Source organism: Rugamonas brunnea (genome assembly GCF_014042345.1).
GTDB lineage: Bacteria > Pseudomonadota > Gammaproteobacteria > Burkholderiales > Burkholderiaceae_D > Rugamonas > Rugamonas brunnea.
On sequence record NZ_JACEZT010000005.1, the window covers coordinates 169743 to 284762 of the forward strand.

Consider the following 115020-nt stretch of genomic DNA (forward strand, 5'->3'; position numbering starts at 1 on the left):
CCTCGACAAGTACAGCGGCAGCGGGCCGATGGCCGACGAGGTGCTGGCTGGTGATGTGCAGGCCGATGAAGCCACCACTGCTGCCACTGTTGCATTAAAGGCTGTCAATACAGTCAAGCATTGAGCGGCCACAAGCCGCCGCCTTGGGCCCCTTCGTATCATAGGCAAGGATAATTTTCCTTGCAGCAAGGAGGGGCGATGAAGCGATACACCGTCACCATCATCGGCATGGGGCCGCGCGGGCTCAGCGTTCTGGAGCGGCTGGCGGCCATGGTCCGCGGCCGCGACCTGCTGATCGACCTGGTCCTGGTCGAACCGGGCGAATGCGGGCAGGGCGTGCATTCGGCGCGCCAGCCCCAGCACTTGCTGATCAACACCATCGCCAGCCAGGTCACGCTGTTTCCCGCGCCCGGCGTGGTGAAGGACGGTCCCGTGTGTGCCGCGCCGTCGCTGACGCAATGGGCGCGCGAGCGCGGCTACCGGCGCGTGGACGAGCAGTACTACCGCATCGGCGCGACCGGGGCCGGGGCCGAGATCAGCGAGCTGGACTACCTGCCGCGCCGCCTGCTGGGCGAATACCTGACCTGGGCCTACGAGCAACTGGTGGCCAGTCTGCCGGCCGGCGTCACGCTCACCCACCACCGGCTGCGCGCGCACGACCTGTGGCAGCAACCGGACGGGCGTTGCGTGGTCGAGCTCGAAAGCGGCTTCATCATCCTCAGCGACTTCGTGTTCCTCGCCACGGGCCACGGCAACAACGGGCTCAGCGACCACGACGCGTGGTGCCGCAAGTTCGCCCAGGACCATGCGCGCTACAACAGCCGGCTCGGCTACTACCGCCACATCTACCCGCTGGAACAACTGGTCAGGATAGGCGCCGACGCGCGCGTGGCCATCCAGGGCCTGGGCCTGAGCGCGCACGACGTGATCGCGGAACTGACGGTGGGGCGGGGTGGCGCCTACGTGCGTGACGCGCGCGGCATGCACTACGAAAAATCGGGACGGGAGCCGAAACTGCTGCTGTGCTCGCGCCTGTGCCTGCCGTATGCGGCGCGCGGCCTCAACCAGAAGGGCCTCGATGGCCGCCACCAGCCGCACTTCTTCACGCCCGACGCGATCGAAGCCTTGCGCCACCGGGCCCAGCGCGAGCGCGGCAGCCGCCAGCTCGATTTCGATGCGGAACTGCTGCCCCTGCTCAAACGAGAAATGGGCTACGTCTACCGTGCCACGGCCGACGGCCACGCGCCCGACCCGGCCAGCTACGTGCTGGGCCAGCCCGAGGCGGACATCATCGACGGCCTGCTGTTCCCCTTGCGCGGACGCGAGTTTGCTTCGCTCGATGCATTCCGTGCCTATTTCCGCCGCTGGCTGGTGGACGACCTGGCTGAAGCCCACAAAGGCAACGTGGACAGTCCCGTCAAGGCGGCCACCGACGTGCTGCGCGACGTGCGCGCCAGCCTGCAGGCGGCGCTGGAATTCGGCGGCCTCACGCCGGCCTCGCACCGTAAGTTCCTCAACGTCTACCATCCCATCATCAACCGCATCGCCTTCGGCCCACCGCGGCAGCGCAACGAGGAATTGCTGGCGCTGCTCGATGCGGGCGTGGTGGAGATCGCCTCCGGCCCCAATGGCGTGATCGGCAACGACGAGAACGAATCGACGTTCGTGCTGCAGACCCGTTTCGGCGCCCACCTGGAGCGCCACCCGTTCGACGTGCTGGTGGTGGCGCGGCTGGACGTGTTCTACCCCGAGACGGACGATTCGCCGTTCACCCAGAACCTGATGCGGCGCGGCATGGTGCGGCCGTATTACAACGGCGTGTTCCATCCGGGCGGCATCGACATCGACCCGGACAGCCACCCGCGCAACGCCAGCGGCCAGCCGGCTGCCAACATCTGGGCGCTGGGCTTCCCCGTCGAGGGGCCGCACTACTACACCCATGCGCTGCCGCGTCCCATGCTGCGTTCGCGCCAGGTGCTCGATGCCGACCGTTGTGTTTCCGCCATGTTTGCCCAGATCCCGGACGCGCCACGGCGCGCGGCGCGGCGCCGCCCCGAGGCCGGCGACGCGCTTTCCTCCCAGCCGGCTTTGCCGCGCGTCACCATGTAGCGGTGTTGATACATACCGTAACATTCATCAAGACCAAGCTCCGGTAAGCTACCGGAACTCAGGCTGGCCGCCCTGCGCGTTGCGCGCGGCGGTGCCGGCCTGGCGGCGCGGTTCCAAAAATGGCGGGACTCTGGCACTATGACCGCATTTTGACGATCACGCTCCACGAAGGTTTGCTCTTGCACGACGATACGCACACGATGTCAGCAGATTCCGAGTATTGCCACAGCTGCGGCCAGCGCCTGCCTGCGCGCGAGGGCTATGGCGACGGCCGGCGCAAGCGCATGTCGGACCGGATCGGCATCGCCATCTCGATCGGCCTGCACTTGCTGGCCGTGCTCTACTATTTCCTCAAGCCCAGCGAACCGTTCCACCGCACGCCGCCGCGCGGGGGCGGGGAAATGGTCTATATCGCACCGTTGCCAAACAAGCCGAACAAGCCCGAGAAGAAGCCGGAGCTGGCCAAGGCCAGGCCGCAGCCGCAGCCCAAGCGCGCCGTGGCGACGATCACGCCGCCGGCCGCCCGGCCCAAGCTGGAAACCTATGTGCCGCCCGTGGTGGCGCCGATGCAGCCGCCGCCTGAGATGGATATGTCGGAAATGATCGCCAAGCGCCGCGCCCAGCGCGCGGCTGAGAATCCGCAGCCGGCCGAACCGGCGCAGGAAAGCGAGAACGACCGCGCCATGCGCATCGCCAAGGCCAACATCGCCGGCGCCCAGGGCCGCTCGGGTGGCGGCCGCGACCGCGACGACACGGGTGGCTTGTTCTCGATCGCCGACCGCACCTACCACGGCGCCGAGGTCAAGTTCCGCGGCTGGAACACGAACTTCCGCCGCAACTGGACCCAGCAGGTGCATGTGGAAGTGGGCGACTGGCCGGACCTTGAAACGGCCATCGTGAAGAAGATGATCGAAATCATCCGCAAGGACCACCCCGGCGACTTCCCGTGGGAATCGCAGCGCTTGGGCAAGGTCATCGTGATGAGCGCCCGCAAGCAGGATGAGCCGGAACTGACGGCCTTCCTGTTGAAGGAAATGTTCCCCGAATACCGGCGCGGCCGGTAGACGGCTGGTAAACGACACCGGGGTCAGGTCATACTCTCATGCAAGCTTGCGCGAAAGTATGACCTGACCCCGGTTGTTGCTTAGGCGCGGGCCTTGAGCAGGCGCGCCACGTCCAGCGCGAAGTAGGTCAGCACGCCGTCGGCGCCGGCGCGCTTGAACGACATCATCGCTTCCATCATGACCTTGTCGTGGTCCAGCCAGCCGTTCTGGGCGGCCGCCTTCAGCATCGCGTATTCGCCGCTGACCTGGTAGGCGAAGGTCGGCACCTTGAACTCATCCTTCACGCGGCGCACCACGTCCAGGTAGGGCATGCCCGGTTTGACCATGACCATGTCGGCCCCTTCGGCCAGGTCCAGGCCCACTTCGCGCAAGGCTTCGTCGCTGTTGGCCGGGTCCATCTGGTAGGTGTTCTTGTCGCTCTTGCCCAGGTTCTTGGCCGAACCGACGGCATCGCGGAACGGGCCGTAGAAGGCCGAGGCGTACTTGGCCGAGTAGGCCATGATGCGGGTGTGGATGTAGCCGTTCTCCTCCAGCGCGGCGCGGATGGCGCCGATGCGGCCGTCCATCATGTCCGACGGTGCCACCACGTCCACGCCAGCCTCGGCCTGGGCCAGCGCCTGGCGCACCAGCATGGCGGTGGTGGCGTCGTTGATCACGTAGCCGTTGTCGTCGATCAGGCCGTCCTGGCCGTGGCTGGTGTAGGGGTCGAGCGCCACGTCGGTCAGGATGCCCAGTTCCGGGAACGCTTGCTTGAGGGCGCGCACGGCGCGCGGCACCAGGCCGTCCGGATTGGTCGCTTCCACCCCGTCCGGGGTTTTCAGGGCGCTGTCGATCACGGGGAACAGGGCCAGCACGGGGATGCCCAGCGCCACGCATTCCTCGGCCACTTTCAGCAGCAGGTCCACCGACACCCGCTCCACGCCCGGCATGGACGCCACCGGCTCGCGCTGGTTGACGCCGTCCAGGATGAACACGGGGTAGATCAGGTCGGAGGCGGTGACGGTGTTCTCGCGCATCAGGGCGCGCGAGAACGGGTCGCGGCGCATGCGGCGCATGCGGATGGCGGGAAACTGGGCGGTAACGTGAGGCGTGTGCATCGTGAGCAATCCACTTTCTACAGGTTAGGGTTGGGCGCTGCCGGCATCGGTATCGGTCTCGTCATCGTCGGGCGCTTCGATCAGCGCCGTCTGGGCGGCGGCCTCGTCTTCCGTCAGGCCGGCCAGCTCGATGATCTTGTCGTTGGCTTCCTCGATGCCGATGCGCTTGAGCGCGGAGAACAACTGCACGGTGAAGGGGAAGCCTTCGCCGTCCTGGTCGACGTAGCTGTCGAGCTTGGCCTTGGCCTGGCGCAGCACGTTGACGGATTCATTGCGGTTGAGCTTGTCAACCTTGGTCAGGATGCAATGGATGGGCTTGCCCGTGGGGGCGAACCATTCCAGCATCTGGATGTCGAGCTCGGTGAACGGGCGGCGCGCATCCATGATCAGGATCAGGCCGGCCAGTTGCTCGCGCCGTTGCACGTAGTCGCCCAGCAGGCGCTGCCAGTGTAGCTTGGCCGAACCCGACACCTCCGCGTAGCCGTAGCCGGGCAAGTCCACCAGCAGGCAGCGGATCTCGTCGACGATGGTGGGGTCTTTCCGGTGCTGGGCCACGTGGGCGCCGCCGATCGAGAAGAAATTGATGTGCTGGGTGCGGCCCGGGGTCTTGGACGCGAACGCCAGCCCTTTCTGGTTGCACAGGATGTTGATGGCGGTCGATTTACCGGCGTTGGAGCGTCCCGCAAAGGCGATTTCCGGCACCGTGGTGTGGGGCAGGTCGCGCAATTGGTTGACGGTCGTGAAGAAGCGAGCTTGCCAGAGTATTGACATGGGATAGGTAGAAATTGCAACAAGGGGGGCAAAAGCGTGAGAAAGCTATTGTACAATAAGGGGTTACGAATTGTTGCCAAGCATATTTCATGCTAGGTTGAGGAAGTGCGGCAGGATATCGACGGCAACGGTTACCACCAATTTATTGACTAGTCTCAGGGTGTCTGAATGAATCGTGCGTTTTCACCATTTGCAAAATCCTTGATCGTCGCTCTGCTGGCTGTGTCGGCCACCGCATCGGCTGCCGAAGAGAAAAAGCCGGCCGCCGCCGAACCCGCCGTGGTCAAGGCTGATCCCGCCAAAGGCGCCAAGCTGTTCACGGAAGGCGACGCCACCCGCAGCATTCCCGCCTGCGTGTCCTGCCACGGCGAGGCTGGCAATTCGACCATCACCGTCAACCCGAAACTGGCCGGCCAGCATGAGGGCTACATCGTCAAGCAACTGAACGATTTCGCCAGCCCCGCGCGCGTGCAGGCCATCATGTCGACCTACGCCAAGGCCATGACGGACGAGGACAAGAAGAACGTGGCCGCCTACCTGGCCGCCCAGACCCAGAAGCCGGGCGCCGCCAAGAACAAGGACACGGTGGACCTGGGCAAGAAGATCTACCGCGGCGGTATCGCCGAGAAGAACGTGCCGGCCTGCGCCAGCTGCCACGGCGCCGGCGGCGCCGGCGTGCCGGTGCAATACCCGCGCATCGGCGGCCAGCACCAGGACTACACGGTGGCCCAGCTGGACCTGTTCCGCACGGACGCCCGCAAGAACAGCCCGCAGATGAGCACCATCGCCAAGCGCATGTCGGCCGATGAAATGAAGGCCGTGGCCGATTACATCGCTGGCTTGAAATAATCGATAGTTGTCCTCCCAGCTGCACCGCCATCCGGTGCGGCGGCGGACACGGAAGTGAAAAAAGGGCAGCAGCGTAAAGCGGGCTGCCCTTTTTGTTGGTATGCTGCCTGCTTCCGACCCGCTCCTCCCTTTTAGACTGACGCGCATGAGTAGCCCGAGCACCACCGGTATCACACTGAAAACCCGCCGCCCCGTGGTGGCCGAAGTCGTCGAGCTGATCTCGTCGATGCGCTTCGCCATCGCGCTGCTGACCCTGATCGCCATCGCCGCCATGATCGGCACGGTGATGAAGCAGAACGAACCTATGCCCAACTATGTGAACCAGTTCGGCCCGTTCTGGTTCGACGTGTTCGACAAGCTCAGCCTGTACTCCGTCTATTCGGCCTGGTGGTTCCTCACCATCATGGGTTTCCTGGTCGTGTCCACCTCGCTGTGCATCGTGCGCAATACGCCCAAGATGCTGCGCGACATGCGCAGCTGGCGTGAGCACGTGCGCGAGCAATCGCTGCACAACTTCCACCACAAGCACCAGTGGCAGACGCCGCTGGCGCGCCAGGCGCTGGCCCAGCAGACCATGGACCGCCTGCACGACGCCGGCTACCGCAGCAAGGCCGTGGAAAAGGACGGCGCCACGCTGGTGACGGCCAAGAAGGGCGCGGCCAACAAGTTCGGCTACATCTTCGCCCACTCGGCCATCGTCATCATCTGCATCGGCGGCCTGCTCGACTCGGACATGCCGATCCGGCTGCAGGAATGGTTCCTGGGCAAGAAGCCGTTCGCCGGCAACGGCGTGATCGCCGAGATTCCCAAGCAACACCGCCTAGGCCTGGGCAACCCCACCTTCCGCGGCAACACCATGATCCCCGAAGGTTCTGCCAGCGACGCGGCCATCATCCCGCGCGCCGACGGCGTGCTGATCCAGGACTTGCCGTTCACCATCCAGCTGAAGAAATTCCACATCGAGTTCTACACCACGGGCATGCCCAAGCTGTTCGCCAGCGACGTGGTGATCCGCGACCATGACACGGGCCAGACCTTCCCGGCCACCATCGAAGTGAACAAGCCGCTGATCTACAAGGGCCTGGCCGTGTACCAGTCCAGCTTCGAGGATGGCGGCAGCAAGCTGCAACTGACGGGCTATCCGATGGCCGGCGGCAGCCAGCAAACCTTCAAAATCAATGGCGAAGTGGGCGCCAGCACGGCCATGGGCGACGCCTACACGGTGGAATGGTCGGGTTTCCGTCCATTCAACGTGGAAAACCTGGCCAGCAACGACACGCGCGCCGTCACCAAGGGCCAGAGCTTCAACGAGCAGTTCGCCAAGGACCTGGACAAGCACCTCGGTTCGGCCGCCAAGAACGCCAACAACAAGGACTTGAAGAACGTGGGCCCGAGTGTGCAGTACAAGCTGCGCGACAAGACCGGCCAGGCGCGTGAATACCAGAACTACATGCAGCCGGTGACGGTCGACGGCGCCACCGTGTTCCTGGCCGGCATGCGCGTGAACCCGGGCGACCCGTTCAGCTACCTGCGCATTCCGGCCGACGACGCCCACAGCGTGACGGAATGGATGCGGCTGCGGGCCGCCATCCACAATCCGGCCCTGCGCACGGCGGCGGCCCAGCGTTACGCCCAGCACGCCATGCCGACCGGCACCGACGCGCTGCGCGCCCAGTTGCAGCAGTCGGCCGAGCGCAGCATGGCCATCTTCGCCGGCGATGACAAGCAAGCCGGTTTCGTCGCCATTTCCCGTTTCCTGGAGAAAGTGCCCCAGGCCGAGCAGGAAAAGGCTGCCGACATCTTCATGAAGATCCTTAACGGCGCCCTGTGGGACTTGTGGCAGGTGGCGCGCGCCCAGGATGGTGTGGCGCCGGCCCCGGCCGACGAAGCCCATGGCCGCTTCCTGCAACTGGCCACCAACGCGCTGTCCGACAGCTTCTTCTACGGCGCGCCCGTCTACCTGCAGCTCGATGACTTCACGGAAGTGAAAGCCTCCGTGTTCCAGGTCACGCGCTCGCCGGGCAAGGCCGTCGTCTACTTCGGCTGCCTGCTGCTGGTGCTGGGCGTGTTCGCCATGTTCTACATCCGCGAGCGCCGGGTCTGGGTCTGGATCAAGGAGGCGGGCGGTGGCACGGATGCCGTGATGGCCATGAGCACCCAACGCAAGACACTCGACTTCGAACACGAATTCACGAGCCTGAAAGAAAAACTGCCGCAATCGGCGTAAGCTGTCAAAAAAGCTGGAGATAGAAATGGAATTGTCGCAAAGCACCACCCCCACCTACACCCAGGCGCCTGGCTACTTCAAGCGCCTCGGCCTGCTCGACTGGCTGTTCGCGGCCGGCCTGCTGGCCGCCGCCCTGTACGCGCTGAACCGCTTCGGCAACTACATGGATGTTTATGAAAAAGGCATCCTGCTGGGGGCCGTGCCAACGTTCGCGGCGCTGGGCTGGCACTGGAAGCCGGTGCGCTGGCTGATGCCGCTGGTGGCCTTGCTGGCGCTGTGGGCCATTTCGCTCTACGGCGGCGAACTGGACATGGGCACCAAGAAGTTCCTGCTGCGCAACATGCTGTCGAGCCAGTCCGCCATCCTGTGGATGAGCGTGATGTTCTTCCTGTCCACCTTGTTCTACGGCATAGGCCTGGCCACGCGCTCGGCCACCGGCGCCACCATCGGCTCCAAGCTGTGCTGGACGGCCGTCGTGCTGGGCCTGACCGGCCTGATGGTGCGCTGGTACGAGTCCTACCTGATCGGCACCGACGTCGGCCACATCCCCGTGTCCAACCTGTACGAAGTGTTCATCCTGTTCTCGCTGATCACGGCCATGTTCTACCTGTACTTCGAGCAGCGTTACGCGACGCGCCAGATGGGCGCCTTCGTGCTGCTGGTGATCTCGGCCGCCATCGGTTTCCTGCTGTGGTACACGGTCAGCCGCGACGCCTCCGACATCCAGCCGCTGGTGCCGGCCCTGCAAAGCTGGTGGATGAAGATCCACGTGCCGGCCAACTTCATTGGCTACGGCAACTTCGCGCTGGCGGCCATGGTGGCGGCCGCCTACCTGCTCAAGAGCTCGGGCAAGCTGGTGGACCGCCTGCCGTCGCTGGAAGTGCTGGACGATGTGATGTACAAGGCCATCTCGGCCGGTTTTGCCTTCTTCACCATCGCCACCATCCTGGGCGCGCTGTGGGCGGCCGAGGCCTGGGGCGGCTACTGGTCGTGGGACCCGAAGGAAACCTGGGCCCTGATCGTCTGGCTCAACTACGCGGCCTGGCTGCACATGCGCTTGATGACGGGCTTGCGCGGCCGCGCCGCCGCCTGGTGGGCGCTGACGGGCCTGATCGTCACCACTTTCGCCTTCCTGGGGGTGAATATGTTCCTGTCCGGTCTGCACTCCTACGGCAAGCTCTAAGCCAGGCCTAAGCACGGGCAACGACGGAATGGTGTAAGGTTTGCGCTTGGTGGACAGACCAAGCCTCACCCCCGCACCTTTCTGGAGTTGCCATGCTGATCAAACGTTCCCCCAACGGCCTCGATGTGCCGTTCTCCTCCGAAATCACGCCGCGCGCCGTGTTCGAGTCGCGCCGTCATTTCATGAAACAGCTGGCGGCCGGCACCCTCGGCAGCGCCGCCTTGCTGGAACTGGCCAGCCGTGAAGCGTTCGCCCAGGGCGTCAACCCCAAGCTGGCCGGCGCCCGCAATCCCGCGTATTCGGCCATGGACAAGCCCACGGCCTACAAGGACGCCACCAGTTACAACAATTTCTACGAATTCGGCACCGACAAGTCGGACCCGGCCCAGTACGCCCACACGCTCAAGCCCCGGCCCTGGACCGTCACCATCGACGGCGAAGTGAAGAAACCGCTCACGCTGGACCTGGATGCGCTGCTCAAGCTGGCGCCCATCGAGGAGCGCGTGTACCGGCTGCGCTGCGTGGAAGGGTGGTCGATGGTGATCCCATGGATGGGCTACTCGTTCTCCGAGATCATCAAGAAGGTCGAGCCGACCGGCAACGCCAAATACGTGGAATTCACCTCGCTGGCCGACAAGAAGCAGATGCCGGGCGTGGGCAGCCGTGTGCTCGAGTGGCCATACGTGGAAGGCTTGCGGCTGGACGAGGCGCGCCACCCGCTGGCGCTGCTGACGCTGGGCATGTATGGCGAAACCTTGCCCAACCAGAACGGTGCGCCCGTGCGCATCGTGGTGCCGTGGAAATATGGCTTCAAGTCGGCCAAGTCCATCGTGCGCATCCGCTTCGTCAAGGACCAGCCGCGCACGGCGTGGAACGTGGCCGCGCCGCAGGAATACGGCTTCTACTCCAACGTGAACCCGGAAGTGGACCACCCGCGCTGGTCGCAGGCCAGCGAGCGCCGCATCGGCGAGGACAGCTTCTTCACGCGCAAACGCAAGACCCTGATGTTCAACGGCTATAACGACGTGGCCTCGCTGTACACGGGCATGGACCTGAGAAAGTACTTCTGACATGGACTTCCACCCCAACCCCCGCCAGCTCGGCTGGATCAAGGGCGCCATCTTCGCGCTGGCGCTGCTGCCCTTCGTGCGCATGGTGGTCCTGACGGTGACCGGGCAACTGGTTGAACCGCTGGAATTCATCACGCGCGGCACCGGCGACTGGACGCTGTACTTCCTGTGCATCACGCTGGCCGTCACGCCGCTGCGCAAGCTGAGCAAGTGGAACTGGCTGATCAAGCTGCGCCGCATGCTGGGGCTGTATGTGTTCTTCTACGCGGCGCTGCACTTCACCACCTTCCTGTGGTTCGACCATTTCTTCGACGTGCAGGAAATGTGGAAGGACGTGCTCAAGCGGCCCTTCATCACGGTCGGCTTCGCGGCCTTCGTGCTGCTGGTGCCGCTGGCCGTGACCAGCACCAACGCCATGGTGCGCCGCCTGGGCGGCAAGCGCTGGCAGTGGCTGCACCGGCTCGTGTACATCGTGGCGCCGCTGGGCATCTTGCACTTCTGGTGGATGAAGGCGGGCAAGCACAACTTCACGCAGCCCATCATCTTCGGCGTGATCGTGGCGGTGTTGCTCGGGGTGCGGTTGCTGTGGCGCCAACGGCAGGCGCGTGCGCAGCAGGCCTGTTCGTGCAGCATGCCGGCAGCCCAACGGACCGGCTCAGCGCGGGGATAGGGAGGGGCGGGCCGCCGCCTGTGCGACGGCCCGCAGTGCAGCGGCAGCTTACTTGATGACCGATTCCAGCGCGTACAGCTCGGCTGGCGTCTCGCGGCGGCGCACCAGGTGGCACACGTCGCCATCGACGATCACTTCGGCCGCGCGGCCACGGGTGTTGTAGTTGGACGCCATCGTCAGGCCGTAGGCGCCGGCCTGCATCATGGCCAGCAGGTCGCCCTGTTCCACCGCCAGCGCGCGGTCGCGCGCCAGCCAGTCGCCCGATTCGCAGATCGGGCCCACCACGTCATAGGTCTGGGCCGGCTTGCTGCCGGGCGCCACGGCCTGCATGTCCATCCACGCCTGGTACAGGGCCGGGCGCATCATGTCGTTCATGGCCGCGTCGACCACGCAGAAGTTCTTTTCCTCGCCGTGCTTGAGGAATTCCACCTTGGTCAGCAGCACGCCCGTGTTGCCCACGATGGAGCGGCCCGGCTCGAAGATCACCTTGATCGGTGCACCGTTGTGGCGCGCAGCGCGCCAGGCATCCACTTTCGCGAACAAGCGGCCCAGGTAGTCGGCCACGGCCACCGGCGGCGCTTCGCCCGCCTCGCCGTAATTGATGCCGATGCCGCCGCCGATGTCGAGGTGGTGCAGCACGATGCCTTCCGCGCCCAGCGTGTCGATCAGTTCGATCAGGCGGTCCAGCGCTTCCAGCAGCGGCGCGTCGTCCAGCAATTGCGAGCCGATGTGGCAGTCGATGCCCGTCACTTCCAGGTGCGGAAGCTGGGCCGCCGTGCGGTAGGTGGCCAGCGCGTCGTCGAAGGCCACGCCGAACTTGTTGGCTTTCAGGCCGGTGGCGATGTAGGGGTGGGTCTTGGGGTCGACGTTGGGGTTCACGCGCAGCGAGATGCGGGCGCGCTTGCCCATGCTGCCGGCCACCTCGTTCAGGCGGTGCAGCTCGGGGATCGATTCCACGTTGAAGCACAGGATGTCATGGTCGAGCGCCAGCCGCATTTCGTCCACGGTCTTGCCCACGCCCGAGAAGATCACCTTGCGCGGGTCGCCGCCGGCGGCGACCACGCGCAGCAGTTCGCCGCCCGACACGATGTCGAAACCGGCGCCCTGGCGCGCCAGCAGGTCCAGGATGGCCAGGTTGGAATTGGCCTTCATGGCGTAGCACACCAGCGCATCGCGGCCGCGGCAGGCGTCGGCGTAGGCGGCGAAGTTGGCCAGCAGGGCGGCCTTGGAATAGACGTAGGTCGGGGTGCCGAACTGTTCGGCGACGGCGCTCAGCGAGACGCCTTCGGCGTGCAGCACGCCGTTATGGTAAGCAAATTGCGACATGGATTAGTGGTCGATAGCAGGGGTGGTGGGGGCCGGTGCGGCGGGTGCCTGGCCGTTGCTGGTGGCGGGCTTGGCGGGGGCCTTGGGCAGGTACAGCGGGCCGGGTTGGCCGCAGGCGCTCAGCAAGACGGACAGGCACAGGATGGTGCCGAAAACACGGGGAATGCGCGCGACGGAGGACTTCACGATTAAAATCATGGTTTGACTAGAGAATATGGGAGTGTAGCATGGGCGAATCGGAATTCCTGGCGCAGGCGGAAAGCGCATTGAGCGCGATCGAGGCGGCGCTGGACCGCTTGAACGACGAGGACATGCTCGACGTCGAGTGCAGCCGCAGCGGCAACGTGCTTGAAATCGAGTTCATCAACAACGGTTCCAAGATCATCGTCAACAGCCAGGCCGCCATGCAGGAACTGTGGGTGGCTGCCCGCGCCGGCGGTTTCCACTACCGCCAGCGCGACGGCCAGTGGCGCAACACGCGCGACGACTCGGAACTGTACGCGTCGCTGTCGGAGCTGGTGACCGCCCAGTCCGGCTCCCCGGTCGTCATCTCGCCGGACGCGGACTGAACGGAATCGAGCGGACCGCCCCGCGCCGGGGCGCCCGTCAGAACAGCTCGTTCTTGACGGTGTCCCTGGCCTTTTCCTCGGCCGGCGTGCCGTGGCCCGGACCGTCCAGGTTGTGCACGCCGGTGCCGGGCGGATTTTCCGCGTAATAGTATTCGTCGCCCACTAGCATCATGCCCTCGGGCACGGCCCGTTCCTCGATCGGGATGCTCTTCAAGGCCTTCTGCATGTAGCCTATCCAGATCGGCAGCGCCAGGCCGCCGCCGGTCTCCTTGTTGCCCAGGTTCTTGGGCTGGTCGTAACCGATCCACGCGATGCCCACCAGCTTGGGCTGGTAGCCGGCGAACCAGGCGTCGATCGAATCGTTGGTGGTGCCCGTCTTGCCCGCGATGTCGGGGCGCTTGAGCACCAGCGCCTTGGTGGCCGTGCCGTAGCGCACCACGTCCTTGAGCATGGAATCCATCAGGAAGGCGTTGCGCTCGTCGATCACGCGGTTCTTCTCGTCGCCGGCCAGGTCGGGCGAGGCCTGCGACAGCACCTTGCCGTCCGCGTCCGTCACCTTGGCGATCAGGTAGGGGCTGACCTTGTAGCCGCCGTTGGCGAACACGGCGTAGGCGCCCGCCATCTGCAGCGGCGTCACGTTGCCGGCGCCCAGCGCCAGGGTCAGGTAGGGCGGGTTCTTGTCGGCGTCGAAGCCAAAGCGGGTGCTGTACTCCTGGCCGTACTTGGCGCCGATCTTGTGCAGGATGCGGATCGAGATCATGTTCTTGGACTTGGTCAAGCCCTTGCGCATGGTCATCGGCCCTTCATACTTGTTGTCGTAGTTCTTGGGTTCCCACGCCTGGCCGCCCGTCTGGCCGGCGTCGAACGAGATCGGCGCATCGTTGATGATGGTGGCCGGCGACAGGCCGCGCTCCAGCGAGGCCGAGTAGATGAAGGGCTTGAACGAGGAGCCGGGCTGGCGCCAGGCCTGGGTCACGTGGTTGAACTTGTTGCGGTTGTAATCGAAGCCGCCCACCATGGACTTGATGGCGCCATCCTGGGTGCTGGCCGAAATGAAGGCCGATTCGATTTCCGGCATCTGCGTCACTTGCCAGTCCTTGCCTTCCTGCATCACGCGGATCACGGCGCCACGGCGGATGCGCTTGTTGGGCGCGGCCTTGTCCGACAGCCACGAGCGGCCCATCTCCAGGCCCGCGCCCGTGATCGTGATTTCCTCGCCCGAGGCGGTGACGGCCGTGATCTTCTGCGGCGAGGCCTGCAGCACCATGGCGGCCACGATGTCGTCGCTGTCGGGGTGGTCGGCCAGCTCGGTCTCGATGGCGTCGTCGGCCTCCTCCTTGTTGCCGGGGATGTCGATATAGGCTTCCGGGCCACGGTAGGCGTGGCGCTTCTCGTAATCCATCACGCCGCGGCGCAGGGCCAGGTAGGCTGCGTCCTGGTCGGCCTTGGTGATGGTGGTGAACACGTTCAGGCCGCGCGTGTAGGTGTCTTCCTTGAACTGTTCATAGACCAGCTGGCGCGCCATCTCGGCCACGTACTCGGCGTGCACGCCGAACTCGCTGCTGTCGGTCTTGACCTTGAGCTGCTCGGCCTTGGCTTGCTCGAACTGCTTGTCCGTGATGTAGCCCAGCTCGTGCATGCGCTGCAGGATGTACTGCTGGCGCGCGCGCGCCCGTTTCGGGTTGACGACGGGGTTGTAGGCCGATGGCGCCTTGGGCAGGCCGGCCAGCATGGCCGCCTCGGCCACGCTGATGTCCTTCAGGTTCTTGCCGAAATAGATCTGGGCCGCCGACGAGAAGCCGTAGGCGCGCTGGCCCAGGTAGATCTGGTTCATATAGACCTCGAGGATCTGGTCCTTGCTGAGGTTCTGTTCGATCTTCCATGCCAGCAGCGCCTCGTAGGCCTTGCGCTTGAGTGTCTGCTCGCTCGACAGGAAGAAGTTGCGCGCCACCTGCTGGGTGATGGTGGAGGCGCCCTGGCGCGCGCCGCCCGTCAGGTTGTGCACGGCCGCGCGCACGATGCCCATGTAGTCGATGCCGCCGTGCTCATAGAAGCGGTCGTCCTCGATGGCCAGCACGGCCTTCTTCATCACGTCCGGGATGTCCTTGAAGCGCACCAGGTTGCGGCGCTCCTCGCCGAATTCGCCGATCAGCACATTGTCGGCCGAGAAGATGCGCAGCGGCATCTTCGGCCGGTAGTCGGTCAGCGTGTCCAGTTCCGGCAGGTTGGGGTAGGCCAGCGCCAGGCCCAGCACGACCAGCAGCACGGCGCCCACGCCCAGGCCCACCATGGTGATGGCGGCCATCATGAAGAAACGTCGGGGTTGGCCGCCTTTGCCGGCGGGCGGGGTGGCGGTGGGGGGCGTGGTCGGGGTGGAAGTCATGCGTGCGATCGCTTTCGGTATCAGGTGCGGGCCATTATAAGCGAGCGGCAGGGGGCGCGGCGCGATGCTGGCACGGCACAGGAAATTTCCATGTGAACAACAAAACAACTTAGTTATTCAGGGTGCCACAGAGTGCCGCGCGAGTGTGGCGCAAGGGGCACACACGGGTAATTGTGCACAATAGAAATACCTTTACACTTATATTGCCAGCATTTAATGTACCAACTTATGTTCGCAGTCTAAACGCTGGTTTTACAACGAGTTCCCTATGCAAACAGTTCCAGTGCACGTCAGGCAGCACAGCCGCGGCGTCGGCCGTGCTGCCATCCATGACCGCGGGGGGCGGCGATGATCGATCTGCAAAACCTGCTGGGCCAGGGCAATCCGCCGCTGGTCGGCATCGATATCAGCACCTCCGGCGTGCGACTGGTGGAACTGGCGCCGGCCGGCAAGGATGGCATCCGGCTGGAGCGCTACGCGGCCGAACCGCTGCCGCGCGGCGCCGTGGTGGACGGCAACATCGAGAACATGGACCAGGTGGTGGACGCCGTGCGCCGCGTCTGGAAAAAGAGCGGCTCGCGCGCCAAGCATGTGGCGCTGGGCATGCCGCCCGCATCCGTGATCACCAAGAAAATCATCCTGCCTGCCGGCCTGTCGGAAGACCAGCTGGAAGTGCAGGTGGAATCGGAAGCCAGCCAGTACATCCCGTTCGCGCTGGACGAGGTCAGCCTGGACTTCGACGTGATCGGCCCGGCCGCCGGCTCGCCCGACGACATCGAAGTCATGCTGGCCGCCTCGCGCCGCGAAAAAGTGGAAGACCGCGTCGCCATCGCCGAGGCCTCCGGCCTGAAGGCGCTGGTGATGGACATCGAATCGTATGCGGCGCGCGCCGCGCTGGACCGCGTGATGGCCCTGCAGCCCGACGCCGGCGCCGGCCAGGTGGTGGCGCTGTTCCAGATCGGCGCCCAGGCCACCCACATTTCCGTGCTGCTCGACGGCGCCACCATCTACGAGCGCGAGCAAGCCTTCGGCGGCAACACGCTGACCCAGGACATCGTGCGCGCCTACGGCATGGCGTGGGACGAGGCCGAGGCCCGCAAGAAGACGGGCGACCTGCCCGACAACTACCACGATGAGCTGCTGACCCCGTTCCTGGAAAGCGCCGCGCTGGAAGTGACGCGCGCGATCCAGTTCTTCTTCACGTCCACGCCCTACACCAAGGTCGACCAGCTGTACCTGGCCGGCGGCTGCGCCCTGATCCCCGGCCTGCTGGACCTGGTGGCCAGCCGCACCAAGATTTCCAGCGCCGTGGTGTCGCCGTTCAAGGGCATGACGCTGGCGCCGACCGTGCGTGAATCGCAGTTGCGCGCCGACGCGCCTGCCTATCTGGTCGCCTGCGGCCTGGCCTTGCGGAGGTTTGGCTGATGATCCGGATTAACCTGCTGCCTCACCGCGAGGAAAAGCGCAAACAGAAGAAGACCGCCTTCTTCGCCCTGCTGGGCCTGGGCGCCATCGCCGGCGCCGCCATCGTGCTGCTGGTGGGCGCCTACAACGCGCGCCGCATCTCGATCCAGAACGAACGCAACCAGGTGATCAAGACCGCCATCGTCGCGCTCGACAAGAAGATCGCGGAGATCGCCACCCTCAAGCAGGAAATCGAGGCGCTCAAGGCCCGCCAGCAGGCGGTGGAGGACTTGCAGGGCGACCGCAACCAACCGGTCTACCTGATGGACGAACTGGTCAAGCAGACCCCGGCCGGGGTCTACCTGAAGGCGTTCAAGCAGGAGGGCCAGAAAGTGTCCGTCAACGGCTACGCCCAGTCGCAGGAGCGGGTGTCCGAACTGCTGCGCAACCTGGCCGGCGCCTCGCCGTGGCTGGAGCGGCCCGACCTGATCGAAGTGCGTTCGACCGGCCTGGGCCAGGGCAAGACGGCCAAGAAGGTGGTCGAATTCAATCTCACCGTCAACATCAAACGTCCGCGCGACAAGGACCAGCCTGAGGGTGCCAAGCCGGGCGCCAAGCCTGGCCTCAAACCGGCCGCTGTGGCCAGCGTACCGGCGACCGGCCTGCCGCCGGCCAAGCCTTGAGAACACAGGAACCGACATGGCCGATTTGAAATTAATGGGAGAGTCGCTGGCGGCGCAGTTTCGCGGCCTGAACGACCGGCATCCGGGCCAGTGGCCGCTGGCGCCGCGCCTGCTGTGCGCGCTGGGCGTGCTGGCCGGCGTGGTGGGCCTCGGGTATTTCGCCTACTGGGACAGCCAGTTCGAGGAGCAGGACGCGGGCGCCCAGGCGGAACTGAAGCTGCGCGACGAATACCGCTTCAAGGCCGGGCAGGCCGTCAACCTGGACGCCCTGCGCGCCCAGAAGGTGCAGGTCGACCAGTACGTGGAGCGGCTGCAGAAGCAGTTGCCGAGCAAGGCGGAAATGGCGGCCCTGCTGTCGGACATCAACCAGGCCGGCCTCGGGCGCGGCCTGCAGTTCGAGCTGTTCAAGCCGGGCCAGGTGGTGGTCAAGGATTACTATGCCGAGCTGCCGATCGACATCAAGGTCACGGGCAGCTACCACGACATCGGCGCGTTCACGGGTGACATGGCCAACCTGCCGCGTATCGTCACGCTCAACAACATGGCCATCACGGCCGGCAAGGATGGCGGCCTGACGCTGGACGCCGTGGCCAAGACCTTCCGCTACCTCGATCCGGAAGAAGTGGCGGCCCAGCGCAAGGCCATGGCCGACAAGAAAAAGGCGGCGAAGAAATGATGACTGAGCTCCCCCACAAGCTGGCCATGCTGGCGGCGCTGGGCGCCACGCTGGCGCTGGCCGGCTGCGGCAACAGCGACGAGCAGGAAGTGCGGCAATGGATGAAAGAAGTCGACGCGCAGTCGCGCGTGGTGGTGCCGCCGCTGGCGCCGCCCAAGACCTTCATCCCGTTCGTCTACGCCTCCAATGACGCGGTCGACCCGTTCAATCCCAACAAGCTGCTGGTGGAGCTGGCCAAGGCCGCCAACCGAGGCGGCGGCGTGCGGCCCGACATGGAGCGCCGCAAGGAGTTGCTTGAAAGCTTCCCGCTCGACACCGTGAAAATGGTGGGCACGCTGCAAAAGGGCGGGGTGATCTATGCGTTGCTGCAGATCGACCGCTCGGTGTACCAGGTCAGGCCGGGCCAGCACGTGGGCCAGAACTACGGCCTGATCACCAGCGTGACGGAAGGCGCCGTCAATATCAAGGAAATCGTCCAGGATGCGACCGGCGACTGGGTCGAACGCATGTCGAAGTTGGAGCTGCAGGAAAGCAAGGAGACCACCAAATGAGCCCATTCCTCCCCACCCTGGCCGCCCGCGCGTGCCGTGCCGGCCCGATGTTGGCGCTGGCGCTGGCCTGCTGCGCCGTCTGGCCCGGCGTCGCGCTGGCCCAGCCGGTGGCCACGGCCGCGGCCACGGCCGCCGCCGCCAACGCCATCGAGTCGGTCACCGCCAATCAGCAGGGCGCCAACATCATCGTCAAGATCGCGCTGCGCAACGCGCCCGACAAGCTGCCGATCGGCTTCGCCATCACCAATCCGCCCCGCATCGCGCTCGACTTCGGCGCCACCGTCAACGCCACCGGCAAGACCACCCAGGAACTGAACCTCGGTGATTTGCACAGCGTGAACGTGGTGCAGGCCGGCGAGCGCTCGCGCCTGGTGTTCAACCTCAAGCGCAGCCTGAACTACGCCACCGCCATCGACGGCAACGCCATCATCCTCACCATCGACGGTTCCGGCGGCGTGGCCACGGCGGTCGACGCGACCGGTTTGCCGGTGGCGCCCAAGGTGCCGGCACCGACCGGCCGCCAGATGTTGCGCGACCTCGACTTCCGCCGCGGCGCCAACGGCGAAGGCCGGGTGGTGGTCGACCTGCCCAACAGCCAGGTAGCCGTCGACGTGCGCCAGGTGGCGACCGGGGTGGTGGTCGACTTCCTCAAGACGGGCCTGCCCGAGACCTTGCGCCGCCGGCTGGACGTGGGCGACTACGGCACCCCGGTGCACTTGATCACCACCGTGCCCCAGGGCGAGAATACGCGCATGACGATCGAGGCGCGCGGTCTGTGGGAACAGACCGTGTACCAGAGCGAGACCCAGCTGGTGATCGACGTCAAGCCGATCAAGGAAGACCCCAACAAGCTGACCCAGGGCACCCAGGGCTACCGCGGCGAGAAGCTGTCGTTCAACTTCCAGAACGTGGAAGTGCGGGCCGCGCTGCAAGCCATCGCCGACATCTCGGGCCTGAACATCATCACCAGCGACAGCGTGACGGGCAACCTGACCCTGCGCCTGAAGGAAGTGCCGTGGGACCAGGCGCTCGACGTGGTGCTGCAGGCCAAGGGCCTGGACATGCGCAAGAACGGCAGCGTGCTGTGGATCGCGCCCAAGGATGAATTGCTGACCAAGGAAAAGCTGGAACTGGAACAGAAGGCCCAGATCGCCGACCTGGAGCCGCTCAAGTCCGAGATCTTCCAGCTCAACTACCAGAAGGCCGAGGCCTTCAAGACCGTGTTCGGCCTGGACGGCGGCGGCGGCAGCGACAAGAACCGTATGCTGTCCAAGCGCGGCAGCGCCATCATCGAGCCGCGCACCAACCAGTTGTTCGTGACCGACATCGCGTCCAAGCTCGACGACATCCGCAAGCTGATCGCCAAGACCGACATCGCCACCAAGCAGGTGCTGATCGAGGCCCGCATCGTCGAGGCCAGCGACACCTTCACCCGCAACCTGGGCGCCAAGCTCGGTTTCGCCGACCTGCGCACGCTGCGCGGCGGCGACTCGGGCTACCAGATCGGCAGCAGCAACACCCGCGTCGCCATCGGCGGCAACATGACGGGCGTGGGCCAGGTGACGGGCCAGACCCCGGACAAGGGCGACGGCTACACCAACAGCCAGATGATCAACCTGCCGGCCGCCAACATCAACGGCGTGTCGGCCGGCAACCTGGCGGTCAGCCTGTTCTCGTCGGCCGCCAACCGCTTCCTGAACCTGGAACTGTCGGCGCTGGAAGCGGACGGCACCGGCAAGATCATTTCCAGCCCGCGCGTGATCACGGCCGACAAGGCGGTGGCCCTGATCGAGCAGGGTATCGAGCTGCCGTACCAGGTGGCCACCAGCAGCGGCGCCACCTCCATCGTGTTCCGCAAGGCTAACCTGCGGCTGGAAGTGACGCCGCAGATCACGCCCGACGGCAACGTGGTGGTGGACGTGGACGTCAACAAGGACAGCGTGGGCCAGGAAACCCGGGCCGGCTTCGCCATCGACACCAAGCACGTCAAGACCCAGGTCATGGTCGAGAACGGCGGCACGGTGGTGCTGGGCGGTATTTACCAGCAAGTGGAGCGCAAGGAAGTGAGCAAGGTGCCGTTGCTGGGCGACGTCCCGGTGCTGGGCTACCTGTTCCGCACCACGGGTCGGACCAATGACAAAACAGAATTGTTGGTATTTATTACGCCGAAGATTGTCGCCGAGCGCCTCTCGACGCGATAATGGCAACATTGTGCGGTAAACAAGGGTAATACGATGATCACTACGGAAAAGAGCGTCATGAAAAAATTCACCGGATGGCTGGCGCTGCTCGCCTGCTCTACGCTGCTGGCCGCTTGCGGCGGCGGCGGCGGTTCGCCTGGCACCAACAGCAACGGCGTGGCGCCGTCCAAGGCCGCCAGCGTGCTGCTGATCGCCAGCGCCAGTACCATCGACTCGTCCGGCATCGACGGCACGGAAGTGACGCTGACGGCCATCGTCAAGGATGCCAACAGCAATGTGCTGCCCGGCGAGACGGTCAATTTCACTGCCGATTCCGGCAACATCACCAACACCGTGCGCCAGACCAATTCCAGCGGCGCCGTGGTGGAGAAGCTCAATACCAAGGGCAACCCCACGCCGCGCGTGATCACCATCACGGCCAGCGCCGGCAACGCCACCTCCGCCCCCGTCAAGGTCACGGTGGTGGCCGCCACCCCGACCCTGGTGCTGACGGCCGATTCGGGCGTGCTGCAATCGGCGGGCGCTTCCGGTAACGAAGTGAACCTGACGGCCCTGGTCAAGGATGCCAACAATTCCGTCATGGCCGGCGTCAAGGTCGACCTGTCGGCCGACTCGGGCAGCCTGACGCTGACCAACCGCATCACGGACGCCAGCGGCAAGGTGTCGGAAAAACTGAGCACGGGCGGCGACCCGACCTCGCGCACCATCACCGTCACGGCCCGCACGCCGGGCGCGAAGGATGTCACGGCCGTGGTCAGCGTGGTCGGCAACAAGCTGGTCATCAACAACAGCAGTACCGTGAGAGTGGGCGCCAGCACCGACGTCACCGTCAAGCTGGTCGATTCGGCCGGCAACGCGCTGGTCGGCCGCGCCGTCACCTTCACCTCGGGCGCCAACGCGCTGACCGTCAAGGGCGGCGGGGCCGCCGTCACCAACACGGCCGGCCAGCTGGTGCTGAGCTATTCGGCCATGACCCCTGGCGCCGACACCATCGTCGTCAAGGCCATGGGCGAGACGGCCACCTCCAGCATCAACATCAGTTCGTCCAACTTCAACGTGGCGGCCGTGGACGGCTCGGGCAACGTGGTCACCAGCGCCAATATCAACACCTGCCAGCCCGTGGCCATCCACTACGACGTGGCCGGCGTGCCGCAGGCCGGCTCGGTGGCCCTGAGCGCCTCGCGCGGCACCGTCTACAGCGACAGCGGCTGCACCAGCGCGCTGAACGTGCCGCTGACCCTGGTCAACGGCAACGCCACCGGTTATGTGTCGGCGCTGAGCCCCGGCGTGGCCACGCTGACGGCCACCTCCAGCGGCGTGACGGTGCAGGGCACGCTGGAATTCCTGGCGCCGCTGACGCCGAGCGCCACCATCAGCGTGCAGGCTGATCCTGCCGTGGTGGGCGCCAACCTGCCGGGCAGCACCGTGCAGCAGACCACGCTGCGCGCCATCGTGCGCGACGGCACCGCCGAGAACAACCTGGTCAAGAACGCCCAGGTGGCGTTCTCCATCGTGACCGACCCCAGCGGCGGTAGCCTGACCCAGCCGGCTGTGGTCACCACGGCCAGCGATGGTTCCGCCTCCGTCAGCTATATCGCCGGCACGGCCGACACCAAGCTCGACGGCGTGACCGTCAAGGCCCAGCTGCAAGGCGCCTCCACGGCCAGCGCCCTGGTCACGCTGACGGTGGCCAAGAAATCGCTGTTCATCAGCGCCGGCACCGGCGCCACGGTCGGCACGCCGAATTCGGCCACCTACCAGCTCGACTACGCCGTGTTCGTCACCGACGCCGCCGGCAACGCCGTGCCGGGCGTGAACATCACCGGCTCCGTGCGTCCGCGCTACTACTACAAGGGCCAGCTGTACTTCCTGGGCATCCAGGGTCCATGGGGCATCAGCACCGACGCCGACAAGATCCCGACCGCCTGCCTGAACGAGGACACCAACAGCAACGGCATCCTGGAAACGGGTGAAGACATCAACGGCAACGGCCGCCTCGACCCCGGCATCCCGATCACCGTGACCTCCAGCGGCACCACGGACGCCAACGGCCAGGCCATCGTCTCGCTGATCTACCCGCGCGACCGCGCCAACTGGCTGGACGTGGACCTGACCATCCGCGGCCAGGTGTCGGGCACCGAGGCCCGTTATGTCGGCTACACCCGCCTGCCGGGCCTGGCGGCGGACTACGCTTCCGTGACGGCTTCGCCACCGGGCCGCTTCAGCCCGTACGGCACCGTGCGCACCGGCGACTCCTATAATGGCGTCATCGTGGCCAATGGCTGTACGATCAATAATTAAGTTCGGAAGTCAATGCAAAATGTGTTCTTAGTGGGGCTGATGGGTGCGGGCAAGACGACGATAGGCCGCATCCTCGCCCGCAAGCTGGGCTTGAAGTTCATCGATTCCGACCACGAGATCGAAGCACGCACAGGCGCCTCCATCCCCTGGATCTTCGAGATCGAAGGCGAGCAGAGTTTCCGCCGCCGCGAGGCGGACGTGATCCGTGAGCTCACGGCCCAGCAGGGCATCGTGCTGGCCACCGGCGGCGGCGCGATCCTCAACCCCGACAGCCGCGCGTTCCTCAAGGCGCGCGGCACCGTGATCTACCTGCGCGCCAGCGTCAACAGCATCCTGGCGCGCACCGCCCACGACAAGAACCGGCCCCTGCTGCAAACGGCCGATCCGCGCAAGAAGCTGGAAGAATTGATGGCCTTGCGCGATCCGCTGTACCAGGAAGTGGCGCACATGGTGATCGATACGGGCCGACCTAACGTACAATCGATGGTTCAGACCATTTTGACCGAGCTGGACGGCCTGGCATGCCAGGCCGCGCCGGATTGCGTCACACAAGCCGAGCCATCGATGAGCGAACAAACTACCATCCTGTTAAACGTAGACCTGGGCGAGCGCAGCTATCCCATTGCGATCGGACCCCAATTGCTGCACGACGGCGCGCTGCTGGCGCGCCACGTGGGCGGCCGCAAAGTGGCCATCGTCACCAACACCACCATCGCGCCGCTGTACCTGGCGCGGATCGAGGAGCAGTTGCGCGCCGCCGGCAAGGACGTCACGTCCATCGTGCTGCCGGACGGCGAGGAGCACAAGAACTGGGCCAGCCTGATGCACATCTTCGACACGCTGCTGGCCAACAAGGCCGACCGCAAGACCACCCTGGTGGCGCTGGGCGGCGGCGTGATCGGCGACCTGACCGGCTACGCGGCGGCCAGCTACATGCGCGGCATCGACTTCATCCAGGTGCCCACCACCTTGCTGTCGCAGGTCGATTCGTCCGTGGGCGGCAAGACCGGCATCAACCACCCGCTGGGCAAGAACATGATAGGCGCGTTCTACCAGCCGCGCGCCGTGATCGCCGACACGGCCACGCTGGAAACCCTGCCCGATCGTGAACTGTCGGCCGGCCTGGCCGAGGTGATCAAGTACGGCGCCATTATCGACGCCCCGTTCTTCGACTGGATCGAAGCCAACATCGCTAAGCTGGTGGCGCGCGACAAGGCCGCGCTGGCCTACGCCATCGCCCGCTCGTGCGAGATCAAGGCCGACGTGGTGCGCCAGGACGAGCGCGAGGGCGGCCTGCGCGCCATCCTCAATTTCGGCCACACCTTTGGCCACGCGATCGAGGCGGGCATGGGCTACGGCCAGTGGCTGCACGGCGAGGCCGTCGGCTGCGGCATGGTGATGGCGGCCGACCTGTCGCACCGCATGGGCCTGGTGGACGCGGCCACGGTGGAACGCGTGCGCGCGCTGGTGGCGGCGGCCGGCCTGCCCGTCAAGGCGCCCGACCTGGGCACGGCGCGCTGGCTGGAACTGATGGAGGTCGACAAGAAGAACGAGGGCGGCGCCATCAAGTTCATCCTGCTCAAACCGCTGGGCGCGCCCAGCATCACCAACGCGCCGCAGGAACTGTTGCTGGCCACGCTGGCGGCCTGCGTGCAGTGATGCATCCGGAAGCGCACCTGGCCCCGTACGCCGCCCACAGCGAGGGCGGGGTGGGGCGGCGCTATCCGGAAACGGCGCACGCCTCGCGCAGCCAGTTCCAGCGCGACCGCGACCGCATCATCCACAGCTCGGCCTTCCGCCGGCTCGAATACAAGACCCAGGTCTTCCTCAACCATGAGGGCGACCTGTTTCGCACCCGCCTCACCCACAGCCTGGAGGTGGCCCAGATCGGCCGCTCGCTGGCGCGCAACCTGCGCCTGAACGAAGACCTGGTGGAAGCGATCTCGCTGGCCCACGACCTGGGCCACACGCCGTTCGGCCACGTGGGCCAGGACGTGCTCAACGAATGCATGAAGGACCACGGCGGCTTCGAGCACAACCTGCAAAGCCTGCGCGTGGTCGATGAGCTCGAAGAACATTACGGCGCCTTCGACGGCCTGAACCTGATGTTCGAGACGCGCGAGGGCATCCTCAAACACTGCTCGCTGGCCAACGCCCGCTTGCTGGGACCGGTGGCCGAACGCTTCATCCAGCGCACCCAGCCCTCGCTGGAGGCGCAGCTGACCAACCTGGCCGACGAGATCGCCTACAACAGCCACGACATCGACGATGGCTTGCGTTCGGGCCTGATCACCATATCCCAGCTGGAGCAGGTCGATTTCTTCGCCCGCCTGTGGCGCGATGTGCAAGCCACCTATCCGGGCCTGTCCGGCCGGCGCGCCATCTACGAGACGCTGCGCCGCCTGATTACGGCGCTGGCCGACGATCTGATCGTCACGTCGGGCCAGTTGCTGGCCGACGCGGCGCCGGCCGACATCGCGGCCGTGCGCGCCAGCCCACCGCTGATCCGTTTTTCCGATGGCATGCGCCAGGATGCCACCGAACTCAAGCGCTTCCTGCGCGCCAATCTGTACCAGCACTACCAGGTCAACCGCATGCGCGTGAAAGCCAGCCGCATCGTGCGCGAACTGTTCGATGCCTTCATGGCCGAACCCGTATTGCTGCCGCCCGATTACCAGGACCAGTCGGGCGATGCCAACAAGCGGGCCCGCAAGATCGCCGACTACATCGCCGGCATGACCGACCGCTACGCGATCCGCGAACACCGCCGCCTGTTCTCGCTTGAGGAACTGTAAGCCCGCCTGACGTCGCGCAAGGGCCACCCGTGCGTCGCTTGATCTTTGTCTCGTCGTGGATAAAGATGAAAGTCTCGGACGGGGGAATGGCCATGGATGAGCAAACCAGCGAGCGTGTTTATGCGATGGGGGAGCGGATCAGCACGGTTGAAACCGAGGTGGCCGTGATCCAGTCCAACTACGTCAAGCGGGATGAGTTTGCCGCAACCCGTAACGAAATCAGCGAATTGCGTGCCGATATGGCGGACAATTTCCGCGCTGTCGAGCGACGGTTCGGCGATGTGCGTGTCGAAATCAAGGAACTCGGCAACAGCATGCTGAGGTGGATGGTGGCCACCCACCTCGCCTTCTTCGTCGCCATCGTCACCGTCGTCCACTACGTGCGCTAGAACATGCGCTGCTGCGCCGCAGTCGCACTCCCCATTAACTCCACCAGCAGTTTCTTGACCGGCGCCGGCAGCGCCGCTTCGGCCAGCGTGGCCCCGTCATGCCACTGGTGGCCGTTGCCGGCCGCCAGCGCGTGGCGCCGCGCCAGCGTCACGCGGTAGGGCGCGATGTGCAACTTGTAGTGCGTGAACACGTGGGTGATGGTCGACAGCCGTTCATGCGACTCCATGTCACCGAACGGCGCCACGGCCCGCATCAGTTCCGCGTCGGCGGGCGGCGCCACGTTGTCGTCCTCGGCAGGCGTGTGGCCATCGAGTTCCGGCAGCGACAGCAGGCCACCCCAGATGCCGCTGGCGGGCCGCTGCTGCAACAGCACCTGGCCCTGGTCGACGATGGCCAGCAAGGTCGCGTGTTTTTCCGGGCTGGCCTTCTTCGGTTTGCGCACCGGCAGTTCGGCCGTGCGGCCCGTGGCGTGGGCCACGCAGCGCGCTTGCAGCGGACAGCGTTCGCACGACGGGCTGCTGCGCGTGCACAGCGTGGCGCCCATGTCCATCAAGCCTTGCGTGTACGCTTCGATGCCCTGTTCTGGCAGCAGCGCTTCGGCGCGCCGCCACATGGCTTCCTCCACTTTCTTCTCGCCCGGATAGGCGTCGATGCCGAAGGCGCGCGCGAACACGCGCTTGACGTTGCCGTCCATGATGGCGGCCCGTGCGCCGCTGGAAAACGCAGCGATGGCGGCCGCCGTCGAACGGCCGATGCCGGGCAGTTCGGCCAGCAGGCGCGGGTCGGACGGGAATGCGCCGCCGTGTTCCTCCACCACGCGCTGCGCGCACTTGTGCAGGTTGCGGGCGCGCGTGTAGTAGCCGAGGCCGGCCCACTGCGCCATCACCTCCTCCACGGGCGCGGCGGCCAGGTCGCGCAGGGTAGGGAAGCGCTCCAGGAAGCGCGCGTAATACCCAAGCACGGCGCTCACCTGTGTTTGCTGCAGCATGATCTCGGACAGCCAGATCAGATAGGCGTCGCGCGTGTTCTGCCACGGCAGCGCATGGCGGCCGTGCTGGCGCTGCCAGGTGATGATGGCGTCGGAAAAAGTGGGGTCGAAAAGGGCTTCCAGGTCCGCCGCGCCGGCCGGCGCGTGCGGGTGCTTCATACGTGTCATGCTGTTCCTTAGGCGGCCGCGTCGAGCGCGACGAACTCCGCGTTGATCGCGATGCTGATATTGCCCGCCAATTCGTTGAGACGCGCCTTGCGTTCCTCCAGCTCGCGCTGGCCCGCTTCGAACGCGTCGATTTTCTGTTCCAGGCTGTCGGTCGCATCGTGGATGCGCTGGATCGACGCCAGCCTGTGTTTGAGCTGGTCCTTGTGCTGCCGGATCTGCGCCTCCAGCGGCGCCATGATCACCTTGAGCCACGCGTCCGCGTCGGCGTTGGCGGCCTTGAAGCAGGTGCGCACGCGCGAGGCGATGGTGTCGAAGAATTTCTCCATCAGCACCACGCGGCTGGTGGTGATCAGGGTGGCCGTGCCGAACTGGCGCGCGTAGATCGCTTCGATGGCGGCCACTTCCTCGCGGTAGCGTTGCAGCGAGAACGGCATCGGCATGGCCAGCGTGAGCCCGTGCTCGTTGGAGAAGCGGCGGTACATCACGCCCATCATGTCGGCGATTTCCACGGTCTTGGCGTCGGCCGCGTCCAGGCTGGCGCGGATGCGCTCGAAGTACTGGCGCACGGCCTCGCGCACGCCGGTGAAGAAGCGGCTGCGCTGCATCTGCTCGCGCACCTGTTCGATGTCGTCGCGCACCAGGTCCATGCCCATGCAGGTGTACAGTTCCGTGGACAGGCGCGTGAACACGGCGCGCGTGGCCTGCAGCTTGAACAGGCTGGCGTCGAACTCCTTCTTCTCCACGTCGATGCGGCGCATCATGTGCGAGATCACGCTCTGGTTCTTGCCGCGCAGGCTTTTCAGTTCGTGCAGTTGTTCGACGATGTCGCGGATGCGGGTGGTGATCATCGACAGCTGGGCCGCGCTCAGCGATTGCAGCTCCGCGCCCAGCTGCCTGCGCACGATGTCCTTCTTGACCGGAATCAGCTCGTTGAACAGGGCCTGTTCCAGCGCCGGCAAACGGCTCTTACCCAGCAGCGCCTGGTCGCCGTTGATCTTGGCCACCAGCGCCTTCTGGGCCGAGACGGGGAACACCTGGCGCGCCTCCAGCCCCAGCATGTGGGCCGCGTGGGTTTGCTGGCGCTCGATCTCGGCGTTCACCTCGGCGTCGCTGCGCAGCTCGTCCCACATGCTGTCGATCTTGTTGAGCACCACCAGCCGGCCCGCGCCGGCGCCGATGTGCTGGCGCCACACTTCGATGTCGCTCTTGGTCACGCCGGTGTCGGCGGCCAGGATGAACAGCACCGCGTGCGCGTTGGGGATCAGGTTCAGCGTCAGTTCCGGCTCGGTGCCGATGGCGTTCAGGCCCGGCGTGTCGAGGATCACCAGCCCCTGCTTGAGCAGCGGGTGGGGGAAGTTGATGATGGCGTGGCGCCACAGCGAAATCTCGACCATGCCGTCCTGGTCCAGCGTGACGGCCATGTCCGGGTCTTCATCGTCGTACAGGCCGTAGCGCTTGGCTTCGGCCACCGGCACGTGGCGTGTCAGGCTGACCTGCTTGAAGGCCTCGTACATGTCCTGGCCGGCCTCCAGGTTCAGCGGGATCACGGTCCAGGCGCCGGGCTGGTCGCGGTAGTCGCTGGTGGACAGGTTCTCGGCCCGGGTTTCGATCGGCAGCAGGCGGATCGACGGCGGCCAGGCCGGGTCGTACATCAGCTCCGTGGGGCACATGGTGGTGCGGCCGGCGGCCGAGGGCAGGATGCGCTGGCCGTAGTCGGCGAAGAAGATGGCGTTGATCAGCTCCGATTTGCCGCGCGAGAATTCCGCCACGAAGGCCACCGACAGCTTGTCGTCAGCCAGCCGCGCCAGCGTGCGCGCGATGCGCTGCTCGGCGGCCTGGTCGACCAGTTCGGCACTGTTGACCCAGGCCTGGTATTGCTTGAGCGCCGTCACCACGCCTTCGCGCCACGCGCTGTATTGTAGAAAATCCCGCACCATGATGCTCCCTTTGCCCGGCTGGTCCGTTGTTGTTTTGCTTATTTCTGGCATACGACGCAATAGAAGGTGGAACGTTGCCCCTGCTTGATCTGGCGTACCGGCGTGCCGCACACCCGGCATGGCACGCCAGCACGATCATAGACGAAATACGACTGCTGGAAATAACCGGACTGGCCGTTCACGCTAATAAAGTCGCGCAGCGTGCTGCCGCCCTGGACGATGGCCTCGGCCAGCACGGTGCGCACGGCCCCGGCCAGCCGTTCATAGCGGGCCAGGCTGATGCGGCGGGCCGGCGTCTTCGGGTTGATGCCGGCCCGGAACAGGCTCTCCGACGCGTAGATATTGCCCACCCCGACCACGATGTCGCCCGCCAGCAGCACCTGCTTGACGGCCGCGCCGCGGCCGCGTGTGTGGGCGTACAGCAGCTGGCCGGAAAAGCCCTCCTCGAGTGGTTCCACGCCCAGGCCGCGCAGCAGCACGTGCTGGGCCAGGTCGCCCTCGTCGAGTCCATGCCACAGCACGGCGCCGAAGCGGCGCGGGTCCGTCAGGCGCAGCACCTGGCGCCCGTCCGGCCCGTCGACGACAAGGTCGAAATGGTCGTGTTTGCCCGGCGCTATGCCTTCCGGCAGCACCCGCAAGTGGCCCGACATGCCCAGGTGGATGATCAGCGTGCCATGGTCGAAATGCAGCAGCAGGTATTTGCCGCGCCGGCCGGTGGCGCGCACGGTGTGGCCGGGCAGCGCGTCCGGCAAGTGGGGCGGGAACGGCCAGCGCAAGCCGTCGCGGCGCTGCACCACGGCCCGCACGGTGCGACCCTCCAGGTGGGGGGCGACGCCGCGGCGGGTGACTTCAACTTCTGGCAATTCTGGCATCGGGGATGGTGTCTCGCTGGTAAGAGGGAAGTCGCAGGGAAGTCGATTCTGTCTGGGTGGAATATTTCGTTACACTGGGAGCAGACGCGGGCGCCGCGTTGAGCGTAAAATCTGTCACTAGCGCCACCGCCAGTCCGTTCCGCCCGACCTGCCAGGATTTCCCTTTGAAAAACGCTTTCACCATTGTAACCCTGTCCGTCCTCATGTCGGCGTGCGCCGTTGCGCCGCGCGCTCCGGTGGAGGCGGCCGCGCCGCCGGCGCCCGAGCCGGTCACGCCCGCCCCGGCGCCGGTGGAGGACGCGCTGCCCGGCGTCGAGATGACCAGCGACATGATGTACAAGCTGACCAAGGCGGAACTGGAGTTTAAGCGCGGCCAGTGGCAAGGCCCGTACATGACGATGATGACGCTGGCCCAGCAAACGCGCGATCCGCGCCTGGCCAAGCGCGCGGCGGAAATGGCGCTGACGGCCAAGCAGGGCCCGGAAGCGCTGGCCGCGATCCGCCTGTGGCGCGGCCTGGCGCCCAATTCGGACGAGGCGGTGCAGTACTTCCTCGGCTTCGCCGTCGTCAACGACGACCTGTCGGAAGCGGAGCAGATCTTCGCCGAGCGCCTGAAGGCGGCCCCGCCGGCCGGGCGCGGGCTGGCCATGTTCCAGATGCAGCAATTCCTGCTGCGCGCCAAGGACAAGGCGGCCGCCTACGCGCTTACCGAGCGGGTGCTGGCGCCTTATGGCGACATGCTGGAAGCCCATCTGATCCTGGCCCAGAGCGCGTTCGCCAACAATGACCACGAGCGCGCCCGCGCCGAGGCGGACGCCGCATTGCGGCTGCGTCCCGACTCCGAGCTGGCCGTGCTGACCCAGGCCCAGGTGGCGCCCGATGTGGAGGGCGCCGTCAAGGTGCTGACCGATTTCCTGGCGCACCACGCGGGCGCGCGCGAAGTGCGCGCGGCCTATGCCCGCATCCTGGTCGACAACAAGCAGTACGACGAGGCCCGCAAGCAGTTCCTGTTGCTGCTCAAGGACCAGCCCGACAACCTGGCCACGCTGTACGCGCTCGGTGTGACGGCCATGCAAAGCCAGGACCTGGCCGGCGCCGAGGATTACTTCAAGCGCTTCATCGCCGTGCTGGGCGACCATCCGTCCGACGAGCGCGACCCGTCCAAGGTGCTGATGATCCTGTCGCAGCTGGCCGAGGAGCGCGGCGACTTCGATACGGCCGCGCAGTGGCTGGAGAAGGTGGAATCGAACGACAGCCGCGTGTATCTGACGGCCCGCTTGAAACGGGCCCAGCTCACGGCGCGCAAGGGCGAGGTGGACGAGGCGCGCAAGCAGCTCGAAGCGCTGCAAACGTCCGACCCCGTGGAGCAGGCCCAGATCATCCAGACCGATGCCCAGATCCTGCGCGACGCCGGCGATACCCGCACCGCGTTCGTGGTGCTGCAGAACGGCCTCAAGCGCTTCCCCGATAACGCCGACCTGCTGTACGACTTCGCGCTGGCGGCCGAAAAGCTGGGCGAGCTCGACGTGATGGAAAAGAGCCTGCGCCAGGTGATCGAGACGGTGCCCGACAACCATCACGCCCTGAACGCGCTCGGCTATTCGCTGGCCGAACGCAACGTGCGCCTGACGGAAGCGTTCGCGCTGATCGACAAGGCGCTCAAGATGGCGCCGGGCGACCCCTTCATCATGGACAGCATGGGGTGGGTGCAGTTCCGCCTGGGCCACCTGGCCGAGGCCGAGGACATGCTGCGCCGCGCCTACGCCTTGCGCAACGATCCCGAGATCGCCGTCCACCTCGGTGAAGTGCTGTGGGTGAAGGGCGACCAGACCGGTGCGCGCAAGATGTGGTCGGAAGCGAAAGCCAAGGACCCCAAGAACGACGCGCTCAAGAGCACGCTGGCGCGCCTGAACCAAAGCCTGTAAGCACTGATGAGCAAACTGATCTCCACGCTGGCCGCGCTGCTTGCCCTGTCCGCGCTGGCCGGCTGCGCCACGCCATCCGCGCCCTTGTCCTCGGCCGCCGTTGCGCCTTACCAGGCCGCTATCGAACTCAATGGCCGGCTGTCCGTCAACTACAGCAAGGATGGCAAGCGCGAAACGCTGTCCGGCAAATTCAACTGGCTGCAAACGGCCAACCGCACCGACGTCAGCCTGGCCTCGCCGCTGGGTTCGACCATCGCCACCATCACAGTCGCGCCCGGTTATGCCAGCCTGACGGAAGCGGGCAAGGCGCCCCGCGTGGCCGACGATATCGACAGCCTGAGCGCGCAGACGCTGGGCTGGACCTTGCCCGTGTCCGGCCTGCGCGACTGGCTGCAAGGCCACGCCACGGCCGCCGACGGCAGCCGGTTCGCGGCCAGCCCCGCGCACAGCAGCGTGACCACGCGCGATGGCTGGCGCCTTGACTATGTGTCGTGGCAGGACGAGGGCGCCGCCGTGCCCCGGCCGCGCCGCATCGACCTGGCGCGCGGCGCCGTCGGCGGGCTGGAGGACATGCAGATTCGCATCGTCATCGACGCCCCGGCCGCACCCTGACTCTTACCTTCAATTCGTTATGCAAAGTCTCAACAATTGCCCGGCCCCGGCCAAACTGAATCTGTTCCTGCACGTGAACGGCCGCCGTGCCGACGGCTACCATCTGCTGCAAACCGTGTTCCAGCTGATCGACCATGGCGACACGCTGCACTACGCGCTGCGCGACGACCACGTGATCCATCGGGTGACGGACGTGGCCGGCGTGCCCGAGCAGCAGGACCTGATCATCCGCGCCGCCTTGCTGTTGCAGGCCGAAGTATTGCGCCGCACGGGCGCCTTGCCGCCCGGCGTCGATATCGCCATCGACAAGCGATTGCCGATGGGCGGCGGCCTCGGCGGCGGCTCGTCCGACGCGGCCACCACGCTGATGGCGCTCAACCATTTGTGGCAGGCCGGCCTGACGCGCGAGGAACTGATGGCGCTGGGCTTGCCGCTGGGCGCCGACATCCCGTTCTTCATCTTCGGCCAGACCGCGTTTGCGGAAGGGGTGGGCGAGGCCATGCAGCCCGTGCGCGCGCCTGATTGCTGGTATGTGGTGATTGAGCCAGGTGTTGAAGTACCGACCGCGAAAATTTTTTGCTCGGAACATTTGACAAGGGACACGCCGCCCATCATAATAACGGACTTTTCCAGCTACCTCGAAAAACAAACAGGTTTGAAGGGGTACGGAAAAAACGATTTGCAGCAAGTGGCAACGCAGTTATTCCCGCCGGTAGCCGAGGCGATCGAATGGCTCGCTGCTTACGGTGACGCCAGGATGACTGGCTCCGGAGCTTGTGTGTTTTGTGCGGTCGGCAGTGAAGTCGAAGCGGACGCGGTGCTCAGAAATGTGCCTGCCAAGTGGGTTGCCTGGAAAGCCAAAGCACTAGACAAGCATCCCATCGCCAGCTTGTTGTGAGTAGGAAAAAAGATTTGGCTTAGCGTGAAGTTTCCGGTAGAATGCCGGGCATGTAACGACAAGCAGTCAGTTGCGTAGGGGAATCGCCAAGCTGGTTAAGGCACCGGATTTTGATTCCGGCATACCAAGGTTCGAATCCTTGTTCCCCTGCCATTCATTTTCTCTGCGATTCTGTCGAGGCGAAGTTGGCCTCCAGCCAGAGGGAAGGCAGATGATGCCGCCCACGCGGGTCATTCATAGTACAGCGCCACGCGGACTTGCCGCTGGCGACTTTTCAAAATTTTTCACACTCTATCTCTGGGACTCCCAATGGCTTACGAAAACCTGATGGTTTTTACCGGCAACGCTAATCCTGCGTTGGCAGAAGGAGTCGCAAAAAACCTCGGCATTCCACTCGGCAAGGCAAACGTCTCGAAGTTCTCGGACGGCGAAGTGATGGTTGAAATCAACGAAAACGTCCGCGGTAAGGACGTGTTCGTGCTGCAATCGACCTGCGCTCCGACCAACGACAACCTGATGGAACTGATCCTGATGGTTGACGCTCTGAAACGCGCATCGGCTGGCCGCATCACGGCCGCCATCCCTTACTTCGGTTATGCCCGCCAGGACCGCCGCCCGCGTTCGGCGCGTGTGGCCATCTCGGCCAAGGTGGTGGCCAACATGCTGGAAGAAGCGGGCGTCGAGCGCGTCCTGATCATGGATCTGCACGCAGACCAGATCCAGGGCTTCTTCGACATTCCGGTCGACAATATCTACGCTTCGCCTATCCTGCTGGGCGACCTGCAGAAGAAGAATTATCAGGACCTGCTGGTGGTGTCGCCGGACGTCGGCGGCGTGGTGCGCGCCCGTGCGCTGGCCAAGCGCCTCGGTTGCGACCTGGCCATCATCGACAAGCGCCGTCCCAAGGCCAACGTGTCCGAAGTGATGAACATCATCGGTGAAGTCGAAGGCCGCAACTGCGTGATCATGGACGACATGGTCGACACGGCCGGCACCCTGGTCAAGGCCGCTGAAGTGCTGAAAGAGCGCGGCGCCCAGAAAGTGATCGCCTATTGCACCCACGCCGTGCTGTCGGGTCCCGCCATCGACCGTATCACCAGCTCGTCGCTGGATGAACTGGTGGTGACGGACACCATCCCGTTGTCGGACGCGGCCAAAGCTTGCGGCAAGATCCGCCAGCTGACCTGCGCACCGCTGCTGGCCGAGACGTTCAAACGCATCATCAAGGGCGATTCCGTGATCTCCCTGTTTATCGACTAAGATAGACGACAGCATCAGCAACACCGGCGGCGCCTGGCTTTTGAGCCGGAGCGCCGTTGTGCTTTTCCGGATTCATGAGCGTTTTGCTCATTCTTGAAGCGCCCTGGTCGCGGGGCGCTTCCTAACACGGGGCGCGAGCCCTGTATTTTTTGGAGTATCACATGAAAGTTGTCGCATTCAAACGCGAATTGCAAGGTTCCGGAGCGAGCCGCCGCCTGCGTAATTCCGGCCAGACCCCAGGCATCGTCTACGGTGGCACCGAAGCCCCAGTGACCATCGCCCTGGACCACAACGCCCTGTACCACGCGCTGAAAAAAGAAGCGTTCCACTCGTCGATCCTGGATCTGGAAATCGACGGCCAAGTTCAGCAAGTGCTGCTGCGCGACTTCCAAGTCCACGCATACAAGCAACTGGTCCTGCACGCTGACTTCCAGCGCGTTGACCCGAACGCCAAAGTGCACATGAAAGTTGCCCTGCACTTCGTGAACGCCGACGTGTCGCCAGCCGTCAAGCTGCACGGCGCCAACATCAGCCACGTGCTGAACGAAATCGAAGTGTCGTGCCTGCCGAAAGACCTGCCAGAGTTCATCACCGTTGACCTGGCAAACGTGGACGTTGGCCACTCGGTGCACATCGCCGACCTGACCCTGCCAGCCGGCGTGACCGCCGTGACCCACGGTTCGAACCTGACCGTTGCTACCGCTTCCGTGCCAGCCGGCCACGTTGCTGCTGAAGCAGCCGCTGCCGCTCCTGCCGCTGAAGAAAAGCCAGCCGCTAAAGGCAAGAAGTAATCTTCACGCCGCAGCGATGCGGAAGTGAATGAAAAACCCGCCGGCGCGAGCCTGGCGGGTTTTTTTACGGCGCGTTTTTCGCGCATCGAGCATTCCTAACCAAAGAAACGCCATGCCCATCCGTCTGATCGTCGGCCTCGGCAACCCCGGCCCCGAATACGAACAAACCCGCCACAACGCCGGCTTTTGGCTGGTCGACAACCTGGCCAACAGCCTGCCCGGCGCGCGCCTGCAGCGCGAGACGCGCTTCAACGCCCTGGTGGCCAAGACATCCATCGCCGGCCAGGAAGTGTGGCTGTTGGAACCGCAAACCTATATGAACCGTTCCGGCCAGTCGGTCGGGGCGCTGGCCCGCTTCTACAAGATCGCGCCGGAGGAAGTGCTGGTCGTGCACGATGAACTGGACCTGATGCCCGGTGTGGCGCGCCTCAAGCGCGGCGGTTCGGCCGGCGGCCACAATGGCTTGAAGGACATCACGGCCGCGCTGGGCACCCAGGATTACTGGCGGCTGCGGCTGGGCATCGGCCATCCGCGTTCGCTGAGTCTGCAGCAGCAGGTGGCCGACTTCGTGCTGCACCGCCCGCGCCGCGAAGACCAGGAACTGATCGAGCAGGCCATCGATAAAAGCCTGCTGGTGATGCCGCAGATTTGCGAAGGCAAATTCGAGGCGGCGACCATGAAATTGCATACGGCCTGAGGGCGAAAACATAGCGACTATGGCGGCATTTGCGCTTGCCAGCGTGTGAATGATGTCGTCGCCGCCACAGTCATGGTTTGGCATTGCCCGCGTTATGTGTGGAAGCATTGTCCGGTGCGTTTGTCGGCTGCTGATCTTGTTTTAGCAAGCGCCAGACCATCCAGCTGAGCACAAGCATGCCTAGCAGTAGTAATCCCCACAGCAGCCACAAGCGTCGTCTCGCGGCGGAGGCTGCATCCTTGACCGCATGCTCTTCCGCCGCACGTATCCCTTGTTGAAGTCGTGCCGGTCCTGCAGTAAGCTGTGGCAAATTCCGCAGTTCCTCGACAGAAAAGCCGGGGGCCACCCGGTCGATGTCGGTGGCCGTTGTCGTGGCGTGGTCCCGATCGATTGCCAAGGTGTACGGTGGGCTGCCGCTGGCGAGAAATACTAACGTGGCGGGTTCCCAACTGAGGCGCAGTTGAGGATGCACCCCATTGGATGCTGCCGGCCGAAGAACCCATTCACTGGTGTGCACGTCCGCCAGCCGTACGTCGCCCGAATCGCGTTCATGCTGGCCCTGCTGGATGTGATAAAAGACAGCGTTCAGGGCCGGCTCGAAGCGCCATACACTGGCTTGCCCGAGCTGGCGAGGCGGCAGTTCCCGGTAATGCCCAAGCACAACGGGCAAGACGATGTTTTTCTCCGAAAATTTCAAACCGAGCTGGTTGGCGCCGATTGCGATCGGTGTCTCATAGACCACATCTTGCCCTTGTCTGCCGCCTTTGGGATCTAATAAGATGGTTTCCAGTTGGCGCGCCGATGGCGAAGATATTTCCTCTTCTGCATCGATGCGCGCGAACATCAGCGGCTTGCCGCTTTGCCAGCGCAGGCGCGCATAGCGGAAGCGACGGCCGTCGAATGTCAGTTTATCGTTGGACAGGGATTGCGCATCCTGATTGACCAGCCAGTTCAATTCGGTGGCGCCTACGACGTCCCATTGTTTGAGGTCGTCGGAGGTTTCCAGCCAAATCTGTGCATTGTAAGCGTGCGTGCCAGGTGGTGGAGTGAAGCGCAGCGCATCGATGAGTGGCGCCGCCTGCCCCGACTGTGAGCTCGGTTCGAGTATCAGACCAGTGAGCTGTTGCGCTGCCGCATGTGCTGCCGTTGATGTTGAGCGGACGTGCACCGACAGCAAGCGGCCATCATCCCCCGTATGCACGTCCAGATCGGGCGCGGCATCAGCCGCGCCTGCATCATCCATCAGCGCAAACAGTTTGCAAGGCACTGTGCGATGAGTGGAGCGCTGCTCCGGCACCGCGGAACGTACAGAAAATGGCATCGCTGCGCCATGCATGTCGAAGACGCGCAAGTCTGCCAAGTCCGGCGAGCGGGAATAAAGATAGACTTCGCGCGGTAGACGTACTTGCAGCACCCCCTGGCTCGCGGCCCCTGTCAGTGGCAGCGAATGACCGTAGTTTTGTGGCATGTCGCTGGCCCATGCGAGGGAGGCGGACAGCATCGCAAGGCAGGCAATGTTGATAAAGCCACAGGTGCGTGAGCGATTGCGTGCGGCGCGGCCGAGAAATGTGATCAGAGCGGTCATGTGCTGGGAACCTCAGCGCGATTGGCACGCTCACTCGGATACGGGGCTAGATAGCCGACCCCGACCATCAGCGCACCCACTCCGACAAAGGAGACTATTCGATCGATGCTGCCGACGTTCGATAAGTCGATCAGGAACAATTTGCCCAAGACGACGGCCAGCAGCAATGCGCCGCCGGTCCAGAGATGCCGGCGCTGGTGCTTGGCAGCGTGGCGCATAAGTATCAAGGCCGTCACACTCCAGACTAGTGCCAGCATGGCTTGCACGAAGTTCGAGTTGAACAAGGCGTTCCATGTGTAGGGAATACGGCTGTAGTGGGAAGCGCTACGTAGCAACACCAAATTGAACCAGGCATAGCCGCCGAGGTAGAGTGCCATGCGCATCTTTGCGGAGGTTTGAGCGTTGGCTGGGTTTTCGGCGGCAGCCTGTTTCTTGCTGAAGCGATAGCTATGTATGCTCAGCAGAATCGCGAAGCAGCTGGTTAGATCCAGCGGATTGAGCAGGGGGATGTAAGGTAAGGGGGCCATGGTGCCGTCCTGTGTCAGATTCCAGACGACAATCAGCGTGACTGACCATGCGCAGCCAAGCGGGATCAAGAGTTCCCGGTAAACCTGCTGGTATGGTCGTACTGGCCAGCTTCCGGTACGACACCTGGTGATGAGCCAGCCAAGAGTCGCCATCATCAGCCAGGCCGGGATATAACGTGCCCAACTTGGACTGGTTTGCCAGCCTGCGTCCGCCAGCAGTTGCGCCTCCACGTTGTTGCCATCTTGTAGCCAGCGGGCGATCCATGTGGCGGCCACCGGCCAAATCATCAGCCACGGCCCCGCCGCGCGTAGGAGGTTCACGGCCTTGATGAGCTGGCGCGCGATCGTGTTTTCAAGATCGAAAAATGCTCGCATCAGCCATTCGCCTGCAAGCAGCGATAAGGCGTAGGCAAACCACACTTCAGCCGGCGGCAAGCGATTGTCGAGATACAGTACACCGAGCAAGTAGAGCGTCGTGCCTGCTAATGCCAGCCAATTTGCGACGGTGCTCCAATGCAGGCCGGTCCAGTGGAAGCGCCGTGCAAGAAGCACGACGGCGGGCGTACTGGCCGCCAACAAGGCTTGATAGGCCGCCCACCAGAGCTCGCGATCCGCGCCGTATTGCCCGTAACGGAGCAACTGGTAACGTGCCGTCAGCCACCCGGACAGCGCGGGTAAGATGATGCCGAACCACCAGGCCATTGACCACAGCAGCAAGATGGTATTCATGCCGCGCGCCTCGGCGTTGTCGCTACGGCTCAGTATCCGGTAACTGAACATTGCTCCGGTTAGGATCAATAACTCACCCAACACCGGCTGAGCCAGCAAGTCCGGCGAGACGGAGAGCGATTGCCATTGCTGAATAACGGTCTGTAGCAGCATAACGCCACCGGCCGCGTAGGCCAGTAATGCCAACGAATTTGCGAGCGGCCACGCCATGTGGCGCGCACATAATAGTAATAACGTGGCCACCGCCATGGCACTTATCACGAGTAAGTTCGCTTGCGTCGTCGCGGCAGTACGCAGGAATATTTCAGTCCAGACCCCAGCCATTAACCCTAGTACGCTGACGGTCAGGAACACGCTGGCGAGCATGTCGAAGCCGTTCTCCCGATCGTCTTTGTCTTGCCTGGCGCGGCTTAGGATCGCGATCAGAAATGCCGTAGTGGCGAGCAGCGCGAAACCGAGCCATAAATGGGCGCGCAGTGCCTCGGGTCCTGTTAGCCGGGACAGCGAGCTGAGGAATGCAATCCAAGCACAGGCCTGCATGAGCAGGCCGAAGCTCCAAGTTAATGTCTGGCGCTGGCGTATGCCAACCCAGACCAGTGCCGCTCCTTCTAGTGCCCACGTGGTGGAGGTCCAGCGCCCATCAAGTGCGAGCGGCACCGCTAACGTGCCGAACACCACGCCCAGCGCCAGGAAGCTGTCGGTAAGCAATCCAAAGCGTTCGCGGCGGCGTGCAAGTGCCATAGCTAGGCCGCAATATAGTAGCGCCAGCGCCAAGGCAGAGTAGGCTACGCCGAATGCCATGTCATGTACCAAATTGACCTGTAGACCGAAAGCGACCAAAGGCGTCCCAAACACCAGCGTGCCATCCACGTAATGTTTGAGCTTGATGGTCCGCTGATGGGCGTATGCCAATGGAATGGCCAAGTAGAAAGCAAAGAACAGAATCAGGAACAGTTGCACCGACAAGTAGTGTTCTGGTTGATAGCGCAGCACACCCCAGGCAGTACTGATGCTGAACGTAAAGCAAAATCCGAGTACATTCAGCTGCCGCCAGGATCGCAGCAGGGCCAGTGCGAATACCCCAGCGTCTAGCAAGGCATAGTAGGAAAACAGCCCTATTTGGCTGCCGCCGCCACTGGATGCGAGGATGGGCGCTGCGAAACCTCCGACGATACCGAAGATGGCCAGCCACTGCGAATTCTGCAGCACGGCGAGCATGCAGGTGAAAACGGTGAGTATTAGCAGCAACGCGAAAGTCGCGACGGTAGGCAGCAAGTGGTAAAGGCGGTTCGCGCCAAAGATGACCAGCATCAGTATCGCTAGCGTTGTTCCTTGCGCTGGCAGGCTGATCGTCGGGCGCTCGGTGCGGATACGCCAAGCCCAGGCTAGCATGATCAAATCAGCTAGCACGATGCCGGCGAGCCGCAATTCGATCGGGATGGTGACGCGCTCGGCCGCATACTTGAGCAGAAAGCTGACGCCGATGAACAGTATCAGTAGACCCAGTTTCGCAACCAGATTGCCGCCAAATAGCCAAGCTTTGACACGCTGCAGCCATTCCGGAGCAACTTCGACAGTCTCAACGGGCTCCTCTGGTGTTGCCGGAACGGATGCGCTGGATGCTGGGCTACCGTATGCAGGCGGTGCAGTTGGTTCGTTCAGTGGTGTCGGGACTGGCGGTGCTGGCGTTTGAGATGGCACCATCTCGCTGGCTGATGCTGGCGCTGTAAGTGTCGCCGTCGCCGGCGATTCGATTTGTGCGGATACTCGCGGCCGCACTTCCGTTGTCTCAGGCGACGGGCCCGGGGATGCCGGCGCAGCAGCAGGTTTTGCCAGTTCAGGTGCGGCGACCGGCCCGTTTGTGGTTGATTCAGTGGACTGCGCACGCGCACGTTCGACGGGCATGACACTACGCTTCAAATATGCTACGTCGTCCCGAAGCAACTCCAGTTGTCGCTCGATACGATCGATATGTTCATCTGACCTCCGCACTCGGGCACGGGTGAACCATGCCATGCCAGAGGAAATGGTACAGAACACCCCCCAACAACCAACGGTAAAGATGAAGTTATCGACGTCGACCAATTCACTCTCCCAGTATGCGCGCAAGAACCGCGTGTCGCGCTGAGATTGAGGGGGCGGACCGAAAGCGTGTTCGGCCGATCCGGCTTCCGCGACTGCAGACGCCGGACAGTAACATTAACGAACAACTGCCGGTTATGCATTAGAGGCTAACCGGCGGTGCTGTTGATCCGCCTCAACTAAGGAGAGTGCGTTGTTGCCTTACTTGGCGGCCGCGATCCAGCGCTCCACCCGCGCCTCCAGGATGGGCAGCGGCAGCGTACCATCGCCGATCACCACGGCGTGGAAAGCTGGATAGCTGAACTTGTCGCCCAGCGCCTGCTGTGCGCGCTCGCGCAGTTCCAGGATTTTCAGCGCGCCGATCTTGTAGCTGAGCGCCTGGGCCGGCGTCGCCATGTAGCGCTCGATCTGGTTGCGGGCGCGCTCCTCGCTGTAGCCCAGCGTGTCCATCGTGTACTGGATCGCCTGCTCGCGGGTCCAGCCCTTGGCGTGCATGCCCGTGTCCACCACCAGCCGCACGGCGCGCAGCATTTCCAGGTTCAGGTGGCCGTAGTAGGACTCCGGCTGTTCATACAAGCCGAACTGCTTGCCCAGCGTTTCGCTGTACAAAGCCCAGCCCTCCGTGAACGCCGCGCTGTTCGGATTCTCCGTGTTGAACTTGCGGAAGTCCGGCAGCGGCAATTCCTTCAGCAGCGCAGCGTGCAGGTGATGGCCCGGCAATCCTTCATGCAGGAACAGGCTGACCATGCTGACGGTGCTGTACTGGCGCGCGTCATTCACGACCGGCCAGAACACGCCAGGATGGGAACCATCGGCCGCCACCGGCGTGTAATGGTCCGAGGCCGTGGCGCGGGTCAGCTCCGGTTCCAGTTGTAAATCGAGCTTGGCCTTGGGCAGCAGGCTGAAATAGGTGGGCAGCTTTTCCAGCACCGTGTCGTTGAGCTTGCGGTAGGCATCCAGCACCTGCGCGTCCGTCGTGAACGGCTTGTACTTCGCTTGCGCGCTGACCCATTGCGGCAGGCCTTTGGCGGGGCCGTCGTAGCCCAGCTTGGGACCGAGTTCGACCAGCTGCTGCTGGATGCGCGCCACTTCCTTCAGGCCCAGCGCGTGGACCGCGTCGGGCGTCAGCGGCAGGTTGGTGGCGTCCTTGATGCGGGCCTGATACCAGGCCGCGCCGTTCGGCAACGCGCCCCAGCCGGTGCTGGTGCGGCTGGCGGGCAGGTACTCTTTTTCCAGGAAGGTGCTCAGGCGTTCCAGTGCCGGTTCCAGTTTGGCCGCGATCAGCTGGCGATAGGCCGTGGTCAGGCGCTGCTTGTCGGCGGCGGAGAAATCGGCCGGCAGGTTTTTGATCGGCGTGTAGAAGATGTTCGCTTCCGGCGTGGCGCTGCGCAGTTGCTGGAACTGGGGCAGCATGGCCAGCGTGATCGCTTTCGGCTGCACGACGCCGGTGCGCATGCCCTCGCGCATGTTGGCGATGGCCTGGTCTATCCAGCCGGGCAGCTGGTTCAGGCGGCTCAGGTAGGCGTCATACTGCTTCGGCGTGGACAGCGGCTGCGAACCAGTGCCGCCCGCATAATTGGCCAGCGTACTGGGGACGTTGTCCATCTGGTCCAGCGGCAGCAGGTGTTCGGGGAAGGGCGCCAGGTCCAGCGCGCATTGCAGCTCGTAGGCCAGCAGGTCGTAGTTCAGTTGATCCTTGTCGGCCAGCGTGGCGCGCGGGATGGCGCGCAGTTGCCGCTGCATGCGCTGGTACAGCGCGAATTGCCTGGCTCGCGCCTTGGGCACGATGTTCATGCCGATCTGGTCGTCGTAGCGGCTGTCGCCATTGGCGGTGGCGTACAGCAGCGGGTCGAAGCGGGCGCGGGCCTGGTAGAACGCGTCGGCCAGCTGGTTCAGCTTCTGTTGGGCCGGCGATTGCGCGACGGCCGTGGCGGGCGCGGCGGCGAAGGCGGGAACGCTGCACAGTGCGCAGCCGATCAGGCTGGCGAGCAGGGCGGTGGTAGCCAGCTTGGCACGGGTAGGGGTAAGCGGCATGCGGAAGTCTCCTGTTTTTTGGAGGCAACAGGATACCCCAGATCGCTCCTTTACAGCTTGGCCAGCACGGCCCGCACATTGTCGGGGATGGTGACGGGCTTGTTGGTGCTGCGGTCCACGTACACATGCACGAAGTGGCCGGCGGCGGCCGGCACCGGCTCGTCGTTGCGGTAGATGCCGATTTCGTAACGGACGCTGGAATTACCGAGTTTGCTCACGCGCAGGCCCACGTGCAGCAGGTCGGGGAACGAGAGCTGGCTGAAGTAGGCGCAGGCGCTGTCGACCACGTAGCCGACCAGCTGGTCGTTGTGGATGTCGAGCACACCCTGTTCGATCAGGAACTGGTTCACGGCCGTGTCGAAATAGCTGTAGTACACGACGTTGTTGACGTGGCCATATTGGTCGTTATCTATCCACCGCGTGGGGATAGTCATGAAGTGGCGGAATTGTTCCCGTCCGGCATTACGCAAGATCATGCGATTTCCTGTTTGGTGAATGAAACTTTCATTTTAGCGCCCATTGTCGGGGATTTTTTTGAATAGCGGTGTCGTCAGGGTTACAATTGACCCTTGAACGCTGCAAAACAGCACAAATACCACCAAACGCCGCTTCGCCGGCCGTTTTTCAGTGCCGCTCGCCGGCATGATTGATTATTAAAGGTTCTCATGAGTCTCCAATGCGGCATCGTCGGCCTGCCTAACGTCGGCAAGTCCACCCTGTTCAACGCCCTGACCAAGGCCGGCATTCCGGCCGAAAACTATCCGTTCTGCACCATCGAGCCCAACGTGGGCGTGGTCGAAGTGCCTGATCCGCGCATGGCCGCGCTGGCCGAGATCGTCAAGCCCGAGCGCATGGTCAACGCCATCGTCGAATTCGTCGACATCGCCGGCCTGGTGGCGGGCGCGTCGAAGGGTGAGGGCTTGGGCAACCAGTTCCTGTCCCACATCCGCGAAACCGATGCCATCGTTAACGTCGTGCGTTGCTTCGAGGATGACAACGTGATCCACGTGGCCGGCAAGATCAGCCCGCTGGACGACATCGAAGTGATCCAGACCGAGCTGGCCCTGGCCGACATGGGCACCGTGGAAAAAGCCATCCACCGCGAAAACAAGAAAGCCCGTTCCGGCGACAAGGACGCGGCCAAGCTGGTGGCCCTGTGCGAACGCCTGATGCCGCACCTGAATGAAGGCAAGCCGGTGCGCACCATGGGCCTGGACGCCGACGAGATGGCGCTGATCAAATCGCTGTGCCTGATCACGGCCAAGCCTGCCATGTACGTGGCCAACGTGTCCGACACCGGCTTCACCAACAACCCGCTGCTGGACCAGCTGACCAAGTTCGCCGCCTCGCAGAACGCGCCCATCGTGGCCATCTGCGCCGCCATCGAATCGGAAATCGCCGACCTGGAAGATGCCGACAAGGCCGCCTTCCTGGCCGACATGGGCATGGAAGAGCCGGGCCTGGACCGTCTGATCCGCGCCGCCTACAAGCTGCTGGGCCTGCAGACCTACTTCACGGCAGGCGTGAAGGAAGTGCGCGCCTGGACCATCCACACGGGCGACACGGCGCCGCAAGCGGCCGGCGTGATCCACACCGACTTCGAGCGCGGCTTCATCCGCGCCCAGACCATCTCCTACGACGACTTCATCGCCTACAAGGGCGAGGCCGGCGCCAAGGAAGCGGGCAAGATGCGCGCCGAGGGCAAGGAATACGTGGTCAAGGATGGCGACGTGCTGAACTTCCTGTTCAACGTCTAAGTTTCCTATGTGAGACTTTCTGAAATGCTGTGAAATGTCATGCAGTGCTTCGGAGTCCTGAAAAGTGCCTGATTTCCCTTTGAAATCAGGCACTTTTTGCTTTTTTCGGTGGTGTGTTGAAAGCTCGTGAAATCTTCTGAAATTTCAGGAGCTTTCAACAAAAAAATGGGTATAAAGCGGGTATGGTTGTTTTGTGAAGTTTGGAAAAAGTGGGTACAATTTCCAGACCAATACGACCTAACGGAACCCATGCTGGCTGACGCCCACCGCCGTAACGCCAAACCGCAAGAAAACCTGTACCGACTTCGGGATAGTAGGGGCTTGTATCTTGAAGTGAAGACGAACGGCATCAAGGCGTGGCGTTATCTCTTTAAAATTCAAGGGTAGGAGTCGATGTTCGCCATCGGCGAATACCCGATGGTTTCCCTCTCTGAAGCCCGGCAAAAGTGTGAGGATGCTCGAAAGCTGGTTAAGCAAGGACAGAGTCCCACCCATTCAGGTGTGACAATGACTCGTGCGGCCATGTATATATCGCTCACCTTGAGATCGTGCGCTCGCTTGTACGTTCGGCCTTGGACAATCCACAGGTCAACATCCCCCTGTCGGCATATGCCCACCGGCCAGTGACCGCAATCGCCTAACCTATTACCCTGGTCAAGAATTTCAACAACCAGGTTCAACAAGGAGCAAGTGGGGCTGTGCATACCTCGCTCCCACTGCCCCGCGCGCTTATAAATCGTCACTAGGTGCCGTTGACTACGATGGAGTGAGAATTCGCGTATTTTTCAGTTCGGCAACATGCTATCCTCTTGGTCACCGGCCTAGTTTGGCCAGGAGGAGGTCATGCTCATGCAGCACGGCCATGCGTTAGAACGAAAAAAAAGAGATGCCGATGGCTTTTAAGAAATCGCCCTCGAAGTCATCCAATGGTCGGCAAATACAGCTAGTACGGGGCAACCCCGACTGCGCAACTTTCTACCAATGGATACACGCCGAGCTCGCTAAGGTGACCACGAATTGGCCGCCGAAAATCACGAAAACTACTCTTACTACTGGCCGTAGGGGTAATTTAGGTGAGTTCCTATCTTATCGAGTGGCACGCGAGAGTGGGCTGTATGGGAAATCCAAGGGCTACACATTAGCGCTTATGGGAGCCCTGACTCCTCTTCAAGACGGTGCCCCGACAGGTCTGGATATCACCATAGTTCATTTAGACCCTAGCGGCGACGTTAGTAAAGACTGTCTATATATCATGGAGGTGAAGACCACTGGCGCTACCAAATTGACGTATGCGACGGCACTTATTGGCGACTACAAAAAGCTTTTGGGAAAGGCAGCGGTCGCTGGATCGCTAGGTCAACGATTCAACTGGCTTCAAGGCTACCTGAAAGTGGTGCACGAATTCTCTGATGACGAGGTCGAGCGAGTGGGTAATCTCTTCATGCCGGACGCGAAGGACTGCAAAGGCATCAAGCTGTTGCCTACGTTGGTACATGATCGGAAAGCCGGAGATCCGGCGGCCGTCGTTGCTTTGGACGAGGTCGCCGCTGAGATTGAAAAGCAGGGCTGGGGTAAGCAAACCATTGAGCCTTGGAGTATTGCGATAGAAAAACTTACTGAATGCCTTGTGCATCTCTCGAATAACGGAAGTACGATGCCATGAGCAATCTCCCTGTTTCAGTCAAGTTCCTTGATAGTGCGGCCTCCTCTGCTGCCAAGGCCAGAGGGGTTGAGCCCATATGGCCGACTGAAGACCCCCTCGATGTAGCAACTGCACTCAAGTGCATAAATGCGTTCCAAGTTCGTGTGAATATCGAGGCGCTGGAGGCGCTCGATGATGAGAGCAGCGCGCAGCCTCTTGTAGCCGCAGCCAGAATCTTGCAGTCAACGGCACAGCACTTGCGAAGTGGGGACGTTCCATCGGACAGTGCTGATCTTGACGAGTTGTCGTTTCATGCGGCGCTTGCATTTGCCATGCATGGAAACTTCCCCAGCGCACGTGCAGCTCTTTCTGATGTGTCCCATGATTTTATTGGGGAAAGCTTGGTGTTCCGTATGGTTGCGGCCATATGCAATCCCTGCGATAGGTCGGTTCGATTTTCTTCAGACGATGGTAAGTTTGAGCCGTTTCGGTTGCAGTGGTACCGCGCATTGCGTAGCCGGCGCGGACAATTGCGGGACGAAGCGTTCGACAGCGCCCTCAAGCTGTTCAACAAAGCCGCTATGGCGGGGACTATGGCGGAAGGTGCGCTTCTTTTGGGGGGACGTATGGCCGCGTATCAAGCTAAGCGATTGGCGACCGCGAACCTTCTGGACGACGCCCCCGAAATTCCAAATTGGTTCGTCCTAAACTCTATCAAAGCGGGCACGGTAACTTTGCTGCCGCCGCAGCACGTGCTTTTGAGCAAGCGACGAATTGCTAATCACGGGCGTAACACTCTCTTGACGTTGCCCACAAGCACCGGGAAAACTTTCGTCGCCGAAGCTTGTATAGCCTCCGGTTTGTCAGATGAGGGCTTGTGCGTCTATGTGGCGCCATATGTCGCCGTTGGAGAGCAGGTAAAGGATTCTCTCCTGAAGCGATTTAAGGGTAAAGTACCTGTTGTTTCAATGTTTGGTGGGTTTCAGTCGGAAGCACTGAACGTCTTCGCTGAAAGAGAAGTAGTTGTCGCAACGCCTGAGCGGTTTGATGGCTGGCTTCGCGCTGGAAAAGATATCGAAAGGCTACGTACCGTCGTTTTTGACGAGATTCATATTCTCGAGAATGGGGTTCGGGGTGCTCGTGTGGAAGGCTTAGTGTCACGGCTTCGACTTCTTCAGCGGCGCAACCCGAGCCTTCGCATCATCGGCCTGTCGGCTGTATTGACTGAGCCTAAGCTCGTTTGTAAGTGGCTTGGCGTGCAGGATGATGACTTACATCAGATTGGCTGGCGGCCGACTGCCCGCCGATTGGCTATGTGCCTTGCAAACGGGGATATGTATTGGATTCACGGGAACGACGCGCTCAGGCCAATCAACGAGCGCGCTATTTCGGCGATGTCGGAGTCAGTGAGGATTGATCTTCCAGGCGACATTAAAAGAGCTCAGTTTCCGAAGGTGAACGAGAAGAATGCAGCGAAGAATGTAAGTTCTATTGCACGTGACCTTTTGGTCAGACTAGGCTCACCTGGTTTGGTCGTATGCCCAAGAAAGTTAGACACTCGCCTGCTGGCGCGTGAACTGATGGGCGACCGAGAGCGTGTCGAGAGCGCGATTGTTTTACAGACTGCAGATAGCATCCTCGAGCGTTATCCCTATTTGGACTTCTTGGCCGACTGCTTGAGACGTGGGGTAGCGTACCACAATGCTTCGCTCCCCTTTGATGTGCGCCGCGACATAGAGCAACTAACTCGCGAGCGCGCATTGTCCGTCGTTTGCGCGACCACCACGCTTGCTGAGGGTGCGGACCTTCCGTTTCGCTGGACTATCGTTGCCCACTGGCTTAGTAGTATGTACGGCGATGGTACAAGAATGAAATCAATGACCTTCCGCAATATTGCGGGCCGTTGCGGTAGAGCTGGCGCTTTCTCTGAAGGCGACACTGTTCTTTTCGAGAACCTGATGGGGCCTCCGTCCATGCAAAGACAACGCAGTGACGCAACTCGTCTAGAAGAAGTGATGTTTTCGTCTTCGCCCCTCATGTCAACGCTTGGTGGCGAGTGGACAACGACCTCTGCGCATGCGCAGAAATTGCTGGAGGCCACTTTCAGTGCGCAGTTCCTAGCGTGCATAGGAGAGCACTTCGATGCTGAAGACATTGTGTCGGAGCTTGCCGGGGCCTCTTATGCGGGGAAAACCGACGGTGCGGACAACGTGCGCCGCATTTTGTCAGAGACGGTTATCAGCATTTTGGATGACAAGCAGGCGGGCGGTGCGATGGCAGTGATGAATAGCCCAATCAGGCTTACAGAGTTTGGTCAAGCCGCTAACCTGAGCGGCTTCTCGCCCGCAACCTGCCGGCTAATGGTGCAATTCCTTTTGGAGAATACTTTTAAATCGGACGAAGCGCTTTACAGTGAACTGCTAAAACGCTTCAACAACGTTTCCGAGCAGTCTGACGAGACGCTGAGAAAAATTTTCTCTGGATTAGCCCATAAGAACGTTCTCAAGGCCGATAACCTTGAGGAGATGTTGAGGAACTTGCTTCTAGGGATGGATTTACGGACTGTGTTTGAGAGCTTGCGCAGCAAGACATCCAGGGCTCAGCCGGACACCGTCGAGACGTGGTTCGAGGACTTTGTGTCGTTCATTAACGGTGTCGTTGGGAATTTCCTGCCTTGGATTCTTAGAGGTCTTGCGAAACTTAGTGAATACGGGAGCGAAGAAGCGAGGGCAACTAACTGGTCGGAAATGGCAAAAAAGGTCGAAACCCTGTTAAGCGCCAAGAGCGGCGGAACTGCGGTCGATGACTCGCTGGCTCCGGTCAAATAATCCTTGAGAAAGGCGATGTTCTCTTTCGCTGCCTAAAAGGGGTACAAGTGCGGGTGTAAATCAATATGTAATATCATTTTTGTTTTAAAAATCAATATATTGCGTCTAGTTTTTTGGTTAAACGTCTGATCGTTCAGTCATGGCCGGCGCCACGACGCCGGACAGGAAGCACGACAAGCCGCGTTCCGACGCGGCTTGTTTTTTTTCAGCCTGGTTTTTATCGTGTCGGAAAACCCATAAGGACTACCCGATGAATCTATCGCAAACCGACGCCACCGTGCGCGCCTGCATGGATGCCGCCGAGCTGATCGCGGAGGCCGACGGCTTGCTGATCACGGCGGGTGCCGGCATTTCCATCGATTCGGGCATGCCCGACTTTCGCGGCGACAGCGGCTTTTGGCGCGCCTATCCTGGTCTTGGCAACCTGCGCATGCGGTTTTACGAGATCGCCAACCCGCGCGCATTCCGCGACATGCCGGAAGTGGCATGGGGATTCGACGGTCATCGGTTTGCGCTCTATCGCGCCACCGCGCCCCATTTGGCGAATCCATCGGCTGCCCTCTGATCCGGCTGAACACAAGCGAGTCGCAGGTGGGCCTGCGCCGCGACGTCGCCATCCCTCTGGGCGCGCTCGATGGTCTCAGCCGGATGCACGCCGCGTACAAGACGCTGATAGCGTAAGCGCCTTACGCGTCCTTCTTCTCGTTCGCCGGCACGTCCGGCTTGACGCTGTTGCGCGAGAGCGTGCCGTCCTCCGTGCGCTCATCCTCGCGGAACATGCCGGTCCAGCTATCGCCGTTCTTCCACGTCAGCGTGCCCTTGCCATGGCGCAGGTTGGAGCGCCACTGGCCTTCGTAGCGGTCGCCGTTGGCCCATTCCATGCGGCCGTTGCCGGTGCGGTAGCCGGCGGCCAGGTCGCCCACGTACACGTCGCCGTTGGCCCACGATACCTTGCCGTTGCCGGTGTAGGTGGTCTGGTTGGCGTCGAGCACGAATGCGCCTTCGATCACGGCGTCGCCGGCCTCCACGCGGATGGTCGGCGCGGTGGCGGCGGCAGCGACGGCGGCGGCCGCCGTGCCGGGCAGCGGCGCGTCCGACACATAGGTCTCCAGCCCGTTCGGATCGACCGTGTTGGTGACGGCATAGGTGATCGGCCCGTTCGGGTCTTCACCATTGAAGGCCAGCTGCACGCGCTCGGCGTTGCCGCTCTTGTCGGCGTAGCCCATCATCCATTTCATGCGCTCCTCGTCGAACACGAAGGCGTTCTGCGCCATCGAGTGCGAGGCCAGCTTGTAGTGCAGCGTGTAGGCGGCGATCGGGTCGCGTCCCAGCTTGGCCATGCGGTCGATGGCCCACTGGTCGGCCATGTAGAAGCCGGTGCCGGCCACCCAGGACACGCCGCTCAGGCTGTCCCGGAACACGCTGGCGGCCTTGAGCGAATCGATCGCCACAGATTGCGCCTGGCTGCGCGCGACGGTCAGCAGCGCGTTCTGCGCCTTGGCCCGCAGCGAGGCGGCCGCCTCGTCCGCCGCCACCTTGGCCGCCGCCTCCAGCGCGGCCTGGCCGGCGGCGCGGCTGGCCTGGGCGCTGGCCGCCGCAGCAGCAGCAGCGTTGGCCGAGTTGGCAATGGTGCCCACCCCGCTGACGATGCTGGCGACGGTGATGCCGGTTTTGACGATCTTCATGCCGTAGTGGTACACCTTCATGCGCGCGCCCGCTTCCTCGGACAAGCCCTGGGTCCACAGCACCATCCACAGTGCTTCGTCGGGCGTTAGGTCCTGTGCGAACAAGTCCAGCGGGTGCGTGCTTTGCAGCCAGTGGTAGCTTTGCGCCTCGGTCGCTTCCGGCGCGGCGATGTTGACGTGGCCACGGCAGACTTCGACCGGTGCGACGGTGATCTTGCGGCCATCGGCCAGCTTGAGCTTGAACGGACGGCCGTCGTCGCGCAGGCTGTTGAGTTCTTCCAGCATCTTGGCCGTGTCGGCTTTTGAATAGCCGTCCACCTCCTCGATATGGTCGCCCAGCGCCAGGCCCGATTCGCGCGTGGCCGCGATCACGGTCAGCCGTTCGTCCACCCGCAGCCCGCGCACCCAGGCGATCTTCTTTTGCTTGGGCAGGTCGTAGGACGACGCCGTCACGAACGGCAGTTCATATTGCGTGCTGCAATCCTTGTCCTTCAGTTCCGCCGTCTTGATGATGCTGGGCCGCAGCGCCTGCTGGCCCTTGCCATAGGTGCGGATGCGGGCCAGCAGTTTTTCATCGACCGGGCTGCCGTCATCGACCGTGTAGGTGGTGCCGCAACCGGCCAGCAGCACGGCCAGCGGCAGCATGGGCGCCAGCGTGCGCAAACGAGGGGAACGTACGGCGGCGCCATGGGGCCGCGTGGTGGGGGGATTGCCGGATTGTCGCATGCCGTTCTTCTCGGGATAAGGTCAGCGGTTGGTTCGCAAAAAACACATCGTAGGCCAATATGGACGTTGCCAAAATGGCTTATTAGTACGTAAAGTTAATTTCCAAGTGGGAATTTATCCGAGCTGTGGTTTAAATGCAATTCCCAACTTCCGGTCGTTGTTTTGCTGGCCATGGACTGCATACCCCAACGCCGCCAGGCCAGTTCGGTATAATCGCCGCATTGTCTTTGGCGCGCCGCTGCGCCAGCCTCACTCTCCTCACTAGAAAAACACATTCCACATGGCTTCCCCCAACGATAACGTCAGCATGGCGCTGTTCTGCGATTTTGAAAACGTGGCGCTCGGTGTGCGCGACGCCAATTACGACAAGTTCGATATCAAGCCGGTGCTGGAGCGCCTGCTGCTCAAGGGCAGCATCGTCGTCAAGAAGGCTTACTGCGACTGGGACCGCTACAAGGGCTTCAAGGCGCCCATGCACGAGGCGAACTTCGAGCTGATCGAGATCCCCCACGTGCGCCAGTCCGGCAAGAACTCGGCCGACATCCGCATGGTGGTCGACGCGCTCGACCTGTGCTACACCAAGTCGCACGTGGACACCTTCGTCATCATCTCGGGCGATTCCGATTTTTCGCCGCTCGTTTCGAAGCTGCGCGAGAACGCCAAGAAGGTGATCGGCGTGGGCGTCAAGCAGTCCACCTCCGACCTGCTGGTGGCCAACTGCGATGAATTCATCTTCTACGATGACCTGGTGCGCGAAAGCCGCCGCGCCGCCAAGCGTGATTCGCGCGACGCGCAGCCTGCCGTCAAGCGCACGCCCGAGGAGGAAACCCGCCGCCGCGAGGAGATGGAGAAGCGCCGCAACCAGGCAATGGAAATCGTGGTTGGCACCTTCGACGCGCTGGTGTCCGAGCGCGGCGACAGCGGCAAGATCTGGGCCTCCGTGCTCAAGGAAGCGATCAAGCGCCGCAAGCCCGATTTCAGCGAGTCGTACTACGGTTTCCGCACCTTCGGCAACCTGCTGGAGGAAGCGCGCGCGCGTGGCCTGCTGGAGTTCGGCCGCGATGAGAAATCGGGCGCCTATGTGTACCGCAGCAGCGGCGCGGCCAATGGCCACGGGCTGGCCGACGGTGCCGGCGTAACGGAAGCGGCCGCGCCTGCGGAAACGGTGGAAGCACCGCGCCAGGAAGGCCGACACGAAGGCCGCCAGGATGGCCGCCGTGGTCGCGGCCGTGGCCGTGGCCAGTCCGGCCGCCATGGCGAGCGTGCCGAGCGCGCCGACGAAAGCGCTTCGGAACTGGTGATGGATGCCGAACCGGAAGTGCTGGACGCGGAACCGTTCGAGGTGGTGGATGTGGTCGAAGTGGTGGAACTGGTCGAAGTGCTGGCCCCGGCCGATGAAGGCGAGGTGGTCGCCGACGCCGACATCATCGACGCGGAAGTGGTCGAGCCGCGCCAGGAAGGTCGTCATGGCCGTGGCAAGCGCGGTGGCCGCAAGCAGGCCGAGCGCAAGGGCGGCAAGGCAGCGGCCAGCGCGGTGGACACCGTGGCGGCGCAGTCGCCCGCGTCGGCGGAGCATGTGGCGCCGGCGCACGACGCCAGCCAGGCGGTGGACGCCGAAGCCGCCCAAGCGGTGGAGCCGGACGCCGCTGCGGCGCAAGTCAGCGACGCCGAACCAGCCAAGCCAGCCAAAGCCGCCAAACCGCCAGCCAAGGGCGCCCGCGCCACCAAGGCCGCCGCCAAGAAGAAGGCTGCGACCAAGGACAAGGCGAAACCAGCCGCTGAAGCGGCGGACGTGGTGGAGGCTGCTCCGGCTGCTGCACCGTCCACCGAACCGGCAGCGGCAGCGGAGGCGCCATCGGCCGCCAGCCACGATGCGGAGGTGCCAGCCAAGGCAGCGAAGCCCGCCAAGTCAGACCGTAAGCCCCAGCCGCGCGGCCGTCGTCCGCGCAAGGACGCCAAGTCCGAAGCGTAAGCTTTCCTGCTCCGCCGCCCGGCGGAGCACAGTGGTCCAGCGGCCACGTTCAGGTATCACGTCAGGTAACGCGTCAAGGTGTCAGGCCCCACGGTCTGACACCCTGCGCACTTTCTGCCATACTTCACTTTTGGACAACCTTGCCACGGCGCCCACCCCGCCGCCACGTTCCGTATGCCTACGCTGACCGCCATCACCCTCTATCCGATCAAATCCTGCGCCGGCCTGTCGCTGCAGGAAGCCACGCTGACCGAAGCGGGTCTGATGACCCAGCACATCTACGACCGCGAATGGATGGTGGTCGACGGGGAAGGGCGCTTCATGACCCAGCGCGAGCATCCGCGCATGGCCCTGATCGTGCCGCGCCTGAAGGGGGAAACGCTGGAGCTGCGCGCGCCCGGCATGCTGCGGCTGGAGATCCCGCTGGGCCTGCCCCATCCCGACGACGCCGTCGCGCGCACCGTGCAGGTGTGGGACGACAGCGTGCTGGCCTACGACTGCGACGAGCTCACGGCCACCTGGTTCAGCAACGCCATCGGCGTGCCGTGCCGGCTGGTGCGCTTCCACGCGGACGCGCTGCGCAAGGTCAGCGAAAAATGGACCAACGGCGTGGCCGCCACCACGCTGTTCTCGGACGGCTACCCGGTGCTGGTGGCGGGCGCCGCCTCGCTGGACGACCTCAACGCGCGCCTGGTGGCGGCCGGCCGTGCACCGGTCCCCATGAACCGCTTCCGGCCCAACCTCGTCATCGCCGGCCTGGAAGCGTTCGAGGAAGACTACGCGGCCGCCTACCGGCTGGGCGAGGCGGAACTGCGGCCCGTCAAGCCGTGCTCGCGCTGCCCCATCCCGTCCGTGGACCAGGATACGGCCGAGATCGGCCCCGACCCGGTGGACCTGTTGCGCAGCTACCGCGCCAAGCCGGAGCTCGATGGCGCCATCTGCTTCGGCATGAACGCCATCGTCGTGGCCGGCGACGGGCAGCGTATCCGGCTGGGGCAGGAAGTCGATGTTGAATTGGCGTTTTTGTAATTGAATTTACTTTTTGGCATTTCCAACCATCCTTTCTTGGCGTAATGTTGTGACTTGCCGGATGATAAATTCCCGTATCAATCCGGCACGGTCACCGGTCGTAGTCGCTATCGAGTAAGGGTTGGTTGTTATGACGCACACTGTCACAGGCGCGATGCCGTCCCACGCTGATCCCGCCACGCGGGCCGGCGAGCTGGCGGCGGAGAACCAGGCGTTGCGCGCGCGCATGGCCTATCTGCTGGAGCAGGCCGAGCGCAACCACTCGATCATGTGCCGCCACCAGGCGTTCGACCTCGACATCGTGGGCGCCGCCACCTTCCCCGAGCTGGTGGGCACCATCTTCCGCAACCTGCCCGTGATCTCGGAACTGGAAAGCGTGACGCTGACCCTGGTCGACGAGGGCGCCGACATCCGCACCGTGATGGGCAAGCTGGGCGTGGTGTTTGCCGATTTCCCCAACCTGATTTTCGTCGAGCAGATCGATGAACTGGGCTTCGACCTGGGCCGGCGCAACGCCAGCACGCCGGCGCCCAAGCCGCTGCTGGGCATGTACGATCCCGTGCGCCATGCGCTGCCGTTCCCCAACCCGCCGGCCGGCCTGCAAAGCGTGGCGCTGGTGCCGCTGATGCGCAACAAGCGCATCATCGGCTGCCTCAACCTGGGCAGCGTGGACCCGACCCGTTTCACGCCCAGCCTGGGTACCGACTTCATCGAGCACATGGCGTCCATCATCGCCATCTGCCTGGAAAACGTGATCAGCAACGAGATGCTCAAGTACATCGGCCTGACCGATTCGCTGACGGGCGTCTACAACCGGCGCTACCTGGACCGGCGCCTGCTGGAGGAGATCGCGCGCGCGCGGCGCCAGCGCTATCCGGTCTCGCTGATGTTCATCGACATCGACCATTTCAAGCGCGTCAACGACACCGTCGGCCACCAGGGCGGCGACGACGTGCTGCGCGAAGTGGCGGGCCGCATCAAGGACGAGCTGCGCCTGTCGGACGCGCTGGCCCGTTTCGGCGGCGAGGAGTTCGTGGTGCTGCTGATCGACGCGGACCTCGACAGCGCCGCCTTCGTGGCCGAGCGCATCCGCGCCAGCATTGCTGGCACCCTGATCAGCCTGACGCAGGAAGTGCGTTTGTCCGTCACCGTCTCGATCGGCGTGGCCTGCCTCGATCCGGACCTGGCCGTGGGCGAACCGGAACTGGTGGCGCGCGACCTGCTCTCGCGGGCGGACGGCGCCCTGTACCAGGCCAAGGCGGGCGGGCGCAACCGCGTGATCCGTTACTTGCCGACCTAGGCGTCGGTTTGCGCCATCCCATCCGGGCACGCGCCTGAAATTGCGGGGCCGTTCGATCAGGGGTATATTCCGGTATATGTCTCGTCTCATTTGAGCTGTGCTATTGAGCCAAAGGAGTCATATGTCTTCGGTCAGCAAATCATTGGCGGTGCAGCCACCACCACCGCCACAGCCGGCGCCACCCACGCACTCGGGCGCGGCCCCTACCTCCGAGTTCATCGACGTCTTCAACTTGCCGCCTCAGGAGCGGATTGCGCTCATCCGCGGTGGCGTGCCGGCCCGGGATGTCGGCCGGCTCGCCAAGAGCATGCGGGTGGTCAAGGAAGTATTGATTGCATCGCTGGGCATCCCGCGCGCGACGCTCAGCCGCAAGGAACGCGCCGCCAGCGCGCTCTCGCCCGACGAATCCGAACGGCTGCTCGGGGTCAAGGCGCTGATCGGCCAGGTGCAGGCCATGGTCCAAGAATCGGGCGATCCCGCAGGATTCGACGCGGCGCATTGGGTGGCCGAGTGGCTCCATCAGCCGTTGCCGGCGCTGGGTGGACTACCGCCGGCCAGTTACCTGGACACGGTGGAGGGCCAAAAGCTGGTCGCCACTCTGCTGGCGATGACGCAGTCGGGCGCATACGCATGACGGTGCCGGTCTGGCGGATCGCCGTCGAAGCGCCCGCCTGTTCGGCCGACGATATGACTGGTGCCGGGGCGAAGCGTTCCGGCGGGCGCTGGAACAGCCCCGGCACCGCCATGCTCTACTGCGCCGAGAACATCGCCCTGGCCGCGTTGGAGACGCTCAGTTATCTGCGGGCCGGCGCGTTGCCATTTAACCGTTTTCTGGTGCGGATCGACGTACCGCAAGCCATCTGGGACCGGCGTGTGACGCTCGATCCCTTGCCCGGAGGCTGGGATGCCGTGCCGGCGGGGCGCGTCAGTCGTGCTGCCGGCGACGCCTGGGCCGCCAGCAAGCGCTCCGCGTTGCTCGCGGTGCCGTCGGTGATCGTGCCCGATGAAATGAACATCCTCGTGAATCCCCATCATCCGGACGTTGCGTCGATGGCGGCGCATGTGCTGAAACGATGGGTTTATGATCCGAGGTTTTTTTAACGCCAAGCGAACGGCGATCCGCATGCGCTGTGGCAGGTGAACGCCGCGCGCAGTTTCATTGCCGGGCAGCTCAGCGCAGCAAGCGGTTCTCCGCCCGGCTGACGGCGTCCGCCGCGCCGCGCACCACCACCACGTCGTCGGGCGCCAGCATGGTTTGCGGTTCCACTTCCAGCCGGCCCATGCCGCGCCGGATGCTGGCCACTTCCGCGCCCGTGTCCTCAAGATGGAGCTCGCCGAGCGATTTGCCGATGGCGGCCGCGCCTTCGCCCAGCGTGACCGAATGCAGGCGCACCAGGTCCGCTTCCTCGTTGCTGTCGCTGGCGCCGTGGAAGTAGCCGCGCAGCGAGGCGTAGCGTTCCTCGCGCGCCGTCTGCACCCGGTGCACCACGCGCCGCAACGGCACGCCCAGCATCACCAGCGCGTGCGAGGCCAGCATCAGGCTGCCCTCCATCAGTTCCGGCACCACTTCCGTCGCCCCGGCCGCCTTCAAGCGATCCAGGTCGGTATCGTCGTGCGAGCGCACGATCACGGGCAGGGTGGGGGCCAGCTCATGGACCAGGTGCAGCACCTTGAGCGCCGACGGCGTGCTGGCATAGGTGATCACGACGGCGCTGGCGCGGTAGATGCCGGCCGCCACCAGGCTTTCGCGCCGGGCCGCGTCACCGTAGGACACGTGGGCGCCGGCCGTCTGCGCTTCCTGCACCCGCTCCGGGTCCAGGTCCAGTGCGTGGTAGGCGATCTTTTCCTCGCCCAGCAGGGTGGCCAGGCTCTGGCCGCTGCGGCCGAAGCCGGCCAGGATCACGTGCTTCTGGGTAGACATGGTGCGGCTGGCGATCTTGGTCAGCGCCAGCGACTGCATCATCCATTCGTTGCTCGACACCTTCATCACGATCTGGTCCGACTTGGCGATGATGAACGGCGCTGCCAGCATCGACAGCACCATCGAGGCCAGCACCACCTGCATCACGTCCGGCGCCAGCAGATGGTTTTCCCCGGCCAGGTTCAGCAGCACGAAGCCGAATTCACCGGCCTGCGCCAGCGCCAGGCCGGTGCGCAGGGCCACGCCGTCGGTGGCGCCGTACACCTTGGCCAGTCCCGCGATCAGCGCGAACTTGAGCAGCACGGGTCCGACCAGCAACAGCAGCACCAGCCACCAGTTCTCCAGCACCAGGCGCACGTTGAGCAGCATGCCGATGGTGATGAAGAACAGGCCCAGCAGCACGTCGCGGAACGGCTTGATGTCCTCCTCGACCTGGTGCTTGTATTCGGTCTCCGAGATCAGCATGCCGGCCACGAACGCGCCCAAGGCCAGCGACAGGCCGGCCCGCTCCGTGATCCAGGCCGCGCCCAGCGTCACCAGCAGCAGATTGAGCATGAACAGTTCCTGCGAGCGGCGCTTGACGACGATGGTGAACCAGCCGCGCATCAGCTTCTGGCCCAGGAACAGCAACAGCACCAGCACGCCCACGGCCTTCACGCCGGCCCAGCCCAGCGTTTCGAGCAGGCGGTCTGGCTGTTCGGTCAGCGAGGGGATCAGGATCAGCAGCGGCACCACGGCCAGGTCCTGGAACAGCAGGATGCCGATGATCTTGCGGCCGTGGGCGCTTTCCAGTTCCAATCGTTCGGTCAGCATCTTGGAGACGATGGCGGTGGACGACATGGCCATGGTCGCGCCCAGCGCCAGCGCGCCTTGCCAGCCCAGGTGCAGGCTGGCCGGCAGCACGTGGCCGATGGCCCAGCCAAAGCCCATGGCCAGCGCGATGGTCAGTCCCACCTGCGCCATGCCCAGCCCGAACACGATGTTGCGCATGGCCATCAGCTTGGCGGTGGAGAATTCCAGCCCGATCGAGAACATCAGGAACACGACGCCGAACTCGGCCAGCGTCTGGCTGGCCTCGTTCTGTTCGGCCAGGCCGAGGGCGTGGGGGCCGATCAGGATGCCCACGGCCAGGTAGCCCAGCATGGGCGGCATGTGCATCATCCGGAATGCGACCACGCCGAGCACGGCCGCGCCCAGCAGCAAGAGAGTCAGTTCCAGGGATGAAAACATTTATTTCCGTATCATGGGTAGGGGATTCCGTTGTTTGTCAGCCTTTGTTACCACTGGCAAGTTTTTTGCTTACCCAATTCGGCTATACTTTCGGCATGAGTGTAACCCATGAAAAAACAATGCTGAAAGCTTTTGATCGAATTGACCCGGCCACCGCCAGCCGGGCGCTGGAACTGGCCCGCGAGACGCTGCAGATCGAAGGCGACGCCATCGCCGCCCTGCACGCGCGCCTGGCCACGGACGACAGCGTGGGCCGCGCCGTGTCGCTGCTGCTCAACTGCAAAGGACGCGTCGTGGTGTCCGGCATCGGCAAGTCCGGCCACATCGCGCGCAAGATCGCCGCCACGCTGGCCTCGACCGGCACGCCGGCCCTGTTCGTCCATCCGGCCGAGGCCGCCCACGGCGACCTGGGCATGGTGACGGCCGACGACGCCTTCATCGCCATCTCCTACTCGGGCGAAAGCTCGGAGCTGATGGCCATCCTGCCCGTCGTCAAGCGCATGGGCAGCGCCCTGATCTCGATGACGGGCAAGCCCAACTCCAGCCTGGCGCAACTGGCTGACGTGCACCTGGACGTGTCCGTGGCCAAGGAAGCGTGCCCGCTGAACCTGGCGCCCACGGCGTCCACCACCGTCACGCTGGCGCTGGGCGACGCGCTGGCCGTGGCCCTGCTGGACCTGCGCGGCTTCAAGGAAGAGGATTTCGCCCGCTCGCATCCGGGCGGCGCGCTGGGCCGCCGTTTGCTGACCCACGTGCGCGACGTGATGCGCAGCGGCGCCGATGTGCCGCACGTGACGGCCGACGTCAAGCTGACCGACGCGCTGCTGGAAATCACCCAGAAGGGCATGGGCATGACGGCCATCGTCGACGCCGACGGCCGCCCGATCGGCGTGTTCACGGACGGCGACCTGCGCCGCATGATCGAGAAGGTGCAGGACTTCACCCAGGTCGTGATCCGCGACGTGATGCACGCCAACCCGCGCACCATCACGGCCGAGAAGCTGGCGGTGGACGCGGTGGCCGTGATGGAGCAGTTCCGCATCAACCAGATGCTGGTGGTGGACGAGGCGGGCAAGCTGGTGGGCGCGCTGCACATCCACGACCTGACCCGCGCCAAGGTGATCTGATGAAGGAAGCCTACAAACTGGAGAACGTGGCCCGCGCCGCCAAGGTCAAGCTGATGATCTTCGACGTGGACGGCGTGCTCACCGACGGCAGCCTGCACTACGGCGCCGACGGCGAGGCCCTCAAGACCTTCAATGTGCACGACGGCCTGGGCATCAAGCTGCTGCAGGAATCGGGCGTGCAGACGGCCATCATCAGCGCGCGCGTGTCGCCGCAAGTGGTCAAGCGCGCGTCCGACCTGGGCATCGCCTTCCTGCACCAGGGCGGGCACGACAAGCTCACGCCGTTCAACGCGCTGCTGGAAAAGACCGGACTGACGGCCGACCAGGTGGGCTTCATCGGCGACGACGTGGTCGACCTGCCCATCCTGACCCGGGTCGGTTTCGCGGTGGCCGTGCCCAATGGCCGCGCCGACGTGATCGGCCGCGCCCACCATGTGACGGAAGCGTCGGGCGGCCGTGGCGCCGTGCGCGAAGTGTGCGAATTCCTGCTGCGCGCGCAGGGCAACTACGACAAGATCATGGCGCAGTTCCTGGTCTGAGGTCCCGATATGCACAAGAAAACGGCATACCGCTGGCGCCTGTCCCTGATCATGCTGTTCGGGGTGGCGTTCGCGCTCGGCACGTTCTGGCTGGTGCAGGTGGTCAACCAGGCCGGCCGCCAGGCCGAGGAGGACAGCCACCGCAATGAGCCCGATTACATCATCGAGCGTTTCAGCTTCGTGCGCCTGAACCAGGCGGGCCAGCCCAGCTACATCATCGCCGGCGACAAGCTGACCCACCACCCGGCCGACGATTCGTCCGACGTGGAGCACCCCACCGTGCACAGCCTGTCGGGCGACCAGCCGCCGATGAACGTGCGCGCCCAGCAGGCGCGCGTGGACCAGGACAACAGCCGCGTCAAGCTCAGCGGCGATGTGCGCATCGACCGTCCGGCCACGGCCACCAGCCAGGCCATGCAAATGAACACGTCCGCGCTGACCCTGTACCCGGACGACGAGAAAATGGAAACGGACCAGCCGGTCACCATGCAACTGGGCGCGGCCAGCGCCAGCGGCACCGGCATGAAGGCCGACAACGCCACCCGCCAGATCCAGCTGGGCGGCCGCGGCCAGATCCACCTGCCGCCGCGCGCGGCGCATTGAACAGAACGCAGAAAACGGACTCGCAATGAACAAATTTATCCTGTCGGCCGCCCTGCTGTGGGCGGCGGCGGCCGGCCTGGCCCACGCTGAAAAAGCGGACTCCAGCAAGCCGACCGAAATCAAGTTCGACCAGCTCGAAGTGGACGACGTCAAGCAGACCAAGACCGCCATCGGCAACGTGATCCTCACGCGCGGCACGCTGCAGATGAAGTCGCCCAAGGCCGTCATGAAGGAAGACCCGGAAGGCTACCAGTACGTGACCATGACCAGCACCCCCGGCACCCCCGCCACGTTCCGCCAGAAGCGCGACGGCGAGGGCGACCAGTGGGTCGAAGGCCAGGCCGACCGCATCGAATATGACGGCAAGACGGAGCTGGTCAAGCTGTTCTCCAACGCCCAGATCCGGCGCCTGGAGGCGGGCAAGCCCAGCGACGAGGTGCGCGGCGAGTTCATCTCCTACGACAGCCGCAAGGAATTCTTCTCGGTCAAGAACACGGCCACCGGCGAGAGCAAGCCGGGCGCCGGCCGCGGCACCATGGTGATCCAGCCGTCCAACAAGAACCTGGCTCCGGCCGCGTCCGTGCCGCCGGCGGGGAAATGACGATGGAGACACAACGCTGCGGCAGCACCCTGATCGTGCGCGGTCTGCAAAAGAGCTACGGCAAGCGCCAGGTGGTGCACGACGTGTCGCTGCAGGTCGAGTGCGGCGAAGTGGTGGGCTTGCTGGGGCCCAACGGCGCCGGCAAGACCACTTCGTTCTACATGATCGTCGGCCTGGTGCCGTCGGACGCGGGCACGATCGACATTTCCGGCGTCGACATTTCCAGTCTGCCGATCCACCGGCGGGCCGTGATGGGCCTGTCCTACCTGCCGCAGGAAGCGTCCGTGTTCCGCAAGCTGACGGTGGAAGAGAATATCCGCGCCGTGCTGGAGATCCAGCAAGTGAACGGCAAGCCTTTATCCAAGGCGCAAATTGATGAACGGCTCAATACCCTGCTGGCCGACCTGCAAATCGAGAAACTGCGCGAGAATCCGGCGCTGTCCCTGTCCGGGGGCGAGCGGCGCCGGGTCGAGATCGCGCGCGCACTGGCCACCAACCCCCGCTTCGTGCTGCTCGATGAACCCTTCGCCGGGGTCGACCCGATCGCCGTGATTGAGATCCAGCGCATCGTGCGCTTCCTCAAGGAACGCGGCATTGGCGTCCTGATCACCGATCACAATGTGCGCGAGACGCTGGGCATCTGCGACCGCGCGTATATCATCAACCAGGGCACGGTGCTGGCATCAGGCCGGCCGGACGACATCATCGCCAACGAATCGGTGCGTCGCGTGTATCTGGGCGAACACTTCCGTATGTAAGGTATGTAAGTAAAGCCATGAAACAGTCATTGCAACTGCGCACCTCGCAGCACCTCGCGCTCACGCCGCAGCTGCAGCAGTCGATCCGTTTGCTGCAATTGTCCACCCTGGAGTTGCACCAGGAACTGGAACAGCTGCTGACCGATAACCCGCTGCTGGAACGGCTCGACGATCCGCTCGACCATTCGGTGCGGCTGCTGGCCGACGGCGCCATCAGCCAGTCCAGCGCGCCGGCCGAGGCGCCGGCCGAAGGCCCGCCCGGCCAGCAGCAGGACGCCCCCGCGCCGGCCGAGGCCGAACCCTACGAGGGCGGCGAAGGCGAGGCCGCGCCCGAGGGCGAGATGGACTGGGGCGACGCCGGCCGCGGCAAGACCCCCGACGACGAGGATGCCCGGCCCCAGCTCGAAGCGAACCACCGCACGCTGCGCGAGCACCTGATGGAGCAGATGCGGGTGACGGTGCTCGAGAAGCGCGACCGGGCGCTGGTCGAGATCATCATCGACGCGCTCGACGAGAACGGCTACCTGGAGGAGCCGCTGGAGGAGATCCTGGCGCGCCTGCCCGAGGAGCTGGAGATCGAGCCCGAGGAATTGCACACGGCCCTGACGCTGCTGCAAAGTTTCGACCCCGTGGGCGTGGGCGCGCGCAACGCGTCCGAATGCCTGGCGCTGCAGATCAAGCGCATGCCGCACGTGCCGCTGGTGACGCGGCGCATGGCGCTGACCATCGTCGAGCAGCACCTGGCCTGGTTCGCCCAGCGCGACTTCAACAAGTTGAAGAAGGCGCTGCAGTGCGACGACGAGGACTTGCGCGAAGCCCAGGCCGTGATCCGCCAGTGCAATCCCCATCCGGGCGCCGCGTTCGCGTCGGACGTGTCGGACTACGTGGTGCCGGACGTGATCGTGAAGAAGGCCCGCAACGGCTGGCAGGTGAGCCTGAACAACGACGTGATGCCGCGCCTGCGCGTGAACGCCATGTACGCCAACCTGCTCAAGCAGGGCAAAGGCGAGGGCGCCATGGGCGCGCAGCTGCAGGAGGCGAAATGGCTGATCAAGAATATGCGCCAGCGCTTCGACACCATCCTGCGCGTGGCCGAAGCGATCGTGGAGCGGCAAAAGAATTTCTTCTCGCATGGCGCCGTCGCCATGAGGCCCCTTGTGTTGCGCGAAATTGCTGATACACTGGGACTACACGAGAGCACTATTTCTCGGGTAACAACTCAGAAATATATGCTGACCCCGCATGGCATGTTTGAGTTGAAATATTTCTTCGGTAGCCATGTCGCCACGGAAGCGGGGGGAGAAGCCTCCTCGACGGCGATACGGGCACTGATCGTGCAATTGACAGGAGCAGAAGACCCTAAAAATCCTTTATCCGACAGTAAGATTGCGGACATGCTGGGAGAACAAGGCATGGTGATTGCGCGACGAACTGTTGCCAAATATCGCGAAGCGTTGAAAATCCCGCCAGTCAGTCTCCGCAAGTCTTTGTAGTTATCTGGTTCCTGCGCGCCCGGCGCCAATGGGCGCGGCACTAACCGTAAGCGACATCATCTTTAGGAGTGTGTATGAATCTCACCATCAGTGGACATCATCTCGAAGTGACCCCAGCGATCCGCGAATACGTGCAGAACAAGCTGGAGCGCATCAAACGCCACTTCGATCAAGTGATTGATATTGCTGTCATCCTGACCGTAGATAACCTCACCGAGAAAGAGAAGCGCCAGAAGGCCGAGATCAATTTGCGCATGTCCGGCAAGACCGTGTATGTGGAGAGCCTGTCGCAAGACCTGTACGCCGCCATCGACACCCTGATCGACAAGCTCGATCGCCAGGTCATGAAATACAAATCCAAAGTTCAGGAACACGGCCACGATGCCATCAAGCATCTGCCGGACACCTTCGAACCCGCCGCCACCGCATAAGACGGTCCCCGGTATATCAAACAAAGGGCGCATCTGGCGCCCTTTTTTGCGCCCCTTGTCAGTGAAGAGATACGGTTAAATAATATAAACGATATAAACCGTATTACGTGGCTTGTATCGCCGGTGCGCTGCGCGCCATGCACTCCGCGAACAGCGCCATGTCGATGTTGCCGCCGCTGACGATCACACCTACCTTCTTGCCGCGGATGTCGACCACGTTGTTCATGGCGGCCGCCGCCGCCAGCGCGCCCGCGCCTTCCACCACGATCTTCATGCGCTCGGCGAAGAAGCGGATCTGGGACCGCAACTGGTCGTCGGACACGGTGACGATGTCGCGCACGTGGGCCTGCAGGATGGGCAGCACCAGCTTGCCGATGTGCTGGGTCTGGGCGCCGTCGGCGATGGTGTCGGGCACGTCGATGTGGACGATCTGGCCGCTGCGCAGCGAGCGCTGGGCGTCGTTGCCGGCCTCGGGCTCCACGCCGATCACGGCGCAGCGCGGCGACAGCGCCGCCGCCGACAGCGCGCTGCCGGACAGCAGGCCGCCGCCGCCCGTGCTCACGAACAGGTAATCGAGTTCGCCCACGCTGTCGAACAATTCCTTGGCGGCCGTGCCCTGGCCGGCGATCACGTGCGGGTGGTCGTAGGCGGGAATCACGGCCAGGCCGCGCTCCTGGCCCAGGCGGGCGGCGATCACTTCGCGGTCTTCCTTCTTGCGGTCGTACAGGATGATCTCGGCGCCGTATTCGCGCGTGGCGGCCAGCTTCATGGCCGGCGCGTCGGTCGGCATGACGATGGTGGCGCGCACGCCCAGCATGCGCGCGGCCAGCGCCATGCCTTGCGCGTGGTTGCCAGACGAGAAGGCGACCACGCCGCGTCGCTTCTGCTCCTCGCTCAGGCAGCTGATGGCGTTGTAGGCGCCACGGAACTTGAACGCGCCCACGCGCTGGAAATTCTCGCACTTGAAGAACAGCTGCGCGCCGCTGCGTTCGTCGGCCTGGCGCGAGGTCAGCACCGGGGTAGGGTGGGCCACGCCGGCCAGCCGTTGCGCGGCCGCCGCGATATCGGCGAACTGCACGGCGAGGGTCGATTGCGTCATGGGGGAATCCTTGATGGTTTTGACAAGCTGGCAGTGTGCCAGCATTCGCCGGGCCTGTCCAAACGCCCCCTTGAAATCTTATGCGCACATAATATATATTTAGGTATAATGTTCGCTGTAACCAATCGCAAGGGAGGACGCATGGACGATGCGACCATCGATATCGATCATTTACGGGCCAAGGCCGGCCAGGCCAGCGGCCTGCTCAAGGCGCTGGCCAACCCGGACCGGCTGCTGCTGCTGTGCCAGATGACGCAGGGCGAATACAGCGTCGGCATGCTGGAGGAGTTGACGGGCATACGCCAGCCCACGCTGTCGCAGCAGCTGACGGTGCTGCGCCAGGAGGAACTGGTGAGCACGCGGCGCGAAGGCAAGCAGATTTTTTACCGGATAGCCAGCCCGGCGGCGCTGGCGGTGCTGCAGGTGCTGTACCAGCAGTTTTGCAATGACGGCCAAGGAGCCAACGAATGACTATCGCCTGGAATGAATTCACCCCGTGGGGCGCGCTGATCGGCGGCGCCCTGATCGGTCTGTCGGCGGCCTTGCTGCTGCTGTTTAACGGCCGCATCGCCGGCATCGCCGGCATCGCGGGCGGGCTGCTGCGCCCGCGCGCGGGCGACATCGGCTGGCGCGTCGCGTTCGTGGGCGGGCTGGTGGCCGCGCCGCTGGCCTATGGCCTGGTGGCGGGCCTGCCCGCTGTGCAGATCGACGCCGGCAGCGGCACCCTGATCGCGGCCGGTTTGCTGGTGGGCTTCGGTACCCGCTACGGCTCCGGTTGCACCAGCGGCCACGGTGTGTGCGGCCTGTCGCGCCTGTCGCCGCGCTCGATGGTGGCCACCGGCGCCTTCATGGCGGCCGGGTTCATCACCGTCTATTTCGCGCGCCACGTGTTCGGTTAAGGAGAACAGTATGACCATCGCAATCGCATTGTTGTCCGGCCTGATCTTCGGCATCGGCCTGATCGTGTCCGGCATGAGCAACCCGGCCAAGGTGCTCGGCTTTCTCGACCTGGGCGGCAGCTGGGACCCCTCGCTGGCCCTCGTGATGGCGGGCGCAATCGGCGTCGGCATGCTGGCTTTCCGCTACGCCGGCACCCATCCGAAAACGCTGCTGGGCGTGGCCATGAGCCTGCCCGGCACCAAGGTGATCGACCGCCGCCTCGTACTGGGTGCGCTGCTGTTCGGCGCCGGCTGGGGCCTGGCCGGCTTCTGCCCCGGTCCCGCGCTGGCTTCGCTCACCACGGGCGGCGGCAAGGCCCTGTTGTTCGTGGGCGCCATGGTGGCCGGCATGGGCGTGTTCGAATTGCTGGAGCGGCGTTAAGCAGGCGCTGTACGGGGCCGCGCCGGCCAGCCCGGCGCGGCGCGGCACGGCAGCCGTTTTGCCCGGCGCGCCATGCCGGAAGCCGTTTAGAATACAAGTCCGATCATTCTCTGCATTCCAGCCATGAGCGAATTTGTCCAGACCAGCGTCAGCAACCGTACCGGCTTCATCACCCTCGACCGCCCCAAGGCGCTTAACTCCCTGTCGCTGGCCATGGTGCGCGACCTGACGGCAGCGCTGCTGGCATGGCGCGACGATGCGGGCGTGGATGCGGTGGTCATCCGCAGCACCAGCGAGAAAGCCTTTTGCGCAGGCGGCGACATCCGCTTCTTCTACGACGTGGGCCGTGGCAGCCCGCAGGGCGGCAGCGCGCTGCTGGAGGACTTCTTCACCGAGGAATACGCGCTCAACCACCTGATCCACTACTACCCCAAACCCTACATCGCGCTGATGGACGGCGTGGTGATGGGCGGCGGCATGGGCGTGTCCCAGGGCGGCCCCGATTGCCGCGTGCGCATCGTCACCGAGCGCACGAAAATGGCCATGCCGGAAGTGAACATCGGCCTGTTCCCGGACGTGGGCGGCAGCTATTTCCTGTCGCGCGCACCGGGCCAACTGGGTAACTACCTGGGCCTGACCGGCCTCACTATCGGCGCCGCCGACGCGTTGTACGTGAACCTGGCCGACCACTTCGTGCCGGCGGCGCAGATGGCGGCGCTGGCGGCCTTGATCGAAGCTACGCCGGGCGCGCAGCTGCGCGAGGCCATCGCGGCCTTCGCGGCGCCGTTCCGCGCCGATGCGGGCGAGGCCGTGCTGCAAACGCAGCGCGCGCTGATCGACCGCCACTTCGCCGCGCCCACCGTGGCCGCCATCATGGCCTCGCTGGCGCAGGGCGCCGACCCATTCGCGCAGAAGGCGCTGGCGGCCATGCAGACCCGTTCGCCATTGATGATGTGCGTCACCCACGAGCTGCTCAAACGCGGCGCGGCGCTGGACGTGGCCGACTGCCTGCGCATGGAGCGCACGCTGGTGCGCCACAATTTCGAGGATGGCGAAGTAATCGAAGGCGTGCGCGCGCTGGTGATCGACAAGGACAACGCGCCCCAGTGGAAGCCGGCCGCGCTGGCCGACGTGACGCCGGAGATGGTGGCGCGCTTCTTTACGCCTGTGTGGCCGGACTACGCACACCCGCTGCGTCATTTGCGCTGACGCCGGCGCCAACGCTAACGCCAACACCGGCACCCGCAACCGCACCCACGCCCGTATGTGCACCTGCACCAGCACCAGCACCGGCACCGTCGCGTGCCGCCTGCGCGGCGTGGCGCTGGCGATACTGGCTGGGGCTCAGTTCCAGTCGCCGCAGGAACACGCGGCGCAGGTTCTGTTCATCGCGATGGCCAGTGGCGGCGGCGATCCGTTTCAGCGGCTGGTCGGTTTCCTCCAGCAGCCGGCAGGCCGCTTCGATGCGCATCGCCGCCACCGTCGTGGCCGGGGTGCGTCCCAACTTCGCCGCGTAGCTGCGGGCGAAGGTGCGCGGCGCCATGCCGGCCCGCTCGGCCAATCGTTCCACCCGCAGGTCGGCGCTCAGGTTATCGGCCATCCATGCGTGCAGCTCGCCGAACAGATCGCCTTCCTGCGCCTGCGCCGCCAGCGGGGTGCTGAACTGCGATTGGCCGCCCGCGCGCTTCATGAACACCACCAGCTGGCGCGCCGTTTCCATCGCCACCTTGTGGCCGTAGTCTTCCTCGATCAGGGCCAGCGTCAGGTCGATGCCGGCCGTGACGCCGGCCGAAGTCCACAGCGATCCATCCTGGATGTAGATACGGTCGGCGTCGATCCGCACGGCCGGATGCAGCGCGGCCAGGCGCTCCACCCATTCCCAGTGCGTCGTCACGCGCCGCCCGTCCAGTTGGCCGGCGGCGGCCAGCAGGAAGGCGCCAGTGCACACGGAGCACAGGCGCCGTACCGTGGGCGCGCGTGCGCGTACCCACGCGATCAGCGCTGGCGGCGAATAGTATTCCTGGCCCTGGCAGCCGCCCGGCGCGATGATGGTGTCGATCGCCACGCCGTCCAGCGCCGACAGGGGCGCCGTCATCACCTGCAGGCCGGAACTGGTGGTCACCAGGCCGCCCCCGGCCGACGCGACCGTGATGTCGTACAGCGGCGGGCCGTTGCCGGAACAGCGGCGGCTGGCCGTGGCCAGCGCCTGCACGGGGCCGGTCAGGTCGAGCAGGTTCATGTGCTCGTGGGCGAGGATGGCGACGCGGCAGGTGGCTTGGGCTGGCATGGCGGGCGCGCGGGGTTCCGTGATGGGCGATGGCGCCATCATCCCAGAGTTGGCGCCGCCATTCAATCGCGATAACCGGGGTATTCGAGCAGCAGCGCCACGCCATACGCATTGGCGCGGCCGTAGCGGCTGGCGATGCCGTCCAGCGCCTGGTCCACGGCCTTGCCGGGCGGTGTGCTGGCGGATAGCTCCAGCACTTCATCCAGTCCTTCCGATTCGCCCATGCTGCGGTCGGGGATCACGCGCAGGCCATGTTTGGTGCGCAGCGGCGCCACGCTGTCGGCCAGCAGATAGGCATGGCTGCGGCCCGTGCTCGACCAGGCGTCCACGGTGAGGGCCAGCACCACTTCGTCCACGCCGGCGGCCGCGCGGATGCCCAGCGCGTCGTCGTGGTGGAACCAGCCGTTGGTGTAGACGGTGGTGGCCAGCGCCGTCAGGTTGTGGCCGAAGCGGGGCTGGAAGGCGTCGCTGTCGTGGCGGGCGCTCCAGTCGGCGATGGCCAGTTCGCCCGCCAGCGCGGCCGCCCGTTCGCGGCCCGCGATCGCCTCCACCAGCGCGATCGCGGTGGGGATGGCGGCGCTCACGCCGGCGCTCGATACCCAGTTGCGGTCGGCCACGTAGCGCGCGTTCCTGACCCAGCGTATCGCCGGCTGCTGCTCCATGCGCTCCTGTTCCGAGGCCCAGTGCGCGGTCGCCAGGCGGCCGTCCATCACGCCGCTCTTCGCCACGATCTGGGCGCCGTTGCAGATGCTGACGATGGTGGCGCCCTTGTTGGCTTGCTGTGCGATCCAGGCGCGCAGTGCCGGCGCGTTGCGGCTGGCTGGAACGATTACGTAATCGGCGCCCTCCGGAAAGCGCGCGTCGAAGCGGGCGATGGTGGCTTCGGGCTCGATGCGGAAGCCCGGTTTGCCCATGTCGGTGGTGGTGCTGATCGGACCTTCCGCCGTGGACAGCGCCATCACGTCGGCCACGCCGGAACGCATCAGTATTCCGTAGGGGACCACATAGTCGCTCAGTTCCGTGCTGGCGTTGTCGCCGACCACGGCGACCAGCGGTCTGGCATGGCCGGGACGGGCGTGGTAGGCGGGGACGGCGCCGTCGCGCAAGTTGGCGTGGTGGTCGCTGGCGCTGGCGTCCATGGTGTTGGCGTCGATGGCGGTGGGGCCGCTGGCGCAGCCGGACAGCAGGAGGGCGCCGGCGCACAGGGCGGCGCAGGCGAGGGTGTGTGGGGTGATGCGCATGTCGATACTCCGGGCTCAGGGTGGGCGTGATGAGCGCCAGTATCGGGCAGGCGGGTGCTGCAAAAAAGACAAAAACCAGTCAAATCCTGCCAACCGGTGGCAGGAAGTTACGACGGTTTGTTATGACTGCTCGCGGTGGCGCAGGACCACGCGCTCGGTGGGGTGGAAGTAGGCGGCCAGCCGTTCGGCCATGTAGACGGAGCGGTGCTGGCCGCCCGTGCAGCCGAGCGCCACGGTCAGGTAGCTGCGGTTGTCCGTCTTGAACGAGGGCAGCCATTTTTCGATGAAGTCGCGGATGTCCTTGAGCAGCTCGGCCGCGCTGGGCTGGGCGTCGAGGAAGGCGATCACGGGCGCGTCGCGGCCCGTCAGCGGGCGCAGCGCGAGGTCGTAGTAGGGGTTGGGCAGGGCGCGCACGTCGAACACGAAATCGGCGTCCAGCGGCACGCCGACCTTGAACGCGAACGATTCGAAGAACAGCGTCAGCGGCGCACGCTCGATCGCCACCAGGTCCTTGATCCAGGTGCGCAGCTTGTTGGCGCTCATCTCGGAGGTGTCGATCACGTGGCCCAGTTGTTCGATGGCCGACAGCCGTTCGCGCTCCTCGGTGATGCATTCGATCAGCGTGCGGCGCGAGGCTGGATTCTGGCCGGGGCGCATTTCGTGCGACAGCGGATGGCTGCGCCGCGTTTCTGAAAAGCGCGCCACCAGCGAGTGCGTGTTCGCGGTCAGGAACATGACCTTGACGTCGTGGCCGGCCGTGCGCAGCTGCTTGACGTCGCCCGGCAACGTGGCCAGCGATTCGGCGCTGCGCGCGTCGACGGAGACGGCCAGCGCCTCCGTGCCTTCGTCCTGCAAGGTCTGGACCAGGCTGGACAGCAGGGCCGGCGGCAAATTGTCCACGCAATAGTAGCCGGTGTCCTCAAGCACGTTGAGGGCCACGGATTTGCCTGAGCCGGAGATGCCGGTGATGAGGACGATGCGCATGGGGGAGATGATAGCGGAAGGTTTCAATCGCCGCTCATGGCCTGACGCTGCCGCTCCATGAACTCCTGCAGCGTGTCGATGCCGCGCAGTTGCAAAATGGTGTTGCGCACGGCGGCCTCCAGCAGCACGGCGATGTTGCGGCCGGCCGCCACGGGGATGACGACCTTGCGGATCGGCAGGCCCAGCACGTCTTCCGTGGGGAACTGGAACGGCAGCCGCTCCACTTCCTCCTCCAGCGCGCTGCGGCGCACGAGGTGGACGATCAGCTTGAGGCGCATCTTGCGCCGCACGGCTGTCTCGCCGAAGATGGCCTTGATGTCGAGCAGGCCCAGGCCGCGCACTTCCAGCAGGTTTTGCAGCAGGGCCGGGCAGCGGCCTTCGATCATGTTGGGCGCGATGCGCGAGAACTCCACCGCGTCGTCGGCCACCAGGCCGTGGCTGCGCGAGATCAGTTCGAGGCCCAGCTCACTCTTGCCCAGGCCCGAGTCGCCCGTGATCAGTACGCCCACGCCCAGCACGTCCATGAACACGCCGTGCATGATGATGCGCTGGGCCAGTTTCTTGGACAGGTAGACGCGCAGGAAGTCGATCACCTGCGCGGCCGGCAGCGGGGTCGAGAACAGTGGAATGTTCTTCTCGTCGCAGATGGACAGGATGTCGGGTGGCGTTTCCAGGCCCTGGGCGATGATCAGCGCCGGCGGGCCGCCCGCGATCAGCTCACCGATCACATGGGTGCGGGTGAGCGACTTGAGGCGCTGGTAGTAATTGATTTCCTGGTGGCCGAACACCTGGATACGGCCGGGGTGGATGGTGTTCAGGTGGCCCACCTGGTCGGCGGCCGAGGCCACGTCGCCGGAGATCAGGCGCTCGCCGCCGGGGAAGCCGGCGAACCAGCCGAGCTGCAAACTTTCGCGATTGTCGTCGTACAGCCTTTGTATCGTCAGCGGGGTTTGCAGCATGGGCGCTCTTTGCAAGGAGTGATAGGCAGGCCGTAGTTTAGCATGGCGGCCCGCCGCCCTATGGGATCAGCTCGCCGCTTGCAGGCTGGGCACCCAGTTGATGATGCGCGAGTGCACCGATTTCGGGTCGGGGTCCGTCGTCAGCGCGGCGCGGAAGGCGTCGTCGGAGAACATTTCCGCGATCTCGGACAGGATCTCCAGGTGTTGCTGGGTCACGTGGTCGGGAATGAGCAGGAAGAACAGCAGGTTGACGGGCTTGCCGTCGGGCGATTCGAACGGAATCGGCTCAACCAGGCGCACGAAGGCCGCCAGCGGCGACTTCAGGCTCTTCATTCCCTTGATGCGCCCGTGCGGCACGGCCACGCCATGCCCGAGTCCGGTGGAACCCAGGCGTTCGCGCGCGAACAGATTGTCGGAGACGGTCGAGCGGGCGATGCCGCAGTTGTTCTCGAAGATCAGGCCGGCTTGTTCAAAAGCGCGCTTCTTGCTCGACACTTCCAGGTCGAGCAGGACGTTTTCAAGAGAAAGTATTTTGCTGAGGTTGTTCATAACACGACAAGATATGGTGCAACGCACAAGGGTGGCTTGCGAGCAGAATTATAGGCTGGTTTCACCACCTTGTAACATGAATTCGCTTGCGCTGGCCGTCCCGGAGCGTCCGCCACGAGGCGCGCGGGGCAGGTCTTGCTGTTGTAAAAAATACACTGCATCTTGCAGACGCCATTTCCGCTCAATAATTCCGGAAAAAGCCGCTGATTCGCCAGGATATGGCCCGGTTTTCCGATTTTTTCCTGCTTTCACTGCAACTGCGCCAGATCAAACACGATGCGGTCCGTGTTCCTATCATACGCCGAAGTTTTATTGTCTGATTGAAAATTCCATTACTTTCGCCGGATGCGTGCGCGCCGCGCCACGGCAGGCGCGCGCGCCTTTGCGCCAGCGCAAATTGCTGGCGCCTGGCGCGCATTGCCTCCGCATTGCCTCGTTACTGGCGCGCGCCGCGCAGGTTGGGCGGGCGCTGGGCGCTGCTGAAGTTGCTGCGCCAGGGGTTGATGTCCAGCCCGCCGCGCCGCGTGTAGCGCGCGTACACGGCCAGTTGCTGGGGCGCGCACTGGCGCAGGATGTCGGTGAAGATCCGTTCCACGCACTGTTCGTGGAATTCGTTGTGGTCGCGGAAGCCGATCAGGTATTTGAGCAGGCTTTCCTGGTCGATCTGCGGGCCGCAGTAGTGGATCTGCACGCTGGCCCAGTCCGGCTGCCCCGTCACCAGGCAGTTGGACTTGAGCAGGTGCGACACCAGCGTTTCCTCGACCGGCAACTCGTCGTGGTTGGCCTTGAGCAGTTCGGGCGCCGGGCGGTAGTTGTCGATCTCCACATCCAGCCGGTCCAGCAGCGTGCCTTCCAGTTCGCCCATGGCGATGGTGGAGAAGGCGTCGGGCAGGGTCAGCACCACGTGCACGTTGGCGCCGAAGCCAGCCGACAAATCCTTTTGCAGCAAGGCTTTCAGCGCTTCCGGGCTGTCGAGGCGGGTCTGGTTGAACGAGTTCAGGTACAGCTTGAACGACTTCGATTCGATGATGTTGGGCGAATCGGCCGGCACCGTGAAGCGGGCGATGGCCACCTGTGGCTTGCCGCGCTGGTTCAGCCACGACAATTCATAGGCGTTCCAGATGTCGACCCCAAAGAACGGCAGCGTGCCGTGCAAGCCCAGCTCGTCGCGCTTGCCCTGGCGCGGGATGGGGAACAGCAGTTCGGGCGCGTAGTCGGTGCGGTAGGCCGAGGTTTTGCCCAGCGGCGACAGGTCGGCGAGGTCGGCGGTATTGGTCATGGCGGTGAGGAAATCGAAGTGCAAAGGCGCATGGTAGCGCATCGGCGGCGGCCGCGCCGAAAGGGAGGGCGGGGGACGCGCGCCGGCGTCCCCCGAGGGCATCAGCCCAGGAACAGCTTGTAGACCGGGTTGGCCGTCTCGTCCCAGTAGCGGTAGCCCAGCGTGGTGAGGAAGCGCGAGAACTCGCCCATTTCCTCGGGCGGCACTTGCAGACCGATCAGGATGCGGCCCACGTCGCCGCCCTGGCTGCGGTAGTGGCACAGCGAGATGTTCCAGTTCGGCGCCATGCTGTCGAGGAAGCGCATCAGCGCGCCCGGACGCTCGGGGAACTCGAAGCGGTACAGGATCTCGTCCTGCGCCAGCGTGCTCTTGCCGCCGACCAGGTGGCGGATGTGGGCCTTGGCCAGCTCGTCATGCGTCAAGTCCAGCGTGCGGAAGTCGTTCTGCTCGAACTTGCGGGCCACGGCGCCGGACTCGCCGCGGTCGGCGATCTGGATGCCGACGAACACGTGGGCCTGGTCCTGGTCGCTGATGCGGTAGTTGAACTCGGTCACGTTGCGCGGGCCGATCAGCGAGCAGAAGCGCTTGAAGCTGCCGCGCTGCTCCGGCATCGTCACGGCGAACACGGCTTCGCGCGCTTCACCCAGCTCGGCGCGCTCGGCCACGAAGCGCAGCCGGTCGAAGTTCATGTTGGCGCCGCTGGCCACGGTGATCAGGGTGGCGTTCTCGACCGGGTCCTTGGTCAGCGCGGCGCGCTCGACGTAGGCCTTGGCGCCGGCGATGGCCAGTGCGCCCGATGGCTCGAGAATGCTGCGCGTGTCCGTGAACACGTCCTTGATGGCGGCGCAGATGGCGTCCGTGTCGACCAGGATCACGTCGTCCACGAACTGCTGGCACAGGCGGAAGGTTTCCTCGCCGGCCAGGCGCACGGCCGTGCCGTCGGCGAACAGGCCGACGTCGGCCAGCGTGACGCGCTCGCCCGCCTTCAGGCTGCGCGCCATGGCGTCCGAGTCCAGGCTTTGCACGCCGATGATCTTGATGTCGGGACGGATCTGCTTGACGTAGGCGGCGATGCCGGCGATCAGGCCGCCGCCGCCGATGGGCACGAAGATGGCGTGGATGGGGCCGGCGTGCTGGCGCAGGATCTCCATGCCGATGGTGCCCTGGCCGGCGATCACTTCGGGATCGTCGAACGGGTGCACGAAGGTCAGTTTCTGTTCTTTTTCCAGTTGCAGCGCGTGGTTGTAGGCGTCCGTGTACGACTCGCCGTGCAGCACCACTTCCACGTCCGCACCGCCGCGCGCCTTGACGGCGTCGACCTTCACCAGCGGGGTGGTGGTCGGCATCACGATCACGGCCCGGCAACCCATGCGCGCGGCCGACAGCGCCACGCCCTGGGCGTGGTTGCCTGCCGAGGCGCAAATGACGCCGCGCTTGCGCTGCGCGTCGCTCAGGTGGGCCATCTTGTTGTAGGCGCCCCGAATCTTGAAGCTGAACACGCTCTGCATGTCCTCGCGCTTGAAATAAATTCGATTGGCGTAACGCTGCGACAGCGTGGGCGCCAGTTCCAGCGGGGTTTCGGCGGCGACGTCATAGACGCGGGCGGTCAGGATCTTCTTCAGGTAGTCGATAGTCATAGTCTGCAAACAAAATGATTCTGGGCCAGGCTGGGGATGCCAGTCCGGTGCGGTCGATGCAAAGACTTGTCACGGCGTGCAGGGCCTCGCGGTTATTGATGCCAATAATTGCGACGCACTACACTTCCGGCTGGTGGCCGGGGGCGGCATTGTGCCGGCGTGGCGCGGGTGGGCGTGAAACCGGACTGTTCCTTGGTACTGCTGAACGGGTGAGCTTAATTATAATGGACACCTTTCGCCAACTTCAAAATCACGATGATCGCTTCCGCCATCGCCTGGCTGCTGCACGTGCTGGCCGCGCCCGAAGTGGGGCTCACCTCCGTGTTCCTGGTTAGTTTTGTTTCCGCCACCTTGCTGCCGCTGGGGTCGGAGCCGGCCGTGTTCGCCGTCATCAAGGCCAACGGCGCGCTGTTCGTGCCCGTGGTGCTGGTGGCCACGCTGGGCAACACGCTGGGCGGCGTGGTCGATTACTGGATGGGCTACCAGGCCAAGGAGACCTTCGCCGCCGAGCGCGAGAGCCGCTGGTTCCACTGGCTGGAGCGCTATGGCGCCAAGACCATGCTGCTGTCGTGGCTGCCCGGCGTGGGCGATCCGCTGTGCACGCTGGCGGGCTGGCTGCGCCTGCCGTTCTGGCCCAGCGTCGGCTATATGGCGGCCGGCAAGCTGGCGCGGTATATTTGCATGACGACGGCCTTGTTGTACGTCCCTGACGGCTGGTGGCACCGGATCGGCGCCTTGCTGGCTTGATTTTGGCGGCAAACGTCATTTCGCAAACAATGGTGAAGGCGGAATAATATTTGTTCACGTAGTTGCAGTTTGCGCAAACGTGCCAACGATCCCGTCGTTTTGCAAATTAATTTCGGCATCGCACGTCACGAATAGTCCTTAGCGGCGCTAAGGCTGTTCCGGCATGGTGCGGCGCAATACGCTAGAATGACCCTCCCGGGTTCAGTTTACACGTCCAAATTCAATGAATGCCCCAGCACAACTCCAAGCTTTGTTAGCCGAAACGCCCCATGGTCCCGCGCCCACCCGGCTGCGCGAAATCCCCTACAACTACACGTCGTTTTCCGATCGCGAAATCGTCATCCGGTTGCTGGGCGAAGAGTCGTGGGGCCTGCTGGACGAGCTGCGCGGCGCGCGCCAGACGGGCCGTTCGGCCCGCATGCTGTACGAGGTGCTGGGCGATATCTGGGTGGTACGGCGCAATCCCTACCTGCAGGATGACATGCTGGACAACCCCAAGCGGCGCCAGGAACTGATCGACGCCCTGCATCACCGTCTGGCCGAGGTGGACAAGCGCCGCCTGCAGGTCGACACCACGGAAGCGGGCGAGGCGGCCGACGTGGCCCGCCGCCGCAGCGCCAGCGTGGAGCTGCTGCTGAAGGCGGCCAGCAAGGCCGTGGCCGACTTCGGTGAGGAATTCCGCCAGACCTGGGATCTGCGCAAGCGCGCCACCAAGGTGCTGGGCCGCTACACGGAAAAACACAACATCAAGTTCGACGGCATGTCGCGCGTGGCCCACGTGACCGACGCCACCGACTGGCGCGTCGAATACCCGTTCGTGGTGCTGACGCCCGACACGGAAGACGAGATGGCCGGCCTGGTCAAGGGTTGCATCGAGCTGGGGCTGACCATCATCCCGCGCGGCGGCGGCACCGGCTACACGGGCGGCGCGATTCCGCTGACGCCGATGTCGGCCGTCATCAACACGGAAAAGCTGCTCAACATGGGCGCCGTGGAAATGAAGGTACTGCCCGGCCTGGACCACGAATACGCGACCATCTACACGGGCGCCGGCGTGATCACCAACAAGGTGTCGGAAGCGGCCGAGAAGGCCGGCTTCGTGTTCGCCGTCGACCCCACCTCGGCCCACGCATCGTGCATCGGCGGCAACATCGCCATGAACGCGGGCGGCAAGAAGGCCGTGCTGTGGGGCACGGCGCTCGACAACCTGGCTTCGTGGCGCATGGTCGACCCGAACGGCGACTGGCTGGAAGTGACCCGTATCGAGCACAACCTGTCCAAGATCCACGACGCGCCGGTGGCCAAGTTCAAGCTCGAATGGACCCATCCGAACGGCCGCGGCGAAGCCAAGGGCCAGCCGTTCAAGACCGAGATGCTGGAAATCCCCGGCCGCAAGTTCCGCAAGGAAGGCCTGGGCAAGGACGTCACCGACAAATTCCTGGCTGGCCTGCCCGGCATCCAGAAGGAAGGCTGCGACGGCCTGATCACGTCGGCCCGCTGGATCCTGCACAAGATGCCCAAGCACGCGCGCACCGTGTGCCTGGAATTCTTCGGCCAGGCGCGCGACGCCATCCCGTCGATCGTGGAGATCAAGGATTACCTGGACGGCTTGCCGGCCAAGGGCGAACAGTTCCGCACCATCCGCCTGGCCGGCCTGGAGCACCTGGACGAGCGCTACCTGCGCGCCGTCGGCTACTCCACCAAGTCCAAGCGCGGCGTGCTGCCGAAGATGGCGCTGTTCGGCGACATCGTGGGCGACGACGAGAACGCGGTGGCGCTGGCCGCTTCGGAAGTGGTGCGCCTGGCCAACACCCGCGTCGGTGAAGGCTTCGTGGCCGTGAGCCCGGAAGCGCGCAAGAAATTCTGGCTGGACCGCGCCCGCACGGCCGCCATCGCCAAGCACACCAACGCCTTCAAGATCAACGAGGACGTGGTGATCCCGCTCAACCGCATGGGCGAGTACACGGACGGCATCGAGCGCATCAACATCGAGCTGTCGATCAAGAACAAGCTGGAACTGGCCGGCGAGCTGGCCGCCTTCATCGCGGCCGGCAATCTGCCGGTGGGCAAGAGCGACGACGCCACCGACGACCGCGTGACGGATGCCGAAATGCTGGGCGACCGCGCCCAGCAGGCGACCGCCCTGCTGGAGCAGGTGACGGCGCGCTGGACCTATCTGCTGAAAGAGCTGGACCAGCCGCTGGCCGCCGCCCTGGAACATCTGGCCGCGCTGGGCCTTGAGCAGCTGGCGCCCGTGCTGGCGCAGCGCCTGCAGGACCAGCCCAACGCCACGTTGTTCGACGTGGTGCAGGACCGCACCATCCGCATCTCGTGGAAGCAGGAAATCCGCGCCCAGTTGCGCCAGATCTTCAACGGCGCCGCGTTCAAGCTGATCCTCGACGAGGCGACGGCCATCCACAAGCGTGTGCTGCGCGGACGCGTGTTCGTGGCGCTGCACATGCACGCCGGCGACGGCAACGTGCACACCAACCTGCCCGTCAATTCGGACCACTACGAAATGCTGCAGGATGCGCACCACGCCGTGGCCCGCATCATGAAGCTGGCCCGTTCGCTGAACGGCGTGATCTCGGGCGAGCACGGCATCGGCATCACCAAGCTGGAATTCCTCACCGACGACGAGATCGGTGAATTCCGCGACTACAAGCTGCGCATCGACCCCGAAGGCCGCTTCAACAAGGGCAAGCTGCTGAACCTGGAAGGCATGGGCGCCGACCTGCGCAACGCCTACACGCCTTCGTTCGGCCTGATGGGCCACGAATCGCTGATCATGCAGCAGAGCGACATCGGCGCCATCGCCAACAGCGTCAAGGACTGCCTGCGCTGCGGCAAGTGCAAGCCCGTGTGCTCGACCCACGTGCCGCGCGCCAACCTGCTGTACTCGCCGCGCGACAAGATCCTGGCCACCTCGTCGCTGGTGGAAGCGTTCCTGTACGAGGAACAGACGCGGCGCGGCATCTCCGTCAAGCACTGGGAGGAATTCGAGGACGTGGCCGATCACTGCACGGTCTGCCACAAGTGCGTCACGCCGTGCCCGGTCAACATCGACTTCGGCGACGTGTCGATGAACATGCGCAACCTGCTGCGCAAGATGGACAAGAAGAGCTTCAATCCGGGCAAGGCCGCCGGCATGTTCTTCCTGAACGCGACCGACCCGGCCACCATCAACGCCACCCGCACGGCCATGATAGGCTGGGGCTACAAGGCGCAGCGCCTGGGTCACGACCTGCTGTCCAAGTTCGCCAAGAAGCAGACCAAGGCGCCGCCGCCGACCGTCGGCAAGGCGCCCGTGCGCGAGCAGGTGATCCACTTCGTCAACAAGAAGATGCCGGGCAACCTGCCCAAGAAGTCGGCCCGCGCGCTGCTCGACATCGAGGACAACAAGTTCGTCCCCATCATCCGCGATCCGAAGAAGACCACGGCCGACACGGAAGCCGTGTTCTACTTCCCCGGCTGCGGTTCCGAGCGCCTGTTCTCGCAAGTGGGCCTGGCCACCCAGGCCATGCTGTGGGAAGTGGGCGTGCAGACCGTGCTGCCGCCGGGCTATCTGTGCTGCGGCTACCCGCAGCGCGGCAGCGGCGAGTACGACAAGGCCGAGAAGATGATGACGGATAACCGCGTGCTGTTCCACCGCATGGCCAACACGCTTAACTATCTGGACATCAAGACCGTGCTGGTGTCGTGCGGCACCTGCTACGACCAGCTGGCCACCTACGAGTTCGAGAAGATCTTCCCCGGCTGCCGCATCATGGACATCCACGAATATCTGCTGGAAAAACAGGTCAAGCTGGACGGTGTGACGGGCACGCGCTACATGTACCACGAGCCTTGCCACAACCCGATGAAGCTGCAGGAGTCGAGCAAGACCGTCAACGCGCTGATCGAAACGGCCGACCACGTGAAGATCGAGAAGAACGACCGCTGCTGCGGCGAGTCCGGCACGCTGGCTGTGGCCCGTCCCGACATCTCGACCCAGGTGCGCTTCCGCAAGGAGGAGGAGATGGTCAAGGGCGCCGACAAGCTGCGCGCCGACGGCTTCGGCGGCGACGTCAAGATCCTCACCAGCTGCCCGGCCTGCCTGCAAGGTCTGTCGCGCTACAATGACGACTCGGGCACGACGGCCGACTACATCGTGGTCGAGATCGCGCGCCACCTGCTGGGCGAGAACTGGATGCCCGACTACGTCAAGCGCGCCAACGATGGCGGCATTGAGAGGGTGCTGGTATGACGGGCAACTGCGACCTGTGCAAGCTGAACGCCGCGCTGGACGACGGCACGGCGCCGGCCGGCACGCTGATCTGGCGCGATGCCCAGGTCTCGGTGATCGCCGTGGACGAGCCCGAGTATCCGGGCTACTGCCGCGTGATCTGGAACAGCCATGTGAAGGAACTGAGCGACCTGTTGCCGCGCGAGCGGCACTGGATCATGGACGTGGTGTGGCAGGTCGAACTGGCCCAGCGTGAAATCATGACGCCGGAAAAGATCAACCTGGCCAGCTTCGGCAACATGACGCCGCACGTGCACTGGCACGTGATCCCGCGCTACCTGGACGACGCCCATTTCCCCAATCCGACCTGGGCCGCGCCCCAGCGCAGCTCGCTGCCGGACGTGCTGGCCGCGCGCCGCGCGCTGCTGCCGCAGCTGCATGCCGACATCGTCGCCCGCCTGGGCGGTTGAACGGGAGGACAACCATGAGCAACACACCACTGCCGACCGGCCTCACGGTGCACAACAAATCGCGCATGCTCGACGTGAGCTTCGACGATGGCGCCAGCTTCACGATTCCCTTTGAACTGCTGCGCGTGTATTCGCCGTCGGCCGAAGTGCGCGGCCACGGCGCGGGCCAGGAAGTGCTGCAGGTTGGCAAGCGCGAGGTGGGCATCGCCGCGCTGGACCCGGTGGGCAACTACGCGGTCCAGCCGACCTTCACGGACGGCCACAATACGGGCTTGTACAGCTGGGATTACCTGTACAAGCTGGGCCGCGACCAGCAACAGCTGTGGGCCGACTACCTGGCCCGTCTGCAGGCGGCCGGATTCGAAGGCGACAGCGGCCGCGAGCCCGGCGCCAAGTTGGCCACATCGGCACCCCCATCGCACGGCTGCGGTGGCCGCCACTGACCCCAACGGCAGCGCCTGGCGCTGCCTTTTTTTTCGATTGCTCAGCGTGCTGCCGCCCCCGGCCACACGATGGCCTGGCACACGATCACTTGCTTGCCGTTGAAGGTGGCCGCCGGCGAGCCGTGCAGCTGGTAGCCGAGCGCCAGCGCTTCGCTCACGCGGCGGCAGAACGCGGAATCGTCCGGCCCCGTCAGCAGGCGGTAGATGGGCAGGTCGTTCGGTGGCAACGCGGCTTGGGTCATGACTTCTTCCTCCAGTGTTGGTGTAATCGCGCGGCTTGTCGTTCGCGCATGTTTGCTTGTTTGTCCATGATAAAGCAGGCAGGCGACCGTCGTGTGACACGATTGCCCGAATCAAGGTTTTTCGCGTAACAAATCAGTACAATCTGTATTCGCAGCAACGGCGTAAGGCGCAATCGGGCGGGCAATGACGAGGCGGAGACGGCACATGTTGGGCTTTTTGGCGAAGACGTTCAGCGAAGACGGCTTTATGCCGCACGGGCATTGTTATTTGTGGACGCCCGACTTGCTGTGGACCTATGTGGTGTCCGATACGATGATCGGACTGGCGTATTTCACGATCCCCGTGGCCATGCTGTATTTCGTGCGCAAGCGCAGCGACCTGCAGTTCTCGTGGATTTTCGTCTGCTTTTCGATTTTCATTTTCGCTTGCGGCACCACCCATTTCCTGGCCGTCTGGACCATCTGGCACCCCGATTACTGGCTCGACGCCCTGCTCAAGGCGGCCACGGCCGCCGCGTCCGTCGTCACCGCTATTTTGCTGTGGCCGCTCGTCCCCAAGGCCTTGCTGATCCCCAGCATGCACCAGCTCAACCAGGCCTTGCAGGACCGCGAGCGTGAACTGGCCGAGCGCAAGCGGGTCGAGACGGCCCTGGTGGCCCTGAACGAAAGCCTGGAACTGCGCGTGGCCGAGCGCACGGCCGAAGTGCTGGCCGCCCAGCGCGAAGTCAACGAGTTGCTCGTCAAGGAGCGGGCCGGCCGCAAGGAGGCCGAGCGCGTGAGCCTGATGAAGGATGAATTTCTGCTCACGCTGTCGCACGAACTGCGCACGCCGCTCAACTCCATTTTCGGCTGGACCCAGATCCTCGACAGCAACTGCGAGGATGCGGCCATCGTGCGCAAGGGCATCGAGGTGATCGACCGCAACGTGCGCCTGCAAACCCGGCTCATCGATGAACTGCTGGACCTGTCGTCCATCGCCTCGGGCAAGATCCGGCTCGACATGCAGCCGGTGGAGCTGGCCACCGTGATCAGCGCGGCCGTGGAATCGATCATGCCGGCGGCCGAATCGAAGAACATCGCGCTGGAGTGCGTGGCCGACCCGGCCGCGCCCCTGGTCAGCGGCGACCCGGCCCGCCTGCAACAAGTGCTGTGGAATTTGCTGACCAACGCCGTCAAGTTCACGCCCAAGGATGGCCGCATCAGCCTGCAGCTTGAGCAGGTCGGCAACTACATGGTGCTCACCATCGCCGACACGGGCGAAGGCATCCCCGAGGACTTCCTGCCGTTCGTGTTCGAGCGTTTCAGCCAGGCCGATTCGTCCACCCGGCGCCGGCATGGCGGGCTGGGTGTGGGGCTGGCCGTGGCCAGGAATTTGATCGAACTGCATGGCGGCCACATCAGCGTCAGCAGCGCCGGCGCGGGGCAGGGCACCACCTTCTGCATCAGCCTGCCGATCCGGGCCCGCAACGATGCCGAGGCGCGCGCCGTGCGGGCCAGGGCCGGCGAACGGATCGGGGCGCCGGCGGCCTTGCCCATGCTGGACGGCTTGCGGGTGCTGGTGGTGGATGACGAGCCCGATGCGCGCGGCGTGCTGCAGCAACTGTTCGAACAGCAGCATGCCCGGCCCGCGTGCGCCGCCTCGGTGGACGAGGCGCTGGCCGCCGTGGCGGCGGACAACCCGCACGTGGTCATCTGCGACATCGGCATGCCGGGCCGCGATGGCTACGACTTTATCGCCGCCCTGCGCGCGCACGGCGACACGCGGCCCGTGGTGGCGCTGAGCGCGTTCGCGCGCGCCGAGGACCGGGTGCGCAGCCTGCAGGCGGGCTTCCAGGCCCACCTGTCCAAGCCGGTGGACCCGGCCGAATTGCTGGCGCTGGTGGCCAGCCTGGCCGGGCATTACCACTAGCTGGCCCGTGATGCGCCCAGGCTGGCGCGCCCGGCGCTGGTTGCGGTTACGACGGCATGCCGAAGTTGATGGCAGCCGCCAGCCCGCTCACGCTGGCCACGCCGACCAGCACGATGGAACCGCCGGGCAGACTGATCAGCAGATCGTTGCCGGTATCGGTCACATACTTGGCCACAAAGGCGTCGGCCGTCATGGATGAGGGCAGGATGTCGGCGAAATACAGTTTGTCGCCTTCGGCCAGGTGGAAGTCCGTGATGCGGTCGTTGCCGAACTGCGGTTCGAACACGAACTTGTCGGCCCCGCCGCCGCCGGTCAGGATGTCGTTGCCCTTGCCGCCGAACAGGTAATCGCCTTCCGTGCCGCCGTCGAGCGTGTCGTTGCCGAGGTCGCCGTACAGGTAGTCGATGCCGGCGCCGCCGGACAGCTTGTCGTCGCCATTGCCGCCGTACAGCGCGTCGGTGCCGCCGTAGCCGCTCAGGGTGTCGTTGCCGTTGCCGCCTTGCAGCACGTCCTCGGCGTTGTTGGTGGTGTTGCCGGACAAGGTATCGTTGCCATTGCCGCCCACCAGGTTGACGCCCTTGTCGGCCGTGGAACCGTTGATCAGCAGCGCGATGCTGTCCGTGCCCGACAGGCCGCCGTGGTCGGTCACCGTGTAGTTGAGCGTGGCCTGGATGGCCTGGCCGGTGGTCATCCAGTCCAGTTCCGCCGGGGTGGTGATGGTCAGCGTGCTGCCATCGGCCGACAGTGTTGCCTGCGCCGACAGGGTGGACAGGCTGACGGCCGCGTGGGTGATCGGATTGATCAGCGATTGCGAGGTCGAGGCCGAACTCCAGGACAGCGCGACGGTGCTTGAGCCGAGCGCGAAGGTCAGCGTGTCGCCCGCATCCACATCGCTGGCCGCGTTAATGAGCGAGGTGGTGATGACGGCGTTCTCGATGGTCGTCAGGCTGACGGGCGAAGCGGTGGGCGCCTCGTTGACGTCGGTGACGCCCAGCGTGACGGCTTGCTGGGTGGCGTTGCCGAAGCTGTCCGTCGCCTGCACGGTGAAATGGTAGCTGCTCTTGGTTTCGAAGTCGGGATTGGCGGTTAGCGTGACGGCGCCGTTGGCGGCGATGGTGAAGGCGGCCGCGTCATCGTTGTTGTTGGCGAGCAGGCTGTAGGTGATGGCGTGCGCGTCGCTGGCGGCGGCCGTGTAGACCACTTGGGCGGCGCCCGAGTTCTCCGCGATGGTGGCGCTGTTGGCCGAGCTGAACGCGGGGCCGTGCGTGTCGAGCCCCAGGCTGGTGCCAGTGCCGGCTGCCGCATTGCCGGCCAGGTCGTTGGCGCTGATGGCGACGGAGATGGGGCCGTCGCTGAGCGAGCTCAGATCGGCCATGCCGTTCGCGCCCAGCACGCTGTGGGTGCCGTCGCTGAAGGTGACGGTGGCGTGGGCATCGGCATCCAGCCCCAGTACCGTGTAGGCCACGGCGCCTTTTTCCGCGTTGTTGATGGCGTGGTCGGAGACGGTTACTGCCAGGTCGGCGCCCACGTCGGCGCTGGTGTCGAGCGTGGTGCTGGCGCCCGTGCCGCTGGCGTGGTTGCCCGCCACGTCGGTCACGGCGATGGCGATGGCGATGGGGCCATCGAGCAGGGTTGACAGGTCGACCAGGCCATCGCTGCCGGTGACGCTGTGGGTGCCGTCGCTGAAGGTGACGGTGGCGGTGGCGTCGGTGTCGAGGCCGGATACCGTGTAAGCCACGGCTCCTTTACCGGCATTCCCCACCAGTGCTGCTGCCACGTGTACGGCCAGATCGCCACCGGCATCGGCGGTGGTGTCGAGCGTGGTGCTCGCACCAGCACCGTTGGCGTGGTTGCCGGCCGTGTCGGTGGCGGCGACGCTGACAGTGATCGCGCCATTTGTTAGCGATGACAGGTTGGCGCTGCCATTGCTGCCGGTGACGCTGTGGGTGCCGTCGCTGAACGTGACGACAGCCGAGGCGTCGGCGTCGAGGCCGGACACGGTGTACGCCACGCTGCCTTTCTCGGCATTGTTCACCAGGCTGTCGGCGACGTGGACGGCCAGATCGTTGCCTGCGTCGGCGGTGGTGTCGAGCGTGGTGGCGGCGCCAGCGCCGTCGGCATGGTTGCCTGCCGTGTCGGTGGCGGCGATGGTGACGGTGATCGCGCCGTCGGTCAGGGTGGACAGGTCGGCGCTGCCGTTGTTGCCGGTGACGCTGTGGGTGCCATCGCTGAACGTGACGACCGCCGAGGCGTCGGCATCAAGGCCGGAAACGGTGTAAGCCACTGCGCCTTTCTCGGCATCGTTCACCAGGCTGTCGCTCACGTGGACGGCCAGATCGCTGCCTGCGTCGGCGGTGGTGTCGAGCGTGGTGGCGGCGCCAGTGCCGTCGGCGTGGTTGCCCGCTGTGTCGGTGGCAGCGACGGTGATGGTGATTGCGCCATCGGTCAGTGTGGACAGGTCTGCGGTGCCGTTATTGCCGGTGATGCTGCGGGTGCCATCGCTGAACGTGACGGTGGCCGTGGCGTCCGCGTCGAGGCCGGACAAGGTGTAAGCCACGCTGCCTTTTTCGGCATTGTTCACCAGGCTGTCTGCGACGTGAACGGCCAGATCGTTGCCTGCGTCGGCGGTGGTGTCGAGCGTGGTGGCGGCGCCAGCGCCGTCGGCATGGTTACCTGCCGTGTCGGTAGCGGCGACGGTGATGGTGATCGCGCCATCGGTCAGGGCGGAGAGGTCGGCGGTGCCGTTGCTTCCGGTGACGCTGTGGGTGCCGTCGCTGAACGTAACTATGGCCGTGGCATCCGCGTCAAGACCGGACACGGTGTATGCCACTGCACCCTTCTCGGCATTGTTCACCAGGCTGTCGGCGACATGAACGATCAGATCGCCACCGGCATCGGCGGTAGTATCGAGTGTGGTGGCTGCGCCAGCGCCGTCGGCGTGGTTGCCTGCCGTGTCGGTAGCGGCGACGGTGACAGTGATCGCGCCATCGCTCAGGGTGGAAAGGTTGGCGGTGCCGTTGCTGCCGGTGACGCTGTGCGTGCCGTCGCTGAAGGTGACGGTGGCCGTGGCGTCGGCGTCGAGGCCGGACACGGTGTAGGCCACGCTCCCTTTCTCGGCATTGTTCACCAGACTGTCTGCCACGTGAACAGCCAGATCGCTGCCTGTGTCGGCAGTGGTGTCGAGCGTAGTGGTCGCGCCAGCGCCGTTGGCGTGGTTGCCGGCCGTATCCGTGGCTGCGACGGTGACAGTGATCGCTCCATCGCTCAGCGTGGAAAGGTCGGCGGTGCCGTTGCTGCCCGTGATGGAGTGCGTACCGTCGCTGAACGTGACGGTGGCAGTGGCGTCGTCGTCAAGGCCGGCCACCGTGTATGCCACCGCACCTTTCTCGGCGTTGTTCACCAGGCTGTCGCTAACGTGAACGGCCAGATCGTTACCAGCATCGGCGGTGGTGTCGAGCGTGGTGGCTGCGCCAGCGCCGTTGGCATTGTTGCCTGCTGTGTCGGTGGCGGCGACGGTGACAGTGATCGCGCCATCGGTCAGGGTCGAAAGGTTGGCGCTGCCGTTGCTGCCGGTGACGCTGTGCGTTCCATCACTGAACGTGACGGTGGCGGTGGCATCCGCATCGAGGCCGGACACGGTGTACGCCACGCTGCCTTTCTCGGCATTGTTCACCAGGCTGTCTGCCACGTGGACGGCCAGATCGTTGCCTGCGTCGGCGGTGGTGTCGAGCGTGGTGGCGGCGCCAGTGCCGTCGGCGTGGTTGCCTGCCGTATCCGTCGCGGCTACCGTGACGGTGATCGCGCCATCGGTCAGTGTGGAAAGATCGGCGGCGCCGTTATTGCCGGTGACGCTGTGGGTGCCATCGCTGAACGTGACGGTGGCGGTGGCATCCGCGTCAAGACCGGACACGGTGTATGCCACTGCACCTTTCTCGGCATTATTCACAAGGCTGTCGGCCACGTGAACGGCCAGATCGCCACCGGCATCGGCGGTGGTGTCGAGCGTGGTGGCTGCTCCAGCGCCGTCGGCGTGGTTACCTGCCGTGTCGGTAGCGGCGATGGTGATGGTGATCGCGCCGTCGGTCAGGGTGGACAGGTCGGCGCTGCCGTTGTTGCCGGTGACGCTGTGGGTGCCGTCGCTGAACGTGACGGTGGCAGTGGCGTCTGCGTCCAGGCCGGACACGGTGTAGGCCACGCTGCCTTTCTCGGCGTTGTTCACCAGGCTGTCTGCCACATGAACGGCCAGATCGTTGCCTGCGTCGGCGGTGGTGTCGAGCGTGGTGGCGGCGCCAGTGCCGTCGGCGTGGTTGCCTGCCGTATCTGTCGCGGCAACAGTGACAGTGATTGCGCCATCGGTCAGGGCGGAGAGGTCGGCGGTGCCGTTGTTGCCGGTGACGCTGTGCGTGCCGTCGCTGAACGTGACGGTGGCGGTGGCATCCGCATCGAGGCCGGACAGGGTGTAAGCCACTGCGCCTTTCTCGGCATTGTTCACCAGACTGTCGGCGACATGAACGGCGAGATCGTTGCCTGCGTCGGCGGTGGTGTCGAGCGTGGTGGCGGCGCTAGTGCCGTCGGCGTGGTTGCCTGCTGTGTCGGTGGCAGCGACGGTGACGGTGATCGCGCCATCGGTCAGGGTCGAAAGGTTGGCGCTGCCGTTGTTGCCGGTTACGCTGTGGGTGCCATCGCTGAATGTGACGGTGGCCGTGGCGTCGGCGTCGATGCCGGACACGGTGTAGGCCACGCTGCCTTTCTCGGCATTGTTCACAAGGCTGTCGGCCACGTGAACGGCCAGATCGCCACCGGCATCGGCGGTGGTGTCGAGCGTGGTGGCTGCGCCAGCGCCGTCGGCGTGGTTACCTGCCGTGTCGGTAGCGGCGACGGTGATGGTGATCGCGCCATCGGTCAGGGCGGAGAGGTCGGCGGTGCCGTTGCTTCCGGTGACGCTGTGCGTGCCGTCGCTGAACGTAACTGTGGCCGTGGCATCCGCGTCAAGACCGGACACGGTGTATGCCACTGCACCCTTCTCGGCATTGTTCACCAGGCTGTCGGCGACATGAACGATCAGATCGCCACCGGCATCGGCGGTGGTATCGAGTGTGGTGGCTGCGCCAGCGCCGTCGGCGTGGTTGCCTGCTGTGTCGGTAGCGGCGACGGTGACGGTGATCGCGCCATCGCTCAGGGTGGAAAGGTTGGCGGTGCCGTTGCTGCCGGTGACGCTGTGCGTGCCATCGCTGAACGTAACCGTGGCCGTGGCATCCGCGTCAAGACCGGACACCGTGTAGGCAACCGCACCTTTCTCGGCATTGTTCACCAGGCTGTCTGCCACGTGGACGGCCAGATCGTTGCCTGCGTCGGCAGTGGTGTCAAGCGTGGTGGCGGCGCCTGCACCGTCGGCGTGGTTACCTGCCGTGTCGGTAGCAGCGACGGTGATGGCGATTGCGCCATCGGTCAGGGTGGACAGGTCGGCGCTGCCGTTGTTGCCGGTGACGCTGTGGGTGCCATCGCTGAAGGTGACGGTGGCCGTGGCATCCGCGTCGAGGCCGGACACGGTGTAGGCCACGCTGCCTTTCTCGGCATTGTTCACCAGGCTGTCTGCCACGTGAACGGCCAGATCGTTGCCTGCATCGGCGGTGGTATCGAGCGTTGTGGTCGCGCCAGCGCCGTTGGCGTGGTTGCCGGCCGTATCGGCGGCGGTGACGGTGACAGTGATCGCGCCATCGGCCAGGGTGGAAAGGTCGGCGGTGCCGTTGCTGCCGGAGACGCTGTGGGTGCCATCGCTGAATGTGACGGTGGCCGTGGCGTCGGCGTCGAGGCCGGACACGGTGTATGCCACTGCACCCTTTTCGGCATTGTTCACCAGGCTGTCGGCGACATGAACGGCCAGATCGCCACCGGCATCGGCGGTGGTATCGAGTGTGGTGGCTGCGCCAGCGCCGTCGGCGTGGTTGCCTGCCGTGTCGGTAGCGGCGACGGTGACAGTGATCGCGCCATCGGCCAGGGTGGAAAGGTCGGCGGTGCCGTTGTTGCCGGTGACGCTGTGGGTGCCGTCGCTGAACGTGACGGTGGCCGTGGCGTCGGCGTCGAGGCCGGACACGGTGTAGGCCACGCTGCCTTTCTCGGCATTGTTCACCAGGCTGTCGGCGACGTGGACGGCCAGATCGTTGCCTGCGTCGGCGGTGGTGTCGAGCGTGGTGGCGGCGCCATTGCCATTGGCGTGGTTGCCGGCCGTATCCGTGGCAGCGACGGTGACGGTGATCGCTCCGTCCGTCAGGGTGGAAAGATCGGCGGTGCCATTGCTACCGGTGACGCTATGCGTGCCATCGCTGAACGTGACGGTAGCCGTGGCATCCGCGTCAAGACCGGACACCGTGTAGGCGACGGCGCCTTTGCCTGCGTTACCAACCAGGCTGCTGGCGACGTGGACGGCCAGGTCCGTACCCGCATCGGCCGTGGTGTCGAGCGTGGTGGAGGTGCCCGCGCCGGTCGCGTGGTTGTCGGCCGCATCGGTCGCCGCGACGGTGACGGCGATGGCGCCATCGTTCAGCGTGGACAGGTCGACCGTGCCGCTGGTGCCGCTGGCCGTGACGGTGTGGCTGCCGTCGCTGAAGGTGACGGTGGCGCTGGCATCCGCGTCCAGGCCCGACACGGTGTAGGCCACGGCGCCTTTTTCCGCATTGTTCACCAGGCTGTCGCTGACGTGGACGGCCAGGTCGCCGCCCGCGTCGGCGGTGGTGTCCACTTTGACCTGTTGCGCGGCCGATGCCGCGCTGGCGTTGCCGGCCGCGTCGCTGGCCTTGGCCGTGAAGTTGTAGCTGCCGTCGGCCAGCGTGGCCGATGTGTAGGTGTAGACGCCGCTGTGGAGCGCCGTCTGGGTGGCCGTGCCCACCAGCGCACCGTCCTGGTAGATGCTGACGGTGGTATCGGCTTGCGCCGTCACCGTGAGGGTGGGCGTGTTGTCGTTGCTGATGGTGTCCGAGGTGGCGCCGCTGTTGTCGGCAAAGGTGGTGATGACGGGCGCGCCCGGCGCCACGGTGTCGATGGTGACGCTGATGGCGGAGGTAGTGGCGCTGTTGCCTGCCGTATCCGTCACCTGGGCGCGGAACTGGTAGCTGCCGTCGGCCAGGGCGCTCTGGGTGGCGCTGGTCGTGGCCCAGTGCGCGCCGCCGTCGGTGGACACTTGCAACACCACGTCGGCGCCGGCCTCGTTGCCCGTCAAAGACAGGCCGAAGCTGTTGTCGTTGGTGATGCCGTCGCCGGGCGCGCCGCTGTCGGTCAGGCCGGTGAACGCCAGCGTGCCGGCGGCCGGGGCGGCCGTGTCGAGCACATAGGCCTGGGTGTGGGCAGGTCCGGCGTTGCCGGCCGCGTCTTCCACCTGGACCTTGAGCGTGTTGCTGGCGCTGAGCGTTACGCCGGACAGGCTGAACGCAGTGCTGCCGATCGTGTTGCTGGCTGTCTGCCAGCTGGCGCCGTTGTCGAGCGAGATTTTGACCACTTCGCCCGTGGCCGTGGCCGCGCTCAGTGTGCCGGAGATGGTCTGGCCGGCCACGTTGGTGTTGAAGTCGCTGGCGCTGGAACCGCTGTCGTTGCTGAACGACAGCGTGTTGATGGTGGTGGCGGGCGCCGTCGTGTCGAGCGTGTAGGTGTGGGTCGAACCGAGCGGGTTGTTGCCGGTGGCCGCGCCCCAGAACTGGATGCTCTTGCCGGCGCCGGCCGCCAGGGTGACGGTGGCCGAGAAGGTGCCGCTGCCGGCGTTGTCGGTGTAGCTGACGGTGGCCGCCGTGCGGGTCGCGCCGCTGCCGTCGGTGGACACGTACACGGTCGGCGCTTGCGCATTGTTGGTGCTGGCCGTGAAGCTGCCGCTGACGGTCTGCGAAGCCACGTTGGTGACGAAGTCGGTGGCGGAGGTGCCGCTGTCGGCCGAGATGGTGAAGGCCGTCACGGCGGTGGCGGCGTCCAGCGTGCCGGTGTAGGCCGTGTCGGCGATGGCGGCCGTTTCGATGGTGCCGGTGCTCGCTTCGAGCACCCAGTCGCCGCCGGCGGCGGCCGCGCCCGTCAGGTCGGTGGAGGCGGCCACGTCGGCACCGGTGGCGGCGGCCAGGCTGGTGATGAACTGCTGGCCCGTGCTGCCGGCCGCCACGTCGCAGCCATACAGCAGGATGTCGGCGCCGGCCGTCAGGTGGCTGCCGATGTCGGCCAGCGTGGCGCTGTAGGCGGCCATGGTGTCGGTGTTGAGCACGGTCGAGCCGAGGTGGATTTCGCCGGGGCTGCCGTGCGACACCACGTCCACGCTGGCCAGGTTGGTGACGATGTCGATCGCCGCCACCAGGCCCGTGTTGTGAGCCAGGAAGTCATGGATTTGCTGCACGCCGTCCTTGGCCGGGTCCAGCACCACGATGGTGGCGTTGGCCGGCGTGTTGGCCACGATGCTCTGGTAGTCGGCCACACCGGGGTCGACGAACACCACGCGCGGCGTGAACAGGCCGGTCAGGCTGGCGCTGGCCGACACCACGTTGATGTCGGCCGCCGCCACGTTGTGCGCGCTCATCCAGTCCTGGATCTGCTGCGGGCCGGGCGTGGCGCCGTCGAGCAGGACGACGTTGAACAGGCTGGTGTCGTATTGTGCCGCGAGCGATGCGGAATCGGACAGGGCGGAATCGATAAAGACGGTGCGGGTCGGGGCCATGATCTTCCTGCTCTCACTGTGGATGGGGTGATGAAATTGCGAAATGGAAAGTTTTATTTCTCAGTACCATGTATTGGACGCGCAAGTTGAAAGTTGCGCATGGGAGAAAGCGCTCTTTTTTCTAGTAGCACTCCGTAAATTCCTGTGATAAAACTATGACAAACATCATGGGAGGCGGCATGCAAGACAGGCTCAGGCAGGAGGAGGGCGCCATGGGGCGCGACGGCGGAGGGCAGGCCCATGCCGAGCGCACCTAGTGAGCAGGGTAAACCGATCCGCGTGTTGCTGATTTGCGACTTGCCGATCACGGCCTGGGGCCTGGCGCAGTTGATCGGGACGCGCCAGCCGGCGCTGGAATTGACCGGCAGCGTGGCCACGGTGGCCGAGGCGCGCGCGCACCTGCGCGGCCACGGCGCGGACGTGGTGCTGTACGACCTGGACGGCGCCAACCCGCTGGCGCTGATCGGCGAGCTGCTGCCCGGCTTCCGGGGCAAGGTGCTGGCCATCAGCAGTTCGCGCGTGTCCACCCTGGCCGACGAGGCCGTGCTGGCCGGCGCCAACGGCTTGCTGTGCAAGAGCGAGCCGATCGAGATGCTGGCCAAGGCCATCGAAAAAGTTCGGGGCGGCGAGTTCTGGGTCGATCGCCTGGCTACCGTGCGCATCCTCGAAACCATCGCTCGCAGCAAGGCGCAGGAAGACCCGGCCCATGAAAAGCTGGCCCGCCTCACGCGCAAGGAGCGGCTGGCGGTGGCCGAACTGGTGCGCGACCCGCGCGCCAGCACGGCCGACATCGCCCGGCGGCTGGACATCGGCGAGCGCACCCTGCGCAACCACCTGACCTCGATCTACGCCAAGCTGGGTGTGAACTCCAGGGTGGGGCTGTACGACTTCGGCGCGCGCCACATGCCGGCGGGCGAGCTGGGCATGGAACGTTAGCGGCATTGACGACCGCCGCCGCGCGCCCGCAATGGGGCAAGCCTGACGCCGCCCACGCTGCGTTTGCCCCCCGCGCTTGTATAATGCTGGCACACTAACAGGCTGCCCACCATGACCAACACCACCCATTTCGGTTACAAGACCGTCTCCGAAGACGATAAAGTCCACGAAGTCGCCAAGGTTTTCCACTCCGTCGCCAGCAAATACGATGTGATGAACGACGTCATGTCGGGTGGCCTGCACCGCTTGTGGAAGATATTCACCATCGCCCAGGCCGGCGTGCGCCCCGGTTTCAAGGTGCTCGACATCGCCGGCGGCACGGGCGACCTGACCAAGGCCTTCGCCAAGCAGGCCGGCCCGTCGGGCGAGGTGTGGCTGACCGATATCAACGAATCCATGCTGCGCGTGGGCCGCGACCGCCTCTTGAATCGCGGCCTGCTGACCCCCACCATGCTGTGTGACGCGGAAAAACTGCCGTTCCCGGACAATTACTTCGACCGCGTCAGCGTCGCCTTCGGTCTGCGCAACATGACCCACAAGGACCAGGCGCTGAAGGAAATGCGGCGTGTGCTCAAGCCGGGCGGCAAGCTGCTGGTGCTGGAGTTTTCCAAGGTGGCGGCGCCGCTGCAGAAACCGTATGACCTGTATTCCTTCCACGTGCTGCCATGGATGGGCCAGAAGATCGCCGGCGATGCCGAGAGCTACCGCTATCTGGCCGAATCGATCCGCATGCACCCGGACCAGGAAACGCTGAAGAAGATGATGGAAGAGGCGGGGCTGGAGCGGGTCCAGTACTACAACCTGACGGCCGGGGTGGCCGCTTTGCACACCGGCATCAAACTGTAAGATCAAACTGAAGAACGCGATGAACATGAAGAAGATCCTGGTCGGCGCTGTGCTGGCCGTGTCCGCCCTCTCGCTGATGGCCGAAGCGACGGCCCGTCCCATGGGCGGCGGCCGCTCGTTCGGGCGCCAGTCGCAGAGCGTGAGCCGGATGGCGCCCGCGCCGGCCCCGACGGCCCCGCGTCAGGCTGCCGCGCCGGCGCCCGCGCCCGTGGCGCCGCCGGCCGCGCTGCCGCCGAAACCGGCCAGCCCGTGGAAGGGCATCGTCGGCGGCGCCCTGCTGGGTCTGGGCATGGGCGCGCTGATGTCGCACTTCGGCATGGGCGGCGGCATGTTCGGTTCGCTGCTGACGGTGCTGTTGCTGGGCGGCGTGGCCTTCCTCATCATCCGCATGCTGCGCGGCCTGAGCGGCGGCGCCAAGCCGGTGCCGGCGAACGCCTACAGCGGCAACTTCGGCGGCAACGCGGGTGGTAACGTTGGTGGTAACTTCGGCGGCCAGGGCAATGTGGCCACGCCGGAGATCGGCGCGCGCCTGCAGCCAGCCGCCTTTGACGCCCAGCCCGCCGCAGCGGCGCTGGCCGCGCCGCACACGCCATGGGGCGTGCCTGCCGACTTCGACACGGCCACCTTCCTGCGCGTGGCCAAGGGCAATTTCATCCGCCTGCAAGCGGCCTGGGACAAGGGCGACGTGGCCGACATCCGCGAATTCACCACGCCGGAAGTGTTCGCCGAGCTGAAGATGCAGATCACGGAGCGTGGCGCGCAGGCCGATTTCACGGACGTGGTCAGCATCGAGGCCGAACTGCTGGGCATCGAGACATCGGACCAGGATTACCTGGCCAGCGTCAAGTTCACCGGCATGATCCGTTCCGCGCCGGGCGCGGCGGCCGAGCCGTTCCATGAAGTATGGAACCTGGCCAAGCCCGTCAACGGCAGCATGGGCTGGCTGCTGGCCGGCATCCAGCAACTGGCCTGAGCCGGTTGCGATACGGGACGTCGCACAATTTGCGCCCTATTGGTGTGACGTGCCCGGTTTTCAACGGTTTTTGCGGTTTGCGCCGCAGCAGTACTGCCGCAAACTGGTAAGATCAAGGCCGCCCGACTTTCCGGGCGGTTTGCTTTTGTGCGGCTACCTATCGACACCACCGTGACTTCTTCCATTCCCACCCCCGCTCTCGCCGCGACGACGCTGCTGGCGCCGCTCGCCGCCACCCTCAACCATCTGCTGGCCCAGGAACCTTGGGCGCGCAGCGAGCTGATGCCGCATGCCGGCAAGGTCGCCTGCGTGGCCTGCGTCGATGCGCCGTCCGTGGCCGTGCGCCTGCGCGTGGCGGGCGACGGCTACCTGGCCGTGGCCGGGGCCGAGGCGCCGGCCAGCGTCACCATCCATGTCAAGTTGGCCGATCTGCCGCTGATCGCGCAAAACCGCGAGCGCGCGTTTTCCTACGTGCGCATCGAGGGCGACGCGGAGTTCGCCAACTGCCTGTCCAGCCTGAGCAAGTCGCTGCGCTGGGAAGCCGAGCACGACCTGGAGAAGGTGGTGGGGCCGGTGGCCGCCGTGCGCATGGTGGCAGGCGCCCGCGCCGCGTTCGCGGCCGTGCAGAGCGGGCACCGCAAGCTGGCCGAGAACGTGGCCGAATTCCTGGCCGAGGAACGGCCCGTGCTGCTGCGCCCGCCCGTGGTGGCGGAATTCTCGTCCGGCGTATCGCGCCTGCGCGATGACGTCGAGCGCGCCGCCAAGCGCATCGCCAAGCTGGAACAACTGCTGGCCGCCCGCGCCGCCAAGCCACAAGCACTGGATCATTAATGATATTGAAATTTTTACGCCTGCTGAAGATCCTGCGGGTGTCGGTCAAGTATGGCCTCGATGAAATCGCCATCGCCGGCTTGAAAGTGCCGCGTATTGCCAAGCTGATCGATACGGTGATCTTCTGGCGCGACATTTCCGCGCCCCGTGGCGAGCGCCTGCGCATGGCGCTGGAGGAGCTGGGGCCCATCTTCGTCAAGTTCGGCCAGGTGCTGTCGACCCGGCGCGACCTGATTCCGCTCGACCTGGTGGAGGAATTGTCCAAGCTGCAGGACCGGGTGCCGCCGTTCGATTCCGGGCTGGCCATCGCCCAGATCCGCAAGTCGCTGGGCGACCATCCGGACCAGTTGTTCTCCACCTTCGAGCGCACGCCGGTGGCGTCGGCGTCGATCGCCCAGGTGCACTTCGCCACGCTCAAGGATGGCAAGGAAGTGGCCGTCAAGGTGCTGCGCCCCGGCATGAAGAAGTCGATCGACGAGGACGTGGCCCTGATGCACATCGCGGCCGACTGGATCGAGCGCATCTGGACCGACGGCAAGCGCTTGAAGCCGAAGGAGGTGGTGGCCGAGTTCGACAAATACCTGCACGACGAGCTGGACCTGATGCGCGAGGCGGCCAACGCCAGCCAGTTGCGTCGCAACTTTGCCAATTCCAGCCTGCTGCTGGTGCCGGAGATGTTCTGGGATTACTGCTCCAGCAGCGTGATCGTGATGGAGCGCATGCGCGGCATCCCGGTGTCGCAGATCGACCGGCTGGAGGCGGCCGGGGTAGACTTGAAGAAGCTGTCGAGCGACGGGGTGGAAATCTTCTTCACCCAGGTGTTCCGCGACGGCTTCTTCCACGCCGACATGCACCCCGGTAACATCCTGGTGTCGATCGACCCGGCCAGTTTCGGGCGCTACATCGCGCTCGACTTCGGCATCGTCGGCACGCTCAACGATTTCGACAAGGATTACCTGTCGCAGAACTTCCTGGCCTTCTTCCGGCGCGACTACAAGCGCGTGGCCGAGGCCCACATCGAGTCCGGCTGGGCGCCGCGCGACACCCGCGTGGACGAGCTGGAATCGGCCGTGCGCGCCTGCTGCGAGCCGATCTTCGACCGGCCGCTGAAGGACATCTCGTTCGGCCAGATCCTGCTGCGCCTGTTCCAGACCTCGCGCCGCTTCAACGTGGAAGTGCAGCCGCAACTGGTGCTGCTGCAAAAGACGCTGCTCAACATCGAAGGCCTGGGCCGCCAGCTCGATCCGGACCTGGACCTGTGGAAGACGGCCAAGCCCTACCTGGAAAAATGGATGGCGGCGCAAGTGGGCTGGCAAGGCATGCTGGAGCGCCTGAAGGCCGAAGCGCCGCGCTACACCCACGTGCTGCCGCAACTGCCGCGCCTGCTGCACCGGGCGCTGGAGCAGGCCGGCGAGCCGCCCGCCAACGACGCGGAACTGATGCGTGTGCTGATCGCCGAGCAGCAGCGCACCAACCGGCTGCTCAGCTTCGTGGTCTATTTCGCCGGCGCGTTCGGGCTCGGGGTGGCCGGGTTCCAGCTCTACCTGCGCTTGCATAATTTGCACTAGACACATGCATTAAGTTTATAGAACGGTGGCCGTACCATGCAGGAATTTCATGAACGCGACCCGCGCTCGCCGGCTTTCTGGGATGAGCGTTTTGACAAGCAATTCACGCCCTGGGACCGGGGCAGGGTGCCGCAAGCGCTGCGCGATTTCGTCGCCGCCGCACCGGCGCCGCTGGTCACGCTGATCCCCGGCTGCGGCAGCGCCTACGAACTGGCCTTCTTGTCCGAGGCCGGCTGGGACGCGACGGCCATCGATTTCTCGCCCGCCGCCGTGGCGACCGGCAAGGCGGCCGTCGGGCGCTGGGCCGACCGCGTGGTGGAGGCCGATTTCTTCACCTGGCAGCCGGAGCGCCCGCTGCAACTGATCTACGAACAAGCGTTCCTGTGCGCCATGCCGCGCGAACGCTGGGCTGACGTGGCGGCCCGCTGGGCCGCGCTGCTGCCGCCGGGCGGCTTGCTGGCCGGCTTCTTTTTCTTCGACGACGCGCCCAAAGGCCCGCCGTTCGGCATCGCGCGCGCCCGGCTGGATGCCTTGCTGGCGCCGTATTTCGACTGCGAGGCCGATCTGGAGGTGGCCGATTCCATCCCCGTGTTCCAGGGCAAGGAACGCTGGCTGCAATGGCGGCGCCGTTGAAACCGGCGAGGCTGGCGAAAAAAGCTTTATAATTCAGGGTTTTTGATTGTTTTTGCGGAGTAATAGATGCCGATCTACGCTTACCGCTGCGAGGAATGTGGTTTTGCCAAGGATGTCTTGCAAAAGATTTCCGACCCGCAGCTGACGGTTTGCCCATCTTGCGGCAAGTCGTCGTTCAAGAAACAACTGACGGCCGCCGGTTTCCAGCTCAAGGGGACTGGCTGGTATGCGACGGACTTCCGCGGCGGCACGCCGCCAGCGACGGGCGTGTCCAGCGGCCCGGCCGCGCCCAAGGCGGACGCCACCCCGGCGGCGGCCCCGGCTGCGCCTGCGTCCAGCGGCAACAAAGCGGATTGATCGGCAGTGCCGCCTGGCGGCATCTTATTCCATCTAGAGAGCACGAATGCGTAAATACTTCATTACCGGCTTGCTGATCCTGGTGCCGCTGGCCATCACGGCCTGGGTGCTGAACCTGGTGATCAGCACCATGGACCAGTCGCTGCTGTTCGTGCCCTTGCGGTGGCAGCCGCGCACCCTGATCGGCTTCGATATCCCCGGCCTGGGGACGATGCTGACGGTCGTGATCGTGTTCCTGACCGGCCTGCTCACCAACAACCTGGTGGGCAATTACGTGGTGCGGCTGTGGGAGCGGCTGTTGCAGCGCATCCCCATCGTCAACTCGCTGTATTCGAGCGTGAAGCAGGTGTCGGACACCTTGTTCTCCTCGTCCGGCAACGCGTTCCGCAAGGCCGTGCTGGTGCCGTATCCGCACCGCGATTCGTGGACCATCGCCTTTCTCACCGGCACCCCCGGCGGCGACGTGAAGAACCACCTGGTCGGCGATTACGTCAGCGTGTACGTGCCCACCACGCCCAACCCCACCTCGGGCTTCTTCCTGATGATGGCGAAGGAAAACGTGGTCGAACTGGACATGAGTGTGGATGCGGCCTTGAAGTACATCGTGTCGATGGGCGTGGTGGCGCCCGATTACGTGCCCGGCGCCGAGACGGCCGGCAAACCATAAAACGGGCGCGTGCGCCCCGATAAATAAACTGAACTATTTAACCTGAACTGAGAAATAACATGTCCTCCATGCGTACTCACTACTGCGGCCTCACCACTGAGGCCCTGCTTGGCCAAACCGTCAGCCTGTGCGGCTGGGTACACCGTCGCCGCGACCACGGCGGCGTGATCTTCATCGACCTGCGCGACCGCGAAGGCCTGGTGCAGATCGTTTGCAATCCCGAGCAGGCCGAGGTGTTCAAGGCCGCCGAGGCGGTGCGCAACGAGTACTGCCTGCGCGTGACCGGCGTGGTCAAGGACCGCCTGGAAGGCACCGTCAACGCCAACCTGAAGTCGGGCAAGATCGAAGTGGTGTGCTCGCAGCTGGAAGTGCTGAACGCCTCGGTGGCCGTGCCGTTCCAGCTGGACGACGACAACCTGTCCGAAACCACCCGCCTGACCCACCGCGTGCTGGACCTGCGCCGTCCGCAGATGCAGAACAACCTGCGCCTGCGCTACAAGGTGACGATGGAAGTGCGCAAGTACCTCGACGAGCTGGGCTTCATCGACATCGAAACCCCGATGCTGACCAAGTCCACCCCGGAAGGCGCGCGCGACTACCTGGTGCCGTCGCGTGTGAACGCCGGCAACTTCTTCGCGCTGCCGCAGTCGCCGCAGCTGTTCAAGCAGCTGCTGATGGTGGCCAACTTCGACCGCTACTACCAGATCACCAAGTGCTTCCGCGACGAAGACCTGCGCGCCGACCGCCAGCCTGAATTCACCCAGATCGACTGCGAAACGTCGTTCCTGACCGAGCAGGAAATCCGTGACCTGTTCGAAGACATGATCCGCAAGGTGTTCAAGAATACGCTGGCGATCGACCTGCCTAACCCGTTCCCGGTGATGGACTTCGCCACCGCCATGGGCAAATACGGTTCGGACAAGCCCGACATGCGCGTCAAGCTGGAATTCACCGACCTGACCGACGTGATGAAGGACGTGGACTTCAAGGTGTTCTCGGGCGCCGCCAACATGCCCAACGGCCGCGTGGTCGGCCTGCGCGTACCGAAGGGTGGCGAAATGCCGCGTTCGGAAATCGACGCCTACACCCAGTTCGTGGCCATCTATGGCGCCAAGGGCCTGGCCTACATCAAGGTCAACGAGAAGGCCAAGGGCCGCGACGGCCTGCAATCGCCTATCGTCAAGAACCTGCACGACGCCGCGCTGGCCAAGGTGCTGGAACTGACGGGCGCCCAGGACGGCGACCTGATCTTCTTCGGCGCCGACAAGGCCAAGGTGGTCAACGACGCCATCGGCGCGCTGCGCGTGAAGATCGGCCACAGCGAATTCGGCAAGAAGGCCGGCCTGTTCGACGACGTCTGGTCGCCGCTGTGGGTGGTGGACTTCCCGATGTTCGAGTACGACGACGAGAACGACCGCTGGACCGCGACCCACCACCCGTTCACGGCGCCAAAAGATGGCCACGAGGACATGCTGGAAACCAATCCGGGCGCCTGCATCGCCAAGGCCTACGACATGGTGCTGAATGGCTGGGAACTGGGCGGCGGCTCGATCCGTATCCACCGCGAGGAAGTGCAGTCGAAGGTGTTCCGCGCGCTGAAGATCGACGCCGAGGAAGCACGCCTGAAGTTCGGCTTCCTGCTGGACGCGCTGCAGTACGGCGCGCCGCCGCACGGCGGCCTGGCGTTCGGCCTGGACCGTATCGTGACCATGATGACCGGTTCCGATTCGATCCGCGACGTGATCGCCTTCCCGAAAACCCAGCGCGCCCAGTGCCTGCTGACCCAGGCGCCGTCGGAAGTGGACGAGAAGCAGCTGCGCGAACTGCACATCCGCCTGCGCGCCGCCGAGCCGAAAGTGGCTGGCTAAGTCACCCGGCGCAAACCGGGGTCAGACCCCAACACACCGGGGTCAGACCCCTGGCCGCGTGGCTGCTTGCCGCGCGGCTGGGGACTCGGAGCAAGAAGGCGCGGGCGACTGCGCCTTTTTTATTATCGGAACATGAAGCCCTACAAGATTCCCGTATCGGTGCTGGTGGTGATCCACACGGCCGACCTGCAAGTGCTGCTGATCGAGCGGGCCGACCGGCCCGGCTTCTGGCAATCGGTGACCGGCTCGCTGGACGCGCCGGACGAACCGCTGCTGCAAACGGCCGCGCGCGAGCTGTTCGAGGAGACCGGCATCGTGGCCGATGGCGAGCGCATCGTGCTGCGCGACTGGCGGCTGTCGAACATCTACACCATCTACCCCGTGTGGCGGCACCGCTACGCGCCGGGCGTGACGGAAAACACCGAGCATGTGTTCTCGGTCGAAGTGCCGCGCGACATCCCCATCACGCTGGCGCCGCGCGAACACCTGAACCACGTCTGGCTGCCCTACCTGGAGGCGGCCGACCAGTGCTTCTCATCCTCCAACGCGGAAGCCATCCTGCAATTGCCACATCAGTTACGGCAAGCCCGGAGCTAGCAGCTGGTACGCTTGTGCCGTCTCAATCCTCGCGGATCATGCACCCGGCATACTCGACAAGCGATTTCGCCTGTTCGGGAGGGCGGCATGCCATTGCTGTTGCGATCCAAAGGGTATCGTTTCTACTTCTTCAGCCAGGAGCTTGGCGAGCCGCCGCACGTTCACGTGGATAAGGATGGTAGGTCCGCGAAATTCTGGATCGAGAGCGCCACGGTAGTGCGCAATTCTCATTTCTCTGCCGTTGATCTGCGCGAAATAGCGCGTATCATTTCCGACAACCGTCTGGAGTTCTTGAGGAGATGGAATGAGCACTTCGACAATAGCTGACGAACGCATCCGGCATGTGGTAATTGATGCTGAATATCTCACTGTCGAGTTGATGGACGGCCGGCGCATCGGAACCCCGCTCGCTTGGTATCCACGGCTGGCCGCCGCCACGCCGCCACAATTGAACGATTGGGAGATTATCTGTGCCGGACGTGGCCTGCATTGGGAACAGTTGGATGAAGACTTGAGCGTGGAGGGTATGTTGCGCGGCTGTCCCGCCGCCGGCTACCAATCCACCTCGACGCGCCAAGCTTAACGGCACGTCTGCCGGAAACCTCGTCGATGGGGGTAGAATGACCCCATGAAGATTCGCGTCGCCACGTACAACATCCACAAAGGCGTTTCCGCCATCCGCAGCCTGCCGCGCGTGCATGCGCTCAAGCAGGCCATCGGCTTGTTCGATGCGGACGTGGTGTTCCTGCAGGAAGTGCAGGGACGGCACGACCTCAACGCGGCCCAGTACGGCGCCGAGCACCATGGCCACCAGCATTGGCCGGAGGCGGCCCAGCATGAATTCCTGGCCGGCGCGTCGCGCCATGAACACACGGCCTACGGCATGAACGCCGTCTACGACCATGGCCACCATGGCAATGCGCTGTTGAGCGCCTTTCCCATCGTGCATACCCACAACCACGACGTGTCCGACCATGCCTTTGAGCAGCGCGGCATCCTGCACTGCGAGCTGCAGACGCCGCGCGTGGTGGTGCATTGCTATGTGGTCCACCTGGGCCTGTTCGAAGGCGGCCGCAAGCGCCAGACGGCGGCCCTGATCGAGGCCGTGCGCACCTCGGCGCCCAACGGCGAGCCGGTCATCATCGCCGGCGACTTCAACGACTGGCGCAATTCCCTCAGCAACGAGCTGCGGCGCGAACTGGGCGTGGTGGAGGTGTTCGACCAGATCGGCTCCAATTCCACGCTCGATGAACTGGGCCGTGTGCTGGGCGGCAAGAACGCCGTGCGCCAGGCCCGCACTTTCCCGGCCGCGCTGCCATTCTTCCGGCTTGACCGCATCTACGTGCGCGGCTTCGACGTGCAGGCGGCCGAGGTGATGCATGGCACGCTGTGGGCCAAGCTGTCGGACCACGCGCCCATCGTGGCCTCGCTGTCGTTGACTCCGGCCTGACAGGATTTATGCGTTCCGTTAATTTCCTGGCCGATAACGAGATCGAGCTGCTGTACTGCGGCACCGAGTATTTCCCGGCCCTCATCGCGGCCATCGATGCGGCCCAGTACGAAATCTATTTTGAGACCTATATCTTCGCCGAGGATGAGACGGGCCAGGCCGTGCGCGGCGCGCTGATGCGTGCCGCCGCGCGCGGCGTGCAGGTGCGCATGATCACGGACTGGTTCGGCACCGGCCGGCACAATGTCGACAGGCTGCACGCGCAACTGGTGGAGGCGCGGGTCGAGCACCGCATCTTCAACCCGTGGTTCCGGCGCGGCATGACGCGCACCCACCGCAAGATCTGCGTGGTGGACCACGGCATCGCCTTCGTGGGCGGCATCAACATCAACGACGACCTGTTCTGCGACTACGACCACAACATCCCGCTGGCCGCGCCGCGCTGGGATTTCGCGGTGGCCGTGCGCGGGCCGCTGGTGGCGACCATCCAGACCGAGGCCGAAGCGCAGTGGGCGCGCCAGGGCAAGCTGGGCATCTTCAAGCGGATCAGCCTGTACCGCGACTTGCGCAAGCTGAACAAGCAAGCCAACCGCGCCATGGTGCAGGCCGGTTTCGTGGTGCGCGACAACCTGCGCAACCGCGTCACCATCCAGCGCGCCTACCTGCACGCGCTGGGCCGGGCCCGCAAGAGCGTGCTGCTGGCCAACCCGTATTTCGCGCCGGGCCGCAAGTTCCGCCGCGCGCTGGCCGCCACGGCCGAGCGCGGGGTGGAGGTGGTGCTGCTGATCGGGGTCGGCGAGTTCTGGCTGCAGGACGCCGTGGCCCATTCCTTCTATCCGAAACTGCTGGCGGCCGGGGTAAAAGTGGTGGAATATCACAAGACCCAGTTGCACGCCAAGGTGGCCGTGATCGATGACGACTGGGCCACCGTGGGTTCGAGCAATGTGGACGGCTTGAGCCTGTTTTTGAACCAGGAGGCGAACGTGGTCGTGAAAGACGCCGTGTTCGCCCGCAGCCTGCGGGCCCACATCGAACAAGCCATCGCCGACGGCGTGGTGGTGCATGCGCACGAGTTCGCCAACGTGGGGCGCTGGCGCCGCCTCGGCTATGGCTTGGCCTACATGGGCTACAAGCTGCTGATGCGCATCTTCGCTGTGGGGAAATACGCTTGAACGAGACAGTCAGACTCGATAAATGGTTGTGGGCGGCGCGTTTTTTCAAGACCCGCTCGCTGGCCACGGACGCCGTCGACAGCGGCCGCGTCAAGCTCGGCGGCGAGAACATCAAGCCGGCGCGCGCCCTGCGCGTGGGCGACAAGCTGCTGATCGACAACGGTTCGGACCGTTGGGAAGTGGTGGTGCAAGGCTTGTCGGACGTGCGCGCGGCCGCGCCCATCGCCCGCACGCTGTACGAAGAGACGGCCGCCAGCGTGGCGGCCCGCGCCGAGACGGCCGAACGGCGCCGCCTGTTCCGCGAACCGGGCGCCGACATCAAGGGCCGCCCCACCAAACGCGACCGCCGCCAACTGGGCAGGCTGGGCGATCCGGACTGAGGCGCCGCCGCCGCGCCTGCCCTTGCGGCAAAACGTCCACGGTTTACTTGTCATGGGTCAAGAAACTATGTTGCCGGTATGACAGCGCTATTGACATGGCTTACGATTGCTAATTGGCAAGAAAGGCCAGCACTGGTCATCCGTCCTTGACCAGCCATTCCCAAGCAGGCAAGGGGGCGTCGCCGCCCCTGTTGCGGCGACGTCGAAAAGGCATGCATGAATCAGGTTTCGGAAATGCTCTGGCACCGTTTGACGGGCCTGATGCCCGGTGAGCTGAAACAAAGCGAGCTGGGCTGGTTGTTCTCGCCGCACCGCCATCTGAGCCTGCTGGCGCGGCGCCGCGCGGGGCTGATCGTCAACCGGGTGCGCCTGTTCGCCTTCCTGTTCGCCGTGCTCACGCCGCTGTGGAGCATCATCGACTTCGTGGTGTTCCCGTTCCCGCTGTGGAGCCAGCTGGCGGCCATGCGCTTCGTCGCCAGTGCCGCGTTCGCCAGCTTGCTGGTCTACTACCGCTCCAACGGCGACCTGTTCAACGCCTACCGGGCCATGGCCCTGCTGTTCGCGATCCCGACCGTGTTCTACGTCGCCTCGCACACGCTGCTCACGCACTACCAGCTGACCGGCATGTCGGCCGCGATCGGGGCCGGCTACGCCTTCCTGCCGTTCGTGCTGCTGGGCGGGCTGGCGATCTTCCCGCTCGCCATCGCCGAGAGTTTCGTGGTCGCCAGCCCCATCCTGATCTGCCAGGCCGTGTCCGGCTACCTGCGCTGGGCGGCCATGGACTGGCCCGCGTTCACCGGCGCCTTCTGGCTGCTGGTGCTGATCACGGGCGTGGCCGCGCTGGCCGGCATCTGCCAGCTCGCCTTCATGATCGCGCTGGTGCGCCAGGCCATCCGCGACCCGCTGACCAACGCCTTTTCCCGCAGCAGCGGAATGGAAATCCTCGACCTGCACTTCACGATGGCCCAGCGCAGCAACGCGCCGTTCGCGCTGGCCTTCCTCGACCTCGACCATTTCAAGCGCATCAACGACGGTTACGGCCACGAGGCGGGGGACCAGGCCCTGATCACCATGACCGAACAGGTCTCCCGGCACATGCGCCACGGCGACGTGCTGGCGCGCTGGGGCGGCGAGGAATTCCTGCTGATCATGCCGGGCACGGGCATCGAGCAGGCCCGCACCGCCATCGAGCGGCTGCGCAGCAGCGGTTTCGGCCAGCGCCCCGAGGGCGGGCCCGTCACGGCCAGCATCGGCATCGCCGAGCGCCGGGCCGACCATGTTGGCGACTGGAAACGCCTGGTCGAGCTGGCCGACCAGCGCATGTATGCGGCCAAGCAGGGCGGCCGCGACCGGGTGGTTTGCGGCGTGCCCGAACCCGAACCGGGGCCCGTCGTGGCGTCCGGCCAGCACACCCCGGCGCCGGCCGCCAACCCGGCGCTGGCCTGATCCTCCACGCCCCGGCGGGGCGGCCGCCAGCCCCGCCGCCCGCCCGGCTGCCAGCCCGCCCGGCAGCCCCGTTTTCCGCATTTTCCCCACAGCCGCCGGCCATTTTTCGCCCCTGGACTGCTGCGACGCAGCAATAGAACCGCGCCTCTAACGGTACTGTTTGACTTTTACCACCCGCTGGATAATAGTACGAGCGTTCGCAATTCTTTTCACACGAAGTAAATTCAACTGCGAGAGAATGGTCTTTTCTCCTTTCAGACGAATTTTTACCTTGGGTGGTCTTATTAATACTTCTATCAAATTTATGCGTAAGGGTGAACTGACTCGCGCGGCCATTCTCGATGTGGCGCTGGACCTGGCCAGTCGTGACGGGCTCGAAGGACTCACCATCGGCTTGCTCGCGGACAGGATGAACATGAGCAAGTCGGGGGTGTTCGCGCATTTCGGTTCGCGTGAAGACTTGCAGCTGGAAGTGCTCAAGCTGTACCACCACCGCTTTGAGCAGGAAGTGTTTTTCCCCAGCATGAAGGAACAGCGTGGCTTGCAGCGCCTGAAGGCGATGTTCGCGCGCTGGGTCAAGCGAGTGAGCGTGGAAGTCGCATCGGGCTGCATTTACATCAGCGGCGCGGTGGAATACGACGACCGCCCCGGTCCCATCCGGGAGGAGCTGATGTCGATGGTTAACGCGTGGCAGGGCGCCCTGCTGCGTTGCGCACGCCAGGCCATCGAATGCGGCGACCTCAAGCCGGATACCGACCCGCAGCAGCTGGTCTATGAGATGTACGGCCTGATCCTGGCCCTGCACCATGATGCGCGCTTCCTGCGCATCCCGGGCAGCCTGGACCGCGCCAGCATCGGCTTCAACCGGCTGATCGAGAATTACCGGAATCCGCAGGCGCCCCACCAGGCGCCTGCGACACAGAAAACCTAAGCGGCCGCGTCCCCGCAGCCACAACACTAATTAGCTTTACGTCAGGAGAAAATCATGGGTCAATACGTCGCGCCAATCCGGGATATGCAATTCGTGCTGCACGAGTTCCTGAAAGTGGAAGATGAACTCAAGCAAATGCCATACTATGGCGATGTCGACGCCGACATCATCAACCAGGTGCTGGAAGAAGGCGGCAAGTTCACCTCGGAAGTGCTGTTCCCGCTGAACCACTCGGGCGACCGCGAAGGCTGCAAGCACGACGCGGCGACCCAGACCGTGACCACCCCGAAAGGCTTCAAGGAAGCGTACCAGCAGTACGTGGAAGGCGGCTGGGCTGCCCTGTCGTGCTCGCCAGATTTCGGCGGCCAGGGCCTGCCCATCGTGCTGAACAACTCGTTCTACGAGATGCTGAACTCGGCCAACCAGGCCTGGACCATGTACCCCGGCCTGTCGCACGGCGCCTACGAGTGCCTGCTCGAGCACGGCACCGACGAACAGAAAAAGATCTACCTGCCGAAGCTGGTGTCGGGCGAGTGGACCGGCACCATGTGCCTGACCGAACCGCACTGCGGCACCGACCTGGGCATGCTGCGCTCGAAGGCCGAGCCACAGGCCGACGGCTCGTGGCTGATCACCGGCAACAAGATCTTCATCTCGGCCGGCGAACACGACATGTCGGAAAACATCCTGCACCTGGTGCTGGCCCGTGTGCCGGGCGCGCCGGAAGGCTCGAAAGGCATCTCGCTGTTCCTGGTGCCGAAATACCTGCCAACCGCTGACGGCAAAGTCGGCGAGCGCAACCCGATCACTTGCGGCGCCATCGAAGAGAAGATGGGCATCCACGGCAACTCGACCTGCCAGATGAACCTGGACGGCGCCCGTGGCTGGATCATCGGCCAGCCGAACAAGGGCCTGAACGCCATGTTCGTGTTCATGAACGCAGCTCGCCTGGGCGTGGGCATGCAGTCGCTGGGCCTGACGGAAGTGGCTTACCAGAACGCACTGGTGTACGCCAAGGACCGCATCCAGATGCGCTCGCTGACCGGCCCGAAAGCGCTGGACAAGCCCGCCGATCCGATCATCGTGCACCCCGACGTGCGCCGCATGCTGTTGACCGGCAAGGCCTACGCCGAAGGCGCGCGCGCCTTCACCTCCTACGTGGCGCTGCAGATCGACCGCGAACTGCACCACCCTGACGAAGACGTGCGCAAAGCAGCGGCCGACGAAGTGGCCCTGCTGACCCCCGTGATCAAGGCCTTCATCACCGACAACGCCTGGATCGCCACCTCGGAAGCGATGCAAGTGTACGGCGGCCACGGCTACATCTCGGAATGGGGCATGGAGCAGTATGTGCGCGACGCCCGCATCAACCTGATCTACGAAGGCACCAACACCGTGCAATCGCTGGACCTGCTGGGCCGCAAGATCCTGGGCGACAACGGCGCCAAGCTGCGCAAGTTCGGCGAGAAGGTCAAAGCCTTCGTCGAAGAGAACGGCACCGATGAAGCCATGAGCGAATTCATCACCCCACTGGGCGACCTGGGCGACAAAGTCACCAAGCTGACCATGGAAATCGGCATGAAGGCGTTCCAGAATCCGGACGAAGTGGGCGCCGCCAGCGTACCGTACCTGCGTGTGGTCGGCCACATGATCTACAGCTACCTGTTCGCCCAGATGGCCAAGATCGCGCTGGAAAAAGAATCGTCCGGCGATAACTTCTACAAAGCCAAGCTGGCCACGGCGCGCTTCTACTTCGCCCGCCTGATGCCAGAAACCGCCACCTTGATTCGCCAGGCCCGCGCCGGCTCCGCCAGCCTGATGGCACTCGACGCTGACCTGTTCTAAGAAGAGACTAAGGATACGACATGACCAATTTCATCGTTAAAAAAGTAGCCGTCCTGGGCGCCGGCGTGATGGGCGCGCAGATCGCCGCCCACTGCGTCAATGCCAAAGTGCCGGTCGTGCTGTTCGACCTGCCGGCCAAGGAAGGCCCGAAGAATGGCATCGTGCTGCGCGCCATCGAGAACCTGAAGAAGCTGTCGCCCGCGCCGCTGGGCAACAAGGAGCACGCCTCGCTGATCCAGGTCGCCAACTACGAAGATAACCTGGACCTGCTGGCCGGCTGCGACCTGATCATCGAAGCCATCGCCGAGCGCATGGACTGGAAACACGACCTGTACCAGAAGGTCGCCCCGCACATCGCCCCGAACGCGATCTTCGCCTCGAACACCTCGGGCCTGTCGATCACCAAGCTGTCCGAAGGCTTCGACGCCGACCTGAAATCGCGCTACTGCGGCGTGCACTTCTTCAACCCACCGCGCTACATGCACCTGGTCGAGATCATCCCGACCGCCGCCACCAAGCCGGAAATCGCCGACCAGCTGGAAGGCTTCCTGACCACCACCCTGGGCAAGGGTGTCGTGCGCGCCAAGGACACGCCTAACTTCATCGCCAACCGCGTGGGCGTGTTCGGCATTCTGGCCATCGTGCACGAAGCCGAGAAGTTCGGCCTGTCGTGCGACGTGGTCGACGACCTGACCGGCGCCAAGCTGGGCCGCGCCAAGTCGGGCACCTTCCGCACCGCCGACGTGGTCGGCCTGGACACCATGGGCCACGTGATCAAGACCATGCAGGACTACCTGCCGAACGATCCGTTCGCCGCCGTCTACAAGACCCCGGCCGTGCTGGCCAAGCTGGTCGAGAAGGGCGCGCTGGGCCAGAAGACCGGCGCCGGCTTCTACAAGAAAGTGGGCAAGGAGATCCAGCGCCTGGACTTCGCCTCCGGTGAATACGTGACCGGCGGCGGCAAGGCCGCCGACATCGTGGCCCGCATCCTGAAGGAAAAGGACCCGGTCAAGAAGATGAAGGCCCTGCGCGAATCGACCAACCCACAGGCGCAGTTCCTGTGGGCGATCTTCCGCGACGCCTTCCACTACATCGCCATCCACCTGGACACCGTGGCCGACAACGCCCGCGAAATCGACTTCGCCATGCGCTGGGGCTTCGGCTGGAACGTCGGCCCGTTCGAAACGTGGCAAGCTTCCGGCTGGCTGCAAGTGGCCCAGTGGGTCAAGGAAGACATCGACGCCGGCCAGGCGCTGTGCAACGCACCGCTGCCAGCCTGGGTGTTCGAAGGTCCGGTCGCTGAAAAAGGCGGCGTCCACACCCCTGAAGGTTCGTGGTCGTCGGTCTCCAAATCGTTCGTGCCGCGTTCCGACCTGGCCGTGTACAAGCGTCAGGAATTCCGCGCACCGGTGTTCGGTTCGGGCGCCGTGGATGGCCGCACCGCCGGCACCACCGTGTTCGAGGACGACTCGGTCCGCCTGTGGCACTCGGGCGACGAAGTGCTGGTGATCTCGCTCAAGACCAAGATGCACGTGATCGGCGACGGCGTGATCAAGGGCCTGAAGATGGCGCTGGAAGAAGCGGCCAAGAACTTCAAGGGTCTGGTGATCTGGAGCGCCGACGCGGCTGAAGGCGGCGCCTTCTCGGCCGGCGCCGACCTGCAATCGGCACTGCCTGCGTTCATGCAGGGCGGCGCCAAAGCGGTTGATCCTATCATCCGCGAACTGCAAGACACCTTCATGGCCATGAAGTATTCGAACGTGCCCGTGGTGGCTGCCGTGGCCGGCCTGGCCCTGGGCGGCGGCTGCGAGATGGCGCTGCACGCCTCCAAGCGCGTGGCCTCGATCGAATCGTACATCGGCCTGGTGGAAGTGGGCGTCGGCCTGATCCCTGCCGGCGGCGGCCTGAAAGAAGCGGCCGTGCGCGCCGCCAAGGAAGCCAAGGGCAACGACATCCTGCAATTCCTGAAGGCTGGCTTCACCAACGCCGCCACCGCCAACGTGTCCAAGTCGGCACTGGAAGCGCAGGCCATGGGTTACCTGAAGGAAGACGACGTGATCGTGTTCAACGCCTACGAGCTGCTGCACGTGGCCAAGGTGGAAGCGCGCGCCATGTTCGACAAGGGCTACCGTCCACCGCTGCAGGCACCGGTGCAGATCACCGGCCGCTACGGCTACGGCACTATCAAGGCGCAACTGGTCAACATGCGCGACGGCGGCTTCATCTCCGCGCACGACTTCAAGCTGGGCGAGATGATCGCCGAGATCGTGTCGGGCGGCGACATCGACCAGGGTCAGTTCGTGAGCGAGCAGTGGTTCCTGGACATGGAGCGTAAAGCGTTCCTGGAACTGCTGAACCATCCGAAGACGCAAGAGCGGATCATGGGCATGATGCAAACCGGTAAGCCGGTGCGCAACTAACACGGTCATGTCGATCCTTTCCCTGGCATTCAAAGTTTTACTGCGCGTGAGGCCGAGCATGGTGTACGAACGTATCAAGCAACAAATGATGGACACCCTGCCTTTCGTGCGGCTGCTGGGGATCCGGATCGACGAAATCGGCAACGGCACCGCCAAGGTGTCGATGCCGGAAGACCCGAAGCTCAACAACCACCTGGGCACGCAGCATGCCGGGGCCTTGTTCACGCTGGCCGAAACGGCTTCCGGCGCGGCCATGGCGGGCGGCTTCGCGGACCTGATCGTGGGCTTGCGCCCCGTGGCCAAGGAGTCGCGCATCCAGTACCAGAAGGTCGCCAAGGGCGCTACCCGCGCCGAAGGCCGGGTACCGGGCGACCTGGCCGCGCTCAAGGCCGAGCTGAAATCGGCCGGCAAGGTGGCGTTCCCGGTGGAGGTCGATATTTTCGACGCCGCCGGCACGCTGGCCGCACAGGTCCAAGTGGACTGGTATTTGTCCGAGAAGCGCGCCTGAACCCAGGCGCCCCCGGGCTGGTGAAACAGATTCGACAGAACTTCGACAGAACTTCGATCAAAAATTTTTGAAAGAATAAAATGAGCAAACAACTTCAAGACGCATACATCGTCGCCGCTACCCGTACCCCGATCGGCAAGGCGCCGCGCGGCATGTTCAACAAGACCCGTCCGGACGACCTGCTGGTGCGCGTGCTGCAAAACGCGCTGGCCCAGGCGCCTGGCCTGGACCCGGCCCTGATCACCGACGCCATCATCGGCTGCTCGTTCCCGGAAGCGGAGCAGGGCTTCAACATCGCCCGCCAATCTGTGCTGCTGGCCGGCATGCCCAAGACCATCGGCGGCGTGACCGTCAACCGTTACTGCGCTTCGGGCATCACCGCCATCGCCATGGCCGCTGACCGCATCCGCGTGGGCCAGGCCGACGCCATGATCGCCGGCGGCGTGGAATCGATGTCGATGGTGCCGATGATGGGCCACCACCCATCGATGAACCTGAACATGTTCACCGACGAAAACGTGGGCATGGCTTACGGCATGGGTCTGACGGCCGAGAAGGTCGCCCAGCAGTGGAAAGTGTCGCGTGAAGCGCAGGACGCGTTCTCGGTCGAATCGCACCGCCGCGCCATCGCCGCCCAGCAGGCTGGTTTCTTCAAGGACGAGACCACCCCGGTCGAGATCATCACCCGCACGCCTAACCTGGCCACCGGCGAAATCGTCATCAAGAAGCGCACCGTGGACACCGACGAAGGCGCGCGCGCCGAGTCGACCGTGGAGTCGCTGGGCAAGCTGAAGCCCGTGTTCGCCAACAAGGGCACCGTGACCGCTGGTAACAGCTCGCAGATGTCCGACGGCGCCGGCGCGCTGCTGATCGTGTCGGAAAAATTCCTGCGCGAGCACAACCTGACCCCGCTGGCCAAGTTCTCGTCGTTCGCCGTCAAGGGCGTGCCGCCGGAAATCATGGGCATCGGTCCCAAGTTCGCCATCCCTGAAGCCTGCCGCCTGGCCGGCATCACCCAGGACCAGCTGGACTGGATCGAGCTGAACGAAGCGTTCGCCGCGCAAGCGCTGGCTGTGATCGGCGACCTGGGCCTGGATCCGGCCAAGGTCAACCCGATGGGCGGCGCGATCGCCCTGGGCCACCCGCTGGGCGCGACCGGCGCGATCCGTGCCGCCACCGTGGTGCACGCCCTGCGCCGCAACAACCTGAAGTACGGCATGGTCACCATGTGCGTCGGCGCCGGCATGGGCGCGGCAGGTATCTTCGAGCGCGTATAAACACGGCACGCTAAGATAGCAACTTCAAGGGCGCTGCGGAACTTTCCCGGCGCCCTTTCCTTATTCCGGAGACGACATGGAAATTTTGAGCAGCAAGGCCGACGGCATTCTCACCATTGAATTCAACCGCCCCGAGCGCAAGAACGCGATCACCAGCGCGATGTACCAAAGCATGGCCGACGCCATCAACGACGGCGAGCGCGACGCATCCGTGCGCGCCATCCTGATCACTGGCAAGCCCGAGATATTCACCGCCGGCAACGACCTGGAAGACTTCCTGAAAAGCGCGCGCAGCACCGATGGCGTGGCGCTCGAAGACCGCGCCGTGTTCCGCTTCATGCTGGCCCTGAGCGGCGCCACCAAGCCCGTGGTGGCGGCCGTGGCCGGCGCCGCCGTCGGCATCGGCACCACGCTGCTGATGCACTGCGACCTGGTGTACGCGGCCGACAACGCCAAGTTCTCGATGCCGTTCTCGCAGCTGGGCCTGTGCCCGGAATTCGCGTCCAGCCTGCTGCTGACGCAAGTGGCCGGCTACCCGCGTGCGGCCGAGAAGCTGATGCTGGGCGAAGCGTTCCCGGCGCAGGAAGCGCTGGACATGGGCCTGGTATCGAAAGTGCTGCCGGTGGCCGAGCTGCTGCCGTTCGCGCGCGCGCAGGCGGCCAAGCTGGTGGCCCTGCCGGCCAGCTCCGTGCGCGCCACCAAGCAGTTGATGAAGGCCAGCCGCAACGCCGCCATCACGCAGACCATGACGGCCGAGAACAAGCTGTTCGGCGCCATGCTGGAAGCGCCGGAAGCGAAGGAAGCGTTCACCGCCTTCTTCGAGAAGCGCAAGCCGGACTTCTCCAAGTTCGCCTGATGGCGGAGGGGGCGGGCGCGTCCGGCGTGACGCGCTCCGCCCACTCCCGTCAAGCCCCGATCAGCCCCTGGCCGCACACGCGCACGGTCTGGCCTGTGATGCCGCAGGCGCCCGGTGTGCCGAGGAAGGTGATCAGCTCGGCCACGTCGCGCGGCAGGCCGGCCTGCTTGAGCGAATTGAGGCGGCGGCCGATCTCGCGGGTCAGGAACGGCATCTGCCCGGTCATGGCGGTCTCGATGAAGCCCGGCGCCACGGCGTTGATGCAGATGCCGCGCGCGGCCAGCAGCGGCGCCTGCGCGGCCACGTAGCCGATCAGCGC

97 protein-coding genes, 1 tRNA gene and 1 pseudogene (2 of these 99 running past the window's edge) are annotated in these 115020 nt (G+C 64.6%); 74 read left to right on the forward strand and 25 right to left on the reverse strand.

The window, feature by feature from the left end; genetic code table 11:
* The 3 genes from H3H37_RS09855 to H3H37_RS09865 all read left to right on the forward strand — a co-directional run.
* Positions 1-124, forward strand: partial view of an efflux RND transporter permease subunit gene (locus H3H37_RS09855; RefSeq protein WP_182161881.1) — the 3' portion only. The gene continues 3023 nt to the left of window position 1, outside the view; only the last 124 of its 3147 coding nucleotides appear in the window; its start codon lies beyond the left edge, outside the window; the stop codon is at positions 122-124.
* A gap of 74 nt (positions 125-198) precedes the next feature.
* Positions 199-2109 (forward strand): FAD/NAD(P)-binding protein, encoded by a 1911-nt coding sequence (locus tag H3H37_RS09860; RefSeq protein WP_182161883.1) that lies wholly within the window; start codon positions 199-201, stop codon positions 2107-2109.
* A gap of 200 nt (positions 2110-2309) precedes the next feature.
* Positions 2310-3173 (forward strand): hypothetical protein, encoded by an 864-nt coding sequence (locus tag H3H37_RS09865; protein WP_229218755.1) that lies wholly within the window; start codon positions 2310-2312, stop codon positions 3171-3173.
* Positions 3174-3253: 80 nt separating this feature from the next.
* Here the strand turns inward: H3H37_RS09865 and hemB are convergent, their stop codons facing one another.
* Both hemB and yihA read right to left on the reverse strand, forming a co-directional pair.
* A complete protein-coding gene (gene hemB / locus H3H37_RS09870; RefSeq protein WP_182161885.1) occupies positions 3254-4270 on the reverse strand; it encodes a porphobilinogen synthase in 1017 nt (338 codons plus the stop codon).
* A gap of 24 nt (positions 4271-4294) precedes the next feature.
* Entirely contained in the window at positions 4295-5041 is a 747-nt protein-coding gene (yihA, locus tag H3H37_RS09875) for a ribosome biogenesis GTP-binding protein YihA/YsxC (protein WP_182161887.1), read from the reverse strand.
* Positions 5042-5209: 168 nt separating this feature from the next.
* Between yihA and H3H37_RS09880 the strand changes: the two genes are divergently transcribed.
* The 5 genes from H3H37_RS09880 (at position 5210) to msrQ (ending at position 11040) form a co-directional block, all read left to right on the forward strand.
* Positions 5210-5890 (forward strand): c-type cytochrome, encoded by a 681-nt coding sequence (locus H3H37_RS09880; RefSeq protein ID WP_182161889.1) that lies wholly within the window; start codon positions 5210-5212, stop codon positions 5888-5890.
* Between the two features lie 145 nt (positions 5891-6035).
* Positions 6036-8117 (forward strand): cytochrome c biogenesis protein ResB, encoded by a 2082-nt coding sequence (locus H3H37_RS09885; protein ID WP_182161891.1) that lies wholly within the window; start codon positions 6036-6038, stop codon positions 8115-8117.
* 25 nt (positions 8118-8142) lie between these two features.
* Positions 8143-9300: a c-type cytochrome biogenesis protein CcsB gene (gene ccsB / locus H3H37_RS09890; protein WP_182161893.1), complete on the forward strand. Its 1158-nt coding sequence runs from the start codon at positions 8143-8145 to the stop codon at positions 9298-9300.
* Between the two features lie 92 nt (positions 9301-9392).
* Complete coding sequence (gene msrP, locus H3H37_RS09895; protein WP_182161895.1) at positions 9393-10370, forward strand: protein-methionine-sulfoxide reductase catalytic subunit MsrP; 978 nt, start codon at positions 9393-9395, stop codon at positions 10368-10370.
* A 1-nt stretch (position 10371) separates the two neighbouring features.
* Complete coding sequence (msrQ, locus tag H3H37_RS09900) at positions 10372-11040, forward strand: protein-methionine-sulfoxide reductase heme-binding subunit MsrQ (RefSeq protein ID WP_182161896.1); 669 nt, start codon at positions 10372-10374, stop codon at positions 11038-11040.
* 48 nt (positions 11041-11088) lie between these two features.
* Here msrQ and lysA read toward each other — a convergent pair whose 3' ends face one another.
* Entirely contained in the window at positions 11089-12366 is a 1278-nt protein-coding gene (lysA, locus tag H3H37_RS09905; RefSeq protein WP_182161898.1) for a diaminopimelate decarboxylase, read from the reverse strand.
* A 3-nt stretch (positions 12367-12369) separates the two neighbouring features.
* Positions 12370-12552 (reverse strand): LPS translocon maturation chaperone LptM, encoded by a 183-nt coding sequence (lptM, locus tag H3H37_RS09910; protein ID WP_220456395.1) that lies wholly within the window; start codon positions 12550-12552, stop codon positions 12370-12372.
* A 41-nt stretch (positions 12553-12593) separates the two neighbouring features.
* Between lptM and cyaY the strand changes: the two genes are divergently transcribed.
* Positions 12594-12935 (forward strand): iron donor protein CyaY, encoded by a 342-nt coding sequence (cyaY, locus tag H3H37_RS09915; protein ID WP_182161902.1) that lies wholly within the window; start codon positions 12594-12596, stop codon positions 12933-12935.
* 37 nt (positions 12936-12972) lie between these two features.
* Here cyaY and H3H37_RS09920 read toward each other — a convergent pair whose 3' ends face one another.
* On the reverse strand, positions 12973-15318 hold the full coding sequence (locus H3H37_RS09920; RefSeq protein WP_182161904.1) for a penicillin-binding protein 1A: 2346 nt from the start codon (positions 15316-15318) through the stop codon (positions 12973-12975).
* 348 nt (positions 15319-15666) lie between these two features.
* Here H3H37_RS09920 and H3H37_RS09925 point away from each other — a divergent pair, with 348 nt between their 5' ends.
* The 9 genes from H3H37_RS09925 to H3H37_RS09965 all read left to right on the forward strand — a co-directional run bounded on the left by H3H37_RS09925 (position 15667) and on the right by H3H37_RS09965 (position 26318).
* Positions 15667-16743 (forward strand): pilus assembly protein PilM, encoded by a 1077-nt coding sequence (locus H3H37_RS09925; protein ID WP_182161906.1) that lies wholly within the window; start codon positions 15667-15669, stop codon positions 16741-16743.
* The gene (locus tag H3H37_RS09930) at positions 16743-17405 is read left to right on the forward strand and encodes a PilN domain-containing protein (protein ID WP_182161913.1); all 663 of its coding nucleotides are present in this window, start codon (positions 16743-16745) and stop codon (positions 17403-17405) included. Before H3H37_RS09925 ends, H3H37_RS09930 begins: the two co-directional genes overlap by 1 nt.
* Positions 17406-17421: 16 nt before the next feature.
* The gene (locus tag H3H37_RS09935; RefSeq protein WP_182161915.1) at positions 17422-18081 is read left to right on the forward strand and encodes a type IV pilus inner membrane component PilO; all 660 of its coding nucleotides are present in this window, start codon (positions 17422-17424) and stop codon (positions 18079-18081) included.
* Entirely contained in the window at positions 18078-18632 is a 555-nt protein-coding gene (locus tag H3H37_RS09940; RefSeq protein WP_229218756.1) for a pilus assembly protein PilP, read from the forward strand. Before H3H37_RS09935 ends, H3H37_RS09940 begins: the two co-directional genes overlap by 4 nt.
* Positions 18629-20833: a type IV pilus secretin PilQ gene (locus H3H37_RS09945; RefSeq protein ID WP_229218757.1), complete on the forward strand. Its 2205-nt coding sequence runs from the start codon at positions 18629-18631 to the stop codon at positions 20831-20833. The genes H3H37_RS09940 and H3H37_RS09945 overlap by 4 nt, the downstream gene beginning before the upstream one ends.
* A gap of 57 nt (positions 20834-20890) precedes the next feature.
* Positions 20891-23134, forward strand: coding sequence for a beta strand repeat-containing protein (locus tag H3H37_RS09950; RefSeq protein ID WP_182161917.1), 2244 nt, complete (start codon positions 20891-20893; stop codon positions 23132-23134).
* 12 nt (positions 23135-23146) lie between these two features.
* Entirely contained in the window at positions 23147-24793 is a 1647-nt protein-coding gene (gene aroKB, locus H3H37_RS09955; protein ID WP_182161919.1) for a bifunctional shikimate kinase/3-dehydroquinate synthase AroKB, read from the forward strand.
* The gene (locus H3H37_RS09960; RefSeq protein WP_182161921.1) at positions 24793-25929 is read left to right on the forward strand and encodes a deoxyguanosinetriphosphate triphosphohydrolase; all 1137 of its coding nucleotides are present in this window, start codon (positions 24793-24795) and stop codon (positions 25927-25929) included. Before aroKB ends, H3H37_RS09960 begins: the two co-directional genes overlap by 1 nt.
* Positions 25930-26021: 92 nt before the next feature.
* A complete protein-coding gene (locus H3H37_RS09965) occupies positions 26022-26318 on the forward strand; it encodes a hypothetical protein (RefSeq protein WP_182161923.1) in 297 nt (98 codons plus the stop codon).
* Here the strand turns inward: H3H37_RS09965 and mutY are convergent.
* From mutY to mutM, 3 genes are read right to left on the reverse strand one after another with little or no spacing between them, the layout of a single operon-like run.
* A complete protein-coding gene (mutY, locus tag H3H37_RS09970; protein WP_182161925.1) occupies positions 26315-27475 on the reverse strand; it encodes an A/G-specific adenine glycosylase in 1161 nt (386 codons plus the stop codon). The genes H3H37_RS09965 and mutY overlap by 4 nt on opposite strands.
* Before the next feature lie 8 nt (positions 27476-27483).
* The gene (locus H3H37_RS09975; protein WP_182161927.1) at positions 27484-29412 is read right to left on the reverse strand and encodes a dynamin family protein; all 1929 of its coding nucleotides are present in this window, start codon (positions 29410-29412) and stop codon (positions 27484-27486) included.
* A 38-nt stretch (positions 29413-29450) separates the two neighbouring features.
* A complete protein-coding gene (mutM, locus tag H3H37_RS09980) occupies positions 29451-30284 on the reverse strand; it encodes a bifunctional DNA-formamidopyrimidine glycosylase/DNA-(apurinic or apyrimidinic site) lyase (RefSeq protein ID WP_182161929.1) in 834 nt (277 codons plus the stop codon).
* 203 nt (positions 30285-30487) lie between these two features.
* Between mutM and H3H37_RS09985 the strand changes: the two genes are divergently transcribed.
* The 7 genes from H3H37_RS09985 (at position 30488) to pth (ending at position 36467) form a co-directional block, all read left to right on the forward strand.
* Complete coding sequence (locus tag H3H37_RS09985) at positions 30488-32209, forward strand: tetratricopeptide repeat protein (protein ID WP_182162149.1); 1722 nt, start codon at positions 30488-30490, stop codon at positions 32207-32209.
* A 6-nt stretch (positions 32210-32215) separates the two neighbouring features.
* Positions 32216-32821, forward strand: a complete 606-nt coding sequence (gene lolB / locus H3H37_RS09990) for a lipoprotein insertase outer membrane protein LolB (RefSeq protein ID WP_182161931.1) — start codon at positions 32216-32218, stop codon at positions 32819-32821.
* A gap of 19 nt (positions 32822-32840) precedes the next feature.
* Positions 32841-33719 (forward strand): 4-(cytidine 5'-diphospho)-2-C-methyl-D-erythritol kinase, encoded by an 879-nt coding sequence (gene ispE, locus H3H37_RS09995; protein WP_182161933.1) that lies wholly within the window; start codon positions 32841-32843, stop codon positions 33717-33719.
* A gap of 76 nt (positions 33720-33795) precedes the next feature.
* Positions 33796-33872, forward strand: a tRNA-Gln gene (locus H3H37_RS10000).
* A 156-nt stretch (positions 33873-34028) separates the two neighbouring features.
* Positions 34029-34979 (forward strand): ribose-phosphate pyrophosphokinase, encoded by a 951-nt coding sequence (locus tag H3H37_RS10005; protein WP_182161935.1) that lies wholly within the window; start codon positions 34029-34031, stop codon positions 34977-34979.
* Between the two features lie 161 nt (positions 34980-35140).
* Entirely contained in the window at positions 35141-35770 is a 630-nt protein-coding gene (locus H3H37_RS10010) for a 50S ribosomal protein L25/general stress protein Ctc (RefSeq protein WP_182161937.1), read from the forward strand.
* A 112-nt stretch (positions 35771-35882) separates the two neighbouring features.
* Positions 35883-36467, forward strand: coding sequence for an aminoacyl-tRNA hydrolase (pth, locus tag H3H37_RS10015; RefSeq protein WP_182161939.1), 585 nt, complete (start codon positions 35883-35885; stop codon positions 36465-36467).
* A 70-nt stretch (positions 36468-36537) separates the two neighbouring features.
* On the opposite strand, the gene H3H37_RS10020 is transcribed toward pth, so the two are convergent.
* The 4 genes from H3H37_RS10020 to H3H37_RS10035 all read right to left on the reverse strand — a co-directional run bounded on the left by H3H37_RS10020 (position 36538) and on the right by H3H37_RS10035 (position 43900).
* Positions 36538-38052, reverse strand: a complete 1515-nt coding sequence (locus tag H3H37_RS10020; protein WP_182161941.1) for a DUF3999 family protein — start codon at positions 38050-38052, stop codon at positions 36538-36540.
* Entirely contained in the window at positions 38049-41393 is a 3345-nt protein-coding gene (locus H3H37_RS10025) for a DUF2339 domain-containing protein (RefSeq protein WP_229218758.1), read from the reverse strand. Before H3H37_RS10025 ends, H3H37_RS10020 begins: the two co-directional genes overlap by 4 nt.
* A 198-nt stretch (positions 41394-41591) precedes the next feature.
* A complete protein-coding gene (locus tag H3H37_RS10030) occupies positions 41592-43424 on the reverse strand; it encodes a DUF885 domain-containing protein (protein WP_182161943.1) in 1833 nt (610 codons plus the stop codon).
* A 50-nt stretch (positions 43425-43474) separates the two neighbouring features.
* The gene (locus H3H37_RS10035; protein WP_182161945.1) at positions 43475-43900 is read right to left on the reverse strand and encodes an acyl-CoA thioesterase; all 426 of its coding nucleotides are present in this window, start codon (positions 43898-43900) and stop codon (positions 43475-43477) included.
* A gap of 189 nt (positions 43901-44089) precedes the next feature.
* On the opposite strand from H3H37_RS10035, the gene ychF reads away from it, so the two are divergent.
* The 6 genes and pseudogenes from ychF to H3H37_RS25780 form a co-directional block, all read left to right on the forward strand.
* Positions 44090-45181: a redox-regulated ATPase YchF gene (ychF, locus tag H3H37_RS10040; protein ID WP_182161947.1), complete on the forward strand. Its 1092-nt coding sequence runs from the start codon at positions 44090-44092 to the stop codon at positions 45179-45181.
* A gap of 126 nt (positions 45182-45307) precedes the next feature.
* Positions 45308-45568: an Arm DNA-binding domain-containing protein gene (locus H3H37_RS25770; RefSeq protein WP_229218759.1), complete on the forward strand. Its 261-nt coding sequence runs from the start codon at positions 45308-45310 to the stop codon at positions 45566-45568.
* Positions 45569-45574: 6 nt separating this feature from the next.
* The gene (locus H3H37_RS25775; RefSeq protein WP_255459134.1) at positions 45575-45808 is read left to right on the forward strand and encodes an Arm DNA-binding domain-containing protein; all 234 of its coding nucleotides are present in this window, start codon (positions 45575-45577) and stop codon (positions 45806-45808) included.
* Positions 45809-46073: 265 nt separating this feature from the next.
* Positions 46074-46844, forward strand: a complete 771-nt coding sequence (locus tag H3H37_RS10050) for a hypothetical protein (protein ID WP_182161949.1) — start codon at positions 46074-46076, stop codon at positions 46842-46844.
* Positions 46841-49651: a DEAD/DEAH box helicase gene (locus H3H37_RS10055; RefSeq protein ID WP_182161951.1), complete on the forward strand. Its 2811-nt coding sequence runs from the start codon at positions 46841-46843 to the stop codon at positions 49649-49651. The genes H3H37_RS10050 and H3H37_RS10055 overlap by 4 nt, the downstream gene beginning before the upstream one ends.
* 247 nt (positions 49652-49898) lie before the next feature.
* Positions 49899-50189: pseudogene (locus H3H37_RS25780) on the forward strand (Sir2 family NAD-dependent protein deacetylase); the annotation flags it as partial.
* 148 nt (positions 50190-50337) lie between these two features.
* Here H3H37_RS25780 and H3H37_RS10065 read toward each other — a convergent pair.
* Positions 50338-52062, reverse strand: a complete 1725-nt coding sequence (locus tag H3H37_RS10065) for an MORN repeat-containing protein (RefSeq protein ID WP_182161954.1) — start codon at positions 52060-52062, stop codon at positions 50338-50340.
* Between the two features lie 280 nt (positions 52063-52342).
* On the opposite strand from H3H37_RS10065, the gene H3H37_RS10070 reads away from it, so the two are divergent.
* The 5 genes from H3H37_RS10070 (at position 52343) to H3H37_RS10090 (ending at position 57464) form a co-directional block, all read left to right on the forward strand.
* Entirely contained in the window at positions 52343-54034 is a 1692-nt protein-coding gene (locus H3H37_RS10070) for an NYN domain-containing protein (RefSeq protein WP_182161955.1), read from the forward strand.
* Between the two features lie 174 nt (positions 54035-54208).
* Positions 54209-55063, forward strand: a complete 855-nt coding sequence (locus H3H37_RS10075; protein WP_182161956.1) for an MOSC domain-containing protein — start codon at positions 54209-54211, stop codon at positions 55061-55063.
* 130 nt (positions 55064-55193) lie between these two features.
* Positions 55194-56363 carry a GGDEF domain-containing protein gene (locus tag H3H37_RS10080; protein ID WP_182161957.1) on the forward strand — a complete coding sequence of 390 codons (1170 nt, stop codon included), beginning with the start codon at positions 55194-55196 and terminating at the stop codon, positions 56361-56363.
* A gap of 121 nt (positions 56364-56484) precedes the next feature.
* Complete coding sequence (locus H3H37_RS25785; protein ID WP_229218760.1) at positions 56485-56997, forward strand: Xre family toxin-antitoxin system antitoxin; 513 nt, start codon at positions 56485-56487, stop codon at positions 56995-56997.
* Positions 56994-57464: an RES family NAD+ phosphorylase gene (locus H3H37_RS10090; RefSeq protein WP_182161958.1), complete on the forward strand. Its 471-nt coding sequence runs from the start codon at positions 56994-56996 to the stop codon at positions 57462-57464. The genes H3H37_RS25785 and H3H37_RS10090 overlap by 4 nt, the downstream gene beginning before the upstream one ends.
* 70 nt (positions 57465-57534) lie before the next feature.
* On the opposite strand, the gene H3H37_RS10095 is transcribed toward H3H37_RS10090, so the two are convergent.
* Complete coding sequence (locus H3H37_RS10095; protein WP_182161959.1) at positions 57535-59514, reverse strand: monovalent cation:proton antiporter family protein; 1980 nt, start codon at positions 59512-59514, stop codon at positions 57535-57537.
* 119 nt (positions 59515-59633) lie between these two features.
* Here H3H37_RS10095 and H3H37_RS10100 point away from each other — a divergent pair, with 119 nt between their 5' ends.
* The 7 genes from H3H37_RS10100 to hpf all read left to right on the forward strand — a co-directional run bounded on the left by H3H37_RS10100 (position 59634) and on the right by hpf (position 65066).
* On the forward strand, positions 59634-60641 hold the full coding sequence (locus H3H37_RS10100) for a KpsF/GutQ family sugar-phosphate isomerase (protein ID WP_182161960.1): 1008 nt from the start codon (positions 59634-59636) through the stop codon (positions 60639-60641).
* Positions 60641-61180 (forward strand): KdsC family phosphatase, encoded by a 540-nt coding sequence (locus tag H3H37_RS10105; protein ID WP_182161962.1) that lies wholly within the window; start codon positions 60641-60643, stop codon positions 61178-61180. The genes H3H37_RS10100 and H3H37_RS10105 overlap by 1 nt, the downstream gene beginning before the upstream one ends.
* 9 nt (positions 61181-61189) lie before the next feature.
* Positions 61190-61783, forward strand: coding sequence for an LPS export ABC transporter periplasmic protein LptC (gene lptC, locus H3H37_RS10110; RefSeq protein WP_182161964.1), 594 nt, complete (start codon positions 61190-61192; stop codon positions 61781-61783).
* Positions 61784-61808: 25 nt separating this feature from the next.
* Positions 61809-62384 carry a lipopolysaccharide transport periplasmic protein LptA gene (lptA, locus tag H3H37_RS10115; protein ID WP_182161966.1) on the forward strand — a complete coding sequence of 192 codons (576 nt, stop codon included), beginning with the start codon at positions 61809-61811 and terminating at the stop codon, positions 62382-62384.
* 2 nt (positions 62385-62386) lie between these two features.
* Positions 62387-63142: an LPS export ABC transporter ATP-binding protein gene (gene lptB, locus H3H37_RS10120; RefSeq protein ID WP_182161968.1), complete on the forward strand. Its 756-nt coding sequence runs from the start codon at positions 62387-62389 to the stop codon at positions 63140-63142.
* Positions 63143-63159: 17 nt separating this feature from the next.
* Positions 63160-64635 carry an RNA polymerase factor sigma-54 gene (locus tag H3H37_RS10125; protein WP_182161970.1) on the forward strand — a complete coding sequence of 492 codons (1476 nt, stop codon included), beginning with the start codon at positions 63160-63162 and terminating at the stop codon, positions 64633-64635.
* Between the two features lie 74 nt (positions 64636-64709).
* Positions 64710-65066, forward strand: coding sequence for a ribosome hibernation-promoting factor, HPF/YfiA family (gene hpf, locus H3H37_RS10130; RefSeq protein WP_182161972.1), 357 nt, complete (start codon positions 64710-64712; stop codon positions 65064-65066).
* 103 nt (positions 65067-65169) lie between these two features.
* Here hpf and H3H37_RS10135 read toward each other — a convergent pair whose 3' ends face one another.
* The gene (locus H3H37_RS10135) at positions 65170-66165 is read right to left on the reverse strand and encodes a threo-3-hydroxy-L-aspartate ammonia-lyase (protein WP_182161974.1); all 996 of its coding nucleotides are present in this window, start codon (positions 66163-66165) and stop codon (positions 65170-65172) included.
* A gap of 141 nt (positions 66166-66306) precedes the next feature.
* Between H3H37_RS10135 and H3H37_RS10140 the strand changes: the two genes are divergently transcribed.
* From H3H37_RS10140 to H3H37_RS10155, 4 genes are all read left to right on the forward strand, one after another.
* Positions 66307-66636, forward strand: coding sequence for an ArsR/SmtB family transcription factor (locus H3H37_RS10140; protein WP_182161976.1), 330 nt, complete (start codon positions 66307-66309; stop codon positions 66634-66636).
* Entirely contained in the window at positions 66633-67064 is a 432-nt protein-coding gene (locus H3H37_RS10145; RefSeq protein ID WP_182161978.1) for a YeeE/YedE family protein, read from the forward strand. The genes H3H37_RS10140 and H3H37_RS10145 overlap by 4 nt, the downstream gene beginning before the upstream one ends.
* A gap of 10 nt (positions 67065-67074) precedes the next feature.
* Entirely contained in the window at positions 67075-67485 is a 411-nt protein-coding gene (locus H3H37_RS10150; protein ID WP_182161980.1) for a DUF6691 family protein, read from the forward strand.
* Between the two features lie 123 nt (positions 67486-67608).
* Complete coding sequence (locus H3H37_RS10155) at positions 67609-68694, forward strand: enoyl-CoA hydratase/isomerase family protein (RefSeq protein ID WP_182161982.1); 1086 nt, start codon at positions 67609-67611, stop codon at positions 68692-68694.
* On the opposite strand, the gene H3H37_RS10160 is transcribed toward H3H37_RS10155, so the two are convergent.
* From H3H37_RS10160 to ilvA, 7 genes are all read right to left on the reverse strand, one after another.
* On the reverse strand, positions 68645-69772 hold the full coding sequence (locus H3H37_RS10160) for a GlxA family transcriptional regulator (RefSeq protein WP_182161984.1): 1128 nt from the start codon (positions 69770-69772) through the stop codon (positions 68645-68647). The two genes, H3H37_RS10155 and H3H37_RS10160, sit on opposite strands and share 50 nt — an antisense overlap.
* A gap of 62 nt (positions 69773-69834) precedes the next feature.
* Positions 69835-71013 (reverse strand): DJ-1/PfpI family protein, encoded by a 1179-nt coding sequence (locus H3H37_RS10165; protein WP_229218761.1) that lies wholly within the window; start codon positions 71011-71013, stop codon positions 69835-69837.
* 120 nt (positions 71014-71133) lie between these two features.
* Complete coding sequence (gene rapZ / locus H3H37_RS10170; RefSeq protein ID WP_182162157.1) at positions 71134-71997, reverse strand: RNase adapter RapZ; 864 nt, start codon at positions 71995-71997, stop codon at positions 71134-71136.
* Positions 71998-72020: 23 nt separating this feature from the next.
* Positions 72021-72956 carry an HPr(Ser) kinase/phosphatase gene (hprK, locus tag H3H37_RS10175; protein WP_182161986.1) on the reverse strand — a complete coding sequence of 312 codons (936 nt, stop codon included), beginning with the start codon at positions 72954-72956 and terminating at the stop codon, positions 72021-72023.
* Positions 72957-73022: 66 nt separating this feature from the next.
* Complete coding sequence (locus H3H37_RS10180; protein WP_182161988.1) at positions 73023-73505, reverse strand: PTS sugar transporter subunit IIA; 483 nt, start codon at positions 73503-73505, stop codon at positions 73023-73025.
* A gap of 436 nt (positions 73506-73941) precedes the next feature.
* A complete protein-coding gene (gene queF, locus H3H37_RS10185; protein WP_182161990.1) occupies positions 73942-74784 on the reverse strand; it encodes an NADPH-dependent 7-cyano-7-deazaguanine reductase QueF in 843 nt (280 codons plus the stop codon).
* A 101-nt stretch (positions 74785-74885) separates the two neighbouring features.
* The gene (gene ilvA, locus H3H37_RS10190; RefSeq protein ID WP_182162159.1) at positions 74886-76421 is read right to left on the reverse strand and encodes a threonine ammonia-lyase, biosynthetic; all 1536 of its coding nucleotides are present in this window, start codon (positions 76419-76421) and stop codon (positions 74886-74888) included.
* Positions 76422-76676: 255 nt separating this feature from the next.
* On the opposite strand from ilvA, the gene H3H37_RS10195 reads away from it, so the two are divergent.
* The 4 genes from H3H37_RS10195 (at position 76677) to H3H37_RS10210 (ending at position 82306) form a co-directional block, all read left to right on the forward strand.
* Positions 76677-77168 (forward strand): YqaA family protein, encoded by a 492-nt coding sequence (locus tag H3H37_RS10195; RefSeq protein ID WP_182161992.1) that lies wholly within the window; start codon positions 76677-76679, stop codon positions 77166-77168.
* A gap of 223 nt (positions 77169-77391) precedes the next feature.
* Positions 77392-81414 (forward strand): DUF3683 domain-containing protein, encoded by a 4023-nt coding sequence (locus H3H37_RS10200; protein ID WP_182161993.1) that lies wholly within the window; start codon positions 77392-77394, stop codon positions 81412-81414.
* Positions 81411-81863 (forward strand): HIT family protein, encoded by a 453-nt coding sequence (locus tag H3H37_RS10205; RefSeq protein WP_182161995.1) that lies wholly within the window; start codon positions 81411-81413, stop codon positions 81861-81863. Before H3H37_RS10200 ends, H3H37_RS10205 begins: the two co-directional genes overlap by 4 nt.
* A gap of 14 nt (positions 81864-81877) precedes the next feature.
* Positions 81878-82306: a gamma-butyrobetaine hydroxylase family protein gene (locus H3H37_RS10210; protein ID WP_182161997.1), complete on the forward strand. Its 429-nt coding sequence runs from the start codon at positions 81878-81880 to the stop codon at positions 82304-82306.
* Positions 82307-82347: 41 nt separating this feature from the next.
* On the opposite strand, the gene H3H37_RS10215 is transcribed toward H3H37_RS10210, so the two are convergent.
* Entirely contained in the window at positions 82348-82548 is a 201-nt protein-coding gene (locus H3H37_RS10215; RefSeq protein WP_182161999.1) for a DUF1737 domain-containing protein, read from the reverse strand.
* A 205-nt stretch (positions 82549-82753) separates the two neighbouring features.
* On the opposite strand from H3H37_RS10215, the gene H3H37_RS10220 reads away from it, so the two are divergent.
* Entirely contained in the window at positions 82754-84457 is a 1704-nt protein-coding gene (locus H3H37_RS10220) for an ATP-binding response regulator (protein WP_220456396.1), read from the forward strand.
* Positions 84458-84503: 46 nt separating this feature from the next.
* On the opposite strand, the gene H3H37_RS10225 is transcribed toward H3H37_RS10220, so the two are convergent.
* Complete coding sequence (locus H3H37_RS10225) at positions 84504-93140, reverse strand: Ig-like domain-containing protein (RefSeq protein WP_182162003.1); 8637 nt, start codon at positions 93138-93140, stop codon at positions 84504-84506.
* Positions 93141-93380: 240 nt separating this feature from the next.
* Here H3H37_RS10225 and H3H37_RS10230 point away from each other — a divergent pair, with 240 nt between their 5' ends.
* The 22 genes from H3H37_RS10230 to H3H37_RS10335 all read left to right on the forward strand — a co-directional run bounded on the left by H3H37_RS10230 (position 93381) and on the right by H3H37_RS10335 (position 114701).
* The gene (locus H3H37_RS10230; RefSeq protein WP_182162004.1) at positions 93381-94076 is read left to right on the forward strand and encodes a response regulator transcription factor; all 696 of its coding nucleotides are present in this window, start codon (positions 93381-93383) and stop codon (positions 94074-94076) included.
* A gap of 111 nt (positions 94077-94187) precedes the next feature.
* The gene (ubiE, locus tag H3H37_RS10235; RefSeq protein WP_182162005.1) at positions 94188-94922 is read left to right on the forward strand and encodes a bifunctional demethylmenaquinone methyltransferase/2-methoxy-6-polyprenyl-1,4-benzoquinol methylase UbiE; all 735 of its coding nucleotides are present in this window, start codon (positions 94188-94190) and stop codon (positions 94920-94922) included.
* Positions 94923-94941: 19 nt separating this feature from the next.
* Positions 94942-95895, forward strand: a complete 954-nt coding sequence (locus H3H37_RS10240; protein WP_182162006.1) for a Tim44 domain-containing protein — start codon at positions 94942-94944, stop codon at positions 95893-95895.
* A 171-nt stretch (positions 95896-96066) separates the two neighbouring features.
* Positions 96067-96726: a ubiquinone biosynthesis accessory factor UbiJ gene (locus H3H37_RS10245; protein WP_311197443.1), complete on the forward strand. Its 660-nt coding sequence runs from the start codon at positions 96067-96069 to the stop codon at positions 96724-96726.
* On the forward strand, positions 96726-98294 hold the full coding sequence (gene ubiB / locus H3H37_RS10250) for a ubiquinone biosynthesis regulatory protein kinase UbiB (RefSeq protein ID WP_182162007.1): 1569 nt from the start codon (positions 96726-96728) through the stop codon (positions 98292-98294). The genes H3H37_RS10245 and ubiB overlap by 1 nt, the downstream gene beginning before the upstream one ends.
* 36 nt (positions 98295-98330) lie before the next feature.
* Entirely contained in the window at positions 98331-98927 is a 597-nt protein-coding gene (locus H3H37_RS10255) for a methyltransferase domain-containing protein (RefSeq protein ID WP_182162008.1), read from the forward strand.
* A gap of 66 nt (positions 98928-98993) precedes the next feature.
* Complete coding sequence (locus H3H37_RS10260) at positions 98994-99284, forward strand: FmdB family zinc ribbon protein (protein WP_182162009.1); 291 nt, start codon at positions 98994-98996, stop codon at positions 99282-99284.
* A 46-nt stretch (positions 99285-99330) separates the two neighbouring features.
* Positions 99331-99951, forward strand: a complete 621-nt coding sequence (locus H3H37_RS10265; RefSeq protein ID WP_182162010.1) for a DUF502 domain-containing protein — start codon at positions 99331-99333, stop codon at positions 99949-99951.
* Between the two features lie 68 nt (positions 99952-100019).
* Complete coding sequence (gene aspS / locus H3H37_RS10270) at positions 100020-101819, forward strand: aspartate--tRNA ligase (RefSeq protein ID WP_182162163.1); 1800 nt, start codon at positions 100020-100022, stop codon at positions 101817-101819.
* Positions 101820-101951: 132 nt separating this feature from the next.
* Positions 101952-102416 (forward strand): dihydroneopterin triphosphate diphosphatase, encoded by a 465-nt coding sequence (nudB, locus tag H3H37_RS10275; RefSeq protein WP_182162012.1) that lies wholly within the window; start codon positions 101952-101954, stop codon positions 102414-102416.
* An 87-nt stretch (positions 102417-102503) separates the two neighbouring features.
* Positions 102504-102743, forward strand: a complete 240-nt coding sequence (locus H3H37_RS10280) for a DUF4160 domain-containing protein (protein WP_182162013.1) — start codon at positions 102504-102506, stop codon at positions 102741-102743.
* Positions 102721-102999: a DUF2442 domain-containing protein gene (locus H3H37_RS10285; protein ID WP_182162015.1), complete on the forward strand. Its 279-nt coding sequence runs from the start codon at positions 102721-102723 to the stop codon at positions 102997-102999. The genes H3H37_RS10280 and H3H37_RS10285 overlap by 23 nt, the downstream gene beginning before the upstream one ends.
* Positions 103000-103044: 45 nt before the next feature.
* Positions 103045-103866, forward strand: coding sequence for an endonuclease/exonuclease/phosphatase family protein (locus H3H37_RS10290; RefSeq protein ID WP_182162017.1), 822 nt, complete (start codon positions 103045-103047; stop codon positions 103864-103866).
* An 8-nt stretch (positions 103867-103874) separates the two neighbouring features.
* Positions 103875-105038 carry a cardiolipin synthase ClsB gene (clsB, locus tag H3H37_RS10295; RefSeq protein ID WP_182162019.1) on the forward strand — a complete coding sequence of 388 codons (1164 nt, stop codon included), beginning with the start codon at positions 103875-103877 and terminating at the stop codon, positions 105036-105038.
* Positions 105035-105418, forward strand: a complete 384-nt coding sequence (locus H3H37_RS10300; RefSeq protein WP_182162021.1) for an Hsp15 family ribosome-associated heat shock protein — start codon at positions 105035-105037, stop codon at positions 105416-105418. The genes clsB and H3H37_RS10300 overlap by 4 nt, the downstream gene beginning before the upstream one ends.
* A 216-nt stretch (positions 105419-105634) precedes the next feature.
* Positions 105635-106864: a GGDEF domain-containing protein gene (locus tag H3H37_RS10305; protein ID WP_182162023.1), complete on the forward strand. Its 1230-nt coding sequence runs from the start codon at positions 105635-105637 to the stop codon at positions 106862-106864.
* A gap of 304 nt (positions 106865-107168) precedes the next feature.
* A complete protein-coding gene (locus H3H37_RS10310) occupies positions 107169-107795 on the forward strand; it encodes a TetR/AcrR family transcriptional regulator (protein ID WP_182162025.1) in 627 nt (208 codons plus the stop codon).
* Positions 107796-107849: 54 nt separating this feature from the next.
* Positions 107850-109640, forward strand: a complete 1791-nt coding sequence (locus H3H37_RS10315) for an acyl-CoA dehydrogenase C-terminal domain-containing protein (RefSeq protein ID WP_182162027.1) — start codon at positions 107850-107852, stop codon at positions 109638-109640.
* A gap of 20 nt (positions 109641-109660) precedes the next feature.
* Positions 109661-112060 carry a 3-hydroxyacyl-CoA dehydrogenase/enoyl-CoA hydratase family protein gene (locus H3H37_RS10320; RefSeq protein ID WP_182162029.1) on the forward strand — a complete coding sequence of 800 codons (2400 nt, stop codon included), beginning with the start codon at positions 109661-109663 and terminating at the stop codon, positions 112058-112060.
* 58 nt (positions 112061-112118) lie between these two features.
* Positions 112119-112568 (forward strand): PaaI family thioesterase, encoded by a 450-nt coding sequence (locus H3H37_RS10325; protein ID WP_182162031.1) that lies wholly within the window; start codon positions 112119-112121, stop codon positions 112566-112568.
* Between the two features lie 80 nt (positions 112569-112648).
* The gene (locus H3H37_RS10330; protein ID WP_182162033.1) at positions 112649-113845 is read left to right on the forward strand and encodes an acetyl-CoA C-acyltransferase; all 1197 of its coding nucleotides are present in this window, start codon (positions 112649-112651) and stop codon (positions 113843-113845) included.
* A gap of 76 nt (positions 113846-113921) precedes the next feature.
* Positions 113922-114701: an enoyl-CoA hydratase gene (locus H3H37_RS10335; protein ID WP_182162036.1), complete on the forward strand. Its 780-nt coding sequence runs from the start codon at positions 113922-113924 to the stop codon at positions 114699-114701.
* A gap of 49 nt (positions 114702-114750) precedes the next feature.
* On the opposite strand, the gene H3H37_RS10340 is transcribed toward H3H37_RS10335, so the two are convergent.
* Positions 114751-115020, reverse strand: the 3' portion of a protein-coding gene (locus H3H37_RS10340; RefSeq protein WP_182162038.1) for a 3-oxoacyl-ACP reductase. The gene runs 1089 nt beyond the window's last position; 270 of the gene's 1359 nt are visible here — the last part of the coding sequence; its start codon lies beyond the right edge, outside the window; the stop codon is at positions 114751-114753.

Bases quoted from the DNA above. Each gene is read 5' to 3' on its own strand.
- H3H37_RS10010 (WP_182161937.1), top strand. From the start codon at position 35,141: ATGAAAGTTGTCGCATTCAAACGCGAATTGCAAGGTTCCGGAGCGAGC.
- hprK (WP_182161986.1), bottom strand. From the start codon at position 72,956: ATGCTGCAAACCCCGCTGACGATACAAAGGCTGTACGACGACAATCGC.
- lptB (WP_182161968.1), top strand. From the start codon at position 62,387: ATGGAGACACAACGCTGCGGCAGCACCCTGATCGTGCGCGGTCTGCAA.
- H3H37_RS10335 (WP_182162036.1), top strand. From the start codon at position 113,922: ATGGAAATTTTGAGCAGCAAGGCCGACGGCATTCTCACCATTGAATTC.
- aroKB (WP_182161919.1), top strand. From the start codon at position 23,147: ATGCAAAATGTGTTCTTAGTGGGGCTGATGGGTGCGGGCAAGACGACG.
- H3H37_RS10150 (WP_182161980.1), top strand. From the start codon at position 67,075: ATGACCATCGCAATCGCATTGTTGTCCGGCCTGATCTTCGGCATCGGC.
- H3H37_RS09885 (WP_182161891.1), top strand. From the start codon at position 6,036: ATGAGTAGCCCGAGCACCACCGGTATCACACTGAAAACCCGCCGCCCC.
- H3H37_RS10140 (WP_182161976.1), top strand. From the start codon at position 66,307: ATGGACGATGCGACCATCGATATCGATCATTTACGGGCCAAGGCCGGC.
- H3H37_RS10075 (WP_182161956.1), top strand. From the start codon at position 54,209: ATGCCTACGCTGACCGCCATCACCCTCTATCCGATCAAATCCTGCGCC.
- H3H37_RS10100 (WP_182161960.1), top strand. From the start codon at position 59,634: ATGCTGAAAGCTTTTGATCGAATTGACCCGGCCACCGCCAGCCGGGCG.
- lptA (WP_182161966.1), top strand. From the start codon at position 61,809: ATGAACAAATTTATCCTGTCGGCCGCCCTGCTGTGGGCGGCGGCGGCC.
- lolB (WP_182161931.1), top strand. From the start codon at position 32,216: ATGAGCAAACTGATCTCCACGCTGGCCGCGCTGCTTGCCCTGTCCGCG.
- H3H37_RS10215 (WP_182161999.1), bottom strand. From the start codon at position 82,548: ATGACCCAAGCCGCGTTGCCACCGAACGACCTGCCCATCTACCGCCTG.
- clsB (WP_182162019.1), top strand. From the start codon at position 103,875: ATGCGTTCCGTTAATTTCCTGGCCGATAACGAGATCGAGCTGCTGTAC.
- H3H37_RS09975 (WP_182161927.1), bottom strand. From the start codon at position 29,412: ATGGTGCGGGATTTTCTACAATACAGCGCGTGGCGCGAAGGCGTGGTG.
- H3H37_RS10090 (WP_182161958.1), top strand. From the start codon at position 56,994: ATGACGGTGCCGGTCTGGCGGATCGCCGTCGAAGCGCCCGCCTGTTCG.
- H3H37_RS10050 (WP_182161949.1), top strand. From the start codon at position 46,074: ATGGCTTTTAAGAAATCGCCCTCGAAGTCATCCAATGGTCGGCAAATA.
- H3H37_RS10195 (WP_182161992.1), top strand. From the start codon at position 76,677: ATGATCGCTTCCGCCATCGCCTGGCTGCTGCACGTGCTGGCCGCGCCC.
- hemB (WP_182161885.1), bottom strand. From the start codon at position 4,270: ATGCACACGCCTCACGTTACCGCCCAGTTTCCCGCCATCCGCATGCGC.
- H3H37_RS10305 (WP_182162023.1), top strand. From the start codon at position 105,635: ATGAATCAGGTTTCGGAAATGCTCTGGCACCGTTTGACGGGCCTGATG.
- aspS (WP_182162163.1), top strand. From the start codon at position 100,020: ATGCGTACTCACTACTGCGGCCTCACCACTGAGGCCCTGCTTGGCCAA.
- cyaY (WP_182161902.1), top strand. From the start codon at position 12,594: ATGGGCGAATCGGAATTCCTGGCGCAGGCGGAAAGCGCATTGAGCGCG.
- H3H37_RS10315 (WP_182162027.1), top strand. From the start codon at position 107,850: ATGGGTCAATACGTCGCGCCAATCCGGGATATGCAATTCGTGCTGCAC.
- H3H37_RS10255 (WP_182162008.1), top strand. From the start codon at position 98,331: ATGCAGGAATTTCATGAACGCGACCCGCGCTCGCCGGCTTTCTGGGAT.
- H3H37_RS09920 (WP_182161904.1), bottom strand. From the start codon at position 15,318: ATGACTTCCACCCCGACCACGCCCCCCACCGCCACCCCGCCCGCCGGC.
- ccsB (WP_182161893.1), top strand. From the start codon at position 8,143: ATGGAATTGTCGCAAAGCACCACCCCCACCTACACCCAGGCGCCTGGC.
- H3H37_RS09940 (WP_229218756.1), top strand. From the start codon at position 18,078: ATGATGACTGAGCTCCCCCACAAGCTGGCCATGCTGGCGGCGCTGGGC.
- H3H37_RS10205 (WP_182161995.1), top strand. From the start codon at position 81,411: ATGACGGGCAACTGCGACCTGTGCAAGCTGAACGCCGCGCTGGACGAC.
- H3H37_RS10160 (WP_182161984.1), bottom strand. From the start codon at position 69,772: ATGCCAGCCCAAGCCACCTGCCGCGTCGCCATCCTCGCCCACGAGCAC.
- pth (WP_182161939.1), top strand. From the start codon at position 35,883: ATGCCCATCCGTCTGATCGTCGGCCTCGGCAACCCCGGCCCCGAATAC.
- mutY (WP_182161925.1), bottom strand. From the start codon at position 27,475: ATGACACGTATGAAGCACCCGCACGCGCCGGCCGGCGCGGCGGACCTG.
- H3H37_RS10005 (WP_182161935.1), top strand. From the start codon at position 34,029: ATGGCTTACGAAAACCTGATGGTTTTTACCGGCAACGCTAATCCTGCG.
- H3H37_RS10135 (WP_182161974.1), bottom strand. From the start codon at position 66,165: ATGACGCAATCGACCCTCGCCGTGCAGTTCGCCGATATCGCGGCGGCC.
- H3H37_RS09960 (WP_182161921.1), top strand. From the start codon at position 24,793: ATGCATCCGGAAGCGCACCTGGCCCCGTACGCCGCCCACAGCGAGGGC.
- H3H37_RS10035 (WP_182161945.1), bottom strand. From the start codon at position 43,900: ATGATCTTGCGTAATGCCGGACGGGAACAATTCCGCCACTTCATGACT.
- yihA (WP_182161887.1), bottom strand. From the start codon at position 5,041: ATGTCAATACTCTGGCAAGCTCGCTTCTTCACGACCGTCAACCAATTG.
- H3H37_RS10265 (WP_182162010.1), top strand. From the start codon at position 99,331: ATGCGTAAATACTTCATTACCGGCTTGCTGATCCTGGTGCCGCTGGCC.
- H3H37_RS10055 (WP_182161951.1), top strand. From the start codon at position 46,841: ATGAGCAATCTCCCTGTTTCAGTCAAGTTCCTTGATAGTGCGGCCTCC.
- H3H37_RS10155 (WP_182161982.1), top strand. From the start codon at position 67,609: ATGAGCGAATTTGTCCAGACCAGCGTCAGCAACCGTACCGGCTTCATC.
- H3H37_RS10180 (WP_182161988.1), bottom strand. From the start codon at position 73,505: ATGAACAACCTCAGCAAAATACTTTCTCTTGAAAACGTCCTGCTCGAC.
- lptC (WP_182161964.1), top strand. From the start codon at position 61,190: ATGCACAAGAAAACGGCATACCGCTGGCGCCTGTCCCTGATCATGCTG.
- hpf (WP_182161972.1), top strand. From the start codon at position 64,710: ATGAATCTCACCATCAGTGGACATCATCTCGAAGTGACCCCAGCGATC.
- ispE (WP_182161933.1), top strand. From the start codon at position 32,841: ATGCAAAGTCTCAACAATTGCCCGGCCCCGGCCAAACTGAATCTGTTC.
- H3H37_RS10095 (WP_182161959.1), bottom strand. From the start codon at position 59,514: ATGTTTTCATCCCTGGAACTGACTCTCTTGCTGCTGGGCGCGGCCGTG.
- H3H37_RS10125 (WP_182161970.1), top strand. From the start codon at position 63,160: ATGAAACAGTCATTGCAACTGCGCACCTCGCAGCACCTCGCGCTCACG.
- ubiB (WP_182162007.1), top strand. From the start codon at position 96,726: ATGATATTGAAATTTTTACGCCTGCTGAAGATCCTGCGGGTGTCGGTC.
- ychF (WP_182161947.1), top strand. From the start codon at position 44,090: ATGAGTCTCCAATGCGGCATCGTCGGCCTGCCTAACGTCGGCAAGTCC.
- H3H37_RS09985 (WP_182162149.1), top strand. From the start codon at position 30,488: ATGTCGGCGTGCGCCGTTGCGCCGCGCGCTCCGGTGGAGGCGGCCGCG.
- H3H37_RS10285 (WP_182162015.1), top strand. From the start codon at position 102,721: ATGAGCACTTCGACAATAGCTGACGAACGCATCCGGCATGTGGTAATT.
- mutM (WP_182161929.1), bottom strand. From the start codon at position 30,284: ATGCCAGAATTGCCAGAAGTTGAAGTCACCCGCCGCGGCGTCGCCCCC.
- H3H37_RS09965 (WP_182161923.1), top strand. From the start codon at position 26,022: ATGGATGAGCAAACCAGCGAGCGTGTTTATGCGATGGGGGAGCGGATC.
- H3H37_RS10225 (WP_182162003.1), bottom strand. From the start codon at position 93,140: ATGGCCCCGACCCGCACCGTCTTTATCGATTCCGCCCTGTCCGATTCC.
- H3H37_RS10200 (WP_182161993.1), top strand. From the start codon at position 77,392: ATGAATGCCCCAGCACAACTCCAAGCTTTGTTAGCCGAAACGCCCCAT.
- H3H37_RS10080 (WP_182161957.1), top strand. From the start codon at position 55,194: ATGACGCACACTGTCACAGGCGCGATGCCGTCCCACGCTGATCCCGCC.
- msrQ (WP_182161896.1), top strand. From the start codon at position 10,372: ATGGACTTCCACCCCAACCCCCGCCAGCTCGGCTGGATCAAGGGCGCC.
- H3H37_RS10260 (WP_182162009.1), top strand. From the start codon at position 98,994: ATGCCGATCTACGCTTACCGCTGCGAGGAATGTGGTTTTGCCAAGGAT.
- ubiE (WP_182162005.1), top strand. From the start codon at position 94,188: ATGACCAACACCACCCATTTCGGTTACAAGACCGTCTCCGAAGACGAT.
- nudB (WP_182162012.1), top strand. From the start codon at position 101,952: ATGAAGCCCTACAAGATTCCCGTATCGGTGCTGGTGGTGATCCACACG.
- H3H37_RS09865 (WP_229218755.1), top strand. From the start codon at position 2,310: ATGTCAGCAGATTCCGAGTATTGCCACAGCTGCGGCCAGCGCCTGCCT.
- H3H37_RS25775 (WP_255459134.1), top strand. From the start codon at position 45,575: ATGTTCGCCATCGGCGAATACCCGATGGTTTCCCTCTCTGAAGCCCGG.
- H3H37_RS09950 (WP_182161917.1), top strand. From the start codon at position 20,891: ATGAAAAAATTCACCGGATGGCTGGCGCTGCTCGCCTGCTCTACGCTG.
- H3H37_RS10220 (WP_220456396.1), top strand. From the start codon at position 82,754: ATGTTGGGCTTTTTGGCGAAGACGTTCAGCGAAGACGGCTTTATGCCG.
- H3H37_RS10030 (WP_182161943.1), bottom strand. From the start codon at position 43,424: ATGCCGCTTACCCCTACCCGTGCCAAGCTGGCTACCACCGCCCTGCTC.
- H3H37_RS10165 (WP_229218761.1), bottom strand. From the start codon at position 71,013: ATGCGCATCACCCCACACACCCTCGCCTGCGCCGCCCTGTGCGCCGGC.
- H3H37_RS10020 (WP_182161941.1), bottom strand. From the start codon at position 38,052: ATGACCGCTCTGATCACATTTCTCGGCCGCGCCGCACGCAATCGCTCA.
- H3H37_RS09925 (WP_182161906.1), top strand. From the start codon at position 15,667: ATGATCGATCTGCAAAACCTGCTGGGCCAGGGCAATCCGCCGCTGGTC.
- H3H37_RS10145 (WP_182161978.1), top strand. From the start codon at position 66,633: ATGACTATCGCCTGGAATGAATTCACCCCGTGGGGCGCGCTGATCGGC.
- ilvA (WP_182162159.1), bottom strand. From the start codon at position 76,421: ATGACTATCGACTACCTGAAGAAGATCCTGACCGCCCGCGTCTATGAC.
- H3H37_RS10230 (WP_182162004.1), top strand. From the start codon at position 93,381: ATGCCGAGCGCACCTAGTGAGCAGGGTAAACCGATCCGCGTGTTGCTG.
- H3H37_RS09880 (WP_182161889.1), top strand. From the start codon at position 5,210: ATGAATCGTGCGTTTTCACCATTTGCAAAATCCTTGATCGTCGCTCTG.
- H3H37_RS09935 (WP_182161915.1), top strand. From the start codon at position 17,422: ATGGCCGATTTGAAATTAATGGGAGAGTCGCTGGCGGCGCAGTTTCGC.
- H3H37_RS10320 (WP_182162029.1), top strand. From the start codon at position 109,661: ATGACCAATTTCATCGTTAAAAAAGTAGCCGTCCTGGGCGCCGGCGTG.
- H3H37_RS10330 (WP_182162033.1), top strand. From the start codon at position 112,649: ATGAGCAAACAACTTCAAGACGCATACATCGTCGCCGCTACCCGTACC.
- H3H37_RS10325 (WP_182162031.1), top strand. From the start codon at position 112,119: ATGGTGTACGAACGTATCAAGCAACAAATGATGGACACCCTGCCTTTC.
- H3H37_RS10070 (WP_182161955.1), top strand. From the start codon at position 52,343: ATGGCTTCCCCCAACGATAACGTCAGCATGGCGCTGTTCTGCGATTTT.
- H3H37_RS10210 (WP_182161997.1), top strand. From the start codon at position 81,878: ATGAGCAACACACCACTGCCGACCGGCCTCACGGTGCACAACAAATCG.
- lysA (WP_182161898.1), bottom strand. From the start codon at position 12,366: ATGTCGCAATTTGCTTACCATAACGGCGTGCTGCACGCCGAAGGCGTC.
- H3H37_RS10310 (WP_182162025.1), top strand. From the start codon at position 107,169: ATGCGTAAGGGTGAACTGACTCGCGCGGCCATTCTCGATGTGGCGCTG.
- H3H37_RS10065 (WP_182161954.1), bottom strand. From the start codon at position 52,062: ATGCGACAATCCGGCAATCCCCCCACCACGCGGCCCCATGGCGCCGCC.
- H3H37_RS10240 (WP_182162006.1), top strand. From the start codon at position 94,942: ATGAACATGAAGAAGATCCTGGTCGGCGCTGTGCTGGCCGTGTCCGCC.
- H3H37_RS10105 (WP_182161962.1), top strand. From the start codon at position 60,641: ATGAAGGAAGCCTACAAACTGGAGAACGTGGCCCGCGCCGCCAAGGTC.
- H3H37_RS09860 (WP_182161883.1), top strand. From the start codon at position 199: ATGAAGCGATACACCGTCACCATCATCGGCATGGGGCCGCGCGGGCTC.
- rapZ (WP_182162157.1), bottom strand. From the start codon at position 71,997: ATGCGCATCGTCCTCATCACCGGCATCTCCGGCTCAGGCAAATCCGTG.
- H3H37_RS09945 (WP_229218757.1), top strand. From the start codon at position 18,629: ATGAGCCCATTCCTCCCCACCCTGGCCGCCCGCGCGTGCCGTGCCGGC.
- H3H37_RS10290 (WP_182162017.1), top strand. From the start codon at position 103,045: ATGAAGATTCGCGTCGCCACGTACAACATCCACAAAGGCGTTTCCGCC.
- H3H37_RS25785 (WP_229218760.1), top strand. From the start codon at position 56,485: ATGTCTTCGGTCAGCAAATCATTGGCGGTGCAGCCACCACCACCGCCA.
- msrP (WP_182161895.1), top strand. From the start codon at position 9,393: ATGCTGATCAAACGTTCCCCCAACGGCCTCGATGTGCCGTTCTCCTCC.
- H3H37_RS09930 (WP_182161913.1), top strand. From the start codon at position 16,743: ATGATCCGGATTAACCTGCTGCCTCACCGCGAGGAAAAGCGCAAACAG.
- H3H37_RS10280 (WP_182162013.1), top strand. From the start codon at position 102,504: ATGCCATTGCTGTTGCGATCCAAAGGGTATCGTTTCTACTTCTTCAGC.
- queF (WP_182161990.1), bottom strand. From the start codon at position 74,784: ATGACCAATACCGCCGACCTCGCCGACCTGTCGCCGCTGGGCAAAACC.